A 114759-nucleotide genomic window follows, 5' to 3' on the forward strand; every position below is an offset into this window, starting at 1 on the left:
GACGGCGACGACGTGCTGCTGGTCTATCACGCCCGCACCTACACCGAAATCGTCGGCGACCCGCTGTGGAACCCGGACCGCCACACCTTCGTCAAGGCCTTGCGCTGGGACGAGCAGGGCATGCCGGTGTTCGGCAAGGCGTCGGAGGCGTGATGGAACTGCGTATCACCGAAGCGCCGTTCGGCGCCACCACGGACGGCGTGCCGGTCAAGCTCTACACGCTGACCAACCGCAGCGGCATGCTGGTGAAGATCACCAACTACGGCGGCATCATCACCGAGCTGCACGTGCCGGACCGCGACGGCCGCCTGGCCGACGTCACGCACGGTTTCGACAGCGTGGCGCCATACTGCGGCGACGTACCGTACTTCGGCGCGCTGATCGGCCGCTACGGCAACCGCATCAAGCACGGCCGCTTCGGGCTGGACGGACGCACCGTGCAGCTGGACGTCAACGACGGCGAGAACCACCTGCACGGCGGCGCGCAAGGCTTCCACAAGCAGGTGTGGCAAGCCACGCCGTTCGTGGCGCCCGATTCGGTCGGCCTGACGCTGGTGTATCTGAGCGCCGACGGCGAACAAGGCTACCCCGGCAACCTGCGGGTGGAAGTGGTGTATGAACTCAACAACGCCAGCGAACTGCGCGTGCGCTACACCGCCGTGACCGACCAGGCCACGCCGGTCAACCTGACGCAGCACGCCTACTTCAACCTGGCGGGGCAGGGCGACATCCTGGGCCACGAACTGACCATCCAGGGCGACCGCTACACCCCGATCGACGGCAAATCGATTCCGTTGGGCGAGCTGGCGCCGGTGGCCGGCACCGCGTTCGACTTCCGCACCCCGCAAGCGATCGGCGCGCGCATCGGCGACGGCGAAGCGCAGCTGGCCAACGGCAAGGGCTACGACCACAACTGGGTGCTGAACAACCAGAGCGGCGAGCTGGGCTTGGCCGCCACGCTGCGCGACCCGCTGTCCGGCCGCGTGCTGGAACTGTTCACGCGCGAACCGGGCCTGCAGTTCTACAGCGGCAATTTCCTGGATGGCACGCTGAAAGGCAAGGGCCGCAGCTACGAATACCGCAGCGGCCTGTGCCTGGAACCGCAGCACCACCCGGACTCGCCCAATCACCCCGAGTGGCCCGGCACCATCCTGCGTCCCGGCGACACCTACTTCACCGAGTCGCTGTACCGTTTCTCGGCCGCTTAAAGCCACATCGGGGTCTCGACAGGCCCCGATTGTTTACTTCAGCTTGTCCAGCACCTCGTTAATGGCCTTCACCACCGCCTGCGGCTTGTCGGCCTGGATGATGTGGCCGGCGCCCGGCACCACGCGCTCGCTGCCGCGCTTCGACAGTGCGGCCACTTCCTTGTGCATCTTGCGGTTTTCGTTCTCAAACGCCTTGTTCAAGCCGCTTTGCGGCTTGCCGGGCACGGCGAACGGGCTCACGCTGCGCGTCAGCACCACCAGCGGCATGTCACCGAAGCTGCGCCGCGCGGCGCGCAACTGGTCGCCGCCCTGGTCGAAGTTGAAGTCCTCCGAGGTTGCCGCGCGCCAGTGCCGGGCGGACGACATCACCCCCAGGTAGGCTTTGGCCAGTTCCGGCCCGAAGTGCGGCGGCACCTGGCCGACGCAGTGCTGCAGCTGCTCCGGCGTGAAGCCTTTTTCGGCCTGCGCGGCGCATTCCTTCTCCATGCCGTTCTGCTGCGCGTAGATCTGCTTCAGCTTGCCTTGCACGATCTTGTCCAGGCGCTCGGTCTCGTCCTCGTGCTGCGGCTCCACCAGCACCATCCCTTTCACCTCGGCCGGATAGCGGTAGGCGTACAGCTGTACATTGGCGCCGCCGTAAGATGTGCCCACCATTACATACGGCGGCGCGATGCCGGCCTTGCCCAGCAGCGCGTGCAGGTCTTCCACCGCATTGCCCGAGATGCCTGTACGCGGCGACGGATCGCTAAAGCCAAGTCCGGCGCGGTCGTAGACGCAGGCGCGTGTGCGCCTGGCGATCTGCGGCTGCACGCCGACCCAGCTCCAGGCGGCGTCGCTGGAGGGCGAGTCGAACACCACCGTGAGCGGCCCGCTGCCGCTGCAGTGCAGGTTCAACTTGCGGCCGCCGATGTCTATCATCTGCTGCGGTTTGGAAAAAGCGAGTTGCTGATCGATGGGGGCGGCTGCGTTGGCGCACTGTGCTGCCATGGCGCCGGGAATGGCAGCGAGGATGGTTGCGAGTTTTTTGACGTTCATGTCTTTCCGCGCATGTTGGTGAAAAACCAATTGTGTCATAGTAAGCATTGCGGGGCCAGCTTGATCGGAATCATAATTTCCGTTGTAAAATGGCAAGAAAACTGCTTGCGTCCCTGTTTTGAAAAAAATACCCGCGCCCGCGAAGACTTCGCCGCATGCCCCCACTATCCGCTCCAGGCTGGTTCTGCTGGTACTGGCCTGCATCGTTCCGGCATCGCTGATGGCGGCCGGGTTAATCTATTATGATTACAAGCTGAGCCGCGAAAGCTTCGTCCAAAGCGCGATCGCCACCGCGCGGGCCAATGCGCTGGAAATCGACAAGGAGCTGGCCGTGGTGGAATCGGCGCTGGTCGCGCTGTCCACCTCGCCCAGCTTCACGTCGGGCGACCTGAAGGCCTTCGACGCGCAGGCGCGCAAGCTGGGGGCACGGCAGAACATCTTCAATATCGTGCTGGAGGACGCCGGCGGCCAGCAGCTGATGAATACCTTCCTGCCTTACGGCCAGCCGCTGCCGCGCAATCCGGACGACCTGATGCTGAAGTACGTCCTCGAGCGCGACGAGACAGTCAATTCCAGCCTGTTCATCGGTCCGGTCTCGGCCCGCCACATCGTGTCGGTCGGCATCCCGGTGCGCGACGGCAAAGGCAAGCGGTATGCGCTGACGGCCACCATCGCGGCCGAACGGTTTGAAGCCGTGCTGCGCCAGCAAAGCTATCCCGCGCACTGGATCACCAGCGTGCTTGACCGGAACGGGCTGATCGTGGCGCGCTCCAGGGACATGAAGCGCTTTATGGGCACCAGCGCAATCCCGCAAGTGCGGCAGCGCATGCATCGGCAACCTGAAGGCGCTTTCGAAACAGAAACGCTGGATGGCGTGCCTATCCTCGCGGTGATGTCGAAGGCGGGCAAATCGGAATGGACCGTGGCGATCGGCATTCCGCTGGACCGGCTCAGCGCCGAAATGAACCGCAAACTGTGGTCGCTGGTGCTGGCCACGGCCGGCCTGCTGGGCAGCAGCCTGTTCTTCGCCTGGCTGGTCGGCGCCCGCATACGCCGTTCCCTGCGCGGGCTGATACCGCCGGCACTGGCGCTGGGCGCGGGCGAGCGCGTGGAGCCGGCCAGCCATGGCCTGCGCGAAGCGGACGACGTGGCCGAGGCCATGGCGAAAGCGTCGGCCATGCTGCGCGAGGCCAAACATCAGGCTACGCACGATGTGCTCACCGGCATAGCCAACCGCGCCATGTTCACAGAATTCCTTGCGCGCCAGCTTGCCATCGCCAGCCGCAGCCTCGCCCAGCTGTCGGTGCTGTACCTGGACCTGGATAACTTCAAGACCATCAACGACACCCATGGCCACGCGGTCGGCGACGCGCTGCTGATCAGTGCGACGGGGCGCTTGACCGCACAGCTCAGGAAGGCCGACATGGCGGCCCGGCTGGGCGGCGACGAGTTCGCCGTGGTGCTGTGCGACGCGGGCGCGGCGGAAACCGCCACTGTGGTGGATAAACTGGTCAAGCTGATGGCCGAACCGTACCGGCTCGCTGGCCTCGAACTGCAGGCGGCGGCCAGCATCGGCGTTGCCGTGTTCCCGGAATCCGGCGCGACGGTGGAGAGCCTGCTGGCGGCAGCGGACCAGGCCATGTACACGGCCAAGGCGGCCCGCAAGCAGGTGCGCCGTGCGTCCTCGCAAGACGATGCACAAAGCCGGCCCGGCGGCAATTACTTGGGGTAAGATGCACGGCTTGTCCGATAACGTTTCCCAGGATCCCCATGGCAGTGTCCAGTACCAACGAACCCGTCAACTCCGCATTGGTCACCTCTGACCCGGTCGTCCTGGGCATCCTGGTTGTCGTGCTCGGCCTGGTCCTGGCCAGCGAACGGTCGCCGCATCCGTTCTGGCGCCGCTTCTATTCCGTGGTGCCGGCGCTGCTGCTGTGCTACTTCATTCCCGGCCTGCTGAATACCTTCGGCGTGATCAACGGCGAATCGTCTCGCCTTTACCCCATGGCACGCGACTACCTGTTGCCGATGGCGCTGGTGCTGCTGACCCTGGCGTGCGACCTGGGCGCCATCGTGCGCCTCGGCCCCAAGGCCATTATCCTGTTCCTGACCGGTACCACCGGCGTGATCCTGGGCGCGCCCGTGGCCCTGGCCATCATGGGCTTTTTCGACCCGTCGCTGCTGAATCCCGAGGGGCCGAACGCCATCTGGCGCGGCATGACGACCACCGCCGGCTCCTGGATCGGCGGCGGCGCCAACCAGGCGGCAATGAAGGAAGTGTATGCCGTCGGCGCGGACGTGTTCGGCAAGTTCGTGGCGGTGGACGTCATTTGCGCCAACATCTGGATGGCCTTCCTGCTGTTCCTGGCCGGGCGCAGCGCGCGCCTGGACGCCTGGCGCGGCGCCGACACGCGGGCACTGGACGACTTGCGCGTGCGGGTTGAAAAGGTCCAGCTCGACAGCGCCCGCATCGCCGGTTCCTACGACATGCAGCTGATCCTGGCGTACGGCCTCGGCGCCACCGGCCTGGCGCACTGGATGGCAAGCTATATCGTGCCATTCATCAAAACCAACGCGCCCCACCTGGAGCGCTACAGCCTGACGGCGAACTTCTTCTGGGTGACGGTGCTGGCCACCACCTTCGGCCTGATGCTGTCCTTCACGCGCGCCAAGAAGCTGGAGGGGGCGGGCGCCTCCAAGTTCGGCTCGGTGGCGATCTACATCCTGGTCGCCACCATCGGCATGCAAATGAACCTCGGCGCGATCTTCTCGGATCCCGAACTGTTCGCGCTCGGTCTGATCTGGATCAGCTTCCACGGTGCGCTGATGCTGGGCATGGCCTGGCTGATCAAGGCCCCGGTGTTCTACATGGCGGTCGGCAGCCAGGCCAATATCGGCGGCGCCGCCAGCGCGCCGGTGGTCGCCAGCGCTTTCCACCCGGCGCTGGCGCCGGTCGGTGTGCTGCTGGCGGTGCTGGGCTATGGCCTGGGCACCTACGGCGGGTGGATAGCGGGCCAGCTGCTGCGCTTGCTGACGGGAGCGTAGCCTGGCGCCGGCCTGTGCGCAGGCCGGCGGATCTGTCGGGTTTTTGCCGCAACGCGCGTGCGGCCGCTTCACATACAAATTGCTGCATGGTAATATAAAGTGTATTTTGACTAACTCCTACACTTTTAAAGTATTCCATGCGTATTAAAACTGCTCTTGCCCTCGGCATTTCCCTGCTCACCCTGTCCGGCGCCGCCAGCGCGGGATGCCAGTTCTCCTACCGGCACTATGGCGAGCCGCAGACGTTCAAGCTGATCGAAAAGGGTATCGGTTCCAAGGTGACGGACCAGTACTGCGCCAAGTACAATAAAACGCACGAAATCGTCTTCATCACCAACGAGTATGTCAATACCAAGGGCACCATGGCGCATACCAGCGTCGGCCTGCGCAAGCGCGGCAGCAAGGAATTGCCGTCCATGCGGCGTTCGGCGTATCAGTACGAAGAGGGCAATTTCGTGGTCGCCAAAGGCTACGAAATGGCTGCCAAAGTATCCCTTGATACGCTCATGGACGTCATGTCCGACCTGGATACCTACGCGAACTGACCAAGGCATCCTGGCCGCCGGGCCAGCACCGGCTCAGCGCGTTTCGTAGTGCTGCGCCGCCAGCAGCATGCCGGCAAACCACCGGCGCGCGGCGGCCTGCCATGCCGGTTTTTTTCCTACCAGGGGAAGTCTTCCTTGTAACGGGACAGGAATTGCCACTCCGGGTCCGCAGACGCTTGCACCGATATGTCATGCTCGGGATAGCGCTGCTTCAATTCCTGCAGGCGGCGCTCGGCCGGCGCCGAAGCCAGCGCGAAACCGTAGTAGGTCCGCTTGCCGGCAAAGGTTTCAATCAGCACAATCAGGCCTTCGTCGCGCTGCTCGAACAGATCGAGGGCGTCCTGGTCGAAGCCGGCCAGCGACCGGTTGTAGCCGGTCTCGGGCAGGCCGTTGTCGCTGACGCTGGCCAGCTGGTGCGTGATGCGCACCAGTTGCGGAAAGCGGGCACGGTTCCGGTCGGAGTCCGCAGCGGGCCGTACGCGCAGCGCCAGCGGGAAGCCTTCGTAGGTAAAACTGGCGCCCAGCCACTTGCCGTCCGCGGACGGCGTCCATGAACCGGTCCGGGACGGCGGCTGCATCGCACCCCAGGAATCGCATACGCCGCCGAACGGCGCGGCCAGTTCGGAAACGGTGCTCTGCACCGACATCGCCAGCTCGTAGGTAAGCAGACCGTGCACCAGGAATATCACGTAGCCGTCGCCGTCCTCATCGGGATTGTGCAGCTGGATGCGCGGGTACAGGCTGTGCAGCGCGCGCAGGAACGATTCGGGCGGCGGCCAGCTGTCGAAGTCCACGATGAACTCGATCTCCACTGCCTCGCTGAAGTCGAATCCACTTTCCCCCATGCGGCGAAACATGTCGCCGTCCACGTCGTCAGGCCAGTCAGTCGGCAGATGCGTCATGTTGCTTCCTAGAACGTTAATGGGAAGCCAATTCTGGCACAATACGATCAAGCGTTGCGAAATTATTATGGGAGAAGGCACATGCGTATCTCTGCAGCGGTGGACAGCTCGGCGGCCGGCCATGCGGTATCGGTCGAGACGGACGGCAAGGTGCAGGCGCTGGCTGTGCCGGCCAAACCCTCCGGCCATGGCTCAGCCGTGAACGGCGGCGAATTGCTGATGCTGGCGCTGGCCACTTGCTACTGCAACGACCTGTACCGGGAGGCGCAACGCCTGGGCATCCCCATCGATGGTGCACACGTGCAGGCCAGCGCCGAGTTCGCCGGCGTCGGGCTGGCCGCCAGCGATATCCGCTACACGGCAGCCATCCGCTCTGCCGCGTCCGCAGAGGACGTCGCCAGGCTGCTGCGCGAAACCGACGCGGTGGCCGAAGTCCACAACACCATCCGCGCCGGCGTGCAGGTCACGCGGCTGTGATACGGCCGGCGGCACGCGTCCGGCGTGCGCTGCGGGCCTCCGGCATGGGCCATTCGGAACCAGCCGCTCCCTACCGGTTCGGCCGCCGTTCCGGTATCATTCGGCATGAACAAGATTTCTTTCCAGCCGTTTGTTATTGGCGTCGCCGGCGGCAGCGGCAGCGGCAAGTCAACGGTGTCCCAGCAAGTGCTGGCGTCGTTCGGCGCCGATATGGTCTCGGTCGTGATGCAGGACGACTACTACTGCGACCAGTCCCATCTCACCCCCGAAGTCCGCCGCCAGCAGAATTACGACCATCCGCAGGCTTTTGACTGGCCTTTGCTGGTACAGCACGTCCAGGCCTTGCGCAATGGCGAAGCGATCGAGATGCCGGAATACGATTTCACGCTCGACAACCGTTCCAACCGCACCATCCCGGTCAGGCCGGCCCCGGTCATCGTGATCGAAGGCCTGTTTGCCCTGTATGATGCGGACCTGCGCAAGATGATGTCGCTGAAGATCTTCGTCGATACCGCCTCCGACGTGCGTTTCATCCGCCGCATGCAACGCGACATTACGGAACGCGGCCGCTCGGTGGACAGCGTCGTCGGCCAGTACCTGGAAACGGTGCGCCCGATGCACAAGCAATTCATCGAGCCGACCAAGCGCCACGCCGACGTCATTATTCCGCATGGCGCAAATGGGCCGGCGGTCGATGTGATCACCACCAAGGTGGCGAGCGTTATCGGTCAGCTGAAGCGGCCCTGATTTTATTGCCTGAAGCCATGCCGCCGCGCCCGCGCTTTCCTGCCAGCAGGACCGCGCCGGCGGCGCCGGCCAGGATCAGCAACGTGGCGATGATCTCGGCCTGGGTGGCATGGATGCCGCCAAAGTCGAGCACGGGATTGATGCGGATTTGTTCGATCAGCAGGCGCTCGGCGCCAGCCAGCAGCATATAGACCGAGAACAGCCAGCCCGCCGCGCGGCCATGCCGCCGCAGCGCCCACAGCACCCCGAAGCAGAGCAAGGCCATCAGCGCCTCGTACATCGGCGTCGGGTAGACGCCCGGCGCGGCGATCACGGCGCCGACCACATTGTTGTCGTAGGTTTGCGCCCAGGCCCACAGCGGCAGCCAGTCCGGCTTCAGCGCCAGCTTGGCGGCGCCGCCCCAGTCGCCGTCGCCCGACACCTGGCAGCCGATGCGGCCGAGGGCGTAGCCCAGCATCATGGCCGGGGCCGCCGCGTCCAGCGTGGGCAGCAGCGGCAGCTTGTGGCGGCGCACGAACAGCAGCCCGGCCAGGGTACCCAGTATCAGCCCGCCGAAGATGCTCAGGCCGGAGGTGGAGAATATCATCGCCTGCGGAGCGGCCTGGAATTCATCCAGGTTCTCCAGGATGTGGAACAGGCGCGCACCAGCAATCCCCGCCGCCATGACGACCAGCGTGAGGTTGGGCACGATCTCGTGCGGCGCCACGCCGGATGCGGTGGACAGCCGGCCTGCTGCATGCAGGCGCTTGAGCTCCAGCGTCAGCGCATGGGAGCCGGCCAGCATGGCGATGGCCACGAACAGGCCGAACATCGGCAGCGGCAAGGGCAGGGTGAGGCCGGTCAGCGCCTGGACGGCGTCGCTCAGGTAGGGATAGGACATGGGACGTTCCCTGGATCAGGCGTGGTGGTAGAAGTGCGCGGCCAGCAGTCCGGCCATGGATAGCACCAGGGCCAGGGCCATATAGGCGCTGTTCATCATGAACTTGCCCTCCCATTTGCCTTCGCGTTTCAGGCGCGAATAGTAGGACCACCCGCTGCCGGGCTGGTAGGCGTTCATCTTCCGGTGGCGGTAATCGATGATCTGGCAGGGGATGCCGACCGCGACGACGAAGATCACGAAGATGACTTTTAGTATGAGCATCGGATTCCTTTAAACGGCCATCATCCTAACAGCAATACGGAGCACAGGCTGGCGTTGTAGGCCGCGTGCAGCAACATGCTGTAGAGCAGGCCGTGGCGGATGCGCAGGTAGCTGAACACCAGCCCGCAGAACAGTTGCGGCAGCAGCACCAGCGGCATCAGGAAGGCGGCTTGTTGCGAATACTCGAAATTGCCGATGTGGATGACGGCGAACGCGGCGGCATAGGTCCAGACCACCAGCGGGTAGCGCCGCAGGAAGGCGCGGCCGCGCCGCATGATCAGGCCGGGGCCGGCCAGGTGGCGGCGGTACAGCCAGTCCAGCAGCGCTACCACGGCGAAGCCTGCGGCCACCGCCAGCGCGAGCGGGGCGGAGCCGGCGCGGATGACCAGGAACAGCGCCGGCCCGATGAACAGCGTGTAGCGCGCGTTGCGCAGCCCGGCCCGGAAGGCGAGCTCCTCGAGCAGCGGCGCGATGAACACGGCCATCAGCATGAACCTGGTGTCCGTGTTGAGGGTGTACTTGATGGAAGGCGCGAACTGTTCGAAGCCGATTTCCAGCGGAATTTGCAGGATGGCCACGGCCAGGCACATTCCCCACAGCAGCAGGAAGCGGCTCAGCCATTTTTTCTCGCCGCGCAGCGTGCGGCGCGGTTTGCGCACGAAGGCGGCGAACAGCCCGATCTCGTGCTTGATCTCGTTCCAGGTCCGCTGCGTTTCCGACAGCGGCTTGGCCACGGCGTCGTTTATGCCGCCTGGCACACATCCACCCACTGGCCGTCGGTCACGGCGGCAATCTGCTCGGGGCTGATGCGCACCGCGCTGTGGACAGCGCCGGCAGCCGGCAGGACTTCGGCGTACTTGCGCAGCGACGAGTCGAGATAGACTGGCAGCGGCTCGGCCAGGCCGAAGGGGCACACGCCGCCCACCGGGTGGCCGGTCATGCGCACCACGTCGTCGGCGTCCATCATGCGGCCCTTGCCGAAGGCGTCCTTGAACTTGCGGTTGTCGATGCGGGCGTCGCCGCTGGCCACCAGCAGGATGGCGCGGCCGTCGCCCAGGCGGAACGACAGGGTCTTGGCGATACGGCCCGGCTCCACGCCGTGCGCCTCGGCGGCCAATGCCACCGTGGCGGTGCTCACCGCCAGCTCGATAATGGGAAGATCCAGCTGTCTGGCGGCAAAGAATTCGCGGACGGATTGCAGGCTCATAGAGTGGAAGGGGCGTAAAAACCGGTGTTAGAGTTGTATAGATTATAAGCGCAAGGCAACTTTTTGAACCGATATCAATTTCAGTATCGATATCGATTTTTAATTCATTGGATAGGCATCGATACCTTCTTTAATATTCCACCATTGCAGTGCGAAAAATTACAGGAGATTTGCATGTCGGAGACGAAGAAAAAAGTGGAATTGCGCTCGGCCCAATGGTTCGGTACGCAGGACAAGAACGGTTTCATGTACCGCAGCTGGATGAAAAACCAGGGCATTCCAGACCACGAATTCCAGGGCAAGCCCATCATCGGCATCTGCAACACCTGGTCCGAACTCACTCCTTGCAACGCCCATTTCCGCAAGCTGGCCGAGCATGTCAAGCGCGGCATCCTCGAGGCGGGCGGCTTCCCGGTGGAATTCCCGGTGTTCTCGAACGGCGAATCGAACCTGCGCCCAACCGCCATGCTGACCCGTAACCTGGCGTCGATGGACGTGGAAGAATCGATCCGCGGCAACCCGATGGATGCGGTGGTGCTGCTGGTCGGTTGCGACAAGACTACCCCGGCCCTGCTGATGGGCGCCGCGTCGGTGGACGTGCCGACCATCGTGGTATCCGGCGGCCCCATGCTGAACGGTAAGCTGGACGGCAAGAGCATCGGCTCCGGCACCGCCGTATGGCAGCTGCACGAGCAGGTGAAAGCCGGCGAAATCTCGATGCACAAATTCCTGGCCGCCGAAGCGGGCCACTCGCGCTCGGCCGGTACCTGCAACACCATGGGCACCGCCTCGACCATGGCCTGCATGGCCGAGGCGCTGGGCACCACCTTGCCGCACAACGCCGCCATCCCCGCAGTGGACGCGCGCCGCTACGTGCTGGCCCATATGTCCGGCATGCGCATCGTCGACATGGTGTGGGAAGACCTGCGCCTGTCCAAGATCCTGACCAAGGAGGCGTTCGAGAACGCCATCCGCGTCAACGCCGCCATCGGCGGTTCCACCAACGCCGTGATCCACCTGAAAGCCATTGCCGGCCGCATGGGCGTGGCGCTGGAGCTGGAAGACTGGACCCGCATCGGCCGTGGCCAGCCCACGGTGGTGGACCTGCTGCCGTCCGGTCGCTTCCTGATGGAAGAGTTCTACTACGCCGGCGGCCTGCCGGGCGTGATCCGCCGCATGGGCGAAGGCGGCATGCTGCCGCACAAGGACGCGCTGACCGCCAACGGCAAGACGCTGTGGGAAAACAACAACGACGCGCCGATCTACGACGACGAAGTGATCCGTCCGCTGGACAAGCCGCTGCTGAAGGATGGCGGCATCTGCATCCTGCGCGGCAACCTGGCGCCGCGCGGCGCCGTGCTCAAGCCGTCGGCCGCCACACCGGCGCTGATGCAGCATCGCGGCAAGGCGGTGGTGTTCGAGAACTTCGAACACTATAAAGAACGCATCATGGACCCGGACCTGGAGTGTGACGCGAACTCCGTGCTGGTGATGAAGAACTGCGGCCCGAAAGGCTACCCCGGCATGGCGGAAGTGGGCAATATGGGCCTGCCGCCCAAGCTGCTGGCGGCCGGCGTGAAAGACATGGTGCGCATCTCGGACGCCCGCATGAGCGGCACCGCCTACGGCACCGTGGTGCTGCACGTGGCGCCGGAAGCGATGGCCGGCGGCCCGCTGGGCATCGTGCGCGATGGCGACTTCATCACGCTGGATTGCGCCGGCGGCCTGCTGAACCTGGAAATCTCGGACCAGGAGATGGCGCAGCGCCAGGCCGCGCGCGCCGAACAGAGGGTGGAAGGCGCCAAGTCGGGCTACCAGCAGCTGTACATCGACCACGTGCTGCAAGCGGACGAAGGCTGCGACTTCGACTTCCTGGTGGGCAGCCGCGGTTCGGCCGTGCCCAAGCATTCGCACTAAATAAAACGGAGATACCCATGCTGCTCGTACAATTTAAAAAAGAGAACGGTGAACGCCGCGTTGGCCTGCTGGAGCAGTCCACCATCCGCGAACTGGAAAGCTTCACCACCACCTACGCCCTGGCGCAAGCCGCCATCGCCCAGAAGAAAAGCCTGGCCGAGCTGGCGCAAGCCGACGCCGGCCCGCAAACCCACAACTACGGCGACGTGGCCGCAGCCGGCCGCCTACTGGCGCCGCTGGACCACGCCGACGCAGCCCACGCCTACGTCACCGGCACCGGCCTGACCCACCTGGGCAGCGCCGACACCCGCGACTCCATGCACAAGAAAATCGGCGGCGACGTCGAAGCGCTGAGCGACTCCATGAAGATGTTCCGCATGGGCGTGGAAGGCGGCAAGCCTGCCGCCGGCACCGCCGGCGTGCAGCCCGAGTGGTTCTACAAGGGCGACGGCTCCATCGTGGCCGCCACCGGCCAGTCCCTGGTCATGCCCGACTTCGCGCTGGACGGCGGCGAAGAGCCTGAAATCGCCGGCCTGTACATCATCGGCGACGACGGCCAGCCATACCGCCTGGGCTACGCCATCGGCAACGAATTCTCGGACCATGTGACCGAGCGCCAGAACTACCTCTACCTGGCCCATTCCAAGCTGCGCGCCTGCGGCCTGGGCCCGGCGCTGCTGGTGGGCGAACTGCCGCAAAGCGTCACCGGCACCTCGCGTATCCTGGACAAGGAAGGCAAAGTGCGCTGGGAGAAAGCCTTCTTCAGCGGCGAAGAGAACATGTCGCACACCATCGCCAACCTGGAGTACCACCACTTCAAATACGGCCTGTTCAAGCGCGCCGGCGACGTCCACATCCACTTCTTCGGCACCGCCACCCTGAGCGTTGCGGACAACATCAGCGTGCAGCCGGGCGAGACCTTCGAGATCGAAGCGCCTGCCTTCGGTCCTGCGCTGCGCAACCGCCTGGAAGTTGCCGAAACCAGCTACACGAAAGTCAACGCCTTATGATCATTACTGGTGAAGCACTCATCGGCGGCGTCGCCGTCAAAGGCAACGGCGGCTCATTCAAGGCCATGAACCCTGCCGACGCGGCCGCCATGGAACCGGACTTCCACATGGTGGACGTGGCGCAGATCGACCAGGCTTGCAGCCTGGCCGGCGCTGCCTTCGACACCTTCCGCGCCACCAGCGACGAGGCACGCGCCAGCTTCCTGGAAGCCATCGGCGCGCAGATCATGGCGCTGGGCGATACGCTGATCGAACGCGCCATGGCCGAAAGCGGCCTGCCGCGCGCCCGCCTGGAAGGTGAACGTGGCCGCACCGTGAATCAGCTCAAGCTGTTCGCCGACTTGCTGCGTGAAGGCTCCTGGCGCGACGCCCGCATCGACACGGCGTTGCCGGAGCGCACGCCGCCACGCCCGGACCTGCGCATGCGCCTGATCCCGGTGGGTCCGGTGGCCGTTTTCGCGGCCAGCAATTTCCCGCTCGCGTTCTCCGTGGCCGGCGGCGACACCGCCTCGGCGCTGGCGGCGGGCTGCCCGGTGGTGCTGAAAGCCCACTCGGGCCATCCCGGCACGTCCGAACTGGTGGCGCGCGCCGTCGTCAACGCGGTGGAACAGTGCGGGCTGCCGGCCGGCGTGTTCGCGCTGCTGACCGGCACCGGCAACGGCATCGGCCAGACGCTGGTGGCGCATCCCGCCATCCAGGCGGTCGGCTTCACCGGCTCGCGCTCCGGCGGCACCGCGCTGATGGCGGTTGCGGCGGCGCGTCCGCAGCCGATTCCCGTGTATGCCGAAATGAGCAGCATCAACCCGGTGTACCTGCTGCCGCAGGCGCTGGCCGCGCGCGGCGACAGCATCGCGCAAGGCTTCGCCGCCTCGCTGGTGATGGGCGTGGGCCAGTTCTGCACCAATCCCGGCCTGGTGCTGGGCATCGACGGCCCGGACCTGGACCGCTTTGCGCAAGCCGCCACGGTGGCGCTGCAGCCGACCGCGCCGGCCACCATGCTCACCGCCGGCATCGCCGGCAGCTACCAGCGCGGCGTGGCCAACCTGGCTGCCCAGGGCTGCGTGACCACGCTGGCCAAGGGCGAGCAGCTGGAAGGCAAGGGCGCTCCGGCGTTCTTCAAGACCAGCGCCGCCTCCTTCCTCGGCGAGCACGCGCTGCACGAAGAAGTCTTCGGCCCGGCCTCGCTGCTGGTGGCATGCAAGGACGTGGCCGAGATGCGCGCCATCACCGAGAAGCTGGAAGGCCAGCTGACCGCCACGCTGCAGCTCGATGAAGGCGACTACGCCGACGCGCAGGCGCTGCTGCCGGTGCTGGAGCGCAAGGTCGGCCGCATCCTGGCCAACGGCTTCCCGACCGGCGTGGAAGTGTCGACCGCCATGGTGCACGGCGGCCCGTTCCCGGCCACCGCCGACGGCCGCAGTACCTCGGTAGGCACGGGCGCAATCAACCGTTTCCTGCGTCCGGTGTGCTACCAGAACCTGGCGCAGGCGCTGCTGCCGGAAGAGCTGCGCGAAGACAACCCGCTGGCCATTTGGCGCCGCCGCGACGGCGCGCTGGGCAAGGCGTAGGCAGTACCGGGCGGGTCCGGTGCAAGGCACTGACCCGCCGGCAGCACGAACAACATAATAAGCTGGAGACACCATGACAGAACTTGCCAAATTCGGCAGCCTGCGCGGCAAGCGCGTATTCATCACCGGCGGCGGCACCGGCATCGGCGAAGCGCTGGTGACGGCCTTCGCCGAGCAGGGCGCACTGGTCGGCTTCGTCGACATCGCCAAGGACGCCAGCGAAGCGCTGGTCGAACGTATCGCCGCCTCGGGCCACCCGGCGCCGGCATTCCGCCACTGCGATATCACCGACATCCCCGCGCTGCAAGCGACCATCGCCGCCCTGGCCGATAAACTGGGCGACTTCGACGTACTGGTCAACAACGCCGCCAACGACCAGCGTCACGACGCCGAAAACGTCACGCTGGACTACTGGAACGAGCGCATCGCCATCAACCAGCGCCCCATGTTCTTCACCGCCCAGTCGGTACTGGCCGGCATGAAACGCAAGGGCGGCGGCTCCATCATCAACGTCAGCTCCATTTCCTGGCACGCCAAGGGCGCAGGCTACCCGGTCTACGCCACCACCAAGGCGGCCGTCATCGGCCTGACGCGCAGCCTGGCGCGCGACCTCGGCCCGCACGGCATCCGCGTCAACACCGTCACCCCCGGCTGGGTCATGACCCAGCGCCAGATCGACCTGTGGGTGGACGATGCGGCCGAAGCCGAAATCCAGCGCATGCAATGCCTGCCCGCCAAGCTCATGCCTGGCCATATCGCCTCCATGATCCTGTTCCTGGCAGCGGACGACAGCGCCATGTGCACCTCGCAGGAATTCATCGTCGACGCCGGCTGGGTATAAGCGCCTCCAGCCGTTTGTGCAGTTCACATTGAGGGTGCCCGTCTGGCGACGGGTGCAGCTAAACATGAAGAATTCGCAATTGAGTTATGGCACGGCGCTATTCAGCGCCGTCGTTGCCGCTGCGGCTGCCGCGCCGGCAGCCAACGCAGCCCTGAAAAGCCCCGACGGCCACCTGGCTGTCAGCGTCAACGTACGGCAAGGCGGCGTAACGTACGCCATTTCGCGCGACGGCAATCCGGTGCTGCTGCCGTCCGCACTGGGCCTGAAGCTCGAGGGCGCCGACTTTACGCAGGGCCTGGTGCTGGCCGGCCTGACCGCCGCCAAGCCGGTTTCGGACAAGTACCAGATGGCCGTCGGCAAGCGCCGTTCCGTCAGCTACGCCGCCAATGAACAGGTCTATACACTGCGCAATGCGCAAAAGCAGACCATGGAAGTGGCTTTCCGCGTCTCCAACGACGGCGTGGCCTTCCGCTACATCGTTTCCGAGCCATCGCTGCCGGCCAAGAAGTTCGTCAGCGAGAGCACCAGCTTCGCGTTCGCCAAGTCCGCGCAAGGCTGGTTGCAGCCCATGTCGGTGGCGCAGACGGGCTGGAAGAACACCAATCCTTCCTATGAAGAGCACTACCAGATGGGCATCCCGGTCGGTACGCCGTCGCCCATGAAGGCCGGCTGGGTGTTCCCGGCGCTGTTCAAGACCGGTGAAGGCAAGGGCGAGACCTGGGTGGCCCTGACCGAAGCGAACATGGACGGCAGCTTCCACGCCTCGCGCCTGCAGGCCGAGTCGCCGGACGGCGTGTACCGCATCGGTGGCCCGGCCGAGCCGGAAGTGTTTACCGGCGGCGCGCTGCTGGCTGAAACGAACGGCACGCTGACCACGCCGTGGCGCGTGCTGGCGGTAGGCACGCTGCCTGCGCTGGTCAACTCCACGCTGGGCACCGACCTGGCCGCACCCGCCGCGCCGCGCGCGTCCACCGCACCGTCGCTGGGCCAGCCCGGCCACGCTTCGTGGAGCTGGGCACTGCTGAAGGACGACCACACGGTCTACGAGGTGCAGAAGAAGTTCATCGACTACGCGGCCGACATGCGCTGGGACTACACGCTGATCGACGCCGACTGGGACCGCAAGATCGGCTACGAGAAGGTGCAGGAGCTGGCCGCGTATGCCGCCGCCAAAAACGTGGGCGTGCTGGTGTGGTACAACTCGTCCGGCGCCTGGAACGGTACCGAGTATTCGCCCAAGAGCAAGCTGTTGACGCGCGAAGCGCGCCGCAGCGAGTTCGCGCGCCTGCAAGCCATGGGCGTCAAGGGCATCAAGGTGGACTTCTTCGCCGGCGACGGCAAGTCCATGATCGCTTACTACATCGATATCCTGAAGGACGCGGCGGACTACGGCCTGCTGGTGAACTTCCACGGTTCGACCTTGCCGCGCGGCTGGTCGCGCACCTATCCCAACCTGATGACGGCCGAAGCCATCAAGGGCCTGGAGTTCACCACCTTCGAGCAGCGCGACCAGGACGCGGTGGTGCAGCACATGTCCATGCTGCCGTTCACGCGCAACCTGTTCGATCCGATGGACTTCACGCCCATGGTGTTCGGTGACATCCCCAACATCAAGCGCGCCACCCGCAACGGCTTCGAGCTGGCCGAATCGGTGCTGCTGCTGTCGGGTATCCAGCACTTTGCGGAAGTCCCGGAAGGCATGGCCACCGTGCCGCCTTACGTGAAGGCCTTCCTGCAGGACCTGCCGCGCAGCTGGGACGATTCGAAATTCGTGGCCGGCTTCCCGGGCAAGTTCGTGGTCATCGCGCGCAAGGCTGGCAACGCGTGGTACGTGGCGGGCATCAATTCGGAAGCGAACGACAAGACGCTGGAACTGGATCTGTCCTTCATCGGCAAGCGCTCCGGCGCGCTGATGACCGACGGCGCGGGAGAACGCGAATTTACCCAGTCCGCCATGGCGGCGGGCAAGGCAAGCAAGATCACGATCAAGCCGCGTGGCGGCTTTGTCGCAGTATTTAAGTAAAACCATAACAGGAGACGGTATGAGCATCATCAAGAAAACCATTCTGGCCATGAGCCTGGCGAGCGGCGCAGCCTTTGCCGCCGGCGAAGTGAGCATCACCATCGACGCGGCCAAGCCTGGCCCGGTGATCAACAAGAACGTCTACGGCCAGTTCGCCGAGCACCTGGGCACCGGCATCTACGAAGGCATGTGGGTCGGCCCGAACTCCAAGCAGCCGAACACCAAGGGCTGGCGCAACGACGTGCTGGGCGCGCTGAAAGACCTGAAAGTGCCGCTGGTGCGCTGGCCGGGCGGCTGCTTCGCCGACGAGTACCACTGGCGCGAAGGCATCGGCCCGCGCAGCAAGCGTCCGGTCAAGGTCAACACCATGTGGGGCGGCGTCGAGGAAAACAACGCGGTTGGCACGCATGAGTTCTTCGACCTGGCCGAACTGCTGGGCGCCGAGACCTATGTGAACGGCAACCTGGGCACCGGCAGCAACCAGGAAATGGCGGAGTGGCTGGAGTACATGACGTCGCCGTCCAAGTCCACGCTGGCTGAACTGCGCCGCAAGAATGGCCGCGACAAGCCGTTCAAGGTGGACTACTTCGCTGTCGGCAACGAGGCCTGGGGCTGCGGCGGCCAGATGACGCCTGAGCACTACACCAACCTGTACAAGACCGCCGCCGAATTCCTGAAGGCGCCGCATGGCCATATGCCGAAGTTCATTGCCAGCGGCGGCAACGACAATGACACGAAGTGGACCGAGGTGCTGTCGGCCAACGTGAAGCACAAGATGGACGCGATCAGCTTCCACTACTACACCATCCCGACCGGCAAGTGGGAAGTGAAGGGCGCGGCCACCGGCTTCGGCGAAGACCAGTGGATCTCGACCATGAAGAACACCATGCGCATGGATGAGCTGATCAAGAACAACGTGGCAGTCCTGGACAAGAACGATCCGTCCAAGAAGGTCGGCTTCTACGTCGACGAATGGGGCACCTGGTATGACGTGGAGAAGGGTACCAACACCGGCTTCCTGTACCAGCAGAATTCCCTGCGCGACGCGGTGGTGGCGGCGCTGAACTTCAACATCTTCCACAACTACGCCGAGCGCGTGAAGATGACGAACATCGCGCAGATGGTAAACGTGCTGCAGGCCATGATCCTGACCGACAAGGACAAGATGCTGCTGACGCCGACCTACCATGCCTACCGCATGTACGTGCCATTCCAGGACGCGACCTCGCTGCCGATCTCCATGTCCGGCAACGGCCAGTACAGCGTGGGCAATGTGAGCGTGCCGCAGGTGAGTGCTTCGGCCGCACGCGGCAAGGACGGCAAGGTCTACTTGGCGCTGGTCAACACCAATCCCAAAGAGGCTGCGGAAGTGTCGGTGAATGTCGCCGGCGCCCAGGCAGGCGTGGCGCGCGGACAGCTGCTGACCGCCGACGCGATGGACGCGCACAACACCTTCGCCAAGCCGCAGTCGGTGAAGCCGGTGCCGTTCGAAGCGAAGGCCAGCAACGGCAAGCTGCAGGTCAAGCTGCCGGCCAAGGCGGTCGTGGTTGTCGCAGTAGAGTAAGCTATGTGCCGGCACGGCGCGGACCTTTTGGTTCCGCGCCGTGCCGGCACTGGAACCAGATGGGAATGACGATGAAATATGCAGCACTGATACTGGCCGCCAGCCTGGGCTTGAACGCGCAGGCGGCACAGGTGGGCGTGCACGACCCGGTGATGGCGAAGGACGGCAATACCTACTACGTCTTCAGCACCGGGCCGGGCATCACCTTCTACAGCTCCGCCAATATGAAGGACTGGAAGCCGGAAGGGCGCGTGTTCGCCGGCCAGCCCGCCTGGGCCAAGTCCGCCGCGCCCACGTTCGACGACCATATATGGGCGCCGGACGTGCAGCACTACAATGGAAAGTACTACCTGTACTACTCGGTGTCCGGCTTCGGCAAGATCACCTCCGGCATCGGCGTGACCGTCAACAAGACGCTCAACCCGCGCTCGCCGGACTACAAGTGGGAAGACCAGGGCATGCTGCTGCAGTCGATTCCCGGCCGCGATAACTGGAACGCCATCGATCCTGCGGTGATCGAGGACGGCAAGGGTACCGGCTGGATGTCCTTCGGTTCCTTCTGGGGCGGGCTGAAACTGGTCAAGCTGAACGCCGACCGCACCAGGCTCGCCGAACCGCAGGAGTGGCGCACCATTGCGCGCCGCGACCGGCCGGCCTTCACGGCCGACGACAGCGGCGGCCCGGCGGAGATCGAAGCGCCTTACATTTTCAAGAAGAACGGCTACTACTACCTGTTCGCTTCCTGGGGCCTGTGCTGCCAGAAGGAAAAGAGCACCTACCATGTGGTGGTGGGCCGCGCGCGCGAAGTGACCGGGCCGTACCTGGACAAGAGCGGCAAGGACATGGCGGCCGGCGGCGGCTCGCTGCTGATTGCCGGCGACAAGGACTGGAAGGGCGTGGGCCACAACAGCGCCTACACCTTCGACGGCAAGGACTACTTCGTCACGCACGCCTATGAAACCGCAGACAAGTACCAGCAGAAGCTGAAGATCCTCGACATGAAGTGGGACAAGGACGGCTGGCCGGTCTTGGACCAGGCGGACCTGACCCGCTACCAAAGCCGCTTGCAGTAATTGCAAACCGTAGGGCGGGTTGGCGCCATCGGCGCGTAACCCGCCAAGCAAAGCACACCGACGGAGCCACGGCGGGTTACAACCCGCCCTACGATATGAAACTATCCCACCTAGCGCTGGCCCTGCAGCTTGCGTTCGCCGTCCCGGCTTACGCCGCCGACCTGTTCCCCCTGTCCGATGTGCGGCTCACTCCCAGCCCCTTCCTGGACGCCCAGAACACCGACCTCAAATATATCCTCGAACTGGAACCGGACAAGCTGCTCGCTCCCTTCCTGCGCGAGGCCGGCCTGCCGCAGAAGAACGCCAGCTACGGCAACTGGGAATCGACCGGCCTTGACGGCCACCTGGGCGGCCATTACCTGTCCGCGCTGGCGCTGATGTACGCCTCCACCGGCGACGCCGAAGTGCTGAAGCGCCTGAACTACTTCGTGGCGGAACTGAAGCGCTGCCAGGAGAGCAACGCCAACGGCTACATCGGCGGCATCCCCGGCGGCAAGGACGTGTGGAACGCCATCGCACAGGGCAAGCTGCAGGCCGATAACTTCTCCGTCAACGGCAAATGGGTCCCCTGGTACAACCTGCACAAGGTGTACGCCGGCCTGTACGACGCCTGGCGCCTGGCCGGCAACGCCGAGGCGAAGGCCATGCTGGTCTCCCTGTCCGACTGGGCGCTGCAGCTGAGCACCCACCTCACGCCCGAGCAGATGCAGCTGATGCTGCGCAGCGAGCATGGCGGCATGAACGAAGTCTTTGCCCAGGTGGCGGGGATGACGGGCGATAAAAAATACCTGGACCTGGCCATCAAGTTCTCGCACCAGGCCATCCTCAAGCCGCTGGAAGAGGGCCGCGACCAGCTCACTGGCCTGCACGCCAATACGCAGATCCCGAAAGTGATCGGCTTCAAGCGCATCGGCGACATGACCGGCGACCCGAAATGGCGGCAGGCCGCCCAGTTTTTCTGGCAGACCGTGCACGACCACCGCACCGTGGCCATCGGCGGCAACAGCGTCAAGGAGCACTTCCACGACGACAAGGACTACAGCTCCATGGTCCACGAGACCGAAGGCCCGGAGACCTGCAACACCTACAATATGCTCAAGCTCACCGAGCTGCTGTTCCAGGGCGACCAGAAGGGCAGCTATGGCGATTACTACGAGCGCGCGCTGTACAACCACATTCTGTCCTCGCAGCGGCCGGACACCGGCGGCTTCGTCTACTTCACACCCATGCGCCCCAACCACTACCGCGTGTATTCGCAGGTGGACAAGGGCATGTGGTGCTGCGTCGGCTCGGGCATCGAGAGCCACGCCAAGTACGGCGAGTTCATTTACGCGCACGAGGGCGACACGCTGTTCGTCAACCTGTTCATCCCGTCCACGCTGAACTGGAAGGCCAGGGGCGTCCAGCTGCGCCAGGAAACCCGCTTCCCGGACCAGGACCGCACCAGCATCACGCTGGAGTCCGACGGGCAGTTTACGATGAAGGTGCGCTATCCCGGCTGGGTGGCTGCGGGCGCGCTGAAGATCCGCGTGAACGGCAGGGCCGTCAAGGTGGACGCCAAGCCGGGCGGCTACGCCTCCATCGCGCGCGCCTGGAAGAGGGGCGACAGAGTCGAGATCCAGCTGCCCATGAAGACGCGCCTGGAGCAGATGCCGGACAAGTCCAACTACTACGCCGTGCTGCACGGCCCCATCGTGCTGGCTGCGAAAACGCAACCCTTCGCCAACGAAAAGCTGAACTACTTCGCCGACGACTCGCGCATGGGCCACATCGCCCAGGGCCCGGTGTGTCCGCTGGAGGCCGCGCCGCTGTTCGTGAGCGACAGCAAGGCCTTCCTGGACAAGTTCAAGCCGGTGCCGGGCCAGCCGCTCACCTTCCGCGCGCCGGGCCTGGTACAGGGGGCGGGCGCCGGGAACATCCGCTTCATCCCATTTTTCCGCCTGCACGACTCGCGCTACATGATGTACTGGCAGCAGACCACGCCGGCCAACCTGGCCGTGATGCGGGCCGCGAACATGCGGGCCGAGTCCGAGCGCCTGGCGCTGGACGCCATCACCGTGGACCAGGTGGCGCCCGGCGAGCAACAGCCCGAGTCGGACCACTTTTTCAAGGGCGAGGGCGCGGACGCGGGCATCAACAAGGGCCGCCACTGGCGCCACGCGAAAGGCTGGTTCAGCTACGACCTGACCGACAAGGAGGGCCGGGCCGGGACGCTGCGCCTGACCTTCGCCAAGGCCGACGCCGGCCGCAAGTTCGATATCGTTGTCAACGGCGAGCTGCTGCATACGGTCACGCTGGGTAGCGACGCGGCCGAGGAGATCTACACCCGCGACTTCGCCATCCCGGCCGGCCAGCCCGGCCAGGCGCGCAAGCTGACGGTGAAATTCGTCGCCCATCCCGGCTCGATGGCGGGCGGCCTGTACGGTGTGCGCCTGCTGCGATAACATAAGGTGGCCTGACCACCTTGGCTGTCATATCGAAAATGATATCGCTTTGACTAAAAAATGAATTGGATGGCTATGGCGCTTTCTCATACTATGAGCGCATAACTAATATTGGAGACCAGCATGAATTTCACTCGCAGGACGATCCTGGGTGCGGCGCTTGCCGCTTGCGTTACCACCATCGGCACCATGGCCACTCCGGCCTTCGCGCAAAAGCCGCTGGTGATCGGTTTTTCCCAGGTTGGCGCTGAAAGCGAATGGCGCACCGCGAACACCGCTTCGATCAAGGACGCGGCCAAGAAGGCCGGCGTAACGCTGAAGTTCGCCGATGCGCAGCAGCGCCAGGAGAACCAGGTCAAGGCCATCCGATCCTTCATTGCCCAGCGCGTGGACATCATCGCATTCTCGCCGGTGGTGGAGTCGGGCTGGGACACCGTGCTGCGTGAAGCGAAAGCCGCCAGGATTCCTGTAATTTTGACCGACCGCTCCGTCAACGTCAGCGATCCGTCCCTGTACGTGACGCTGATCGGTTCCGATTTCGTGGAAGAGGGCCGCAAGGCCGGCCGCTGGCTGGCGGACTACGCCAAGAAGTCGCCCGCCGCCACGCTGAACATCGTGGAACTGCAGGGCACCGTGGGCTCGGCCCCGGCCATCGACCGCAAGGCAGGCTTCGAGGAGATCATCAAGGGTAATCCCAAGCTGAAGGTGATCCGTACCCAGACCGGCGACTTCACCCGCGCCAAGGGCAAGGAAGTGATGGAAGCGTTCCTCAAGGCGCAGGGCAAGAACATCAACGTGCTGTACGCGCACAACGACGACATGGCCATCGGCGCCATCCAGGCGATCGAGGAAGCGGGCCTGAAACCGGGCAAGGACATCATCATCATCTCCATCGACGGCGTGAAGGGCGCGTTCGAGGCGATGATCGCCGGCAAGCTGAACGTGACCGTGGAATGCAGCCCGCTGCTGGGACCACAGCTGATGGAGGCGGCTGCCGCAGTCAAGGCCGGCAAGCCGGTGCCGAAGCGTATCGTGGTGAACGAGGGCGTGTTCCCGGCCGAAGTGGCGGCCAAGGAATTCCCGAACCGGAAGTACTAAATGACGGTGGCGGACGTTGCGCCGGTCCTGGAGCTGACCGGCATACACAAGGAGTTCCCGGGCGTGAAGGCGCTCAGCGACGCGGGCCTGCGCCTGTTCCCGGGCGAAGTGCATACGCTGATGGGGCAAAACGGCGCGGGCAAGTCCACGCTGATCAAGGTGCTGACCGGCGTCTACACGCCCGAGCGCGGCACCATGCTGCTGAATGGCAAGCCGATCCGGCCATCCTCCACGCTGGAGGCGCAGGAGCTGGGCATCAGCACGGTGTACCAGGAGGTGAACCTGTGCCCGAACCTGTCGGTGGCGGAGAACATCTTCATCGGCCGCTATCCGCGCAAGTGGGGGCGGATCGACTGGAAGCGCATGCAGAGCGAAGCTGCCCGCATGCTGGCGCTGATGGAAATCGATATCGACGTGACCAAGCCGCTGTCGAACTATTCGCTGGCGGTGCAGCAGATGGTGGCGATTTCGCGCGCCCTGAATGTGAACGCCAAGGTGCTGATCCTGGACGAGCCGACCTCCAGCCTGGATGAAGCCGAGGTACAGCTGCTGTTCACGGTGCTGCGCCGCCTGCGCGGACAGGGCATTGCAATCCTGTTCGTGACGCACTTCCTGGACCAGACCTACGCGATTTCGGACCGCATCACGGTGATGCGCAATGGCCAGCTGGAAGGCGAATACGCGTGCAGCGAGCTGTCCCGCATTGCGCTGGTCAACAAGATGATAGGCGCGCCGGCCGATGCGGTGCAAGAGCCGGGGGCGGTCCCGGCGGCACCGGCACCGGTGTCCGGCGGGGGCTCCGGCCAGGTGCTGCTCGATGCGCGCGGCCTGGGCCGGCGCGGCGCGCTGCTGCCGACCGATTTGTCGATTAACAAGGGCGAGCTGCTCGGCCTGTGCGGGCTGCTGGGTTCCGGCCGCACCGAGCTGGCGCGCCTGCTGTTCGGCGCCGACAAGGCCGACAGCGGCGCCATCGTGGCCGACGGCCGCGTGAGCGCGGCGCCGTTCGCCAATCCGCGCGACGCCATCGGCGCCGGCATCGGCTTCTGTTCGGAGGACCGCAAGCATGAAGGCGCGATCCTGTCGCTGTCGGTGCGCGAGAACCTGATCCTGGCCATGCAGGCGCAGGCGGGCATGCTGCGCGCGATTCCGCTGAAACGCCAGCAGGAGCTGGCCAACAATTACGTGAAATGGCTGGGCATCAAGACCGCCAGCATCGAGACGCCTATCGGTTCGCTTTCCGGCGGCAACCAGCAGAAGGTGCTGCTGGCGCGCTGGCTGGCCACCGAACCGAAGCTGATGATACTGGACGAACCGACGCGCGGCATCGACGTGCGCGCCAAGGAAGAGATCATGGACTACGTGTCCGGCCTGTGCCGCAAGGGCATGTCCATCCTGTTCATTTCGTCCGAGCTGCCCGAAGTGCTGCGCGTGAGCGACCGCATGATCATCATGCGCGACCGCAAAGCCTGCGGCGAGTACCAGCGCGGCGCGCTGGATGACACCACCGTGCTGCACGCCATCGCAGGGGAGGCCGCATGACCGCGCCGAACGCAGCGGCTGCGTCCGGCGCAGCGCCCCGCAACAATTCTGAAAGCTTTGCCATGCTGTTGCAGCACCCACTCATGAAACCGCTGGCCGCGCTGTTCGCGCTGCTGCTGGTGGACCTGATCTTCATTCCCGGCTTCTTCCACCTTGAGTGGAAAGACGGCCACCTGTACGGCAGCCTGGTCGACATCGTCAACCGCGCCGCCCCGCTGATGCTGGCGGCGCTCGGCATGACGCTGGTGATCGCCACGCGCGGCATCGACATTTCCGTGGGCGCCGTGGTAGCGCTGTCAGGCACCGTGGCCTCGATGCTGATCGGCGGCACCATGGTGATGCACAACGGCGTGCCGGTGTACGAGGCCAACACCCCCATGCTGTGGGCGCTGTGCGCCGCCATGGGCGCGGCCATCCTGTGCGGCGCCTGGAACGGCCTGCTGGTGTCCACGCTCGGCCTGCAGCCCATCGTCGCCACGCTGATCCTGATGGTGGCGGGGCGCGGCCTGGCGCAGCTGCTGACGGACGGCCAGATCGTCACCGTCTACTACCAGCCGTTCTTCTTCCTCGGCAGCGGCTACCTGTTCGGCCTGCCGTTTTCGCTGTACGTGGTGGCGGCCGTGGTGCTGGCGGTGGCGCTGCTGATGCGCAAGACGGCGCTCGGCCTGTTCATCCAGGCGGTCGGCATCAATCCGGTGGCCGCGCGCCTGGCCGGCCTGAAGACCGCCGCGCTGATTTTCTTCGTCTACGTATTCTGCTCGGCCTGCGCCGGCATGGCCGGGCTGATGATCAGCTCCAACATCAAGTCGGCCGACGCCAACAACGCCGGCCTGCTGCTGGAGCTGGACGCCATCCTGGCCGTCACGCTGGGCGGCACCTCGCTGGCCGGCGGTAAATTCAGCCTGGCGGGCAGCATGATCGGCGCCCTTATCATCCAGACGCTGACCTACACCATCTACTCGCTCGGCGTGCCGCCGGAAGTAAACATGGTGGTGAAATCGGTGGTGGTGTTCCTGGTCTGCCTGTCGCAGTCGCCGGAATTCAAGCAGATCTGGAAAAGGAAAGCAGCATGATGGCCCAAGTGCGCGGCATGACGTCCGCCCCATACTTCACGTCCCTGGTGACGGTGATCCTGCTGCTGGCGATGTTCGCCGCCGGCGGCGCCGCCTACCCGGGCTTCCTGTCGCTGCAGGTGGTGCTCAACCTGCTGATCGATAACGCCTTCCTGCTGGTGATCGCCATCGGCATGAGCTTCGTCATCCTGTCCGGCGGCATCGACCTGTCGGTCGGTTCGGTGCTGGCGCTGGCCACCATGATCTCGGCCTGGCTGCTCAACAGCGCGCACTGGCCGCCGGCCGCGGTGATCGCGCTGGTGCTGGTGCTGGGCGCGCTGTTCGGCGCCGCGCAGGGCGCGCTGATTCACTACTTCAAGCTGCAGGCCTTCATCGTGACGCTGGCCGGCATGTTCCTGGCGCGCGGCCTGTGCTACCTGATCAGCATTAACTCCATCACCATCGAAGACCCGTTCTTCGTTGCCATGTCGCAGTCGCAGATCGAACTGCTGGGCGGCTTCCTGTCGCCGGGCGCCGTCATCGCGCTGGTGCTGCTGGGCGTGGCGATCTACGCCGCGCACTTCACGTCCTTCGGGCGCGCCGTGTACGCCATCGGCGGCAACGAGCAGTCGGCGCACATGATGGGCCTGGCCGTGGGCCGCACCAAGGTGCTGATCTACGCGCTGAGCGGCTTTTGCGCCGCGCTGGCCGGCGTGCTGTTCTCGTTCTACATGCTGTCCGGTTACGGCCTGCATGCGCAGGGCACGGAGCTGGACGCCATCGCGGCGGTGGTCATCGGCGGCACGCTGCTGAGCGGCGGCTACGGCTATATCGCCGGCGCGCTGTCCGGCGTGCTGATACTGGGCGCCATCCAGACCCTGATCGCCTTTGACGGCACGCTCAGCTCGTGGTGGACCAAGATCGTGATCGGCGCCTTGCTGTTCGTGTTCTGCGTGGTGCAGCGCCTGATGTCCATCGGCGCCAAGCAAAACCAATAACGAATCAAAAAGTACTGATAACTGGAGAAGACATGTTCAAGAAGTCCCTGCTGGCCTGCGCCATCGCCATGGTCGCAGCCGCGTCCGCGCACGCCGCGAATCCGCTGTTCAAGGATAAATTCACCGCCGACCCGGCCGCGCTGAGCGACAATGGCCGCGTCTACCTGTACGTCGGCCGCGACGAAGCGGAAGAGACGGGCAAGGACTACCTGATGAAGGAATGGCTGGTCTACTCCAGCTGCGACATGAAGAACTGGAAGTCGCACGGTTCGCCGCTGAACGTGCAAACCTTCCCGTGGGCGAAGAAGGACGCATGGGCCGCCGACATCACCAAGCGCGATGGCAAGTACTACTTCTATTCCACGGTGGAGCACAAGACCATTCCGGGCAAGGCTATCGGCGTGGCGGTGTCGGACAGCCCGACCGGCCCGTTCAAGGATGCGCGCGGCAGCGCCATCATCACCAATGACATGACCAGGGAAACCGATATCGCCTGGGACGACATCGATCCCGCCGTGTTCATCGACGACGATGGCCAGGCCTATCTGTACTGGGGCAACCAGGTGCTGAAGTACGTGAAGCTGAAGAAAAACATGATCGAGGCGGACGGTCCGATCCAGACCGTGGCGGTGCCGCACTTCACCGAGGCGGCCTACCTGCACAAGCACAAGGGCACTTACTACCTGTCCTGGTCGCGCGAGTTCCCGGAGGAGACTGCGTACTCCACCGGCCCGAGCGCCACCGGTCCGTGGACCTACCACGGTGTGATCATGAAGAAGAACGCGGTGGTGAAGACCATCCACCACGCCATCGTCGAGCACAACGGCAAGTCCTACATCTTCTACCACAACGACAAGCTGCCCACCGGCGGCGAGTTCCGCCGCTCGGCGGCCGTGGAGGAGCTGCACTACAACCCGGACGGCACCATCCGCTTCATTCCGCAGAGCGATGCGGGGCCGGCTGCGAACCCTAGTCCCGGCTGTAAAGGGTGATATCCATATTGCCGATATTGCGCCAAAGCGATATCGGCAATGATATGATTTACAGATGGATACCCTCAACCCGAACTGGTTTTTACGTGCCCGTCTGAAGACCCGCCAGCTGCTGCTGCTGATCGCTTTGGACGAGCACCGCAATATCCACCGCGCAGCCGAAGCGCTGCACATGACGCAGCCCGCCGCCTCCAAGCAGATCAAGGACCTGGAGGAGATGCTGGACGTGCGCCTGTTCGAGCGCCTGCCGCGCGGCATGGAACCCACCATCTACGGCGAAACCATGATACGCCACGCGCGCATGGCGCTCACCAGCCTGTCGCTGGCGCATGACGACGTGGTGGCGCTGAAGGCCGGCCTGGTGGGCCAGGTGGAGGTGGGCGTGATCATGACGCCGGCCATGTCGCTGCTGCCCAAGGCCATCGCGCGCGTCAAGGAGCAGGCGCCGCTGCTGCGCATCGGCGTCAAGCTGGAACCGAGCAACGTCTTGCTGGATATGCTCCAGCGCGGCAACCTGGATTTCATGATAGGCCGCATCCTGGAGCGGGACGGCACTTCCGGCCTGATCTACGAGGAGCTGACCGAGGAACCCGCATGCGCGGTGGGCCGCCCGGGCCACCCGCTGATGGCGGTGCAAAACCTGCAGCTGTCCGACATCGCCGGCCAGCCATGGATACTGCCGCCGCCGGGCAGCATCCTGCGCCACCGCTGCGACATGATGTTCCGCCGCGCCGGCCTGGAACCGCCCTCCAACGTGGTCGACACCACCGCCATGCTGCTGGTTGCGCCGCTGCTGCAGCAGACCGATTTCCTGCACGTGATGCCGCTGGAAGTGGCGCGCTATTACGCGGACCTGAATATCCTCAGCATACTGCCGATCGACTTGCCATGTAAAATGGACGCATTCGGCATCATCCGCCAGCAAGACCACTTACTATCGCCCGGCGCCGATCTGCTGCTGCGCGCCGTCCGTACCGCTGCCAAGGAAGTCCCTGCATGAGTATTGTGTATTCAAGCCTGAACCACTCGCTGCGCGTTCCGCTCGCGGCCGAAATCCACTCGCGTCCCTTCCTCAAGCTGGAAGCGCCGGAACTGATTTCCCATTTCGCCGTCTATCGCAATGCCGACAACGGCGCCGGCGCGCCGCTCGGCCACAGCCAGCACGCCACGCTGGGCGCGCTGTGCAAGCACTTCGGCGTATCCGCGCCGGCCGGCGACGCCAAGTACTTCTACCATGACTTCGGCCGCTTCCGCCTGAAGTGGGAATGCCACACTGAATTTTCCACCTACACCTTCGCCGGCCGTCCCGCCGGCGAAGCGGCCACCGAGCAGGCTTTCGAGCAAATGCCGGTCACGCATCTGCCGCAGGAATGGCTGCTGACATTGCAGGGCCGCCTGATGGTGGCGGCGCACGTGGTGCTGGAGCGCGGCCCGGCGCCGGCCGAGATCTTGCAGCGCGTGTTCGAGGGCACCACGCTGGCGGGCAGCCAGGTGATGCAGGGCGGCGAGCTGTTTACCGACTTCGCCATCCAGTCCGACGGCTTCAGCCGCTTCATCATCCGCGACGTGGGCATGCGCGCGCAGCAGGCCGGACGCCTGGTGCAGCGCGTGCTGGAGATCGAAACCTACCGCATGATGGCGCTGCTCGGCCTGCCGCAGGCGCAGCAGGCCGCGCCGGCGCTGAACGCGATCGAGGCCGAGCTGGTGAAGCTGGCCGGCGCCATGGTGCAGACCGACGCCGCGCAAGCCGACGGCGGCAGCGTGGACGGCGCCACCGAACAGGCCCTGCTGGGCGAGATCACGCGGCTGGCGGCGCGCATTGAAAAGCTGTCGCTGGAAACCAGCTACCGCTTTTCGGCCTCGAAGGCCTATTTCAGGCTGGTCAACGCGCGCATCGAGGAACTGCGCGAGGTGCGCATCGAAGGCATTCCGAACGTGGGCGAGTTCATGGACCGCCGCCTGGCGCCGGCCATGAACACTTGCGAAGCGCTGGCGGCGCGCCAGGAAGCGCTGGCGCGGCGGGTGGCCAACACCAATGACCTGCTGCGCACGCGGGTCGGCATCATCCAGGAACAGCAGAACCGCAAGATCCTGCAGTCGATGAACGCACGCGCGGCGCAGCAGCTGCGCCTGCAGCAGGCGGTGGAAGGCCTGTCGGTGGCCGCGATCTCGTATTACGTGGTTGGCCTGGTGGGCTATTCCACCAAGGCGGCCAAGGTGCTGGGACTGGTCGGCAACCCGGAAGTGGTGATCGGCCTGATGGTGCCGGTGGTGGTGGCGGGGGTGTGGCTGGCGCTGCGCAGTATGCATAAGAGGTTGCATACGGCATAATGGCGGCCTTGCCACTTTTGCCACGTTAGTTCTATGATCCGTCCCCTGGCCGCCGCCCTGTGCGCGGCAAGCCTGCTGTGCACCTTGCCGGCAGCAGCAGCAGCCACCCCGGCCGCCGCCGAACGCAGCGTCGCGAGCCTGCGCTTCATCGGCGAGCAGCGCATTCCACTCAAGCAGGACTTCAAGGGCACGTCCATCGGCGGCCTGTCCGGCGTCGACTACGACGCCGCCAGCGGCAACTGGCTGATGGCCAGCGACGACCGCAGCGCCATCAACCCGGCCCGCTTCTACACCGCGCGCCTGGACTACGATGGCAGCGCTTTCCGCAGCGTGCACATCACCGCCGTGGACAGTTTCAAGCAGGCCGACGGCAGCAACTACCCCGGCGTGAAAGAGTTCGACGCCCGCAAGAGCGGCGACGTGCCGGACATCGAGAGCCTGCGCGTCGACCCGCTGGACGGCAGCATCTGGTACAGCAGCGAGGGGGACCGCAAGCGCGGATTCGATCCCTTCGTGCGCCACGCGCGGCGCGACGGCAGCTACCTGGGCGAGGCGCGGCTGCCCGAGATGTTCCGCACGTCGAAGGAGCCGAAGGGCCCGCGCGACAACCTGGTCTTCGAAGGCCTGAGCTTCGCGCCGGACGGCCAATCGCTGTGGGTATCCATCGAGGGGCCGCTGTACCAGGACGGTCCCGTGCCCACGCCCGCCGCCGGCGGCGTGTCGCGTATCACCCGCCTGGACCGCGACGGCCGCATGCTGGCGCAGTATGCCTACGACATGGACGCCATTCCCGCCGCGCCGGGGCCGGGCCGCAACGCCGACAACGGCATTTCGGAAATCCTGGCGCTGGACCAGCACCGGCTGCTGGTGCTGGAGCGCTCCGCCGTGCAGGACACGGCCGGCGCCTACAAGAGCTACATCCGCCTCTACCAGATGGATACCGCCGGCGCCAGCGATGTGCGCGGGCTCGCGGCACTGGCCGGGGCCAGCTACCGCCCGGCCGCCAAGCGGCTGGTGCTGGACCTGAACACGCTTGGCATCCCGCTCGACAATTTCGAAGCCATGAGCTTCGGCCCCAAACTGCCCAACGGCCACGACAGCCTGCTGATCGTCTCGGACGACAACTTCGACAAAACCCAGTCCACGCTGTTGCTGCTGTTTGAAGTCCTGCCTGTTATTCCATAAAATGGAATACTGAATTGGTTTTGGTGGCGGTTCTCCTGGTAGGGGAAATAATCCACACTGTCGGTGTTGTATTTCGATAAACCGATCTCAAGGAAGCCCCACCATGAAACTGTATTCCTATCCGCTGTCCGGCCACGTGCACCGCGTCCACCTGTTCCTGTCCCTGCTGGGGCTGGAGCACGAGGTGGTGCAGCTCGACATCCGCAAAGCCGAACACAAGACGCCCGCCTTTCTCGCGCTGAACAGTTTCGGCCAGCTGCCGGTGCTGGACGACGGCGGTGTGGTGGTGCCCGATTCGAACGCCATCCTGGTCTACCTGGCCAAGCGCGAGGGCCGCAGCGACTGGCTGCCGGAAGACGCGCCGGGGGCGTCCAGCGTGCAGCGCTGGCTGTCGGTGGCCGCCGGCGAAATCGCGCATGGTCCGGCCGCCGCGCGCGCCATCGCGCTGTTCGGCCGCCCCGGAGACCAGGCCGAGATGGTGGCGCGCGCGCACCGCATCCTGGCGCTGATCGAAGGACAGCTGGAGCGCCGCAGCTGGATCGCCAGCGCCGCGGCCGCGCCCACCATTGCCGACGTGGCGCTGTATTCCTATGTCGCCCACGCGCCGGAGGGCGGCGTGGACTTGTCGGGCTACCCGAACGTGAGCGCCTGGCTGCGCCGCGTCGAGGCGCTGCCCGGCTTCGTGCCGATGCCGTCCGCGGCTGCCGCCAGCCTGGCCGCGTAAGGAGGCTGCCATGGACAGCCCGGTCAGCGACACGGTGGCATCGCCCTGGCATGCGGGCGAGGTGGCCCTGCAGCGCAGCTCAGGCATGGCCGAGCGCATGGACGCGCTGGGCCGCAAGGTGGTGCGCGGCTTCATGCCGGACCAGCACCGCGAGTTCTTCGCGCAGCTGCCTTTCGTGGTGCTGGGGGCAGTGGACCCGGCAGGCGATGTGTGGGCCACGCTGCGCGCCGGCTGTCCCGGCTTTCTGCACTCGCCGGACCCGCTGCGCCTGCAGGCGGCGCTGCCGCGCGAGCCGCTGGACCCGGCCGACGCCGGCATGGAGCATGGCAACGCGGTCGGCCTGCTGGGCATCGAACTGCACACGCGCCGCCGCAACCGGATGAACGGCGTGCTGCGGCGCAGCGGCGATGCGGCTTTCGAGATCGGGGTGCAGCAGTCCTTCGGCAACTGCCCGCAATACATCCAGCTGCGCGACTACGCCTTCAGCGAGCAGGCGCCGGACGCGCCGGAACAGCTGGCTGCGCTGGACGATGCCGCGCGCGCGCTGATCGCCGGCGCCGATTCCTTCTACGTTGCCACCTACGCAGACCTGGCCGGCGGCGAGCGCCAGGTGGACGTGTCGCACCGTGGCGGCAGGCCGGGCTTCGTGCGGCTGGACCCGGACGGCGGGCTGACCATACCCGACTTTCAGGGCAATATGTTCTTCAACACGCTCGGCAATATCGCGCTCAACCGGCGCGCCGGGCTGGTGTTCGTGGACTTTGCCAGCGGCAGCCTGCTGCAGATGAGCGGCACGGCCGAGCTGCTCGAGGGCCCGGCGGCCGCGCCCGGCCTGGCTGTGTTCGAGGGCGCACAGCGCCTGTGGCGATTCCAGCCGCAGCGCGTGGTGCGGCGCGCTGCGGCTCTGCCGCTGCGCTGGATTGCCCAGGACAACGGCGCATCGCCGGCAGCGCTGCGCACGGGCGCCTGGCAGTAGCCCGGCGCAGCGGGCGCGCGCTGTACGGTATGTGTGCCACGCGCGCGGGGCTTCGTCTAGAATGGGGAGGACTTCCGGAATAGCAGATGCCCCGATGCACACAGACCGAGTCCTAACCGAGCAAGCGCCGCTGAACGGAGACGAGCGGCTGACAGGCTTCAAGCGCCTGTTCGGCGCACGTCCGCACGTGGCGCTGCTGACAGACGCGCAAGGCCGCGTGCTGGCGGTGAACCGTTTTGCCGCCGCGCAGCCGGGCATGGTACGGCCGGGCATGCCCGCCGCTGCGCTGTATGCGCCCTGGGCCGGCAAACTGGTGCGCCTCGAGGGTTTCCCGGCGGCGCGCGCCTGCGGCTACTGGCGCGGCGAAATGGAGCTGGCCGGGATGGAGGAGGAGGCCGAGCCGGTGTCGCTGCTGATCGAGTATCAGCCAGCGGCCGGGGAGAGCCAGGAAACCTATCTGCTGCTGCACTACGACCTGGGCGACTTCGATTCCTACGACTCGCGGCTGCTGTTCAAGCGCCTGTTCGAAGCCCATCCGCACCCCATGTGGGCCTACGACCTGGTGACGCTGAGGTTCCTGGTGGTGAACGCCGCCGCCGTCACCAGCTACGGCTATACCGAGTCGGAATTCCTGGACATGACCATCCGGGACATCCGGCCGGAGCGGGAGCTGGCGCGCCTGGACGCCGACCTGGCGGCCACGCCGGCCAAGGGCGCGCAGCGCGCCGGGTACTGGCAGCACCGCAAGAAGGATGGCACGCTGATCACGGTGGACGTGTCCTCCCATTCGATTACCCTGGCCGGCCGCGCCGCGCGGCTGGTGTTTGCGCATGACGTGACCGAGAAGCTGCGCATGGAAGAGGCGCTGCACGCGTCCCAGGAAATGCAGCAGCTGGTGATCAACCACATTCCGCACCAGATCTTCTGGAAGGACCTGGACTCGGTGTACCGCGGCTGCAACGAGACCTTCGCGCGCGCGGCCGGAGTGGGCGGGCCGGCCTTCATCGCGGGCAAGCGCGATGCGGATTTGCCCTGGGCCGCGAACGCCGAACGCATCGTGGTGGATGACCGCACCATCATCGACACCGGCGAGGCCAACCTGAACCAGGAAGACCACATGCTGTTCGCCGACGGCAGCATGCACTGGTTCCTGATCAACAAGCTGCCGCTGCACGACGCGCAAGGCCGCATCATCGGCGTGCTGGGCACCATCGAGGACATCAGCCAGCGCAAGCAGGTGGAGCAGACGCTGGCGCTGCGCGGGCGTGCGCTGGAGGCCAGCGTGAGCGCCATCGTCATCACGGCCGAGGGGCCGGAGGGCAGCGTCATCGAATACGCCAACCAGGCGTTCGGCCAGCTGACCGGCCATGCGCCGGCCGCGGTGGCCGGCCATACGCTGGAACCGCTGCTGCAGAGCGGCGACGCGAACGGGCGCGAGGTGCTGCGCGCGGCCCTCAAGGCGCGCGCCGATGTCACCCGGCTGCTGCAGTGCCGCCACCACGACGGCTCGCTGTACTGGTGCCAGCTGCATGTGGCGCCGGTTCGCAGCGATGGCGGCGTCAGCCACCACGTGTGCGTGCTGAGCGACATGACGGAGCTGATCAACTACCAGGCCCAGCTCGAGCACCAGGCCAACCACGACGCGCTGACCCAGCTGCCCAACCGCCACCTGTTCAGCGACCGGCTGGAGCAGGCGCTCAGCTACGCGCGCCGCTACGGCCACGCGGTGTGGGTGGTGTTCATCGACCTGGACAACTTCAAGCTGGTGAACGACAGCCTGGGCCACCAGGCCGGAGACCAACTGCTGCGCACCGTGGCCGGCCGGCTGCGCGCCTGCGTGCGCGCCAGCGATACGGTGGCGCGGCTGGGCGGCGACGAGTTCATGCTGTTGCTGCTGGGCGGCAGCGAGGTGGCGCTGCCGCAAGGCCTGCTGCAGAACGTGCTGGAGAGCGTGGCCGCGCCGGTGCCGCTGGGCGAAACCGAGGTGGCCATCACCTGCAGCATCGGCGTGAGCGCCTTCCCGGCCGACGGCGACGACGGCCAGCTGCTGCTCAAGCACGCCGACATCGCCATGTACCGCGCCAAGGAAACGGGCCGCAACCAGGCGCAGTTCTACGAGCCGGCCATGCAGGCGCGGGTGGCCGAGCGGGCCGCCATCGAGATGGAGCTGCGCTACGCGCTGCCGCGCCAGGAACTGCGGCTGTACTACCAGCCCAAAGTGAGCCTGGAAACGGGAGCGCTGAGCGGCATGGAAGCGCTGCTGCGCTGGCCGCATCCCAGGCTGGGCATGGTGTCGCCGGACCGCTTCATCGGCGTGGCCGAAGACACCGGGCAGATCGTCGAGATCGGCCGCTGGGTGATCCGCACCGCCTGCGCGCAGGCGCGTGCCTGGCAACTGGCCGGTCAGGCGCCGCTGCGGGTGGCGGTCAACGTGTCGGCGCGCCAGTTCCGCGACCCCGGCCTGGCCGACGACATCGTGGCCGCGCTGCACGACACCGGCCTGGCGCCGCAATACCTGGAGCTGGAACTCACCGAAAGCATGATGATGCATAGCATCAGCGAGGTGCTGGCCACCGTAACGCGCCTGAAGGGCCTGGGCATCGCGCTGTCGATCGACGACTTCGGCACCGGCTATTCCAACCTGTCCTCGCTCAAGCTGCTGCCGCTGAGCCAGCTGAAGATAGATCAGTCCTTTGTGCGCGACATGCTGGACCAGCCCAATGTGTCGGCCATTGTGCGCTCGGTGATCGCGCTGGGCCACAGCCTGGGCTTCAGCATCATCGCCGAAGGGGTGGAGACCGAGGCGCAGCTGGCCTATCTGCGCTCCTGCGGCTGTGACGAGATCCAGGGCTACTATTTCAGCCGGCCGCTCGACACCGACGCCTTCACCGCGCTGCTGCAAAGCGGGCGGCGGCTGGTGCTGCCGGGCGCGCCCGACCCGGCGCAGCGCACCTTGCTGCTGCTGGACGACGAGCCGCACGTGCTGACCGCGCTCAAGCGCATGCTGCGGGTGGACGGCTACACCATCCTCACCGCGCAGAGCGCGCGCGACGCCTTTGACCTGCTGGCGCTGCATCCGGTGCAGGTCATCATCAGCGACCAGCGCATGCCGGAAATGAACGGCACGGAATTCCTGCGGCGCGTCAAGCAGCTGTATCCGGACACGGTGCGCATCATCCTGTCAGGCTATGCCGAGCTGGAGACGCTGATCAGCGCCATCAACACCGGCGAGATCTACCGCTTCTTCACCAAGCCGTGGGACGAGGAAGGGCTGCGCGCCAGCTTGCGCGAAGCGTTCCGCTACCAGGCGCTGATGCGCGGCGGAGCCAAAGACGGCGCGACAGCCGTCAGCCAGTTCAGCCCGCCGCCTCCCGGGGCGGCGCCGCCAGTGCGCTGAAGGCGTCCAGCAGAATGCGCGCGCGGAACGGTTTGACGATCACGCGGCTGACGGCGCGCTGGCGCAGCGCCGCCAGCAGTTCGCCGGTGCAGTTCACGGCCAGCACGGCGATCGGCATGCTGCGGCTGCTGACCGTGTCGCCTTCGCGGATTTGGTCCAGCAAGCCCAGGTCGTACGCGTCGCCGGCGTTGATGGCGATGATGGCGCCGGCAAAGCTGTGCTGGCGCAGCATCTGCCGCGCCAGCGCAGGACTGGCCGCTTCGTGGATGTCGGCCAGGCCGAGCGCGCGCGCGGTCAGCGCCACGGTCCGGCGCAGCATGGTTTCCGGCTCGACCAGCAGCATGGGCAGTGCGCGCGGTTCAGGCATGGGGAACCTCCGCCTCTGCTTGCGATTGCAGTTCCTGCATGACCAGGCCGCGCAGCGTGGACAGGATGGCCATCTCCACGTCGTCCAGCCGGCGCGGCCTGGTGTCGATGATGCACAGGGTGCCCAGCGCGTAGCCGTTGGGCAGCAGCAGCGGGGCGCCGGCATAGAAGCGGATGTGGGGCGGGCCGGTCACCAGCGGATTGTCGGCGAAGCGCGGATCGGCCAGCGCATCCGGCACCACCATGATCTCGGCGCGCAGGATGGCGTGGCTGCAAAACGACACGTCGCGGCCGGTTTCGCAGGCCGTCAGGCCGACACCGGACTTGAACCATTGGCGGTCGCTGTCGATCAGCGACATCAGGGCGATCGGCACGTCGAACTCGGCGGCGGCAAACTCGATCACGCGGTCGTAGCGTTCTTCGCGCGGCGTGTCCAGGATCAGCAAGGCGTACAGCGCAGCGATGCGCTCGGCTTCGTTGGGCGGGGTGGGGGCTGCAAGCATGGATAAGTTCCCATCTGGCGGTGCGTCCGCGGGTGCATCTACTTTACACCGGCGTTACAAATTAGTCAGCCCATTTGCGTTGGACTTCTGGCAATATTCCTTTGAGATTAATGATGGGGGAAGGTATGCGACAAGCGGGACTGGGACAATGGATCAAGCGCATCGTGCTGGCGCTGCTGTTGTTGCTGGCAATGGTGGGCCTGGGCCTGTGGTTCTTCCTGCGCGGCAGCCTGGCGCAGCTTGACGGGCGGCGCAGCGCGCCCGGCCTGTCCGGCACCGCCAGCGTGGTGCGCGACGGCCAGGGCGTGCCCACCATCAGCGGCAGCGACCGCAAGGACGTGGCCTACGCCACCGGCTTCGTCCACGCCCAGGACCGCTACTTCCAGATGGACCTGCTGCGCCGCGTGGCCTCGGGCGAGTTGGCCGAACTGTTCGGCGCGCGCGCGCTGCCGATGGACAGGGAGCACCGCCTGCACCGTTTCCGCGCGCGCGCCGAAGCCGCGCTGCAGGCCATGCCGGCCGCCGACCGCCAGCTGCTGGAGCGCTACGTGGCCGGCGTGAACGACGGCTTGAACAACCTGGGAACGCGGCCGTTCGAGTACGCGCTGATACGGGTGAGCCCGCGTCCCTGGAGCGCGGCCGATTCGCTGCTGGTGTTCTGGGCCATGTATTTCGACCTGCAGGGCAACCTGGAGGGGCGCGAACTGGCGCGCGGCTGGCTCAGGGAGCACGCCACGCCGGAGCAACTGGCCGTGCTGCTGCCGGAATCGACCCAGTGGGACGTGCCGCTGGACGTGCCGGCCAACCTGGCAACCGATCAGGCGGCCAGTCGGGCAAACCATCTGCCAACGAACCTGCCGCAGGCTGCGGCAGCCGCGCCGGCGCCGGGCGCGCCGTTCCCCGACCAGGCGCCCGCCTGGTGGGGCAAATCCGCCTCACCGGAGGGCGCCGCATCGGGCCGGGTCGCCGCGCTCGACGGCCGCGATGGCGCGCAATGGCACGGCATGGTGGGCAGTAACAACTGGGCTGTGGCGGGCAGCCGCAGCCAGGGCGGCGGCGCCATCGTGGCCGACGATATGCACCTTGGCATCCAGCTGCCGCACATCTGGTACCGCGCCGTGCTGATGGTGCCGGACGGGCACGGCGCCACGCGCCGCGTGGCCGGCGTGACCCTGCCCGGCGTGCCGCTGGTGGTGGTCGGCAGCAATGGCCACGTGGCCTGGGGCTTCACCAACAGCTACGGCGACTACGCCGACCTGGTGACGCTGGAAACGGACCCGGCCCATCCGGGCAAGCTGCGCACGCCGGCCGGCTGGGAGACCCCGGTGGCGCACCAGGAGTCCATCCTCGTCAAGGACGCCGCCAGCGAGACCTTCGTGGTGCGCGAAACCTCGCTGGGGCCGGTGCGCGAAGTGGCGGGGCGCAGCTACGCGCTGCACTGGGTGGCGCACGCCAGGGGCGCGGTCAATTTCGTGGCCGCCGGACTGGAGACGGCCAGCACGGTGGACGACGCGCTGGCCGTGGCCAACCGCTCCGGCCTGCCGGCGCAGAATTTCGTGGCCGGCGACAGCAAGGGCAATATCGGCTGGACCATCGCCGGTCCGCTGCCGCGCCGCGCGCAGCCCGGCCTGGCTTCGACCTTCCCCCTGGCGGGCGAGACGCAGGCGGCCGGCTGGAACGGCCTGCTCTCGCCGGACGCCTATCCTGCGGTGCGCAATCCAGCCGACGGCCAGCTCTCCACCGCCAACAGCCGCCAGCTGATGGGCGCCGGCCACGGCAAGCTGGGCGACGGCGGCTTCGACCTCGGCGCGCGCGCGCACCAGGTGCGCGGCGCCGTGGCCGCGCTGGGCGCGAAGACCGACGAGCAGGGCGTGTACAGCGTGGCGCTGGACGACCGCGCGCTGTTCATGGCCGGCTGGCGCGACCGCGCGCTGGCCGCGCTGGACGACCAGGCGGTGGCCGCCGGGGACGCCCGGGGCGCGCAGCGCGCTGCGGCGCGCGAGCTGCTGCGCAAGAGCTGGAGCGGCCACGCCAGCGTGGAGTCGGTGGGCTACCGCATCTCGCGCTCCTTCATGTGGTCGCTGTACGAGCTGCTGTACGGCGGCGCCAGCGCGGAGATGGGCAAGCTGGCCGGTAAAGCGGACATGGCGGCGGCCAGCTCGCGCTGGCCGGTGGTGGTGGCGCGCCTGCTGGACGAGCAGCCGGCCGGCTGGCTGCCGCCGCAATACGCCAGCTGGAAGGAACTGCAGCTGGCCGCCATCGACCACGCCGTGGCCGAGCTGACCAGGGATGGCAAGCCGCTGGCCGGTGCCACCTGGGGCGAGCGCAACAGGCAGGAGATCGCGCATCCGATCGCCTCAGCCGCGCCGGCGCTGCGGCGCTGGCTCACCGCGCCGGCCGACCCGCTGCCAGGCGACAGCCACATGCCGCGCGTGGCGGGCCGCAAGTTCGGCCAGTCCGAGCGCATGGTGGTCTCGCCGGGCAAGGAAGAACAGGGCATCTTCAACATGCCGGGCGGGCAGAGCGGCCATCCGCTGTCGCCGTTCTTCCTGGCCGGCCACGCGGACTGGGTGAGCGGCAAGCCCACGCCTTTCCTGCCCGGTGCCGCACGGCACACGCTGACGTTCGTGAAGCCGTAAGACCGGCGCGGCCGGTCGATTCTCGCGTCGGCGCACGGTTGTCGCCGTGTGCCCATTCCCGCGCCGCGTTGCGCCGGCGCTGCGGGACGACGCCGGGCGCGCCACATATTTCTGTTGACTGCCGGCCCATGATTGCCTATCATCGCTAAAAATGACAACGTTGGACATTTTGCGGTTCGACGGCGCCAAATCAAAAAACAGCAACAGAGGAGACGGTGTGGCAACGATTCATGATGTCGCCGAAAAGGCGGGCGTTTCTATCAAAACGGTGTCGCGTGTACTGAATGGCGGCACCGAGGTGTCCGAAAAGACCCGCAGCCGCATTGAGCAGGCCATGCGGGCGCTGGAGTTCACGCCTTCGGCCGCAGCCCGCATGCTGCGCGGACGGCCTACCGGCCTCGTTGCCGTGATTGCCGAACAGCTGACCACCACGCCCGATTCCACCGAGATCATCAAAGGGATACAGCAAGTCTGCGAGCAGATGGGCAAAGTGCTGCTGATCGGGGAAACCGGCGGCCACGCCGATGTGGCGGACCGGTTGGTGGCCGACCTGCGCGAGCGCCGTGTCGAGGCGATTCTGTTTGCCACGCCGTTCCACCGCCAGGTTGAGCTGGCGCTGCCGCTGGGGGGCACGCCCGCCGCGCTGGCCAACTGCTTCGAGGCGGCCGGGCGCTATATGCAGGTGGTGCCGGACGACGAGAGCGGGGGCTACGCCGCCGCGCAAATCGTGCTGCAGGCCGGCCACCGCAAGGTCGCCTTTCTGCAACTGATACCAGGCATGGTGGCAACCGGGCTGCGGCTGCGCGGCTTCCACCAGGCGATGCGCGAGCATGGCGTCAAGCCGAATGCCGAATGGCTGATCCACGGCGCCGAAGCCGATGACGCCAATGAGTTCGCGCATCTGTCCGGCGCGGTCGAGCGCCTGTTCGCCAGCGCGGAACGGCCAACGGCCATCCTGTGCGGTAACGACAAAATGGCCATGCGCGTCATTTTCATCCTGCAGCGGCGCGGCCTGCGCGTGCCGGCCGATGTCTCCATCGTCGGCTTCGATGATTTCCGGCTGATTTCGGAAGCGCTCGACCCGGGCCTGACCACGGTGGCCCTGCCATACCGCGAGATCGGCGAACTGACCGGACGTTACGTGCTGGACCCGGGCGCCCAGCCGGCCGGCACGGTGCGGGTGCCTTGCCTGCCGGTGATGCGCGGCACGGTAGCGGCGCCGCCGGCCAAGGAGCGGCCATGAAGCGTGCTCTGAGCGTGTCGCTGGCCGCGCTGGCCGTACTGGCCGCGCCCGGGCCCGGCTTGGCGGCGCCGGTGGAAATCAAACTTTGGCGCCATGACACCGGCGACCTGGAAATGGCGGCGGGCCGGGCTGCAGTCGAGCGCTTCAACCGCTCGCAGCCGCGCTGGAAGGTCGTGGTCGAAGCGATCCCGCAGGGCTCGTACACGGAATCCATCACGGCCGCCTCGATGGTAGGCCAGCTGCCCTGCATCATCGCGCTGGACCAGCCCACCGTCCCCAATTTCGCCTGGGCCGGCCACGTGCGCCCGCTCGACGCGCTGCTGCCAGCAGATGCCGTGGCCCGGCTGCTCGAGGGCGGGCGCGGCACGTACAAAGGACAGCTGTACAGTGTCGGCCAGCTGGACGTGGTGCTGGTCTTGTTCGCGCGCCGCTCGCAGTTGGCCGCCCTGGGCATGCGCGCCGCGACGATGCAGCAGCCGTACACGGCGGCGGAGTTCCACGGCCTGCTGGCGCAGGCCAGGCGCAGCGGCCGTTTCCGCTTTCCGCTGGACCTGAACGCCCGCTTCACCGGCGAATGGTACAGCTACGCGTTCTCGCCCTGGCTGCAAAGCGCCGGCGCCGACCTGATCGACCGGACCGGCTACGTGCGCGTTGACGGTGTACTCAACAGCGACGCGGCGGTTGGCGTCGGCCGCTATTATGGCCGCCTGTTCAAGGACAAACTCGCCGAGCGCAATCCCGCCGACGACAAGGCGTTCGAACAGGGCCGCGTGCTGTTCCACTACACCGGCTCGTGGAAAGCGCGGCAGTACAGCGAGCGCTTCGGCGGCGACCTGCTGGTGATGCCGCCGCCCGACTTCGGCCACGGCCCCAAGATCGGCGCGGCCTCCTGGCAATGGGGCATCACGCGCAGCTGCAAGCAGGCGGAGGGTGCGGCGGCTTTTCTCACGCATCTGATCTCGCCGCAGGAAATCGCCGCCGCCTCGCGCACCACCGGCCTGGTGCCGGTCAGCGCCGAGGGCGCGGCGCTGACGGAGCACTACCGGCCCGACGGCGACTGGCGCCTGTACTTCGAATTTGCCAGGCGCTATGCCGTGGCGCGCCCGGCCAGCCCGGCCTATCCGGCGCTGTCCTCGGCCTTCGAGAAGGCCATGGCCGACATCCGCAGCGGCAAGGATGCCGCCGAGGCGCTGGACCAGGCGGTCGATGCGATGGAACACAATATCTCGCGCAACAACGGTTACGGCTACAGCCTGGCGGCGCGCAAATCCGGAGGTGGCTTATGAAACGCAAACTTGGCCAGGACAGCCCGGTCGCGGTGGCGCTGTTCGCCTCGCCGGCGCTGCTGCTGTTCCTGCTGTTTGTCGCGCTGCCGATGCTGTTCGCCGCCGCCGCCACGCTGACCAACCACCGCCTGATGTCGCCCGAGCCGACGCAGTACGTCGGTCTCGACAACTACCGCCGCCTGCTGGCGCTGGAACTGGTGGCGGTCGCGCCGCTGGAACCCGGCCCCGGCGGGGAAGTGCGCTATCCGACCTGGCGCCAGATCCGCAAGCAGCATCCCGGCCTGGCGGGCTACCGTGACGCTTTCCATCTTGATGCCGGCGGCAGGCGCATCGTGCTGGCCGCCACCGATCCGCTGTTCTATCGTTCGCTGGTCAACACCTTCCTGTTTGCCGTGCTGGTGCTCCCGTTGCAGTGCGGTGCGGCGCTCGGGCTGGCGCTGCTGGTGAACCAGAAGATCCGGGGCCGCATCTTTTTCCGCACCGTCTATTTTGCGCCGGTCGTCACATCCATGGTGGTGGCGTCCATCGTGTGGGCCTTCATGCTCAACACCGACCGCGGCATGCTCAACGAACTGCTGCGCGGCCTGCTGAACGACCCCAACGCCGGGCCCGACTGGCTGGGCGACAGCCGCTACGCCTTGCCCGCCATCGCGCTGATGTCGGCCTGGCAGGGCGCGGGTTTCCAGATGCTGGTGTTCCTGGCCGGACTGCAGTCGATCTCGCCCGAACTGTACGAGGCGGCCACGCTGATGGGCGCCAATGCCTGGCAGCGCTTCGTGCACGTCACATTGCCGGGGCTGCGCAACACCATCATCTTCGTGCTGGTGTCGACCACGCTGCTCGCCTTCGGCCTGTTCACCCAGGTCGATGTGATGACATCCGGCGGCCCGCTCGATTCGACGTCGACGGTGGTGTACCACGCCGTGCGCAGCGGCTTCAAGGAGCAGGACATCGGCTACGGCTCGACCATCACGCTGGTGTTCTTTGTCATCGTTCTGGCGCTGTCGGCGCTGCAGCGGATGCTGGTATCGAAAGGAGAGGGCAAATGAATCCGGTATTGCTTACTCAAGCCTGGCGCAAAGGCCTGCGCGACGCTGTGCTGTTCCTCGGCATGAGCGCGGTCGGTATCGTGTTCATCGCACCGCTGCTGTTCATGTTCATCTCGTCGTTCAAGAATGACGACGCGATCTTCGCCAACCTGAATAGCTGGTCCGCCTACCTGCCGTCGGCAGATTGGTCGATGCACAATTACAGCGCCGTGTTCGAAAAGAGCGACCTGCCGCGCTTCCTGCGCAACTCCGCGCTGATCGCCGCGCTGGTCGTCGTTGGCGGCATCCTGGTCAACAGCATGCTGGCTTTCTCGATCGCGCGCATGCGCTGGCGCGGCCGCCAACTGGCGTTGGCGCTGGTGGTGGCGATGGTGATCGTGCCTTTCGAGGTGATCGCGATTCCGTTGCTGTCGCTGGTGGCGCGCCTGCCGTGGCCGGGCTTCGAGCACGGACAACTGGTGCTGCACACCGGCTGGTTCAACAGCATCCACGTGCAGGTGATCCCGTTCCTGGCCAACGCCTTCTGCGTCTTCCTGTTCTACCAGTTCTTCCGCGACATCCCGCGCGAGCTGGACGAAGCCGCCAAGATGGACGGTGCCGGACCGTGGACCATTTACGCGCGGATCATCATGCCCAACAGCGGCCCGGTGATCGCCACTGCCGCTATCGTGCTGTTCATCTCGGCGTGGAACCAGTACCTGTGGCCGATCATGGTGATCCAGGGCGAGGCGTTCCGGCCGGTGCAGCCAGGCATACAGCAATTCTTCGGACGCACCAATTCGTGGGGCCAGATCATGGCCTACGCATCGGTGATTACTCTCCCCGTGCTCGCGGTGTTCCTGGCCTTCCAGCGGCAGTTCGTCGCCTCGGTGGCAGGCGCCGGCGTCAAGGGCTAACTTTGGAAGCATCATGACATTACAAATCAGCGACAAATATATCTGGGACTTCTGGCACTTCGAGGAAGAGGGCGAGCAGCACCTGTTCTTCCTGCAGGCCGACCGCGCCATCGGCAATCCGGACCTGCGGCACTGGAACGTGTCGATCGGCCACGCGGTGTCGCCGGACCTGCGCAGCTGGACGCCGCTGGGTACCGCTTTCGGTCCGCAGGCCGGCCCCGCATGGGACGACTACACCACCTGGACCGGCTCCGTCATCAAGGCCGAGGGCCGTTATCACCTGTTCTACACCGGCACCTGCCGCGCCGAGAACGGCCTGCGCCAGCGCATCGGCCACGCCGTGGCGGACAGCATCGACGGCCCGTGGCAGCGCGTCGGCAGCGGCCTGGCGCTGGACCTGGACCAGCGCTGGTACGAGGAATATGAGGAAGGGCGCTGGCACGACCGGGCGCTGCGCGATCCCTGGGTGCTGGCCGAGAAAATCGACGGCCTGTATCACATGTTCTACACCGCGCGCCGCAACGATGGGCCGCTATACGAACGCGGCGTGATCGGCCACGCCGTCTCGGCCGACCTGATCCGGTGGGAAGCTGCCGCGCCGGTGTATGCGGGCGGCCATTACGGCCAGCTTGAGGTGCCGCAGGTGTTCGAGCGCGATGGCCGCTGGTACTGCGTATTCTGCAATATCGCCGCGCACTGGTCGCCGGCAATGCGCGCGCAGCACCAGGGCGGCGTATCGGGCACCCACTACCTGGTGGCCGACCATCCGCTCGGGCCATGGCAGCCGGCGCCGGGTTTCCTCGACGGCGACGCGCCGTGCCGCCGCTACGCCGGCAAGATCCTGCGCGACCCTGTCACCGGCGGGGACTGTTTGATGGCGTTCGAGGACACCGGGCCCGACGGCCGGTTCGCTGGCCGCATCTGTGACCCGCTTCCGTTGCGGCTGGAGGCCGGCCTGTACGCCGTCGACGATATTTTGGCCGAGAAATGACAACGATAGACATCGTCCGATAATGAAAACAGACGGAGGAGACACGATGAATCACAAGCACCGATGGCGCCTTGTTGCGGCCTTGCTGCTGGCGGCCTGCCCAGGCTCCGGCCTGGCCGGCGCGCCGCAGCTGGCGTACTGGAGCCTGGACGAGCAAGGCGGCAAGCGGGCCATGGAGTCCGTGTCCGGACGGTACGATCCGGTCAACTATGTGTTTAACCGCGCGCGCTTCAAGCCCGATTCCGCGCCGCTGTGGCGCACGGCGGGCAGCTGCATCCACGGCGGCTGCCTGCTGTTCGACGGCTATTCGACCGACATTGCCGCACCAGCACTGGCCCCGGCCCAGCTGGCGCAAGGCTTCACGCTCGGCGCCTGGGTTGCGCCGCACGCGTTTGAATGGGGCGATGGCGGCCACTACTCGGCCTTCCTGAGCCAGTTCGATGCGCATGCACGGCAGGGCTTCTCGTTCGGCATGCAGCGCTTCGGCGCCTGGGGCATCAAGCTCGGGTTCGGCAGTGCGATCATGGATGTGCGTGTCCGGGACCGCAAGCTGCCGCGCGACACCTGGTCGCACGTGGCGGCCAGTTACGATCCCGCCCGGCGCCGCGTGGCATTGTTCCTCAACGGCGAGCAGGTAGCCGATGCCGCCGCACCGGGGGAAGGCGAGTTTGGCCTGCCGCAGCAGCCGCTGACGATAGGCCGGCATTCGCAGCCGGAACAGGTGGGCGGCGTGTTCAAGCTGAACACATTCCTCGGCCTGATGGATGAAGTGAGGATCGCCGCCGGCCCTTCGGACGCCGCCGCCGTCGCCAGCGGCGTCAAGGCCGACCTGGCCCGGCACGGCGGCAAGGCGCCGCAGCCATCGCTGGCGGACATGCGCGTTCCGCGGTCCGTGTTCGAGGGCGACCGCCATCGTCCGCGCTACCACCTGATGCCGGACGCGGGCTGGATGAACGAACCGCATGCGCCGCTCTATTACGGCGGGCAGTACCACCTGTTCTTCCAGAAAAACCCCTTCGGCCCTTTCTGGCACCAGATCCACTGGGGACACTGGACCAGTCCGGACATGGTGCATTGGCGCGAGCTGCCAATTGCGCTGGCGCCCGAGGATGACGGCCTGGCGACCGACGGCGTCTGGTCCGGCAGCGCCACGTACGCGGCGGACGGCTCGCCGGTGCTGTTCTTCACTGCCGGGAACGACAGCGCCAAGCCGAACCAGCGCACCGGCATGGCCACGCCGAGCGATCTGCGCGACCCGGACCTGGCACGCTGGAACAAATATCCGGTGCCGGTCACGCTGCAGGCGCCAGGACAGGGGCGGCACGGCGAATTTCGCGATCCCTTCGTGTTCCGCGACCCCGCGCGCCAGAGCTGGTTCCAGCTGGTGGGCTCGTCGCTGCCCGGCGGCAGTGGCACTGCGCTTGTTTATGAGTCGGCCGATTTGCGCAGCTGGACGCCGCGCGGCCCGCTGTTCTCCATCGACGCCAAGCGCTTCCCCGGCTTCGACGCAACCTGGGAGCTGCCGGTGCTGCTGCCGGTCGGTAAAGGCAGGGATGGACGCGAGCGCCACGTTTTCCTGAACGACGTGCGCGGCCAGGCCTATTACTGGACCGGCGTGTTCGATGCGAAAAACGCGCGCTTCACGCCGGATCTGGAGCAGCCGCGTACCTTCGATGTGGGCCAGGGCCATTTTTCGGGCCCGAGCGGCTTCGTCGATCCGAAGACCGGGCGCAGCATCGTGTTCTCCATCGCCCAGGGCGAGCGCACGCTGCAGGATGAATGGGACGCCGGCTGGGCGCACAACGGCGGCCTGCCGGTTACGTTGTCGCTGGGCGCCGACGGCGAACTGCGGATTGCGCCGATCAGCGAGCTGGCCGCCCTGCGCCGCCGGCAGTTGCTCGACTTGCGCAACGCCAGTGTGGCCGAGGCCGCCGCCGCACTTGCGGCCATCCGCGGCGATGCGCTGGAAGTCGAGCTTGAGCTGGCGCCGTCCTCCGAGGCGGGCAAGCGCGGCATGAGCCTGCGGGTGGCGCCGGGCCGCGCCGAAGCGACCGAGCTGTACCTGGACACCGCGCGCGGCCGGCTGGAGATCGACCGCACGCGCAGCGCGAGCGGGCAGGCGTACGGCATCCAGGGCGGGGCGCTGGATCTGCAGGACGAAGCGCTGCGCATGCGGATATTTCTCGACCGGTCGATGGTCGAGGCGTATGTCAACGAACGCAAGAGCCTGACCAGCCGGATTTATCCGGCGCGCGCGGACGCCGACGGACTGGAACTGCTGGCCGCAGCCGGCGACCGCGTCGTTGTGCTCAAGGTCTGGGCCATGGGCCCAGCGGAAAAAGGAAACTGAGATGGCATCCATAGCATTGCAGGGCGTCGGCAAGACGTACCCTGGCAAAGAGGCGCACTATATTTTGCGCGACGTCGGCTTCACCATCGGAGACGGCGAGTTCGTGGTCCTGGTCGGACCGTCCGGCTGCGGCAAGTCGACGCTGCTGCGCATGATTGCCGGGCTCGAGGAGATCAGCGCGGGCGAGATCAGCATCGCCGGCCAGTGCGTCAACCAGACGCCGCCAGCCAGGCGCGGCCTGGCCATGGTGTTCCAGAGTTACGCCTTGTATGCGCATATGACGGTGTTCGACAATATCGCCTTCGGCTTGAAGCTGGCGCGCGTTCCCAAGGCGGAGATCAAAGCCTCGGTGCAGGCGGTGGCAAAGATGCTGCAAATGGAGCATCTGCTCGAGCGCCGGCCGCCGCAGCTGTCGGGCGGGCAGCGGCAGCGGGTGGCCATCGGCCGCGCCATCGTGCGCAAGCCGCGCGCCTTCCTGTTTGACGAGCCGCTCTCCAACCTGGACGCCGCATTGCGCGCCGACATGCGGGTGGAAATCGCGCGGCTGCACCGCCAGCTAGGCGCCACCATGGTCTACGTCACGCACGACCAGGTTGAAGCCATGACGCTGGCGGACCGCATCGTGGTGCTGGGGCCGGCGGGTGTGCAGCAGATCGGCGCGCCCATGCACCTGTACGACCGGCCGGCCAACGTGTTCGTGGCCGGCTTTATCGGCAGCCCCAAGATGAACCTGGCGCCCGGCACGCTGGACCCGGCGGGCCGCTTGTGGCTGGGGAACGCCGCGCTGGCATGGCAGGCGCCGGCCGGCGCGCCGGCACAGCTGACCATCGGCATTCGTCCCGAGCATCTGCAGCCCGATCCGGACGGTGTCATCGACGGGCAAGTGCTGCTGGTCGAGCGGCTCGGTGCGGAGTCGTATGTGCACCTGGCGGTCGCTGGGCTGGACAAGCCGCTGATGGTGGTTGTGCAGGACCTGCCGCCGGCCGCTGGGGCGCGCTGGCGCGTCAGTCCGGTGATCGGGCGGCTCCATGTGTTCGACCAGGACGGGCGCCGCATCGAGGCGGGCGCGCCGGCAACCAATGCAGCCGCCGATGCGGCGGGCTTACCGGAGGTAGCATGATTATCGTGTGCGGAGAAGCACTGTTCGACCTGTTCAACGACGGCGACACGGCCGGCGGCTACGCGCTGTCGGCGCGTGTCGGCGGTTCGCCGTTCAACCTGGTGATCGGCCTGGCGCGGCTGGGCCTGCGTCCGATGTTCTTCGGCGGCCTGTCGGCCGATATGTTCGGCCGCAAGCTGGCCAGCACGCTGGAGAGTGAAGGCGTCGATCTGTCCTGCGCCCCGAGACCGCCCGCGTCAACCGCCCTGGTCACCATCGATCTGGACCAGGCGGGGGTGCCAAGTTATGCGCTGTACGGCACGGCGACGGCCGAACGGGCGGTGGCGCTGTCCGACCTGGCGCGGGTGCCGGCCGATGCCGCCGCCATCCACGTCGGATCGTACTGCATGGTGGTCGAGCCGGTCTGCAGCGCCTTGCGGGCACTGGTCTCGCAGCGGCATGGGCGCAGCCTGATTGCCTTCGATCCCAACGTGCGCCTGACGATACAGCCCGAGCGAGAGGCCTGGACCCGGGCGGTGGCGTGGATGCTGCCGCGCACCGATCTGCTGAAGATCAGCGACGAGGATTTGCATCTTCTCTATCCGGAACTGGCGCCGCAAGAATTCATCGCCATTGCGTTGCGGGCCGGCGTGGCGCTGGTGGTGGTCACGCGCGGCGGCCGCGGCGTGCTGGCGGCGACGGCGGCGCTGGCGCCGTTCGAACTGCCGGCGCCGCAGGTCGAGGTGGCCGATACGGTGGGCGCCGGCGATACCTTTCAGGCTGCGCTGCTGTCCCATCTGTCACGGCATGGCTTGCTCACGCGCGCCGCGCTGCAAGGCATGGATGCGGCGCAGTTGCGGGCCGCGCTCACTTTCGCCGGTTCGGCGGCGGCCATCACCTGTTCCCGGCGCGGCGCGGACATGCCGCGCCTGAAGGAGGTGCTGATCGGCGAATGAATCACCGTAGCTGGCATGACAACGTTGGACAACACGAAAATCGCCGGGCCGTCCCAAGCGGCCTGATAATCATAAAAGGAGACGCAGCATGAACTATTCGATCACCCGCTACATCAGCCGCTCTGCGGCACTGGCCATCTGCCTGGCGCCGGCGCTGGTGTTTGCGCAGCAGCAGGGCAGCGCCGGCACGGCGTCGCCTGCCGCCCCTGCCGCCGCGCAGGCGCCCGCCGACGGGGCCGGCGCCGATCCATCCACGGTGGTCATCGTCACCGGGGTGACCAAGACCACCACCAAGAAGAACGCCACCTTCTCGATCAATACGCTGGGCAGCGAAGAAATCCAGCGCCTGGCGCCCATGAGCACGGCCGACCTGCTGGCCAACTTCCCGGGCATCTACTCCGAGGGCAGCAGCGCCGGCGAGGCCAGCAACAACATCACCGTGCGCGGCCTGCCCGTTACCGGCGGCTTCCGCTATGCGCCGCAGCTGGTGGACGGCCTGCCGGCCTACGAGGAACCCGAGGCGCCGTTCATGAACAATGACGTCTTCGTGCGCGACGACCTGATGACCGAGAGCGTGGAAGTGGTGAAGGGCGGCCCGGGCGGCATCCTGTATTCGAACGGCCTGGGCGCCACCGTCAACCATGTGACGCGCACCGGCGGCGACCGCCTGGCCGGCGGCTACAAGGCGGAATACGCGGACTACGGCTTTCTGCGCCAGGACGCCTTCATTTCCGGCCCGCTCGGCGCCAACCTGACCGGGGCCGTGGGGGGCTTCTACCGCCGCAGCGACGGCGTGCGCGACACCGGCTACACCGCCGACCGCGGCGGCCAGGTGCGGGGCAACCTGGTCTACACCAGCGACGACCGCAAGACCACCGCCCGCGTCGACGCGCTGCTGATCAACGACCGCACCGCCTTCTTCCAGAACCTGCCGATCTCGGTGCCGCGCTTCAGCAACCCGGGCACGCCGGCCAACCCGACCAAAATCGACCAGGACACGATACAGCCGCTGGGCATCGATTTCGCGCATGGCACCACCGCCTCGCCGTACAACCGCCGGTTCAACATGCTGGGCGAGTACGGCACCCGCACCATCGACCAGGCCGACGGCATCCATCCGAACTTCAAGATGTTCACCTTGAGCGGCTCGCAGGAGTTCGCGGACGGCTGGAAGCTGTCGGCAGGGCTGCGCCATACCGCCGGCAGCAGCGGCTTCAACGCCGTCTTCACCGGCAATGACACGGCAAGCGCCACCAATTTCCTCAACGCCCGCTTCCAGAACGACGTGATCTCGCCGGCGCACGGCGCCGCGCTGGGCTGCAACCTGAACAACGCCAAGTTGATCGGTTACTTCAACGTCCCAGCCGGCAACGCCTGCGCCGCGTTCGCCAACATCAGCCGCGAGGACTTCGTCAAGAAATACGCCAAGGCGGCCGGCGTGGCGGGGCGCTACCTGAACGACGGTTCCGCCGTGCCGGGCTCGGTCAACTTGAACTTCCAGGTGCCCTTCATTGCCGACGTGGATGCCGCCAGCACCTCGCTCGACCTGAAAACGCAGAAGTCGTTTGAGCTCAAGGGCTCGCACGACGTGACCTTCGGCCTCTACAAGAGCCGCTACAGCTATGCGCCCAACTTCCAGGCCGGCCTGCTGGTCACCGACGTGACGGCGCAGTCGCGGCCGGTGGACCTGGTCGTGGTCGATGCGCAGGGCCGGCAGGTGGGCCCCAGCTTGACTTCCGGCAGCGCGATCCTGCCAGGCTGGTTCGGTTTCGTCAGCCAGATCCACGGCGACGGCAACGCGGCCTACCTGCTCGACCACTGGGAAACCATGGGCAACAGGCTGAAAATGGACGTCGGCGTGCGCTGGCAGGACTTGAAGGCCGGGGTATCGCGGCGCGACCGCAACGTCAGCACCGACCTGACGCCGTCCAGCGTGGTGGCCGGCTCCACCCAGGACACCACGGCCGACAACGAAATCAGCCTGCCGGGCGATCCGCATACGCTCAACAAGACCTACCATGGCCTGGGCTGGTCGGTGGGCGCCAACTACAGCTTCAGCAAGGCGTTCGCCGTGTACGGACTGGCGTCGAAGTCGTTCCGCCTGCCCAGCCTGCAGGACTTGAATGACCTGAGCACCGCCGCAGCCACGGTGGTCAACGGCAAGACCGTGGAGATCGATGCGGTCGAGAGCATCCGGCAATACGAGATGGGCCTGCGTTACCTGACGCGCGGCTTCGGCGCCTCGGTGGCTGCGTTCTACAACAACTTCTCGCCGCGCAGCTCAGTCAATATCTACCGCGACATCGCCTCGGCCAGCTGTGCAACGCAGGGCGGTGTGACCCAGATCAACTCCTGCCCCGAGGTGGCGCAGCTGTACAAGCGCGGCGTGCGCAACATCGGCGCCGAGGTGGAGCTGAGCTGGCGCCCGGCTGCGGTCGATGGCCTGGAGCTGAAGGGCAACGTGGTGCTGCAGCAGCCCAAGGTCACCGGCGCCACCTACACCATCACCCAGGAGGACAAGAACGCGCAGGGCGTGATCAGCGGCTACCACTATGTGCAGATCAGCGAAGACGGCCGCCGTCCGCGCCGCCTGCCGAAAGTGATGGTCAACTTCATGCCTTCGTACGACCTGAAGCCGCTGACCGACATTCCACTGAGCCTGTATGCGCAGGTCCAGTACTACGGCTCGCGCTTTTCGGAGGCGACCGACAGCAACGTGACGCTGTATCCGGCCTACCACATCGTCAACGCCGGCGCGCAGTACCAGCTGAGCGAGCGCTGGAAGGCACATCTGCACGTGGCCAACCTGACCAACCAGCTCTCTTTCACCGAAGGCGATCCGCTGTTCAACGACCTGCTGTCGCCGGACGGCACGCGCAACCGGGGTGTGGCCCGGCCGCTGTTCGGCCGTACCATCCGCTTCAGCATGACGTATATGTTCTGACGCCCTGCGGCGCCAGCGCGCCTTATTCCGAGGCGGCGAGGCGTGCCAGCAGGGCAGGGCGGTACTGGCGGCTGAGGGGCGCGCGGGTGCCGCCTTGCAGCAGCAGTTCGCCGTCGCCCTTGTCATCCACTTCGATGGCGGCGACGCCGGCCAGGCGCACGGCGGCGCGGCGGTGGCAGCGCTGGAAGGCGGGGCCGAGCTTGTCCAGCAGTCCCGCCAAGGTCTGGCGCAGCAGCGGGGCGCCGGCGGACGTGTGCAGGATAACGTAGTTGTCGGCGGTTTCGATCCAGGCGATATCGTCCACCTTGACGATGCGCGTGGCGCCGCGCTCGGGGATCAGTAGCTGGCGTACCGGCAGCACCGGCAGCACCGGCAGCACCGGCACGCCGCGCTGGCCGGCGAGGCGGTCGCGCAGGCGCTGCAGGGCGCGCTGCAGGCGGGGCTGGTCGTAGGGCTTGAGCAGGTAGTCGATGGCGTTGGCGTCGAAAGCGCGCACCGCGTACTCGTCATAGGCGGTGACAAACACCAGCAGCGGGGCGGGCTCGGGCAGCGAGGCGGCCACGTCGAAGCCGCCCACTTCGGGCATCCGGATGTCGAGGAAGATGGCGTCCGGCGCGAACACGGCGCCCCGTTCCAGTGCCTCCACGCCGTCGCGCGCTTCGTCGATGGCGGTGATGTCCGCTTCCTGCGCCAGCAGGCAGCGCAGCTTGTCGCGCGCCGGGCGTTCGTCGTCGACGATCAGCACCCGCATGGCAGCCTCACTTCGGCGCGCACGCCCGCAGGTGCCAGTTGCACCAGCCGCAGCGAACCCGCACCGCCATGCAGCACCGCCAGCCGCTCGCGCAGATTGCGCAGCCCGATCCCTTCGCCCGCAGCCGCGCCGCTGTTCGCGTGGTTGCCGCCGCTGCCGTTTCTGCCGGGTGCGCGGCCATCTGCGGCAGGCATGGCACTGTCGCCGGCCGCATGGCGCAGGATGCCGTTGTCGTCGTCGATGCGCAGCACCAGCTCGGCGCCGTCGCGCCGGGCGCTGATGGCGACGGCGGTAGGCTGGCGGCGCTGTTCGACAGTGTGCTTGAACACGTTCTCCAGCAGCGGTTGCATGCTCATCAGCGGCACCTGGCAGCCCAGCAGCGATTCGTCGATATCCCAGCCGATGCGCACCCGGTCCTCGAAGCGCGCGCTCATCAGCTGTGCATAGCCGCGCAGCAGGCGCAGTTCGGTGGCCAGCGGCGCCTGCTGCTGGCCCGAGTGGTCCAGCGTGGCGCGCAGCACGTCGGCCAGCTGCATCAGGGTGGCGTCGGCGCGCGCCACGTCGGTGTGCATCAGCGACGAAATGGTATTGAGCGCATTGAACAGGAAATGCGGCTGCATCTGCTGCGTGAGCTGCTGCAATTGCGCCTGCCGCAGCAGGGTGTGCGCTTGCGCCGCCCGTACGCGCTCCTCCAGCAGCGCGCGATAGGACAGCAGGCCGAACTGGATCAGCACGAACAAGCCGAAGAACACGGTGATCTTCACGTCCTCGTACACGAACACCTGCGGCCATGCCTCGTGCGTATAGCGGTCGCCAGCCAGCGCGTATACGCCGTGGCGGATGCCGAAGGCCAGCGGCACGAAGCAAAGCCAGTACACCGGCGCCCACAGCAATTGCACGCCGAACCAGCGCAGCGGAGTGCCCAGCAGGTGGTCGTAGCGCCGCGTATGCAGGCGCTGCGCCAGCATCAGCAGGGTGGCCACCAGCGCCGACGACAGTTCCCACAGCATCGGCTTCCAGACGGCCCGCTCGCCGTCGCGCAGCGCGTCCTGCACGGCGGTCAGCACCATCATGCTCCAGAACAGCAGCCAGGCGGCGCACAGGGCGTAGGCGGCGCGGCGGTTGTGTGTACGGGTGTGCATACGGGCCGGTGGGCTAGCGGAAGCGGGTTTCGCTCAGGTCGATCTCGCGCACCAGTTTGCGCGAGATCTCGTCCGAGATGTGGCCGTTGCGCGCCAGGTTGAAGATGGCCTTGCGTTCGGCCTGCAGGGCCGACATGCGCAGCGCCTTCTCGGCCGCGTCCAGCTTGCGGAACTGGCGCGCCTCGTCCACTTCCGTGTGTTCCACCAGCCTGTGCTTGTACAGCGCGATCACGCGGCTGGCGGCTTGCGGGTACAGGTCCGCGTCCATGCTGGTGGACATCAGCTCGATCTGGGCTTTCTCGATGGCGGCAATGGCCGCATTGGCCGCCACTTCGCGCGCGCGGTCCTCCTCCTGGCTCTCCTCCGACTCTTCCGGGAAGTCGATCCCGGACAGGATGCGCGGCAGGCCGATGCTGGCCGCCAGCAGCGACAGCAGGATCACCGCGCTGGCCAGGAAAATGGTGAGGTCGCGCGCCGGGAAGGGTTTGCCGTCGGCCATGACCAGCGGCAGCGTCATCACGCCGGCCAGCGTGATGGCGCCGCGCGCGCCGGCCAGGGAGGTGGCCAGCAGCAGGCGCCAGTGCGGCGGCGCCGCGTCCTGGCCCATGCGGCCCTTGCGGTACAGCGTAAGCCTGAGCGCGGTCCAGACCCAGGCAAAACGCAGCGCCATCAGGCCGAAGGCGATGGAGAAGGCGTACAGCACCAGCCACCACGGGTTGGCGTGGCCCACTTCCGCCAGCGAGGTGCGCGCGCCTTTCAGTATGCTGGGCAGCTGTTCGCCCAGCAGCACGAACATCACGCCGTTCAGCGAAAACTGCACCGTGTCCCATACCGCCGAGCGCTGGATGCGGGTGGCCGCCAGGGCGTGGCCGCCCAGTTCCACGTAGCTCATGGTGACGCCGGCCGCGACCGCCGCCAAAATGCCGGACGCGTGCAGGTGCTCGGCCAGCAGGTAGGCGCCGAACGGCATCAGCAGGTTGACCAGGATGGGCGAGCCCGCCGGCTCGCCGAAGTGGCGCGTGAGCCAGCGCTGCGTGAGCGTGATCAGCAGCGTCACGCCCACGCCCATGGCGACACCGCCGGCCACCAGCCACAGGAAGGTGAGGGTGGCGCTGGTGAGCGAGAAGGTGCCGGTCAGCGCGGCCGCCACGGCGAAACGGAAGCACACCAGCCCGCTGGCGTCGTTCAGCAGGGACTCGCCTTCGAGGATGTGCATCAGGCGCTTGGGGATGGGTGTGCGGGAGGCGATGGCGGAAACGGCGATGGGATCGGTGGGCGAGACGATGGCCGCCAGCGCGAACGCCACCGGCAGCGGCATGGCCGGTATCATCCAATGGATCAGCAGGCCCATGCCCAGCACGGTAAACACCACCAGGCCCAGCGCCAGCTGCAAGATCACGCCGCGGTCGCGCAGCAGGCCGCTCTTGGGAATGCGCCAGCCGTCCAGGAACAGCAGCGGCGGCAGGAACAGCAGGAAAAAGAACTCGGGATCGAGGGCGATGCCGTGGCGCGAGAACGCGGCGACGATGAAGCCGAGTGCGATCTGCATCAGCGGCAGCGGCACGGCCACCGGCAGCAGGCGCACCAGGTAGGCGCTGCCGACCACGGCCAGCAGCATGGCCAGGACTGTTTCTATTGCATCCATTCATATCCTTTTTTCAATCCGAGCAATTATATAGGCCGCTACTCTGGTCAAGAGGAAACCTTTCTGTCATAATCTTGCCTTCTGCGGGAGTAGCTCAGTTGGTAGAGCGCAACCTTGCCAAGGTTGAGGTCGAGAGTTCGAGACTCTTCTCCCGCTCCAGAATTCGAAAAAAGGAAACCTCCGGGTTTCCTTTTTTTATGCCGTGCCGGTTTGCAACGGGAGAGCGGTTCCGGCGGGCAAAATGTTTCGTTACAAAGGGCAATATCGTTATACTGATCGCAGCCCTTGCGATGGAGACGAATCCCTATGAATTCAGTTCAACAAGAAATTGACGAACGTAGTAACTTAACCAATTCCAATAAATTTGAACTGCTGCTGTTCCGTCTCGGCGCCGACGCCAATGGCGAACACTCGGAACTGTACGGCATCAACGTCTTCAAGATCCGCGAAATCGTGGCCATGCCGGAAGTGACGGCGGTGGCCGGTTCCTCGCCGCACATGCTGGGCGTGGTCAACCTGCGCGGCCAGATCATTTCCGTCATGGACTTGCCCGGCATCGTCGGCGTGACGCCAAAGACCGGCTTGAACATCATGCTGGTGACCGAATTTGCCCGCACCACGCAGGCCTTCGCGGTCGAGTCGGTGGACGAGATCGTGCGCCTGGACTGGGGCCAGGTGCTGTCGGCCGAAGGCAGCACCGCCGGCGGCATGGTGACCAGCATCGCCCGCCTGGATGGCGACGTCAACAACACCCGCCTGGCGCAGGTGCTGGACGTGGAAACCATCCTGCGCAAGATGGTGCCGACCGACGGCAAGGACGTGGACCCGGAAACCATCGGTCCCAAGCTGCTGCTCAAGCCGGGCACCATCATCCTGGCGGCCGACGACTCGGTGGTGGCGCGCAGCCTGATCGAGCAGGGCCTGACCGCGATGGGCGCGCCCTTTGTGATGACCAAGTCCGGCAAGGAAGCGTGGGAGCGCCTGCAGCATATCGCCGACGGCGCCAAGGCCGAAGGCATCCCGGTGGAAGACCGGGTGTCGCTGGTGCTGACCGACCTGGAAATGCCGGAAATGGACGGCTTCACGCTGACCCGCTTGATCAAGCAGGATGCCCGCTTCAACAAGATCCCGGTGGTGATCCATTCTTCGCTGTCCGGCAAGACCAACGAGGACCACGTGAAGGGTGTCGGCGCCGACGCCTACGTGGCCAAGTTCGTGGCGGAAGACCTGGCTGAAACTATTCGCAAAGTGCTGCACAAGTAATCACATTGCCCGTCAATTAACGCTATCATGGCCTGGTGGTACTTTTCCAACCAACCGGGAGATGACTGTGGCAGCCAAGCAGATTCTGTTGTTGACGGGCGATTTCGCCGAAGATTACGAAACCATGGTGCCGTTCCAGGCACTGCAGATGGTCGGCCACACGGTGCACGCCGTGTGTCCCGGCAAGAAGAGCGGCGAGAAGGTCAAGACCGCGATCCACGACTTCGAGGGCGACCAGACTTATACCGAAAAACCTGGCCACCAGTTCGCCCTGAACGCCAATTTCGACGATGTGCAAGTGTCCGCTTACGACGCGCTCGTGATCGCGGGTGGACGTGCGCCGGAATACCTGCGCCTGAATCCGCGCGTGCTGGACATCATCCAGCAGTTCGCGCAGGCTTCCAAACCGATAGCCGCCGTGTGCCACGGCGCCCAGTTGCTGGCGGCGGCCGGCGTTATCCAGGGCAAGAAGATTTCCTGCTACCCGGCCTGCGCGCCGGAGGTGAAGCTGGCCGGCGCCGAGTATGCCGACATCGCGGTCGACAGCGCCGTCACCGACGGCATCTTCGTCACCGCGCCCGCCTGGCCGGCCCATCCGCAGTGGCTGGGCCAGTTCCTGGCGCGCCTTGGCACGGAAATCAAGCTGTAAGATTGCGCGCGTGGAAGCGCAGATGGTCTTCAATAAAGCTTGAGATGAAGTAGTAGCCGTGGTCGTAGTCCGCGTGACGCCGCAGCAGCAGCGGCTGCGCGGCCTTGCGGCAGGCTTCCTCGAACGCTTCCGGATACAGCTGCTCGGCCAGGAACTTGTCGCCCAGGCCCTGGTCTATCAGGATGCCTTGCGGGAAGGGCGTGCGCGCGGCAGCCATCAGTTCGCTGGCGTCGTGCGCGCGCCATGCGCTCTCGTCCTGGCCCAGGTAGCCGCTGAAGGCTTTCTTGCCCCAAGGGCAGCGCGTGGGCGCGGCTATCGGCGCGAAGGCGGACACCGAACGGAACACGTCCGGCCGCTTCAGCGCCAGCGTCAGCGCGCCGTGGCCGCCCATCGAGTGGCCGAACACGCCCAGGCGGGCCGCATCCACCGGCAGTTCGCGCGCCACCAGCTGGCGCAGTTCATGGATATAGCTTTCCATGCGGTAGTGCTCGCTCCACGGCGCTGCGGTGGCGTCGAGATAGAAACCGGCGCCGGCGCCGAAGTCCCACGCATCCGTTTCACCCGGCACGCCGGCGCCGCGCGGGCTGGTGTCCGGTGCGATCAGGATGACGCCCAACTCGGCGGCCACGCGCTGCGCGCCCGCCTTGATGGGGAAGGTCTCCTCGGTGCAGGTCAGGCCGGCCAGGTAGAACAGCGCGGGCAGGGCCGCACCCTCCTTGTGCGCCGGAATGAAGGCCGAAAAGCGCATCGGCAGGCCGATCGCGCTGCTGCCGTGCTTGTAGAAGCGCTGAACGCCGCCGAAGCAAGCGTGTTCGCTGATGAGTTCCAGCATGGGTTTCCTTCTCGTGCATTGTGGGGAGCCATGATTCTACTCCGGGCTTGGGTGTGACGTGATTTGGCGTATTGCAATAAACTGTGGCTTGATTTTGCATTGGAGGAAACATTTATGCCGGATTTAGTAGTTATCACGGCCGAACTGGCCTGGCCTTTTGCAATTGCCCTGGCCTGGCTGGCAGGCGAGATCATGCACCGCTGGTCGGGCGTGCCGCGCATCAGCGTGTATGGCCTGGTGGGCTTCGCGGTAGCGCAGGCTTTCCCCGAGCTCTACACCAGCGACAGTTCCAGCCCGGTCACCATCCTGGCCAACGTGGCTTTCGGCCTCATCCTGTTCGAATTCGGCTATCGCATCAATCTCAAATGGCTGCGCCTGAACCCGTGGATCGCGGTGACCGGCCTGGTCGAATCGGCCGCCACCTTCGTCGTGGTGTATGTGATCGGCCACCTGTCCGGCATGCCGCCGCTGACCTCGCTGCTGCTGGCCTCGCTGGCCATGTCCAGCTCGCCGGCCGGCGTGCTGCGCGTGATTAACGAGCAGAACAGCGCCGGGCAGGTCACCGAGCGGGTGCTGCACCTGGTGGCCATCAACTGCGTGCTGGCCGTGTTCGTCTATAAAGTGATCGTCGGCGTGTGGGTGTTCCAGACTTCCGGCAGCCTGGGCCAGGCCATTTCGCACAGCGCCATCGAACTGCTGGCCTCGGCCGTGCTGGGCGCCGTGTTCGGCGTGCTGGTGCCGGCCCTGCTGCGCCAGCTGGGCCATGTGCAGCGCGACGGCACGGTGGCGTTCGCGCTGGCGGTGGTGCTGCTGGTGGCGATCACCCACGCGGCCAATCTGTCGCCGGTGCTGGCCACCCTGACGTTCGGCCTGATGGCGCGCCACCGCCGCATTTCCTTCAGCCGCACCGAGCGCAATTTCGGCGCCATCGGCGAGTTGCTGACGGTGCTGCTGTTCGTCTTCGCCGTGACCACGCTGGACTGGGACCGCGTGGTGGCCGGCGCCGGACTGGCCATCGTACTGCTGCTGGCGCGCTTTGTCGTCAAGACTTCGGCGGTGGCGGTGTTCGCCCACGTGGGCGGCGTCACCTGGCGCAAGGGCGCGCTCACCGGCGTGGCGCTGGCGCCAATGTCGGTGTTCGTCATCCTGCTGCTGGAGCAGACCAAGAGCATGGGCATCGTGCTGGTGGACGAGCTGGCCGCGCTGGCCGCGATGACGCTATTAATGGAAGTACTGGGCCCCATCTTTACGCAGTATGCGCTGGTGTGGGCCAATGAAACGCCGCAAGAAGAGGAGGCATAAATGGCGCTTGAACCGTTCAATAATTCCCAGCCGCTCACCATGGGCGTGGAGCTGGAACTGCAGCTGATCAGCCATGCTGACTACGACCTGACCGCGTCCAGCCCCGACCTGCTGCACCTGCTGAACCGCAAGCCCTTCCCGGGCAATGTGACGCCCGAGATCACCGAGAGCATGATCGAGATTAACACCGACGTGCACACCAACCACACCGAGATGGTGGCGCAGCTGCAGCTGATCCGCGACACGCTGGTGCAAGCGTGCGAGAAGCTCAACATCGGCATCTGCGGCGGCGGCACGCACCCGTTCCAGAAATGGTCGGAGCGGCGCATCTTCTCCAAGCCGCGCTTCAAGGAAGTGTCGGCGCTGTACGGCTACCTGGCCAAGCAGTTCACCATCTTCGGCCAGCACGTGCACATCGGCTGCGCCAACGGCGACGACGCGCTGTTCCTGCTGCATTCGCTGAGCCGCTACGTGCCGCACTTCATCGCGCTGTCGGCGTCCTCGCCGTTCGTGCAGGGCGGCGACACGCTGTTCAACTCGGCGCGCCTGAACTCCGTGTTCGCCTTCCCGATGAGCGGCCGCGCGCCGTTCACCCTGAGCTGGGACGACTTCGAGCACGGCTACTTCGCCAAGATGGAGCACACCGGCGTGATCAAGAGCATGAAGGACTTCTACTGGGACATCCGGCCCAAGCCGGAGTACGGCACCATCGAGCTGCGCGTGTGCGACACGCCGCTGACGGTGGAGCGCGCGGCGGCGCTGGCGGTGTACCTGCAGGCGCTGTGCCGCTATCTGCTGGAGCGCAATGAGGCGGCGCCGGAGGAGGACGATTACCTGGTCTACAACTACAACCGCTTCCAGGCCTGCCGCTTCGGGCTGGACGGCACCATCGTGCATCCGAAGACATATGAAAGCCTGTCGCTGCGCGAAGACATCCTGACCACGCTGCGCAAGATGGAACCGCATGCGGAAGCGCTGGGCGGCAGCGCCGGCCTGGCGCACCTGGTGCAGGTGACCCACACCGGCAGCGACGCCCAGTACCTGCGCGACCAGTTCCGCGAAAGCGGCAGCGTGGAGGGCGTAGTGGACGCGGCGGTGAACCGCTTCCGGGGCTGAACGCCAAGCCGGCCTTCGCCCGATGACCATGTCATCCTTGCGGGCTGGGGCCGTGCTCTATACAAATAGGAAAGTTTTATGCTTCGGAGCCGCCCAGCGCGGTTCCAGCAATTTCAGTGGCAGAGCGGCGTAGCTCTACGCTCGCGAGGACGGAGGCATGTGGCTCGGCGCCGTCAGAAGCGCGTCTCACGCGCCACGCGCAGGAAATTGTCCAGGATGGGCGTGCAGTCCAGCAGCTCAACGCCGCCGGCGCGGTGGAACTCCGGGTGCCACTGCAAGCCCATGACGAAGGGCGCCTTGGTGTAGCGGATGGCTTCGACCATGCCGTCCGGTGCGGAGCGGGCTTCCACCGTCATGTCGCGGCCCAGGTTTTTCACCGCCTGGTGGTGGATGGAGTTCACCAGCGCCTGGCCGCTGTGCATCTTCAGCATGCGGCCCAGCGAGGAACCCTCCGGGAACACGATTTCATGCCGGTGGCGGTCGTAGTCGTCATGCACGTGGGCCATCGCGTCCGGCACGTCGGAGGCGATGTCCTGGTACAGCGAGCCGCCGAAGGCCACGTTGATCAGCTGGCAGCCGCGGCAGATGCCCATCACCGGCTTGCCCGCCTCGACGAATTCATGCAGTAGCTCGAGCTCATACATGTCGCGCGCGCGGTCGCCGCTCCATTCCGGGCGGGTTGGCGTTTCGGCGTAGCTTTGCGGCGACACGTCGGCGCCGCCCTGCAGCACCAGGCCGTCCAGGTGGCGCGCGTAGTCGCGCAGGCGGATGTTGGAAGGGTGCAGCAGGCCGTCCGTGTTCACGGTCGGGATCATGAACACCAGCACGTCGCGCGACATGACCCACTGCGCGATGGACTCTTCGAGGTATTGCAGGTTCTTGCTGCGCAGGCCCTTGGCGCCTTCCTCGGGGTGGAAGATGCGCGCCGATATGCCGATGTGCAGCGGGCGCTGGATGATGTGGCGCGTGGCCGCCGCCGCGATGCGCCGGTAGCGCGCCATGATGATGCGGCCCCACAGGCTGAAGACTGTATCGCCTGGATCGAGGTAGCGCGGGGTTCCCAGCTTGTCCCCGTGGCGGCGGTCGTGGCGGCGCTGATCGTGATCTCCCGTACTCATGCAGGCTCCTGTTTATCGCATAGGTGTTTTTACCACACGCAGCAATTCCGGGTCGCCCGGTTTGAGCCCTGCTGATTGCTCAGTGGTTGAAATAGAGGTCGTGCAGCTGGGCCAAACTGACTTCGGCGGCCGGCTGGGACAGCGCCACTCTACCGCCTTGCAGCAGGTAGACGTGATCGGCAATGGCCAGCGCGCGCTCGGTATTCTGCTCCACCAGGACGATGGTGCGGCCCTCCGCCTTGAGCCGCGCCAGGATCCCGAACAATTCGTTTACCACCAGCGGCGCCAGGCCGAGCGAGGGTTCGTCCACGATCAGCAGCTTGGGGTCGGACATCAGGCCGCGCGCCATCGCCAGCATCTGCGCTTCGCCGCCGGACAGCGAGCCGGCCAGCTGCCCGCGCCGCTCGCGCAGGCGCGGGAACATGTCGTAGGCCGCTTCCAGCCGGGTGTTTACGTGCGCGCGGTGCGCCTTGTTGAAGGCGCCCATGATCAGGTTTTCCTCCACATTCATGTCGCGGAACACCATCCGGCCTTCGGGCACCATGGCCAGGCCGCGGTCGGCCATGTCCCAGGTGGGCGTGCCGTCCAGGCGCTTGCCGTGCAGGGTGATCTGCCCTTGCTTTAGCGGCACCAGGCCCATGATGGCGCGCAGCAGGGTCGTCTTGCCGGCGCCGTTCGGGCCGATGATGGTGGTGAGCTGCCCCGGCTGCATGGCCAGCGATACGTCCCACAGCACGTTGATGGCGCCGTAGCCGGCGCGTACGTTGCTCAGTTCAAGCATGGTTCGCCCCCGATCCAGGCCCGGAACCCGTATAGCTCTTGATGACGGCCGGATCGCGGAACACCTCGTCCGGCGTGCCGTCCGCGATCAGTTCCCCAAAATTGAGCACCGCCACGCGCGGACACAGGCTGCTGATGGTTTCGATGTCATGCTCGATAATGACGATGCCCACGCCGAAGCGCTGGTGCATCTCCTTGAGCATGCCCATGAAGCGGCGCTTGCCGCTGGTCTCCAGACCGGCCAGCACTTCGTCGAGCAGCAGCAGCTTGGGACTGGTGGCCAGCGCCTTGGCCACTTCCAGCGCTTTCAGCTCGGTCAGCGACAAACAGGTGGCGGCGTCGCGCCGGGCCTTGCCGGCCAGGCTGGTGAAATCCAGGATCTCGTCGATGCGCGCCGGGTCCACCTTGCCGGTGCCGAAGCGCTGCGCCACCACCAGGTTCTCGCGCACCGTCAGCTCGTGCATGGGTTGCGGGATCTGGAAGGTGCGGCCGATGCCGAGGCGGGCGCGCTGGTACATGGGGGCGCGCATCACGTCGCTGCCGCCGAAGCGGATGCCGCCTGCGGTCGGCTTCACCAGCCCGGAGATGGCGTTGAACAGCGTGGTCTTGCCGGCGCCATTCGGCCCAACCAGGCCGATGACGTCGCTGCTGGCGATTTTCAGCGAGACGGCGTTGACGGCGGTGAGGCCGCCAAAGCGCACCGAGACCCGGTCCAGCTCGAGGACGGAATCAGCCATTTCTTCTTTTCCTTCCGAATCCGCGCAGCAGCGGCATCAGGCCGTTGGGACTGAGGACGATCATCAGCACCAGGAGCACGCCCAGCACCAGCTGGTGGCCTGTGGGCAGCAGTTCCTTGAACAGCAGTTGGTCGGCCAGCGATACGAACAGCGCGCCCGCGACCGGACCCACGATGGTGCGGTAGCCGCCGAAAATGGCCGCCACGATGGGCAGCGTCACCCACAGGCCGTGGAAGGCGTAGTCCGGTTCCAGGAAGTTGATGGTATGCGCGTTAAAGGCGCCCACCACGCCCGCCATGAAGGCCGAGACCATGAGCATGGCCGCCTTGAGCAGGGTGCTGTTGACGCCCACCACGCGGGTGGCGTCTTCGCTATCGTGCATGGCGCGCAGGGCCAGGCCGTAGTGGCTGGCGCGGATGGCGGCGTAGATGAAGGCGAATGCCACCACGATGGTGAGGATGACGAGGTAGGCGCCGGCCTTGCCGCTGAAGTCGTAGCCGGCCAGCGTGGGCAGCGCGGGAATGTTGGCCAGCCCGCCCGCGCCGCGCGTGACCGAGGTCCATTCGGTGGCGATGATGCGGAAGATGTGGGCGTAGGCCAGGATGGCGAGCGCAAAGTAGGGACCGCGCAGCCGCAGCACCGGCAGCATGGCGATGGAGGCCGCCGCCGCGCCCACGCCGCCCAGCAGCATGGACGGCAGCACCGGCACGCCCAGGCGCATACTGCACAGCGCGGACACGTAGGCGCCCACGCCGAAGAAGGCCGAGTGGCCGAAGCTGATCATGCCGCCGAGGTTGCCCAGCAACGCCCAGGACAGCGCCACGCCGCCGATCACCAGTGCGGCGACGATGGTGCTCATCACGTAGTGGTTGCCGGACAGCGTGAGCGGCACCACCAGGTAGGCCAGGATCAGCGCGGACAGCACGCCGTTGTTGATCTTCATCCTCGCCTCCTTGCTGCGCCGAACAGGCCGTTGGGCATGACGAACAGCACCAGCAGGAACAGCGACATGCCGGCCAGCTCCTGCAGCGCGGAACTGGCCAGCGTGACGGTGAGCGCTTCGCACACGCCCAGCAGCACGGCGCCCAGCAGCACGCCGGGGATCGAGCCTACGCCGGCCAGCACGGTGATGATGAAGGCCTTGACCGTGAGCGCGCTGCCATAAGAGGGCTGGATGACGCCGTAGCTGAACAGCGCCACGCCCGCGAACGCGGCCAGGATGCCGGCAACGATGAAGGACACCAGCTCCACCTTGCCGGGGTTGATGCCCATCAGTTTGGCGGCGTCGCGGTTGCTGGAGACGGCGCGCAGCGCGCGGCCGTACCAGCTGCGCGAAAGCCACCACCACAGGCCTGCCATCAGCGCCAGGCTGACGCCGAAGAAGATCAATTCGCTGCGCATGCTGTACAGCGGGCCGACCACGAAGGCTTCCTGCAGCCAGCTGGAATTGGTGGTGCGGATGTCGGCTTTCCAGATCAGCAGGATGGCGTTGGTTAGGATGACGCCGATGCCGTAGGTGAGGATCAGGGAATTGATCTCGCGGTCCTTCCTGATGCGGTTGACGATCCAGTACACGCACACCGACGCGAAGCTGACCAGCACCAGCGCCAGCGGAATGGCGAACACGGGGCCGAGGCCGGCCTTGGCCTCGACCGTGTAGGCAAGGTAGGCGGCCAGCAGCACCAGTTCGCCGTGCGCGAGGTTGATGATCTTCATAGTGCCGAACACCAGCGCCAGGCCAAGCGCGATCAGCGCGTACGAGCCGCCTTGCAGCAGGCCGGAATACAACGCCTGGAGAATCAGCTCAGTCATTGCCAGGGCACGGCCGGGTAGGCGATCTTGCCGGTGGCGTTGGCCTTCGGCCACACGATGACGATCTTCTTGTCCTGGTGCTGGCCCATGCGGTGCACGAAATTGGGGTTGTCGCCGTTGGCGGAGAACTGCACGCGGCCGATCAGCGTTTCACGGTTGGTCTTGCGCATTTCCTCGGCGATGCCGCCGGATTTCACGCTGCCCTTGTCGGCCGCGCGCGCGATGGCTTCGAACAGCAGCATCGACTGCACGTAGCCGAACTGGCCCAGGTAGTCCGGCTCCTTCTTGTAGAGCTGCTTGTAGGTTTCCGAGAAGGCTTTGCCGTCGGCGCTTTCAAAGGTGGCGGGGAAGGGCAGCAGCGCGGTGCCGAACACATTCGGCATCAGGTCGGGGAATTCGGCGGCCATCTTGGGCGTGGCCAGCGACCACACGCCGACCATGGCTTTCAGGTTGGGCTTGAGCACGCGCGCGGCGCGCAGGATGCCGACGTAGTCGTTCTCGTAGCCGGACATCAGCACCAGTTCGGACTTGTCCTGCAGCTTGACTTTGTTGATGATGGGCTTGAAGTCGGTGATGGCCGGGTCGAACGAGTGCGAGGCGGCCTTGATGCCTTTCGATTCCAGCACTTTCTGGATGGACTTGGCCAGGTCGGAAGTGGCTTCCTTGGTGGAGTAGATGATGGAGACGGATTTCGCGCCGACGTCGTCTATCAGCCCGAGCACGGCTTTTTCGTAGCCGGCGGTGTTATTGATGCGGAAAAAATTCTTGCGCCCGCTGGTGACCAGGCTGTCGTCCACGCCGCCGGAGGTGATGTAGACCAGGTTCAGTTTATTGGCCGCGTCGGACGCGGGGGCGATGTTGTTGGAGCCGTAGCCGCCGGTGATGGCGACCACGCCCTGGCTGTGCAGCTTTTCGACGGCGGCGATGGCTTTGGCCGGCGCCGACTCGTCGTCCACGGTGATGATCTTGATCTTGTGTTTGCCGTTGGTCTTGTTGAACACCTCGGCCGCCACCATGACGCCTTCCTGCATGCCGGCGCCGACGCGGGCCAGCGAACCGGTAAGGGGCAGTTCGGCGCCAACCAGGAATTCCTCGGCGCGCGCGGCGCCTGCGAGTGCTGCCGACATCAGCGACGCCAGGGCGATCTTCTTGTACAGGCTTTTCATTTTTTGGTCTCCGGGGTTTGCGCCATTTCTTGTCCTAATCCTTGTGCCAGTTGGCGTAGCTGGCCTTTGAGTATCTTGCCGGTTGCTGCTGCCGGCAAGGCGTGCATGGGGATGATGCGGGTGGGGCATTTGTAGGGCGATAGCGCTGCGGACAGGTAGGCGTGCAATTCGTCGATCAGTTCTCCTATCGGCGCCTCGTCCAGGTCCGGCCCGGTTGCCGCGTGGCTGCCCGCGCTGGCGGCATGGCGCGGGCCGAGCTCAACGTAGGCGATGACTTCCTCGTCTCCGCCGGCCGCGGCGCGGCCGACCACGGCCGACTGGGCGACGGCGGGGTGGGCGTTCAGCACGGTCTCCACTTCGAGCGGAAAGACGTTGAAACCGGATCGGATGATCAGTTCCTTGGTGCGGCCGACGATGAACAGCGCACCGTCGGAGTCCTGGCGGGCGACGTCGCCGGTGTTCAGCCAGCCATCGGCATCGATGGCGGCGGCGGTGAGGGCGGGTTCCTTGTAGTAGCCGAGCATCACGTTCGGTCCGCGCACCCACAGTTCGCCGGCTGCCGCCTGCGAGGCGCCGGCTTTGGAGCCGTCTGCCGGAACGATGCGGGTTTCCACGCCGGGGATGGGATAGCCGACCGAGGTGTCGCTGCGCGGCGCATCCAGGCGCGTCTGGCTGATGGTGGGCGAGCTCTCGGTCATGCCGTAGCCGTTGTGCAGCGGCTGGCCGAGCAGTGCTTCCACCTTGCGCTTGAGTACAGGATCGAGCGGCGAGCCGCCCGCGTACGCGAAGCGCAGGCTGGCGCCCAGCGCAGCATGGACCGCGCCGCCCGTGTCGATGGCCGTGCCTTGCAGGCCGACGGCTTCCAGCAGCCGCGCGTACATTGCAGGCACGCCCTGCAGTATGGTCAGCCGTTCTGCGCGCAAGGCGTGCAGCAGCGCGTCGACACTGAAGCGTGGCTGCAGGTACAGGCAGGCGCCCGCGTACAGGGTGCCGAGCATGACGGAGGCCAGGCCGTAGACGTGCGAAATCGGCAGCACGCCGTAGGCCCGGTCGGCAGGCGTGAGGCCGCGCAGGGTGCTGGACACTGCGGCGATGAACAGCAGATTGCGGTGCGACAGCATCACGCCCTTGGACTGGCCCGTGGTGCCGGTGGTGTAGATCAGTGCCGCCGCTTGCTGCGCGCTGAACGGTTCACCCGCAGCCACCGGCTCGGGCGCGGCCGCAGGCGAGTCGTTCAGCGGACCAGTCATCCACTCCCCGAACTGGCACGTCTCGCGCCGCGCTCCGTGCCGCTCGCCGTGCGCCGCCGCTTCCGGCGACACGCCGCTGCAATAGATCACGCGCCGCGCGCCCGAATGCTCGCGGAACTGGTCGATCTCGCGCGCCGACAAGCGGCTGTTGGCGTTGACGACCCACGCATCGATGCTCGCGGCCGCGAAAATCAGCGCCACCTGCGCCACCGAATTCTCCGCTACCACCATCAGGCGGTCGCCGGGCCGCACACCCAGGCCGCGCAGGCGCTCGGCAGTCGCGTCCACCGCAGCCACCAGCTCGCCATATGTCCATACCCGGCGCTGCGGCGCGGTGCCGGCGGCGCCGGCCGGCGCCGCTTCGCACAACGCCGGCGTATCCGGCGCGAGCGATGCCCAGCGGCGTGGGATGTCGCTGATGCGCGCGGGCAGGCTGGCGAGGAGGGCGGCGATGTCCATCAGCGCTGCGCCGCCTTGATCATATTGCGCGCGATGACGATCTGCTGGATCTGCGACGTGCCCTCGTAAATCCTGAACAGCCGCACGTCGCGGTAAAACCGCTCCGCCGCGTATTCAGAAACGTAGCCGGCGCCGCCATGGATCTGCACCGAGCGGTCCGCCACCCGCCCGCACATCTCGGAGGCGAACAGCTTGCAGCATGACGCCTCGGTGGAGATATCTTCCTTGTTGTCGCGCTTGCGCGCCGCATCCAGCACCATGCACCTGGCCGCGTAGATCTCCGCCTTGCTGTCGGCCAGCATGGCCTGGATCAGCTGGAAGTCCGCGATGGCGTGGCCGAACTGCTCGCGCTCCATGGCATAGCGCAGCGCGTCCTCCAGCATGCGCTCGGCCGCGCCCACGCACACCGCCGCGATATGCAGCCGGCCCTTGTCCAGCACCTTCATGGCCGTCTTGAAGCCCACCCCTTCCTTGCCGCCGATGAGGTTCTCCACCGGCACGCGGCAGTTCTCGAAGATCACGTCGCAGGTGTGCGCGCCGCGCTGGCCCATCTTCTTGTCGATCTTGCCCAGCGTGAGGCCGGGCGTGCCGCGCTCGACGATGAAGGCCGAGATGGCGCCGGCTCCCTTGCGCGTGGCGTCGGTGCGCGCCATCACCGTATAGATGCTGGCTTCCGGCGCGTTGGTGATGTAACGCTTGGTGCCGTTCAGGATGTAATGGTCGCCGTCCCGCACCGCGGAGGTGCGCAGCGACGCCGCGTCCGAGCCCGAGCCCGGTTCGGTCAGGGCGAACGAGCCGATGATCTCGCCTGCCGCCAGTTTGGGCAGGTAGTGCCGCTTCTGCTCTTCCGTGCCGTCGATGACGATGCCCTGCGAGCCGATGCCGTTGTTGGTGCCGATCAGCGAGCGGAAGGCCGGCGAAGTGTAGGCGATCTCGAACGCCACCTGCACTTCCTCTTCCATGGTCAGCTGCAGGCCGCCGTAAGCTTCCGGGATGGAGAGCCCGAACAAGCCCAGCTCGCGCATCTGCGCCACCACGGCCGGCGGGATCTGGTCCGTCTCCGCCACTTCCTGCTCGTGCGGCAGCAGCACCTCGCGTACGAAGCGGCGCACGCTGTCGAGCAGCAGGTTCAGGGTTTCTTCGTCGCGTATCATGTTTCTTCCATAAATTGCTCAGCCCCGGCCGAGTATCGTGTCGATGCGGCGCACCAGCTGCACCAGTTTCGGGCCCAGGTCTTGCTCCAGCCGCGCGTGCGACAGCAGAAAAGCCGGCCCGCCGCAGTTGAAGGCCATCACCTGTTCGCCGTCCAGGCCCAGCACCGGCACGCCCACCGCGTGCACGTCGCCCTGCCATTCGCCGGCGGACATGCAAAAGCCCCGGTCCTGGTAATCCTTGAAGCCTTGCTCCACGCCGGCCTTGACCTGCGGCCAGTTGGCCTGGTCGCGCTGGCGTACGCGGTCCAGCAGGTAGTTGCGCTCCGCCTCCGGCAGCACGCACAGCAAGGCCTTGCCCATGGCGGTGGTCGCCATCGGAATGCGCGCGCCCACGTCCAGCCGCAGCGTGACATTGGCGCTGCTGCGGCAGCTTTCCACGTAGACCATGCTGAGCCGGTCGCGCGCGCCCAGCGACACCGACGCCTGCGCATACTCGGCCAGTTGTTCCATCAGCGGGCGCGCCAGCTTGCGCAAGTCCATGGCCGACAGCATGCGGTAGCCGAGCGCCAGCACGCCGGCGCCCAGCTGGTATTTGCCCAGCGATTCGGAATAGTTCAGATAACCCAGCGTGGTGAGCGTATGCGTCAGCCGCGACACGGTGGGCTTGGGCAGCGAGCTGCGCTTGGCCAGCTCGGCGTTGGTCAGATACACTTCGCCGGGTCCGAAGCAGCGCAGCAGCTCCAGCCCGCGCGCCAAGGCATGGACGAACTGCCTGTCCTTGGTGTCGTCGTCGCTGAACACTTCGATCTCGTCGTGCATGCAGGGCCCCGGTGTGATCCAGGCGCCAAGTTTGACAAGCTGCAACGGACCTGTCAATCGTTTTGTGAAACAGTGGTTTGCAGAGCGAAACACTGCCGCAGCAGCTTGACGGCTTCCTCCTGCTCAACCTGCGGGAAGCGCTTGTAATACTGGCTTACGGCGGCGAAATCCATGGGCGCGTGCAGGCAGACCACGCGGTCGGCCAGTTCCCCGATGCGCTGCAGCGACTGCGGCGCGGCCACCGGCACGGCGGCAAGCAGTTCCAGCGGCAGCGCGGCCCGCACCGCGCCCAGGGCGGCCGCCATGGTGGCGCCGGTGGCCAGCCCGTCGTCGACAATGACCACATGGCGCCCGCAGGGATCGGACGGCGGCCGGCTGCCGCTGTAGTCGGCCCGGCGCTGGCGCAGCACGGCCAATTGCTCGCGGGCGCATTGCTCCAGCCAGGCGCGGCTGGCCTCGGTCATCGGATAATCCGGGCCGACCAGGCGCTGGCCGCGTTCGTCGATGGCGCCGATGGCGTATTCGGGGTCGAAAGGGGAGGACAGCTTGCGCACCAGCACCACGTCCAGTTCGCCGTGCAGTTGCCGCGCCAGCACCGCGCCGATGGGGATGGCGCCGCGTGGTATCGCCAGGATCAGCGGGTGATGCAGGCGCAGCTGCTGCAAGCGCTGCGCCAGCTGGCGCGCGGCATCCTTGCGGTCCTTGAACAGATAAGGGGAGGGCATGCGGCCTCGCTATGCAGTAGTCCTTTCAGACAGCATAGCGCGGCGAACGCGCGGCGTCAGGCTTTGATATTGATCAGCGTGCCGATGCGTTCGTCGGCCGCCTGGATGACTTTGGCGTTCAGGTCGAAGCTGGCCTTATAGACCAGGGCGTTGCTGATTTCGCTGGCCAGGCCGGTGCCGCTGCCGGCGTTGGCGGCGGCTTCGGACGCAGCCAGTCCACGGCCTTGCGCGGACAGGGTGACGCCGGTGCCGCCCGGGCTGGACTCGTGGAATTGCGCCTGTTGGGGCTGGAAGCCCTGCGTGCTGGCGTTGGCAACATTGTGCGCCGCTACACCCAGCGCCTGCTGGTTCGCGGTGAGGCCGGAAGCCCCGGCACTGAGGGCGGATACACTCATGGTCTTTCCCTTGGGCAATGGCTTCCAGTGTACCCCGTCCAGATGCGTCCCGCAATCGCCTGACAGCAACTGTTGCCACAAAAAAAGGCAGCAGTTTTAGCGTTCTGGTATTGCCTTTGGAAAACTTGGCCCGCAGAATTGAGCCATTGTCCCGTTCGATCCCTGGAGCCGCATCATCGACACCGCCGCGTTCAGTTTGCGCCACCGCAGCCTTGCCGCCCTGGCGTTTTCCCTCTGCTGCACGCTCCAGCCCGCCCATGGCGCCACGCCGCGTTCCTTGCCGCCTTCGCAACTGAACGAGCAGGTCATGATGATACCGGCCGGGCCGGGACAGGGCGTGTCGCTGGAAACCACGGTGTTCAAGCCGGATGGCGACGGCCCGTTTCCGTTGTTGGTGATCAACCACGGCAAGGCGCCCGGCGACCCCAAAATGCAGCAGCGCGACCGTTTCGTGCACATGGCCAGCGCCTTTGTGCGGCGGGGCTATGCGGTCATGGTGCCGATGCGGACCGGCTTTGCCCATTCCACCGGGCGCTACATCGACCACGGCTGCGACATGACCGCCAACGGCTACACCCAGGCCAACGATGTGCGCGACGTGATCCGCCATGCGCGTGGCCTGGACTGGGTCGACGCGCAGCGCATCGTGGTGGCGGGCCAGTCTTACGGCGGCCTGGCGACCATGGCCCTGGCCACGCAGGGGATTCCCGGCGTGCGCGGCGTGATGAATTTCGCCGGCGGCCTGCGCGTGCACGGCGGCCCATGCGACTGGCAGGGCGCGCTGGTGCGCGCTTTCGGCGACTACGGCCGGCGCAGCAAGGTGGCCAGCCTGTGGATGTACGGCGCCAACGATTCCTACTTCGGCCCGGAACTGGTGGGCCGCATGCACCAGGCTTACACCCGGGCGGGCGGCAAGGCGCAGCTGGTGGCCTATGGCGACTTCAAACGCGACGCGCACACCATGCTGGCCAGCCGCGAAGGCGAGAAAGTGTGGCTGCCGGAAGCCGAACGCTTCCTGGCGCGCATCGGCATGCCGGTGCGGGAGAAGTTTGCTGTTGCGGCCGAGGCGCCGGTGCAAGCGCCCACCGAGTATGCCGCGCTGGACGACGTGGAAGCCATTCCCTACCTGGCGGGCAAGGGCCGCGCCGAATATAAGGCCTTCCTGCAGCGGCAGATGCCGCGCGCCTTCGCCGTCTCGCCCACCGGCGCGTGGGGCTGGGCCGAGGAGGGCGAAGACCCGCGCGGCAGCGCGCTGGCCGCTTGCCAGACCAAGAGCCCGCAGCCCTGCCAGCTCTATTCGGTGGACGGCTACGTTGTGTGGCGCGCCGTGGCCAGCACCGGGCGCACCGAATAGCGGGTTTGTATTTCAATGTATCCGGCGCGTACACCAATACAGGGCATTACACAATCGTCCAGATTCCCACACACGGCTGATACATAGGCGGATTATCATTTCTTCCATAGGTTGCTTACAACGAACAGGGGAGAAAAAATGATGGTCAACGAAGTCAATCAGCAACGCCGCCGCTTCTTTGGTACCGCCGCCGCAGCTCTGGCGGTTGCGCAATTTGGGCTGAGCGGCGGCGCCGCCGCGCAGGCGGCCGGTCCGCAGTCCGGCGTGGCGCCGTCCTTCGGCCAGCTCAGGCAGATCGACGCCGGCCTGCTCAACATCGGCTATGTGGAAGCCGGTCCCGCGCACGGCGCGCCGGTGCTGCTGCTGCACGGCTGGCCGTACGACATCCACGCTTTCGCTGAGGTGACGCCCATCCTGGCGGCGGCCGGCTACCGTGTCATCGTGCCCCACCTGCGCGGCCACGGCACCACGCGCTTCCTGTCCGCCGCCACCTTCCGCAACGCGCAGCAGTCGGCGGTGGCGCTCGACATCATCGCGCTGATGGACGCGCTGAAAATACCCAAGGCCGTCATCGGCGGCTTCGACTGGGGCGCGCGCACCGCCTGCATCATGGCCGCGCTGTGGCCGGAGCGTGTCAAGGCGCTGGTATCGGTGAGCGGCTACCTGGTGACCAATATCGACACCCGTGCCTTGCCGCTGCCGCCGAAAGCGGAGCATGACTGGTGGTACCAGTACTACCTGGCCACCGACCGCGGTGCGGCGGGCTACGCCAAGAACACGAGCGCGTTCGCCAAATACATCTGGGAGACCGCTTCACCCCAGTGGAAGTTCGACGCGGCCACGTTCGAGCGCAGCGCCGCGTCCCTGGTCAACCCCGACCATGTGGCCATCGTGCTGCACAACTACCGCTGGCGTCAAGGGGCGGCGCAGGGCGAGGCGCAGTACGACGAACTGGAGAAACGCCTGGCCGCCGCGCCGGCGATCCAGGTGCCGACCATCACCATGGAAGGCGACGCCAACGGCGCGCCGTTCCCGCCGCCTGCCGCCTACCGCAGCAAATTCACCGGCAGGTACGAGCACCGCCACCTGGCCGGCGGCATAGGCCACAACCTGCCGCAGGAAGCCCCGCGGGCCTTCGCGCAGGCCGTGCTGGACGCGGCGGCGTTCTGACGCCGCTGCGGCGCGGGCTGCAAGCGGCTCAGTTGCGGCGGATCTCAGCGATAGCCGCTTCCAGCACCTCGTCGCGGCCGGCCCGGATGCCTTGCACCGTGGGCAGTACCACGATATCCGGCACGATGCCCACCCGCTGCGTGGGGCGCTGGTCCGGATAGAACACCCCGATGCCGCTGATCATGGACCGCAGGCCTCCCGGCAGCGGGATGGCGGACACGTTGCCGTCCGCAGCGGCGGTGGTGCTGCCGATCACCTTGGCGCGCGGCGCCGAGCGGAAGGCCATGGTGGTGTATTCGGCCTGGCTCTGCGACACCTCGTCCACCAGCAGCATCACTTTCCCCTGGTAGTGCGGCGCCATCGGCCGCAGCGTCAGCGCCGGCCCCCAGCGGAAGGCGCCGGGATTGCTGGCGTCGCCGGCCGTGAAGCGCACAAACTCGGTTGGCTTGTCGACCAGGTGCTGGCCGAGTGAAAACACGACGAACTCGGAGGGATAGTTGCGGATGTCGATCACCAGCCCCTTGCTGGCGGCAGCCAGCTCCAGGTAGCGCGGAATGTCAGCCTTTTTGATGGATGACAGCTTGATGTAGGCGATGTCGTCCGCCAGCATCTGGAACGTGTCGCCATTGCGGTCGTGCGTGTTGGCGCGCGCCGTCCGCGTGATTGGCGTGCGCGTGGACGCAATTTCCTGCTCCTGGCTGGCCCGGCGTATGCGCAGCGCCACGTCGCCGCAGGCGCCATTGTGCATGCTCCTGGCCATGTCGCGCAGGCGGGTGGGCTCGTTGGATGCGGCGTAATAAGGCTTCCAGGCCTGCGTCAGCTTGGAGACCGGCGCCTGGTCCAGCGCTTCGATGACATCGCCCGCCAGCAGGCCGCTCGCCTTGCCGGCCGCTTCGTCGGCGTAGCCGGAGACCACGGCCTGGTTGCCGATGAAGCGCATCGTCACCGGCAGGGTGCATTTGCCGACGGGCGGGCGCACCTGGAGCGAACCCCACAGATTGGTGTGGGTGTCGTTGACGCGCGCGGTGACCGCCACCATTTCCAGTTCAAAGCCGGCGCGGTCCTTCGCCAGCGCCACCCTGGCGAGGGACTGCAGCAGGGCGTCGTCCCACCTCTCTCCGATCACGTCGCGGTATGGCGACCAGTACTCGACGATATTCCAGAAACGGAACAGGGCGAGCAGCTGGAATCCGGCATCCGGGAAGTTTACATCCTTGTAATACGGTTCGTGCTCGAAAACGGGATTGCCGACATTTTTTGCATGGCTGACGTAGAACTGCGCGCTGGCGGCGGGACGGTTGGCGTAGACCTTCTTCAGGCCGGCCTTGAGCTGATCGCCCAGCAGCGTGCCGTCGTCCAGCCATTCCAGCGACGGCTTCAGGTGGAGACCGGCCTGCGGCAGGCTGGCGCACGGATTGCAGTCGGCGATGTCCCCCAGATCCGCAAGCCAGCGCTGCAGCACCGCTTGCGCCGCTGGGCGGTCGGACGCGGCGACGATGGCCGGCGTGATGCGCAGCAGTTCGTAGTCCCAATGCCGCTGGCCCGTGGTAACGACGGGATGGTGGTATTTCAGGAAGCCCCATACCTTGCCGAGCAGGGCGAGGTTCTCCACCTGCACCGGTGTCAGGCTGCTCAGCGCAATGCGTGAGCCGTTGTCGAATTCGTGGTCGGTCTCGTAGGTGTATTTGGCGGCCGCCTGCGCCGAGCCCAGGCGCACGGCCAGGAGCAGCAGTATCAGTAAGGTACGCATGGATTCAAGTTCTTCGCAGACATTTCGCTCCTTTGTTGTCGCTGGTTTGTCGCCGGTGAGAGAAGCTCGACTATACGCGGAAAGCGGCCCCGGAAAATGCACGCATTGTCACACGATAGGCGCGCCTTGCCGGCCGCGTTTGTATTCCAGGGTATCCGCCGCAGGGATGGACACGCGGCAGTACAAATAGCCGTGGTTTCCTACACAAATGCGCTACACAAGCCCGCCATACTGAACTCCACTTCACCACGAAATACCGACCAAAGGAGAACACAGCATGGACCAAGGGATCAATCAACAGCGCCGCCGCTTCTTCGGCACCGCCGCCGCAGCCGTGGCAGCCACCCAGTTCGGCCTGGCCGGCAGCGCGTCCGCGCAGCCGCTGGCCGCAGCGGCCGGATCGGCCCCGAATGCGGGAACGGATGGCGCCGGCAGGCAGTTTTCGGCGGCGGCGCCTTCCTTCGGCACGCTCAAGCAGATCGACGCCGGCTTGCTGAATGTCGGCTATGTGGAAGTCGGGCCGGCCGGCGGCGCGCCGGTGATCCTGGTGCATGGCTGGCCGTACGACATCCACGCCTTCGCCGACGTGGCGCCCGCGCTGGCGGCCAAGGGCTACCGCGTCATCGTACCTTACTTGCGCGGCCATGGCACCACGCGCTTCCTTTCCGATGCCACGGTCCGGAATGGCCAGCAGGCAGCCATCTCCCTCGATATCCTCGCCTTGATGGACGCGCTGAAGATACCGAAAGCCATACTCGGCGGCTTCGACTGGGGCGCGCGCGCGGTTTGCGTCATCGCCGCGTTGTGGCCGGAACGGGTCAAGGGGCTGGTGTCGGTGAGCGGCTACTTGGTCATCAATATCAATAACGGCGCCACGCCGCTCAGGCCGAGCGCGGAGCATCAGTGGTGGTACCAGTACTACCTGGCCACGGAACGCGGCGTGGCTGGCTACACCAAATACACGCGCGACTTCGCCAAGTTCATCTGGCAGACCGCCTCGCCCAAGTGGAAGTTCGATGACGTCACGCTGGGCCGCAGCGCAGCGGCCTTCGCCAACCCCGACCACGTCGCGATCGTGGTGCACAACTACCGCTGGCGGCAAGGTGCTGCGCCTGGCGAAGCGCGGTACGACGAGCTGGAGCGCCGCCTGGCGGCCGGCCCGGCCATCACGGTGCCGGCCATCACCATGGAAGGCGAAGCGAACGGTGCGCCGTTCCCGCCGCCCGCCAGCTACCGCGCCAAGTTCACCGGCAAGTACGAACACCGCGACTTGGGCAACGGCGTCGGCCACAACTTGCCGCAGGAAGCGCCGCAAGCCTTTATCCAGGCGCTGCTGGACGTGGCGGCGATGTAAGACGCTGCGGATTACCTCCGGGCCGGGTTGCTGCTATCATTCCCGGATGTGCGGACGATTCGATCAAAACGACACCATGCAGCGCTACCTCAGCGCTTTCGGCTGGGCTGATGCTGTCTATCGCGGTGAAGTGGGCGCCACGCCCAATGCCGCGCCGGGCACCTATCGGCCCATCCTGCACATGCAGGACGGCGTGCCGCAGATAGACGACCTTTACTGGGGCTACCGCGCGGCCTGGGCGGCGCAGAAACTGCCGGTGTGCTACAACGCGCGGCTGGAGAAGGTCACGAATAACTACTGGGGCCGGCTGCTCAAGACCGGCCGTGCCCTGGTGCCTGCCAGCGGCTGGTACGAATGGACTGGCCCCAAGGGGCAGCGCCAGCCGTGGCACATCCACCGCAAGGACCGCGAACCGATCTACATGCTGGCGCTGGCCAACTTCGGCCCGTTCAAGGAGCACAAGGCCGAATCGGGCTTCGTGCTGATTACCGCCGACTCATCCGGCGGCATGGTGGACATCCATGACCGCCGCCCCGTATGCCTGAACGCCGCGGACGCGGCCACCTGGCTGGACCCGGACCTGAGCATGGAGCAGGCGGAAATGCTGGCCCGTTCGATGGCCCTGGGCCCGGAAGAATTCGAATGGTTCCGCGTCAGCGCAGACCTGAACCGTGCCGGCAACGAAGGCGATTACCTGGTCGTGCCGCTGGCCGATTGAAAAATATGATGAAAAACAGTTCCAGTGGTGGCCTGGTTTACTCCACCGAAACCGGCCGCATGTGCCCCGATTGCCGCCAGCCGGTGGCCGCCTGCACCTGCAAGGCGAGCGCGAAAGCGGCGCCCGCCGGCGACGGCGTGGTGCGCGTATCGCGCCAGACCAAGGGGCGCGGCGGCAAGTGCGTCACCGTGGTGAAGGGGCTGGCACTGGACGGCGAGGCGCTGGCCGCGTTGGGCAAGCAGTTGCGTAGCGCCTGCGGCTCGGGCGGCACCGTCAAGGACGGCGTGATCGAAGTGCAGGGCGACCATTGCGACGCGGTGCTGGCGGCGCTGGCCAGGCTGGGCCACCAGCCCAAGCGGGCGGGCGCATGAGCGGCGCTCCAGCGGCCCGTCCTCCCATTCTCGCCGTGCCGGTGCCGCGCGACAGCGAAATCGCGGCGCACCTGGCCGGCTCGGATTTCCACGACTGCTATCAGATGCCGATCGCGCCGACCGGGCGCACTGCGCTGGAGCTGTACCTGGAAGTGGTGGCGCGCACGCCCGGCTGGGTCAACCGCCTGATGGCGCTGCGCAACAGCGTGGTCGGGCTGTTCGGCCTGAAGAACCTCGGTCACTTGAACGGCGCCACCGCGCGGCGTCCGGCCAGCGAGTACAAGCTGGGCGACCGGGTCGGCATCTTTTCCATCCTCTACCTGAGCGACGACGAGGTGATCCTCGGCGACACGGACAAGCACCTGAAGGTGCGCGTCTCGGTGCGCAAGCTGGGCGTGCCGCGCAGCGCGATCGCGGTAGCGACGGTGGTGCACATCCATAACCTGCTGGGCCGCGTGTATATGCTGTTCGTGGCGCCGGTGCACAAGCGCATCGTGCCGGCCGTGCTGGCCCGCTACCGCGCCGGCGATGCGGGCTGACGACTCGGCGCCGCCGGTGCTGCCCGCGCGGCTGGTGGCGCTATTGCCCCGTACGGCCTGCACGACCTGTTCGGGCTGCGCGTGCGCCACAACCCGCTGCGGGCGATGCGGCCACTTACCGCGCGCCTTTGCCCGCCAGGCGCTTCATTGAACGCTGGCCGCTTCTTCAAGTCTCGCGCTAACGGATCAGGTGTGGTGCCATTCGGCTTAGTGCCGCTTGGCCGTCAGGCTGAACACGGCAGGCGGAATCACCTTCGACAGCGATTTCAGAATATGGTTGCCGACCTCCTCGCTGCCCAGCATCTCGATGAGCGCGGTCTGGTCGGCTACGGGCAAGGTGCGCCTGGAAACGTAGAATCCGGCGTCCTGCCACGGGATGTCGTCGAGGGCGCTGATGGTGAGCTGGCTGTCCAGGCCACTCAATCGCGGATCTTCAATAATCGTGTTGTAGGCGCTGCTGTACGGCAGGATGGTCACATCGGCGATGTTGGCCTGGATCCGCCGCATCAGGTCATTGAGGTCGTTGGCGTACTGGACCCGCGACGCCACGGCCGGTTCCAGCAGCTTGCGGTAGGCGGGGCCGTAATCGAAGCCGCGCACGACGGCGATACGCAAGCCGGTTTGCCGGAGCAGGGCGTCGACTGTCTGCACGGCGCTGTCCAGCGGCTTGATGCCGACCAGGACGGCGCGGTACTTGAAGACCGGGATGTACGTGCCGGCTATGTCGCGCTCGGGCGAACGGGTGGACAGTACGATCAGGTCGGCATCGGCGGCGCGGAACAGCATCTCCAGCCGGGCGCGGGGTACGACGGGAAAGACGAATTTGCAGCCATGCTTGTCACCCAGCTCGTCCAGCAGTTCGGGAACCACGCCCGCCGCCTTGCCGTGCTTGACGACCACCGCCATGCCGTGCGGCGCAACGGGAACGTTGATGGCGCGGGAACATGATGCCGCCGCCAAGCCCGGCAGCACGCAGCAGAGAGTTGCGAAGACGGTCAGCAGGCGTGCATTCATGTGTGTGTCCCGGCAGGAGTGTGCTAATCAGACTTTCTTGACGAACTCGGTCTTCAGGCTCATGTTGCCGAAGCCTTCGATCTTGCAGTCGATGTCGTGGTCGCTGTCCACCAGGCGGATGTTCTTGACCTTGGTGCCCATCTTGACCGTGCCGCCGCCGCCTTTCAGTTTCAGGTCCTTGATGACGGTGACGGTGTCGCCGTCCTGCAGGATGTTGCCGGCGGCGTCCTTGTAGATGCGCGGGCCGTCTTCCGCCTCCGCTGCGCCGCCTGGCTGCCACTCATGCGCGCATTCCGGGCAGACGCATTGCGTGCCGTCGTTGTAAGTCAGTTCGGAGCCGCATTGCGGGCAGGGTGGAAGTGCGCTCATGGTTATCCTTGTGATGCAGGCCGGGCCTGGAAAGGGCAGCAGTATAACAGGCCGCCCGCAGGCGGCCCCCGGCGGAGGCCGGCCCGATTGGCCTCAGGCTTTGGCCAGCGCGGCGCGCATCTGCTGTTCCAGCATCCCCAGGTTGCCCTGCACGCTGTCGATGGTGCTTTCCATCTGGCGCAGGCTGCGGTACAGCGCGTGCGGATCGACCGTGCCCAGTTCCAGGTCGGACAGGGTGTTGAGCATGTCCGGCCCGCTCAGCGTGAGCTGCGTGTCGCCGGTGACCGCGGTCAACGTGTCGCGCTGCTGCGCGTACAGGGCCGAGTAGCGCTGCAGCAGTTCCGCCGACATCCAGCTGGCCGCCTGGCTGGCCACCGCCACGTCCCATGCTTCGCGGCGCAGCGTCGGCGTTTGCAGGTTCAGGCCGTAACGCTTGCCGGCGTTCTGCGTGAAATGTTCGAGCAGTTCCTTTTCGGACGACTTGGCCTTGATGTCGGCGAGCAAACCCTTGCGCATCTGCATGATGTGCTCCATCTGCTTCTTGTTCGCCGCGCTGACCTTTTGCAGTTCGTCCAGGTTGATGCGCAGTTCGGCCTCGATCTTGCGTTCCGCATCGTGCGCGCGATGGCTGTGGTGCCAGCTTTGTGCGGCATGCTCGAGGGCCAGGGCGGTCAGGATGCTGACCACGATCATCGAATATTCACCCAGGAATTCCCTGGCGGTTTTCAGCCCAGCTTTTGGTACTTCAAAATGCATGAGATTGCCCAGTTAAATTAATTCAACTGAGCAATCTTACCAGAAAGGCATGGGAATTTGCTATCTTCCTAGTAGCGGGCGGGCTGATTCGCTGCGGGTGTGGTTTGTTTGATGAAATCGCGGATATCGTCGGTGGAGCGCACCAGGTCTGCCGAGCGCAGATACATCATGTGGCCGCTGCGGTAGCCTTCGAAGCGCAGCCTGTCCTTCATCTTGCCGCTGGGGTCCAGCTGCCACATGGTGTACTTCGCGTCGAAATAGGTGGTGGCGCCGTCGTAGTAGCCGGACTGCACCAGCACCTTCATGTAGGGGTTCATCGCCATCGCCTTGCGCAGGTTCTCGCCGGTGGTGTCGTTCTTGTTGTCCCATGGGTGCACGGAGCCGAACATATTGTATTTGATGTCGGTCTTGTACTGCAGCACGTCGCGCAGGTAGTGGTTGATGGCGGGCGTGAAGGAGTGCAGCCAGGAGCTCAGCTCGGCGTTGTAGTCCGGGCTGGCGCCGGCGTCGGACCTGTCGATGCCTTTGTAGCGCGAGTCCAGCCGGCCGACCGTGTAGCCCTTGTCGCGCAGCAGTTCCTTCCAGAAGAAATTGGCCGGGATCACCAGGTTGTGCTGCTGCACGGCCTTTTCCGCAATCCCGGAATAGCGTGCCACCCTGGCGGCGATCTGCGCCTTCCTGGTCTCCTCCAGGAAGCCGCCCTTGGCCAGCGCCGGGATCAGTTCATCGACCGTGAACGCTTCCACCTCGGGCAGCACGTCCTTCAGGTCGCGGCTTTGCAGGTCGGCCGGCAGCGCTTTCTGGTACCAGGCGGTGGCCGCGTAGTAGGGCAGGTTGAGCGCGTCGCCGACGATGCCGTCGCGCTTCAGGCCCAGCTCGGTGGGCGAGACCAGGATCACGCCGTTCAGGTACATCCAGTGCGCGCTCTGCAGCTCCAGCGACAGGCCGGCCACGCGCGCGGTGCCGTAGCTTTCGCCGATCAGGTACTTGGGCGAAGTCCAGCGGCCTTCGCGCGAGACGAAGGTGTTGAGCCACTCGGCGAGGTAGGAAATGTCGGCGTTCACGCCGAAGAAGGTGGCGCGGTCGGCCTTGCTGTCGAGGATGCGCGAAAAGCCGGTGTTGACCGGGTCCACGTACAGGATGTCGGCCACGTCCAGGATGGAGTGCGGGTTGTCGCGCACGCCGTAGGGTTGGACCGGGTAGCCCTCGTCGTCGATGTTGAGCATCTTGGGGCCGGTGTAGGCCACGTGCATCCACACCGAGGCCGAGCCGGGCCCGCCGTTAAACGACAGCACCAGCGGGCGTTTGGCCTTGTCGGCCACGTCGCTGCGCTGGTAGTAGGTGTAGAACAGCGAGGCGATCACCTTGCCATCCTTGTCCCAGACCGGCTGGGTGCCGGCGGTGACTTTGTACGGTACGGCCTTGCCTTTGATCGTGACCGTGGCGTTTTTGCTCACGGCGGACTCGGCTTTCAGCGCGCGCTCGAAGGGCTGCGCGGCCGGGGCGGCGGCGGGCTTGGGATCAGGCTTGGCATCGGGCTGTTGCTGGGCGTGGGCAGCGCCGAGCGCGAGCAGCAGGGCGGGAGCGAGACGGGGCAGGCTGCGGGTCAGTTGTTTCATTGGCAAGCTATCAAAATGGAGATAGCTGATGAGTATTCCACATCGGAAACGCTTTGGGGGCCGCATTTACAAACTCGCTACATGTGCAGTCAAGCGCGCACGTTTGATGCAGATCATGGGACCGGACCCGCGCTCACGTAGCCTAGTGGATTCGCGCAGCCGCTTTGCCGGTGCCGCGTCCCTTTACACAACTAAACTTTTTGCAGAGGTAACCCATGTTTTCTTTCAATCAGTCTGTCACCCCGGCCGCCAAACACCACATGGAAGCGCAGATGTCGCTGCTGAATGACATGTCCAGATCGCTGTTCCGCACCGTGCAGCAGTATAGCGACCTGAACATCCAGCTGGCGCAGACCATCATCGAGGAAGTGTCGCTGACCAGCCAGGATCTGCTCACCACCAACCGGCCGGTGGATGCCGTCAATGTCACGCTGTCGCATGCGCAGCCCACCGCCGACAAGCTGCGCGCCTACCAGCAGCACCTGTCGCGCATTGCCGCCAACACGCACGTGGACCTGGCCAAGGTGGCCGAGGAACACGTCAGCGAAACCAGCCGTACCGCCAAGGAACTGGCCGAGGAAGTCACGCGCATGGCCACCGAAGAAACGGAAAAAACCGTGCGCAACCAGCAGGACGCCATGCGCCGCATGGCCGCCACCTTTGACCAGTTCGCCGACGGCCAGCGCATGGACATGAACGGCCACCGGGAAGACCGCCAGCAGGGCAACGGCCACGAGCGCCAGCAAGCCGAAGGCCAGGGCGCGGAGAACCGCGTGGCCGGCTCGCCTGTGCACCAGACCAGCCAGCAGCAGGCTGCCGGCAAGCAGCCGACCGGCCGTAAAGAGAGCTGATGTCGCCGGCGCGGCTGGACGCCAGCCGCGCTCCGCCGCGCGCCACACCCGGCTAGACTGTGCCATCGACTGAGCAGGGAGGCGGACGTCATGGCGGAGTGGCTGGAATGGATGGAATGGCCGGCAATGGCCGCGTCGCTGCTGGCGGCGTGGCTGGTGGCGTCGAAGTCGGCGCGGCGGCGCATGGCGGGTTTTTGGGTCTTTCTAATGAGTAATGCGCTGTGGATCGGATGGGGCTGGCAGGACGAGGCTTGGGCACTGATCGTGCTGAACACCTGTCTGGCGGCGATGAACGTACGCGGCATCGTCAAGAACGAGGATGCCGCCGATTCAAGCTGAGCTGCGCTCACGATTTCGTCATTTCTGCTACATTGGCGCCATACGCATTGAGGATGGCAGCCATGGATACCGCAACCGACAACACAGCAACACGCACCGACTCGCTACATATCGTTTGCCCGCACTGCGATGCGGTCAACCGTGTTCCCGCCACGCGGCTGGGACAGGAGCCTACCTGCGGCAAATGCCGGAAAGACCTCTTTACCGGCAAGCCGGTGGATTTGGCGAGCGCGCGCTTCCTCAAGCAGGTCGAGCGCAGCGAACTGCCGGTGCTGGTGGATTTCTGGGCGCCGTGGTGCGGCCCGTGCCGCTCGATGGCGCCGGCGTACGAACAGGCCGCGCAGCGGCTCGAACCGGACTTCCGCGTGGTCAAGGTCAACACCGAAGAAGCGCAGGACCTGGCGGCGCGCTACGCGATCCGCAGCATCCCCACGCTGGCGCTGTTCAAGGGCGGGCGCGAAGTGGCGCGCCAGCCGGGCGCCATGGACGCCAACAATATTGTGGCGTGGGCGCAGCAGAATAACCGGCGCTAAGCGCGGGCGGCTGCTTAGCCGCAGTGCCTGCTTAGCCAGCCGCGAATGCCGTCCAGGCTGCGGAAGTCCGCCACCGAGCGGCAGGCGATGCCGGGATGGCGCGCCTGCATCATGCGCGCCAGCGCTGCGCCGGGCCCCAGCTCCAGCGCCACCGTGACGCCTGCCTCGGTGCAGGCGTCCATGCACTCGTCCCACACCACCGGTTCGCCCAGCTGCCGCGACAAGTGCTCGACGGCCTGGCCGCGGCTTTCCAGCCGTGCCGCGCTGATGCCGGACAGCACCGGTGTCTCTGCCGCATGCAGATGCGACGCGCGCAGCGCCGCCGCGAACGGCGCCACGGCGCCCGCCATGAATGGTGTGTGGGAGGCGATTTCAACCGGCAACGGGGTCACGTGCGCACCGGCGGCAGCCAGCCGCGACACCGCCTGCGCCTGGCCGCTGGCTGGACCGCCGATGATGCAGCTGTCCCCGCCGGTGACGATGGCCGTGTGAAACCCGCACGGCGCCGCCAGCATGCCGCTGCGCGGCGGCGGCAATCCGGACACGGCCAGCAGGGCTTGTCCGGGCCGCTCCGCCAGGCAGCGGTCCATCAGTACCGCGCGCGCCTGCGCCAGCTCGACCGCTTCCAGCGGCGCCACGGCGCCCGCCACGCTCCACGCCGCCAGCTCGCCCACGCTGTAGCCGGCCACCAGCGCGGGCGGCGGTGCGTGCGCGCGCAGCGCCTCCCACATCGCCAGTGTGGCCGCCACGATCAGCGGCTGCGCCGTCCGGTTGGCAAACAGCGCACCCGCGTCCACGGCGACAGCGTCAAACCCCGCAGCGGCCATCCCGTAGGGCGGCTTGGCGTGCGCATCGCGCGCACGTAGCTCGCCAAGCAGCGCCGCCCCTGCCGGGTCCGAGCTTGCCAGATCGAACATCCCCATATGCTGCCCGCCCTGGCCCGGACACAAAATCAGCAGTTTCGCGCTCATGGTCCGCTCATGGCCAGGGATGGGTGGAAAACGCCTGCACCAGGCAGCACGCCGCCAGCAGGTCGGCCGCGCCGCCGGGCGAAAGTCTTTGGCGCACGAACAGGCGGTGGGTATCCAGCGCGCAGCCGTGCCAGTCCGGATGCGCGGTGCCGCCCATGGCCAGGAAACGCCGCGCCTCGTCCCGCACCATCTGCGCGCCTTGCCTGCCGCCGCGATGCAGCACGTTGGTATCGCTGACATGCGCCATCAGCGCGAACAGCGCATCGACGCGCGCGTGATGCATGCTGCCGCTGCGCGCCAGCGTCGTGCGCAGCGCGGGCAGGCCAAGCAGGAACACCGACGGCAGGCCCAGCGCCGCTTCCTCGCGTGCGCCGCTTGCGGCATGCAGTTGCGCCGCGCGCTGGCCATGCGAGCCGTCAGGGGGGGCCAGCGTATGCGCCGCCAGCGCCTCGCCCCAGCCTGCCAGCAAGGCCGCGCGCAGCGATGCGGCGTCTGCCGCCGGGGCAGACCCTGGCCGGCTGCCGGCCGCCAGCCGGCCCAGCGCCGCACACAGCATGCCGAGGCCGAAGATCGCGCCGCGGTGCGTGTTCACGCCGCCGGTTGCCGCCATCATGCGCCGCTCGGCCGCAATGCCCAGCTGTTTCAGGCGCGCGAATGGGGCGTCCTCCATGCCGGCGCGGCAGATGGCTGCAAAATAGTGCCGCAGCGAGAACAGGCTGCGCATGAATGTCAGCGCGGTCATGTCGGTATGGCTGCCGTTGTCGACCAGGGAGACCAGGCCGGGCTTGGGATACAGCGCCAGTTCGGCGTACAGCGCGCGCAGCGCCAGCCGCGCGGCTTGCTGGCTCACCGCGCTCGCACGGGCGTTGCCGAGGCCGTGGCGCGACGCCACACCCGGCTTTGGTGATGCGCATGGCAGCGGTGCGGTCCGGGTCATGCCGGCCTCAGGGTGGCGAGCAGCGCTTCAGGGTCGGCGAGCTGGACGCCGCCGATTTCCTTGACCAGCACGCGCGCCTTGGCCGCGCCGGCGGCGTTCCATTCTTTCCACGAGACGGCCTGCCCGGATGGGAACATGATTTCGCCGTCCAGCGGCAGGCCGTGTCCGGCGCCGGCCAGCAGCGCCAAGCCGGCGCGCAGTTGCTGCTGGCTCACGGGGCGGAACAGGATGTCGATGTCGGAGCCTGCGCCCAGGCAGGGCAGGCCGGTCAGCGCTTGCCAGGCCAGGGAGCCGAACACGCGCAGATCGAGTCCGGTGGAGAGGCGCTGCAGTTCGGTGTAGCCGGGCCGCCAGTGCGCGGGCAGCGCAGGGCGTGCGGCCTTCAGTGTCAACGGGGAGCTGGTGCGCTCGACATGCGCCAGCACCGCGCGCAGGCCGATGCGTTGCTTGAGTCCGTCCGCGTCCGGCGGCAGGGCGATGCCGAGGCAGACTTCCTGCTGGACGGGGGCCATCGTTGGGCCGCCGCTTGCCACGTTGCCGGCGCTGCCTGCATTCATGCCGGGGCCGGCGTCCGGCTCGCATCTGCGCACCACCGCCGGCCATTCTTCGCGCTGCCAGTAGCTGAACACGGCTTCCCGCGCGGGATCGGCGGCCAGTGCGGCCTGCCAGCCGGCGCGGGTCAGCCAGACCAGGTCATGCCGCTTGAACATGGCGACCACCGAGGATGGCTTGGATGACGGGGTGCGCCAGTTTGCGTCCGCCGCGCTGGTAGCCCAGCGCTGCGCGGGCGTCGGTAGCCGGTGCGTCGCGCAGCGCCTGGGCGAGGCGGGTGGCGAGGACGCCGGCGTCGCCGTCCCAGATCGATTGCAGCCCGCCCATGCGCAGGTAGTTTTCAGGCCCGGGCGCGAACACGGGATTGCTGCGCGCCAGTTCGGTCAGCACTTCTTCCGGCACCTTGGTGATGCGCGCCATCGCCGGCAGTCCCATCACGCGGATGGTGGCGGCCGGCAGGGCGTGGCAGCTGTCGGCCATCAGGCCGCTGGTGATGAAACCGCCCGACAGAGCCTGGTCGTAGACCAGCGCCACGATCTTGTGCCCGCGCCGCCGCGCCAGGTCCACGCATTTGCCGAGGTGCGCCATGTAGCTGTTGATGCCCAACATTTCGTCGCGGTGGCGCAGGCGCTGGCCTTGCGTGTCCACCAGCATGACGATGGCGCGGCCGGGATGCCCGCGCACCGTCGCCAGCACGGCCTTCGCCTGCGCCAGCGCAATCTCAATACCAATGGGCGCATGCCCGGTGGTGCCGATGACGGCCACGGTTTGCCCGCCGTCCGTCTCGCCGCCCGCCTGTGCCGTGCCGGACAGGAACTGGTCTTGCTCGGTGATGTCATGACCCTGCGGGAAAAGGGCGCTTGCCAGTGTTTGCCAGTGCATTATTGGCCTCCTGCGCGGCGGCTTGCCGCAGCTTCGATGAATGGGGCGATCTCCAGCATGGCGATGTTGGCCGGGTCGGGCATGCCCAGCTCGCGCCAGATGTCGGTTGGGTCGTGCAGGCCGCCGAAGCGCGCGAGGCGGTCGGTGAGCATGGCTTGCTCTTGCTCCAGGGCTTCCAGCGTCAGCGCGACCGACGCCGATTGTCCGGCTTGGCCGGGCGGCTGGCTCAGCGCGGCAATGGCGGCAATGGCCGCCTGCCGGAAGGCGGCCATCTCGTCCGGCACGATGGCCTGGCAGTCGCCTGTGAGATAGCGGTGCTTGCCGCCGGTGGTGCGCCACACCAGGGCGCGGTCGCGCGAGTCGAATTCTTCCACGCCGTTGGCGGTTTCGATCACTTCCGGGCCGGACATGGACAGCCGGGCTTCTTCGGACATGACCACGGCGTTGGTACAGCGCGCCACAATGCCCATGCCGCCGAAGGCGCCGTTGGCTCCGCCTACCAGCGCGATGACCGGGATGCCGGCCGCGCGCACGTCCAGCACGGCGCGCATAACTTCGGCCACGGCGATCAGGCCGGCATTGGCTTCGTGCAGCCGCACGCCGCCGGACTCGATCAGCAGCACCACGGCGCGCGGCCGTTCTTCGAGCGCGCGGCGCAGCAGGCCGGTAAGCTTGGCGCCATGCACTTCGCCCACCGCGCCACCCATGAAGCCGCCTTCCTGGGCTGCCACGAATACAGGTGTGCCGTCCAGGCGCGCACGGCCCACGGCCACGCCGTCGTCGAACGCCACCGGGGCGTTGAGCTGGCCCAGGTGCGGGCTGACGATCCGTTCGGCCGGCCCGATGAATTCTTCAAAGCTGTCCGGGTCCAGCAACTGGCGCAGGCGCTCGCGCGCGTTGGCTTCCTGGTAGCTGTGGTGCTTGCTCATGGCGCGGTTCATGGTGCCGCTCCCAGCATGGTTTGCACCGCCTGGTCCAGCCGCAGGCTGACCACGGCCGGCGTGGCGCCCACGTCGTTGATGGCGATGCGCACGTCGGCCAGCGGCCAGCGCAGGTGGAAGTCGCGCATGACGGCCTCCCAGATCTGCCCGAAGCCGACCGCGGCGGTCTTGATTTCGATGGTGCAGGCGCCGTTCAGCGCTGCCGGTTCGATCAGCACTTCCAGGTTGCCCGAGCCGACCACGCCCACCACTTGCGGCGAAGGCGGCAGCGTGCGGCTGCCGTTCTCGAAGCGATACGTTAACGTTTCCATTGCGTTTCCATTGGGTTTCCTTGATTACCAGTTCCTGAAACGCTGCGGCGGGTCGTACAGCCCGCCCGATGCGCGCACCAGGTCTTTCATGTTGCGTGCGGCCAGCAGGTCGCGCGTGGCGAGCCGCTGGTCGACGCCGATGTCTTCCGGCCGCTGGATCACGCCGCGATCGCGCAGGTTTTCCACCATGCGGCGGTCGCGGCCCAGGCCCATCGGCGTATAGCCCGCCACGCCGCGTATGGCCTGCTCGCGTTCCTCGTCGCTGCGGCACAGCAGCAGGTTGGCGATGCCTTCCTCGGTGAGGATGTGGGTCACGTCGTCGCCGTAGATCATTACCGGCGGAATTGCCATGCCGGCCTGTTCGGCCAGTTCCCAGGCATCCAGCCGTTCCACGAAGGCCGGGTGCATATGCTCGCGGAAGGTTTCCACCATCTGCACCACCAGCTTCTGCCCGCGCGGAATCATGTTGCGGCCTTCGCGCGCCTGCTGGCCGGCCTTCAGCCACGCGGGGCTGGCGTGGCGCCGTCCGCGCGCATCGGCACCCATGTTGGAGGCGCCGCCGAAGCCGGCGATGCGGCCCAGCGTGGCGGTGGACGAGTTGCCCTGCAGGTCGATCTGCAGGGTGGAGCCGATGAACATGTCGCATGCATAGTGCCCTGCGGCCTGGCACAGCGCACGGTTGCTGCGCATGGAGCCGTCCGCACCCACGGCGAACACGTCAGGCCGGGCGCGGATGTAGTCTTCCATGCCCAGTTCGGAGCCGAAGGAGTGCACCGATTCCACGAAGCCCGCTTCGATCGCCGGTATCAGCGCCGGGTGCGGGTTGAGCGCCCAGTGCCGGCCTATTTTCCCCTTCAGGCCCAGCGATTCGGCGTATGTCGGCAGCAGCAGCTCGATGGCCGCCGTGTCGAAGCCGATGCCGTGATTCAGGCGCTGCACGCCGTATTCCGCATAGATGCCTTTGATGGCCATCATCGCCATCAGCACCTGGATCTCGGAAATCAGCGCCGGGTCGCGCGTAAACAGCGGCTCGATGTAGTAGGGACGCGGCGACTGCACCACGAAGTCCACCCAGTCGCCGGGGATGTCCACGCGCGGCAGCGTGTCCATGATGCGGTTCACCTGCACGATGACGATGCCGTTCTTGAATGCGGTCGCTTCGACGATGGTGGGTGTGTCTTCCGTGTTGGGGCCGGTGTACAGGTTGCCATGCCGGTCCGCCGCTTCGGCCGCCACCATGGAGACGCGCGGCGGCAGGTCCACGAAGTAGCGGCTGAACAGCTCCAGGTAGGTGTGGATGGCGCCGATATTCAGCTTGCCGGCCGAGAGCAGCTTGGCCACGCGCCCGGCCTGCTGGCCGGAGAAGGAAAAGTCCAGCTGCGAAGCCACGCCGCGCTCGAACACGTCCAGGTGCTCGGGCAGGGTCAGCACGGACTGCAGCATGTGCAGCCCGTTTACGCGCGCCGGGTCCAGCCTGGCCAGCGCCTGCGCCAGGAAGTCGGCCTGCTTCTGGTTGTTGCCTTCGATGCAGACCCGGTCGCCGCATTCCAGCACCGCGTGCAGCAGGTCGGCAATGCGGGCGGCGGGCAGGCTCTTGCCGTCCAGGTCCGCGCCCAGGGCCGTGCCGGCCCGCTGCAGGCGCTGCGCGCGGTTGCGCTGCAAAGTGTTCCAGGCCCGCGTTTCCGCGTTGGCCGCCGGCGCATTCATCATTTCGCTCCCATCATCATGTCAGGCAGTCCGGTCGCGATGCCGGGGAAGAGACATAATAAAACAACCGCTACGAACATGAGCACGACGAAAGGCGCCACGCCCCAGATCACGTCCCTCAGCGGTATGTCGGGCGCGATGTTTTTGATAACGAAGATGTTCAGCCCGACCGGCGGGTGGATCAGGCCCATTTCCATCACCACCGTCATCACCACGCCGAACCAGATCAGGTCGAATCCGGCCGCTTTCAGCGGCGGCAGGATGATGGGCGCGGTCATCAGGATGATGGACACCGGCGGCAGGAAGAAGCCCAGCACCACCACCATCAGCAGGATCACCGTCAGCAGCAGCCATTTGGACAGCTGCATGCCCACCACCCAGCTGGCGGCCGACTGGCTGATGTGCAGATAGCTCATCACGTAGGAATAAAACAGCGACATGCCGATGATCATCAGCAGCATGGTCGATTCCTTGATGGTGGAGGTGAGGATGGGCGCCAGGTCCTTCGGCCGCCACACGCGGTAGACGATGGCGATCAGCACCATGGCCAGCAGCGCGCCCAGGCCGGCCGTTTCGGACGGTGTGGCAAAGCCGCCGTACAGGGCCACCATCACGCCGATCAGCAGCACCAGGAAGGGCAGCACGCGCGGCAGCATTTCCACCTTGTCCGCCAGGGTGAAATGCTCATCGTGCAGGCTGGCCGCTTTCACGCCGCCTTTTTCGTAGATGTCCAGCGCAATGCGGTATTCCTTGCGGGCGCGATATACCGCGTAGCCGGCGAACAGCAGCACCAGCAGCACGCCCGGGCCGATGCCAGCCAGGAACAGGCGGCCCAGCGACTGTTCGGCCGCCACCGCGTACAGGATCATGGTGATGGACGGCGGCAACAGGATGCCCAGCGTGCCGCCGGCGGCGATGATGCCGGCCGCGAAGCCGGGCGAGTAGCCGCGCTTGCGCATTTCCGGGATGCCGGCCGAGCCGATGGCCGAGCAGGTGGCCGGCGAGGAGCCGGCCATGGCGGCGAACAGCGCACAGGCGAACACGTTGGCGATACCGAGGCCGCCCGGCACCTTGTGCAGCCAGGCGTGGATGGCTGCATACAGGTCGCGCCCCGCTGGCGACTTGCCGATGGCCGCGCCCTTCATGATGAACAGGGGAATCGACAGCAGCGTGATGGACGCCATTTCCTCGTACACGTTCTGCGTCACCGTGTCGAGCGAGGAGGGCGGCATGAAGAAGTACATGAAGCCGGTGGCCACCACGCCCAGCGCGAAAGCGATGGGCATGCCGGAAAACATGACGACCAGCGTGACGGCGCCGTACAGGGCGCCCAGGGTAAGCTCGCTCATGCTGCGTTCTCCAGAGGTTTGTCGCTGAGGCGGGCGGCCGTTTGCAGCAGCAGTTGCAGCGCCAGCAGCGTCATGCCGAGGGCCATCATGCCGTAGGGGATCCACAGCGGCGGGGCGAAGGTGGAGGTGGTGGTCTGGCCCTCGACGAAGGCTTCATGCCACAGCGTCCAGGACTTCCACGAGAAGAAGGCGCAAAACAGCGTGGAAAGCAGGTCGACCATGAACAGCCGCGCCGCGTTGACGCGCGGCGGCAGCAGTTCGGCCAGCGCCTCGATGCCGATGTGGCCGCGGTAGGACTGGACATAGGCCGCGCAGAAGAAGGTGGCGCCCACCAGCATGAAGACCGAGGCTTCGTCCTGCCAGTCGGTCGGCGCGTGGAAGAAGTAGCGCGATATCACCGAGTAGGTCAGTATCAGCGCCGTCAACACCAGCGCGCACATCGATAGCGTCAGCAGGGCCTTGTTCAGGCGGTTCAGCACCCCGGAAGCGCTGGCCAGGGCAGCATTGTCCGGCACTGCGGGCCCGGGAGCGGCCTTGAGTTCGAAGCCGTGGCTCATAGCGTTTTCTCGGCGAGTTTGAGCAGCTTGGCGCAGTTCTCGTTCTTCTCGCTGTAGTCCTTCCACGCGGTGGTGCGCGCGATGGCCTGCCAGCGCTTGACGGTCGCCGCGTTCAGGTCTACCACCTTGGCGCCGGCTTTCTGGTAGACGGCCGCCACCTGGGTGTCGTCTTCCTGTGCGGCTTTCAGCGCGAACGCTTCCATGTCGGCGCCAACGGCCAGGATGGTGGCCTGCTGCTCTTTCGGCAGCTTGTCGAATACGGCGCGCGACATCATCAGCGGCTCGAACATGAACCAGTAGGCGTTGCCGCGCCCTGAGGTCAGGGCCTTGGACACTTCTTCCAGGCGGAAGGAGATCAGCGAGGTGGACGATGTGAGGGCGGCGTCCATCGCACCGGTCTGCATGGCGGCGTAGATTTCATTGGACGGCAGCGACACCACGGCGGCGCCGGCGGCCTTCAGGATCAAGTCCATTTCGCGTGAGCCGCCGCGTATCTTCATGCCTTTCGCGTCCTCCGGTTCCACCACCGGCTTGGTGCGCGAGGCCACGCCGCCGGCCTGCCAGATCCAGCTCACCACCACGATGCCCTTGTCGTACAGGATGCGGGTCAGTTCCTTGCCCACTTCCGCGTTTTTCCAGCTGTAGCCCTGCTGGTAGGACGTGACCAGGCCGGGCATCAGGCCGATATTCACCTCCGGCACCTCGCCGCCGGCATAGGACAGCGGCACCAGCGACAGGTCCAGCGCGCCCTTGCGCATGGCGGAGAACTGGGCGTTGGTCTTCATCAGGGAGGAGCCGGGATAGATGGCGAATTTCAACGCGCCCTTGGAGCGCTTTTCCACTTCGGCTGCGAACATGCGGGTCAGGCGGTCGCGGAAGTCTCCTTCGGCCACGGTGCCGCCCGGAAACTGGTGGGAGATTTTCAGCGTGGTGGCTTGCGCCCAGGCGCTGGATATCGACAACGGGCTGCCTGCGAGGGCGCCCAGGGCGCCCAGTTTGCCGAGCTTGCCCAGTGCCGCTCTGCGGTTCATTACAGTCATACGTCCTCCAAGGGGTGAATGAAATATGCAACTTCCGTTTTTGTGTATACAAGAATATATTGGCTGCATACATTGTCAAGTTAAAAATCGCTTCTATAATGAAGACCTACATACAAGAAAACTATCCGCCATGACGAACCGATCCACGCAACTGCGCGAAGACATAGAGGAAATGATAGCCGTGGGCACCTTGACGCCCGGGCAGCACCTGGATGAGACGGAACTGGCCGCGCGTTTCGACGTGTCGCGCACGCCCATCCGGGAGGCACTGATCCAGCTGGCGTCCATGGGCGTGGTGGTGATCCGGCCACGGCGCGGCGCCATCGTGGCCGAACTGGGGCCGCAGCAACTGGTGGAGATGTTCGAGGTGATGTCCGAGCTGGAGGCGACCTGCGGCCGGCTGGCCGCGCGGCGCATGACGCTGGCCGAGCAGCAGGCGCTGCTGGCGGCGCACCAGGCGTGCAAGGAAGCGCTGGACGCGCAGCAGCCGGATGACTACTACTACAAGAACGAGGCCTTCCACGAAGCCATCTACGCTGGCAGCCACAACCAGTTCCTGATCGAGCAGGCGCGCAGCCTGTACCGGCGCCTGCGGCCCTACCGGCGCTTGCAGCTCAGGGTGCGCAACCGGCTGTCCAATTCATACGCCGAGCACGACGGCGTGGTGCAGGCCATCCTCGGCGGCGACGGCGAAAAAGCCGCCGAACTGCTGCGCGAGCACGTGATGATCCAGGGGCAGCGTTTCTCGGACCTGATGGCGTCGCTGCCGCAGTTGGGCAAACAGGCTGCCTAGCAGGCATTTCCAATTTCAATGTTGAGTAAGCTATTTCGAATGTCGAAACACCTCGAACGAACCAGTAATTTCTCAGTTTAGTGCTCCGTCACGATCCGGCGGCGACAGGCTTGGAGCTGGATGGCAAAGGCTGGGCCAGCCTGGACCAGCTCGTGTCCCGGGACTTGAAGCTGGGTGCGCAAGCGCCGCCGGCGCGGCTGTTCCACGGGACCGCAACCGTTCATTACATCGATTCGGTTTGGGCTCTGGCCCGGCGAGCTGAACGCGCATCGGCACCGTCAAGCGCTTCCTATTGCTTGCGGCGGGTATCGATGGCGATCCAGTTGGTTTCCCAGTGTTGTCCACCGTCCGCCGAATACGCCTGTTCGAAGCGCCATTGGCCGGCGCCCGCCGGCACCATGAGGAACCTGACCGGCACCACGCGCCCGTGCACCGTGTCCTGGCCGTAGAAGCTGCCTTGGCCATCCTTGAAGGAGCCGTGCATGGGCTCGGTCATCAAGCCGTTGGCCAGGTTCGCGAAATGCAGGGTCCACTGGCCGCTCGCCGGCTGGTACAGGCGCAGCGACACGCCAGTGATCCGGCCGGCGCTGCCGCGCACATCGAGCTCGACCAGGTTGGCCCGTCCGTCCATGACCTGCTTGACGACCGAGGTGCCGGCGTACTCCAGCCACTCGGTCTTGCCGCTCAGCGGTTCGCGCAGGCGCTTCAGGCGCGTATCCCAGGTGCCAATCTCCCAGTCGAAATCACGCTGGCCGTGGTGCGGCGCGGCAGGCGTTTGGGGGGGCGGAGAGTCCGATCGGGCCGCGCTCGGCTGCGGGGCCGCCACGACTGCGGACATCAGCATCGCAAGGCACAGTGATTTCATGACAGGGTCCTTTCTGATAAATCAGCGCTTCACCGTCAAAATGGTGCGACAGCAGGCCATCTGGTAGTAAGCGATATCGACTCCGTGGTATTGCCTGCTGGTTTCCGAGGCGACGGCGAAGCCGAATTTCTCGTAGAAGCCTACTGCGGGAATGTTGGATTTGGCGACGTTCAGTGACAGCGGCCCGGTTTGCCTTGCCATCACGGCCGCCAGCAGCGCCTGTCCCGCGCCGCGCCCGCGCGCATCCGAGTGGACGAACAGGGCGCGCAATTGACCCGGCACGCTGGCGGCGAAGCCGACGATGCCGCAGCCGTCCTCGCACACCAGCACGCTGGACTGCCTGAACGCGGCCAAAATAGCTGGATCTGCCGCAAGCGGCGTCAGCGTGAAAGGCTGCGCTTCAAACTGTAGCTCATCGAGCTTCGCATTGGCGTACACCGCAGCTACTGCCTCGAAGTCCCGCTCATCGTAGTCGCGTACACGCATGGTCATCGCTCGTTGCTCGCCTGTGACGCGAGTATATCGAAGATGTGGCGCCGTGCAAATGATAGCAATACCGTCATGCCGCTGCGCTATACTGCGCAGCATGAATCTCTACCAAACCCTTGCCGCCGACATCGAAGGCCAGGTCGCGCGCGGCGTGCTGCTGGAAGGGGAGAAGCTGCCGTCGGTGCGCCAGACCAGCCAGCACCGCAGCCTGAGCATCAGCACGGTGCTGCGCGCGTACTCCCAGCTGGAGAGCAGGGGCATCATTGAAAGCCGTCCGCAGTCGGGCTACTTCGTGCGCGCCAGGCAGGCCGGGGCGCCGCGCGCTGCGCCGCCGGCGCCCAGCGAGCCGCTGGTGCTGTCGTCCGAAGTGGATGTGAGCCGTCTGGTGCTGTCCACGCTGCGCACCATCCGCAAGGAGGGGGCGGTGCCGCTCGGCTCGCCGTACCCGGACCCGGCGCCGTTCCCCTGGCCGCGCATCAGCCAATACGCCAACGCGCTGGCGCGCCGCGCCCAGCACTGGAGCGTGATGGACGATCTGCCTCCCGGGAATCCGGAGCTGATCCGCCAGATCGCGCGCCGCCACCTGGAGAACGGGCTGGCGGTCGACCCGTCCGAAATCATCATCACCATGGGCGCCACGGAGGCGATCAACCTGTGCCTGCAGGCCGTGGCCAAGCCGGGCGACACGGTGGCGGTGGAATCGCCCACCTTCTACGCGATGCTGCACGCGATCGAGCGCATGGGCATGCGGGCGCTGGAGGTGCCGACCGATCCGCGCGAGGGCATCAGCATCGAGGCGCTGCGCGCCATCCTGTCGCAGCAGCGCGTGGCAGCCTGCATGGTGATGCCGAACTTCCAGAATCCACTGGGTTTCCAGATGCCGGACGCGCGCAAGCGCGAGCTGGTGCAACTGCTGGCCAGCCACGATATCCCGGTCATCGAGAACGATGTCTACAACGAGCTGTATTACGGCGAGAGCCACCCGACATCGCTGAAGTCCTACGACAAGCAGGGCCTGGTGCTGCACTGCTCGTCGTTCTCCAAGAGCCTGACGGCGAACTACCGCATCGGCTGGGCGCTGCCGGGACGCTACACGGCGCAGGTGGAGAAGCTCAAGTTCCTCAACACGCTCACCACGCCCACGCTGCCGCAAATGGCCATCGCCGACTACCTGCAGCACGACGGCTACGACCGCCACCTGCGCAAGGTGCGCAAGGGTTACGAGCAGCGCGCGCGCATGATGGCGGCCGCTGTGCTGCGCTTCTTCCCGGCCGGCACGCGCGTGTCCGAACCGCAGGGCGGCTATGTGCTGTGGGTGGAGATGCCGCCGTCGGTGGACGCGATGAAGCTGTACGCGCTGGCGCTGGAGCGCAAGATCACCGTCGGGCCGGGACATATGTTCTCGGCGCGCGGCAGCTACCCGAACTTCATCCGCCTGAACTACAGCTATCCGTGGACCAGGGAGATCGAGGATGCACTGCGCATGCTGGGGCGCCTGGCGTCAGCCGCCCACCAGTGACATGCGCACCACCTTGTGCGCGTGCGCGCGGCCGCCGGACGGGCCGCGCAATTCAGAATAACGGTCGGTGCGCGCCTGCCACAGCGCGCGTATGCGTTCCTCCAGCTGTGCTTCCCGCCCGTCGTCCAGCCAGGGGCGCAGGTCCGCACCTTCCTGCGAGAACAGGCACAGGTACAGTTTTCCGTCCGCCGCCACGCGGGCGCGTACGCATTCGCCGCAGAAGGGATGCGACATGCTGGCGATGAAGCCAAGGCTGCCCGAGCCATCCGCATGGTGCCAGATGTCGGCCGTGTCGTGGCCGCGCGCGGCGCCGTCCTGCACCAGCGGGTAGTGCTGCTGGACGATGGCGCGCATGGCGTCGGCACTCAGCACCTGGCCGGCGTTCCAGCGGCTGGCGCCGCCCACGTCCATGTATTCGATAAAGCGCAGCTGCACGCCGCTGTCGCGGAAGTGGTGCACCAGCGGCAGGATCTGGCTGTCGTTTACGCCGCGTTCTATCACGGTGTTGACCTTGACCGGCGCCAGTCCCGCGCGCTGCGCCGCCGCGATGCCTTCCAGTACCCGCGCCACCGGGAAGTTCACGCCATTCATGCGGCCCGCCAGCGCATCGTCCAGGCTGTCCAGGCTCACCGTAATGCGGCGCAGGCCGGCGTCTTTCAGCGACTGCGCACGCGCCGCCAGCAGCGAGCCGTTGGTGGTGAGCGCGATGTCCAGCGGGCGGCCTGCCAGCGTGCGCATGGCAGCCAGCGTTTCTATCAGGCGCGGCAAGTCCTTGCGCAGCAACGGTTCGCCGCCGGTGAGACGAATTTTTTCCACGCCCAGCTGCACGAAGCTGCGCGCCAACCGCGCCAGCTGGCCGAAAGACAGCCGCTCGGAGGACGTCATGAAGGCGTAGTCCGGTCCGTAGCTTTCCTTGGGCATGCAGTAGGGGCAGCGGAAATTGCATTGGTCGATGACGGACAGGCGCAGGTCTTTCAGCGGTCGGCCGCGGGTGTCTCGCAGTTCGGTCGGGGACGGGTTCATGCGGTCAGCATAGCGCCGGGCCGGCGGCGCGGAGCAGCACAGTTGGCCCGCAGGCGCAGGGGTACAGTGCGGCCGTTGTGATAAAGCGAGAGTTTTTTCCGAGAAGAAATATGTACACTGCGGCAGATCGACCATAACGCAATTGCAGGAGTCTTGATTGGCCACCGATCTGCTGTTCGGCATACTGACCTATCCGCTGACCCTGCTGGTGTGGCTGGCCTTCATCGTTGGCTGCTCGTACGGCCTGTACAACAAGCACGGCGCCGCCATGCCGATCGCGCCGCTGCGGCTGTTCGGCGGCTACGTGGGTGCGGTGCTGGCCTGCGTGGTGTGCACCGCGCTGGAGGCCTACGTCACACCCGAGGACGCCGCGCAAACCTGGCGCGTACCGCCGGAGAGCTACTGGGCGGCGATCCGCCAGCAGTTCGTGGTCACGCTGGCCCCGGCCATCATGTTCAGCACGGCGGGCATTGCGCTGGTCGGCGTGCCGGTGATCCTGCGGCTGATGCGGGCGGGGCGGGGCAGCGTGGGCTGGGTTCTGCTGGCGTCACTGGGGATTTCGCTGCTCGTTTCGCTCCCGCTCAGCGCCGGCCTGCTGGGCGCGGGCAACGGCGTCCAGGCCGCGCTGCAGGGCCTCGCTTCCATCGCCGGCGCCCATTTGCTGATGACGTTTTGCTTCTCGGTCGGCGCGGGCTTGCCGTGGTCGGCCGCCCGGCCGGAGCGGCGCATGCGGCCCGGCGTCCTGCTGGCGCTGGGCGCGGTGGGCACGGCGGCTTACCTGGGCTGGTGGCCCGTCCCCATCGATCCGGTGGCCTGGCAGGCGCCGGCGGCGCCGGGCTACACGGGCGCCCATGCGCCGAACGCCAGGCTGGCGGGCATCAAGACCATCGCACTGGACCGGCAGATCGGTCCCGAGCACATCGTGGCCGGCAGGGATGGCGAGCTGTATGCGGGCATTGCGGATGGCCTGCTGTTGCACATGCGGCCGGACGGCAGCTCCCAGGGCATGCTGGCGTATACGGGCGGCCGGCCGTTGGGCATGGCGTTCGACGCGCACGGCAATTTGATCGTGGCCGACGCCGACAAGGGGTTGCTGTCCTTCGACGCGAACGGCGCGCGCACCGTCTTGCTGGCTGCCGGCGAAGGCGGTCCGGTGCATTTTGCCAACGCGGTGGCGGTCGCCGCCAGCGGCAAGATTTATCTCACGGATTCGTCCATGCGCTTTCTTGCGCCGCGCGCCGGCAGCACGCAGTGGGCGGCCACGCTGGATGTGCTGGAGCAGTCGGCCACCGGCCGCGTGCTCGAATACGACCCGGCCAGCAAGGCGGTCAGGGTGGTGGCCAAGGGACTGAGCTTTGCCAACGGCATCGTGCTGGCTGCCGACGAACAGTCGGTATTTGTCAGCGAGAGCGGCCGATACCGTGTGTGGCGCATCGACATCGCCGCCGCGCAGCTCGACGTGTCGCGGGCGGCCCGGCAGGCGAAGGTGGTGCTCGACAATTTGCCCGGCTACCCGGACAACCTGACGCGCGGCTTGAATGGCAGGATCTGGCTGGGCCTGGCCGGCCAGCGCGACGAGCTGGATGCGATGGCCGGCCAGCCTTTCATGCGCAAGCTGGTGCTGCGCATCCCGCGCGTCTTCTGGCCTGCGCCCAAGCGCTACGGCCACGTGCTCGCTTTCACCGAGGCCGGTCAAGTCGTGGCGGACTTGCAGGATCCGAGCGGCGCCTCGCCGGTCACCACCGGCGCCACCGAGACTGTTGACCGGCTGTATATTCATAATGTCAACGGTAATGGCGTGGGGTGGTTGCCGAGTACGGCGGCTGTGCCGTAAAGCAACAGTAGATTGGCCTGGCGGGGCGGTAAGCGGTACTATTTGTATCGTCTTGCGGCCGCTATGCCTGCGTCACCTACTAGAACAATTAATGAACCCGCCGCTTTCTCCCGCATTCTCCGCCTCATGGCGCTGCGTCCTCTTGCTGGCCGCTAGCGCATTGCCTGCCTGGGCCGGCCAGGTCTCGCTCGACAGTGGCAGTCAAGACCTGGCAGTTTTGCCGCTTGAGCAATTGGTGGAGTTGCAAGTTACCTCGGTATCGCGCTTCTCGCAGACCATAGCCGACGCGCCGTCGGCAGTGGTGGTGCTGACCGCGCAGGACATCCGCGACTTCGGCTGGCGCACGCTGGCCGACGCGCTGGCGTCGCTGCCCGGCCTCTACGTGAACAACGACCGCAATTATTCCTACCTCGGCGCGCGCGGTTTCCTGCGGCCGGGCGATTACGACAGCCGCTTCCTGCTGCTGGTGGACGGCGTGCGCACCAACGACAGCGTCTACGACCAGGCCAGCATCGGCAGCGAGGGCTTGCTCGACATGGACCTGGTGCAGCGCATCGAATACGTGCCCGGCCCCGGTTCGGCGGTGTACGGCTCGAACGCGCTGTTCGGCGTGATCAACGTCATCACCAAGTCCGGCAGCGCGATGGCCGGGCCGCAGGCCTCCATGCTGGCGGGCAGCTACGGCGAGCGGGCGGCGCGCGTCAGCTATGGCTGGCACGCCCAGGACGGCACCGACGTGCTGCTGTCGGCCAGCAGCAGCCGGCGCGATGGGCAGGATCTGTACTTCGCCGAATACCGGCAGCCGGGGTCGGACGGCGTGGCCCATGGCCTGGATTTCGACCGTGCGCACCGTCTGTTCGCCAAGGCCGCTTACGGCCCGTGGACCGTGTCGGCAGGCTACGTGGCGCGCACCAAGGGCGTGCCCACCGGTTCCTTCGGCGCCCTGTTCGACACCGCCAACCAGACGCGCGACACGCAGGCCTTTGCCAAGGCGGCCTTCGACATGCCGCTGGCCAGCGGGGCCGACCTGGCCGTGCTGGCACACTGGGGCCGTGCCGACTACCAGGGGATCGGCAGCTATCCCGGTGAGGCGGGAGAGGCGCTGGTGAACGTGGATGGCGACCATGCCGGCTGGTTCGGCGCCAGCGCGCAGCTGACCTTCAGCCGGGTGCCGGACCACAAGGTCGTGGCCGGCGTGGACATGCAGCGCAATGCGCGGCGCGACCAGTTCAGCTACTACCGCGCGCCCTACCAGCTGTTGCTGGACGATCGCCGCAGCGACGGGCGCAGCGGCGTGTTCGTGCAGGATGAATGGCGCGTTCGCCCCGGCTTGCTGTTCAACGCCGGCCTGCGCTACGACCGGGACAGCAACGCCGGCAGCCAGTTCCACCCGCGCCTGGCGCTGATGTACCGCGCCTCGCCGGATAACACCGTCAAGCTCATATACGGCACCGCCTACCGCGCTCCGAATGCCTACGAGCTGTATTACAGCTATCCGGGCGAGGGAGGGCAGCAAGGCAATCCGGCGCTGTCGGCCGAACGTATCAGCACGCGCGAATTGATCTTCGAGCGCCGCCTGGACGCCAACGGCCTGGCACGCATGTCGCTGTTCAACTACCGCATGCGCGGCCTGATCTCGCAGGAAGTCCAGCCGGATACGGGGCTGCTGATGTTCGCCAACATCCAGCGCGCTGTGGCCACGGGGGCCGAGGTGGCCTATGAACGCCAGTTCGGACGCGGCTTGCGGCTGCGGGCCAGCTTCGCCATGCAGCACGCCGACGACGGCGACAATGCGCAGCTGGTCAATTCGCCGCGGCGCCTGGCCAAGCTGAACCTGTCGCTGCCGCTTCCTGCGCTGAAGGCCCGCTTGGGCGCCGAGCTGCAATGCGGCACGGCGCGCCTGACGCAGAACAGCAGGGTGGGCGGCCATTGCCTCAGCAACATGGTCGCCACCAGCAACGGCCTGCTGGCGCGCACCGAACTGTCGCTGGCGCTGTACAACGCATTCGACGCGCGCTATGCCGACCCGGCCGGCGCCGTGTTCGTGCAGGAAGCGCTGGCGCGCCAGAGCCGCACGGTCGCGGCCAAACTGACCTACGGGTTCTGATCATGCGCGCCGCCTTCCGCATCAGCGTCCTGTGCACCCTGGCCTCGCTGGCCCCGGTGTGCCACGCCGAATTGCAGGAAGTGCAGAACAGCGCGCTGAAGGCCGCCTACATCTACAACATCGCCATGTTCACCAACTGGCCGGCCGGACCTTCCGGTGCGGCGGCGGACCGCCCGTTCGCGGTATGCGCGCGGTCTTCGCTGCCGTTCTGGGACAGCTTGCGCCAGCTGGAGGGCAAGCTGGTCAACGGCCGCAACTGGACCATGTACGACACCGGTGCAGGCGCGCCGCCGCGCAGCTGCGACATCAGCATATTCGCGGCGGAGCTGGGCCAGCCGCGCCCCGCCGACGGCAGCGGAACGCTGTTCGTGGCCGATGGCGTGAGTGCGGGAAAATACGCGGGCGCGGTGGCGCTGGTGGACGAGGACCGACACGTGCGCTTCGACGTCGATACGCGCGAGGCCGCGCGCCTAGGCCTGAAATTCAGTTCGCGCCTGCTGCGCCTGGCGAGGAATGTATGGTAAACCGCCGCCGCAGGAAGGCCGACCGGCTGACCCTGACCAGCATGCTGGGCGCCGGCCAGCTGATGGCGGCCGTGGCGGCGCTTGCGGTGGCCGGCGTGGTGCTGCTGGTATACCAGGTGCTGTCGCTGCACCAGGCGCTCAATAGCGAAACGCGGGTGCAGGCCGCCATCGTGGCGGACAACCTGGCCGCGCCGCTGATGTTCCGCGACCGCGACGCCGCCGCCGATGCGCTGCGCGCGCTGCGCTCGGCACCGTATTTCCGCTGGGTGGCGATCTACGACCAGCAAGGTTTGCTGTTTGAATACTACGGCGTGAACGGCCATGTGCCGGTGGCCGAGCGACATGCGCTGGACTGGCTGCACAGCGCGCAGGAGACTGCGCCCATCGAGTATCGCGGCAAGGTGCTGGGCAAGGTGGTGCTGGCGCACGGCACACGCGGCATCCGCGAGGCGATGGCGCACTATCTCGGCCTGGTGATACTGGCCTCGCTTGGCGCGCTGCTGCTGGCGCAGCTGCTGGCGCGGCGCACACGCGCGCGCGTGGTGGCGGCCGAGCGCGAGCTCGATTACCTGGCCCATACCGACCAGGTGACGGCGCTGCCGAACCGGCGCGCCAGCTACGGCCTGCTGGAGGAGGCGATCGCGGAGCGCGGCGCTGACGGCGGACGGCTGGCGCTGCTGCTGATCGACCTGGACAACTTCAAGGTGGTAAACGACACCGCAGGCCATAGCGCCGGCGACGACCTGTTGCGCCAGGTGGCCGGCGTGCTGGGCGCGGTGGTTGACGGCAGCGGCACGGTGGGCCGCATCGGCGGCGACGAATTTGCCATCGTCGTGCCGGCGGTGGCCGGGCGCGCCGAAGCGCGCGCGCTGGCCGAGAAAGTAACGGAAGCGCTGCGTTCGCCATTCCAGGTTGGCGGCAGCGAAATGTTCGCCACTGCCAGCGTGGGCATGTGCATGTACCCGGACGACGCCGTCAGCATGGGCGAGCTGGTGAGCCGGGCCGATACTGCGCTGTACCACGCCAAGCAGACCGGCCGCAACCGCCTGGCCGAATTCCTGCCGGCGATGACGCTGCAGACGCAGCGCCGCGTCCAGCTTGAGCGCGACTTGCGGCGCGCGCTCGATCATGGCGAGCTGGCCGTGCATTACCAGCCGCAGTTCGAATGCGCCAGCGAGCGCATGGTGGGCGCCGAGGCGCTGCTGCGCTGGCATCACGCCGAGCATGGCTTCATTTCGCCGGCCGAGTTTATCCCGGTGGCCGAGGACAGCGGCCTGATCGTGGCGCTGGGGCGCTGGGTGCTGGAACGGGCCTGCGCCGACGCCGTGACCTGGCAGTGTCCTGGGGCGGCGCCTGTCAGCGTCGCGGTCAATGTGTCGGCGCGCCAGCTGCGCGAACGCGGTTTCCTGGACGAAGTGGTGGCAGCGCTGCGCGCCAGCGGACTGCCGGCCGCGCTGCTGGAACTGGAGCTGACCGAGAGCGTGCTGATGGAGGACGTGCAGGCGGCTGTGCAGTTCATGCGCGACGCGCGCGCGCTCGGCGTGCGCTTGTCGATCGACGATTTCGGCACCGGCTATTCTTCGCTGGCCTACCTGCAGTCCTTCCCCATCAACCAGCTGAAAATCGACCGCAGCTTCCTGCAGTCGCTGCCGGGGGAAGGCAGCACCATCGTCAGCGCGGTGATCTCGCTGGCGCAGGACTTCCAGCTGACCGTGGTGGCCGAGGGCGTGGAGAACCGCGAGCAGCTGGAATGGCTGCAGCGCGCCGGCTGCACCTATGCGCAGGGCTATCTGCTGGGACGGCCGATGCCGGCGGCGGTGCTGCTGGAGGTCATGGCGGAAGGCAGAAAGAGTCGAACTTACAGAGGAACGGCTGACGCCCCTCACCGGGTTTGAAGCCCGGCCCCGTCACCGGACGGGAATGCCTTCCATGGTCGGACCAGGTGCGTGTTGCGTACGCGCCGAGTATAGCCGACCCGATCGAAATATTCCAACAGCTGCACGGCGCGCTTGCGCCCAAGGCCGGCCGCGTCGCGGAAGCTGGCCGCCTGCGCGTCTTCCAGCTGGGCGATGATCTGCGCCAGTTCGGCCAGCGGCGCCGGGTGGTAGAACAGGTCCGTGACAACCTGGGTGACGGCGCCGGCCCGCGCCAGCTTGCGCAGCAGGCGGCGCACGTCGTCCTCCGGCACGGCCAGCGTGGCGGCCAGGGTACGCACCCAGGGCGGATCGTAGCGGCCTGCCAGCAGCTCCGGCAGCAAGCGGTCCGCCAGCGCCTGTTCGGATGCGCTGAGCTCCACGCTGTGGCCGGGCAGGTGCAGCGCGTTGCCGTGGCGGCGGATGTCGCCTTGCGACAGCAGTGCGGACATGGCGTGGCTCCATAGCTGGTCTTCGCTATCCGGGCTGGCGATGCGTTTCAAGCGCCATAGCTCGGGACCGGTTTCGTCGGGCGAGCTGGCATGGAAGTCTGCAAGGGCGGCCAGCGCGTGCCGCTGCAACCGGGCCAGCGCCGCATCGCCGACCAGCAGTTCGTCGCCGCCATGCAGCGGGATACGTCGCACGCCGGGCGGCACGTCGATGCGCGCAGGCGGCAGCTGCGACAGGCGCACCAGGGCGCTCATGGGCAGGCCGTGCGGCGAACAGGCCAGCAGCGAGCCGATGCCGCCAATGCCTTCAGCCGCGCCGCCGGCCCTTGCGCCGCCGCCGCAGGCGCTGCCGGTGAAGGCGCCGAGGGCGTCCAGCCAGGCCAGGCGCACGGGGCTGCGGCGCTTGCGGGCTGCACCGAAGGGGTCGAGAACCATGCCACCGCCTATGGTCTGCGTGGCCTGCGCGTTGCGCAGCACGAAGCGGTCGCCGGGCACGGCATGGACTTCCTGCTCGAACACCAGCTGCGCGCGGGAGGTGTGGCCGGGCAGTACCGCGTCCGCGTCCAGCGGCACGATGTTGGCGGTATGGTGGGCTGCGCCCAGGTGCACGTGTACCGGCGACCAGGCCTTGAGCGCGGCGCCGCTTCCGGGCAGCAGCGTCAGCTCGGCATCGACGCGCAAGGAGCAGGCGGCCAGCGCAGGGGCGACCACCCAGCTGCCGCGTTCGATCTCGTCGCGCGCTGCACCGGCCAGGTTGAGAGCCAGGCGCTGCCCCGCGCGGCCTTCGCCGGCGGCGCGGTTCTGGGCATGGATGCTGCGCACGCGCACTTCCCGGCCTCCCGGCGCCAGTGCCAGCGTATCGCCCACGGCCACGCTGCCCGCCAGCGCGGTCCCCGTGACCACTGTGCCCTGGCCGGCCAGCGTGAACACGCGGTCCACGCCCAGCCGGAACAGGCGGTGCTCGTCGCGCGCAGGCAGAATGCGCGAGGCGGCGGTGAGGTGCAGGCGTAGTGCCGTCACGCCGGCGTCGCCCGGGACGGTCGCCGCGGTGGGGAACACGGGGCAGCCGGCGAAGGCGGTGTCTGCCAGCAGCATGTCTATCTCGGCCTGCACCTGCTGTAGCCGTTCGGGCGTGGTGCGGTCCACTTTGTTCAGCGCCACGGCGCCGCGCTGCACACCGAGCAGGCGCAGGATGGCGAGGTGCTCCAGCGTCTGCGGCATGATGCCGTCGTCGGCGGCGATGACGAGCAGCGCGAAGTCGATGCCCGTGATGCCGGCCGCCATGGTGCGAATGAACTTCTCGTGGCCCGGAACGTCGATAATGCCCAGGATGACGCCGTCTTCCAGCGGCGCGTAGGCGTAGCCCAGCTCGATCGAAATGCCGCGCTGCTTTTCTTCCTTCAGGCGGTCCGTATCGACGCCGGTGAGCGCGCGCGTGAGCGACGTTTTGCCGTGGTCGATATGGCCTGCAGTGCCGACTATCATGGCCGTAGCAGATGCAGTTGCCGCACGAAGATGTCCAGCTGCGCGTCTTCCAGGCAGCGCAGATCCAGCCACAGGGTATCGTTGGCGATGCGGCCGATGACGGGGCGGGGCAGGGCGCGCAGGCGCTTCTCCAGCGCGCCGAGCGGGTCGCTCGCGACTTTGATGGCCGCCTCGGCCAGGCGGACGGGGCGGACCGCGCGGATCGCCAGGCCGTGGCTGGGCAATTGGTCCACCGGCAAGGCGCCGCTGCCGATCTGGCTCAACATCGGTTCGGCGGCCACGCTGTAGGCCTGGCCCAGCGCATGCTGCAGCTGCGGCTGCAACAGGCCAGCCAGCGCGCGCATGGCGGCGGCCGGGCGCGTGAGCAGGCGCAGCGTGGTAAGGCGCTCTGGCAGCAGATCGGGTGCGCGATAAAGCGCCAGCACCGGTTCGAGCGCGGCCAGTGTCAGCTTGCCCACGCGCAGGGCGCGCTTCAGCGGATTGCGCTTGATGGCGGCAACCAGGTCGGCGCGGCCAGCGATGATGCCGCACTGCGGACCGCCGAGCAGCTTGTCGCCACTGAAAGTCACGAGGTCCGCCCCGGCGGCGAGGGTTTCCCACACCGTGGTCTCATGCGGCAGGCCGTACTGTTCAAGATCGACCAGCGTTCCGCTGCCCAGGTCCACCGCCACAGGAACCTTGTGGCCGCGCGCCAGCGGCACCAGCTCGGGCAGGTCGACGGCCTTGGTGAAGCCGGTGATGGCATAGTTGCTGCAATGGACCTTCATCAGCAAAGCCGTGCTGTCGGCGATGGCGCTGCCGTAGTCCGCCAGGTGCGTGCGGTTGGTGCTGCCCACTTCACGCAGCGTGGCGCCGGCGCGGGTCATGATGTCGGGAATGCGGAAGGCGCCGCCGATTTCCACCAGCTCGCCGCGCGAGACGATCACTTCGCGGCCGGCGGCGAGGGTATTGAGCAGCAGCAGGACGGCCGCGGCATTGTTGTTGACTACCGTGGCCGCTTCGGCGCCGGTCAGTTCGCGCAGCAGTTCCTCCACCAGGTTGTCCCGGTCGCCGCGCTTGCCGGTGTCGATGTCCCATTCCAGGTTCATCGGCCAGCGCAGCGCCTCGGCCACCGCTTGCACCGCGCTGTCAGGCAGCAGGGCGCGGCCAAGGTTGGTGTGCAGGACGGTGCCGCTGAGGTTGAAGACCGGGAACAGGGCGGAGCGGTTGGCGCGCTCCAGGCGTTCGGCAAGGCGCGCGATGACCGCAGCGACGCCGGCTGGGGCGTCCTTGCCGGCGGTGGCTGCGGACGGCGCGGGCAAGGAAGATGGCTTGGACCGGTCGCCGGTGGCGCCGAGCGAGCAGGCGCGCAGTTCGGCCAGCAGGGCGCGCAGGGCGGCAGTGGCTTGTTCGCGCCCGTACTGGGCGAGCAGCGGCTGGCAGGCGGCGTCGGACAGTACCCGGTGCACGGCAGGCAGACGAACCGTGCGGCCGCCGGGGAGCTTGCTGTCGGCGGCGGCGCTCATTCGGAACCGAACCACAGCAGGGGATTGACACTGCCGCGCGCATAGCCGGCTTCCGTCACCAGCACGTCGAGCGCCAGGCTGGCCAGGTCGTCGGCCAGAGGCTCGACCATGAAGTCGTGTTCCTGGTTGAAGATCTTGCGGTAGCTGCGGCAGTCATCGCAGGTTTCCGCGCGGGCGACGCGGGAAGGGTCCTGCGCCTTGTTGACTGGGGCGGCGGCGGGGTCGCCGCCGCTGTCCTCATCGGCACCTGTATCTGCACCGGCGGGCGCCAGGCTCTGGTAGGCGATGCGGGCGTTCTTCTCGCAACAGCTGCACTTCACGCGCACCATGTGCCATTCGCTGGCGCAGATGGCGCAGTGCAGATAGCGGTAGCCTTGCGCCTGCCCGCCGATGCGGATCACGCTGGCCAGCGGGTGCGAGCCGCAGACGGGACACAGAGTGCCGGTGACGGGAGGCTGGACGCGGCTGGCGTCCAGCTGGCTCGCGTGCGTGACCCATAGGAGCTGCAGCGCGGCGGCCACAAAAGGCGCGTGCAGAGGATTGATGCCCTCGCCGAATTCGGCCAGCACCGCGTCCGCGCAGCCCTCCAGGTCGGTGTCGGACAGCGCGCGCAGGCCGGCCAGCACGGCGGCCAGTTGCGGCTGGCCGCTGGCGGCGGCATCCAGCTGGTCCAGGAGCGCCAAATAGATGGCCCCCCAGCCGGCCGGGCGCGGGCCGGACACCGGCAGCGGCGGCATATTGTGGGCAAGAGCGGTCTCCATGGCGTCGGAGGGCGGCAGCGGCGGAACCGGGGGCGCTGGCGGCCGTGGGGCGGAAGCGGCCGGGCGCGAAGCGGCGGCTGGCGAGCCGGCTGCCGCGATGGCAGCCTGGGCGTCGGCGACGGCGGCCATCAGGTACAGATAGCCGTGCAGGGAGTCGGGCGCGGGGATGCCGGGCACGTTGCCGTCGGCAAGCTGGCGCAGGCGGGTGGCGCGGGCGGAAAAGAGCACGCCCGGCTGCGGCAACACCAGGCGCGGAATGGTGGTGTGGTCCAGCGATTCGATCTCGCCGGGGGACAGAAGGCGTTGTACCAAGTAAGTCCTCTCGTCTGCGTTTCAATCCATTCTAATCTAGTCCCGCTGCTTGCGCGCCACTTCCTCGAACCAGCGCCGGTGGTGCTTGCGCGCCCACCCGTAGGTGACCGTGCCGCGCACCATGGCGCCCACCGAGCCCTTCACCCAGAAGCCGGCATACACGTGGATCACAATCGCCACGATGATAACGAAAGCGCAGAACGAGTGTAGCAGGGCTGCAAAACGCACCAGGCCGATGGGGAAGTAAAGCGAAAAGTACTCGCGCCAGATCACCGTGCCGGACAGGATCAGCCCCGCCATGCAGGCGATCAGCACGAAGAACAGCACCTTCTGTCCGGCGTTGTAGCGTCCCACCGGCGGCACCTTCTCCTCGTGCAGCGCCATCACCTCGGTGGCGCCCTTCAGCCATTCCTTGTCGCCCGGCTCGAAGCGGTTGTGGTGCCAGAAGCGCACCACCAGCAGCCCGAAAGACACGGCCATCACCACGCCGATAAACGGATGCAGGATGCGCGTCCACTGCCCGCCGCCCAGGAACACCGCCATCCACGCGGTGGCAGGATGGAACATGGCCAGCCCGGACACGGCCAGCAGCACGAAGCAGATCGCCGTCACCCAGTGGTTGCTGCGTTCATTCGCGTTATAGCGCTCGATGAGCGGATTGCCGTCTTTATCGAATCTCATTTTGGCTCTCCTTGATGCGGTTGGCCTCGTGCAGCGCCTCCGCCTCCTCCTCCCGGCTCACTTCATTCGGCCCCACGCGGCTATAGTGGAACCAGCCTGCCAGTGCGGTGACGGCGATGCCCGCCAGCGCGAGCGGCTTGGTCAGCCCCTTCCACAGGCCCACCATGGGGCTGATGGCGGGGCTGGCCGGCAGGTTGTGGTACAGCCCCGGACGGTCTGCATGGTGCAGCACATACATCACATGCGTGCCGCCCACGCCTGCCGGGTCGTACAGGCCGGCCTGCGCAAAGCCACGCGACTTCAAGTCTTCCACCCGCTCGGCCGCATGCAGCTGCATGTCCTCCTTGGTGCCGAACACGATGGCGCCGGTAGGGCAGGTCTTCACGCAGGCCGGCTCCTGGCCCACCGCCACCCGGTCCGAACACAGCGTGCACTTGTAGGCACGGCTGTCCTTCTTGGAGATGCGCGGAACATCGAATGGACAGCCCGCCACGCAGTAGCCGCAGCCGATGCAGTTCTCCTGGTGGAAGTCCACGATGCCGTTGGTGTACTGCACGATGGCGCCCGGCGCCGGGCAGGCTTTCAGGCAGCCCGGGTCCTCGCAGTGCATGCAGCCGTCCTTGCGGATCAGCCATTCCAGGTTGCCGTCCTTTTCTTCGTGCTCGGTGAAGCGCATCACGGTCCAGGACTGCGGCGTCAGGTCGCGCGGATTGTCGTACTCGCCGTTGGTGTCGCCCACGTCGTCGCGCAGGTCGTTCCATTCCATGCAGGCGGTCTGGCAAGCCTTGCAGCCGATGCACTTCGATACGTCGATCAGCTTGGCCACGGTGCCGGTGGCCGGGCTGCGCGCCACGGGTTCCTGCACCGTGGTGGCCGACATGCGCTTGATATCCAAAGATTGCAGTGCCATGCCGTTCTCCTAAGCTTTCTCGACCTTCACCAGGAAGGACTTGTACTCCGGCGTTTGCGTGTTGGCGTCCCCCACCGACGGCGTGAGCGTGTTGATCAGGTAGCCGGGACGGGTCACGCCCTTGAAGCCGAAGTGCAGCGGCAAGCCGACTGTGTGGGTCTTCTTGCCCTCGATGGTGAGCGCCTTGATGCGCTTGGTGACCACCGCCTTGGCGACGATCTGCCCCCGCCTGGAAGACACCCTCACCATTCCGCCGTTGGCCACGCCGATTTCCTTGGCCAGGTCCTCGCCGATTTCCACGAACTGTTCCGGCTGGATGATGGCGTTCAGGCGCGCGTGCTTGGTCCAGAAGTGGAAGTGCTCAGTGAGCCGGTAGCTGGTGGCCACGTGCGGGAAGTCCGTGTGTTTGCCAAGCTTGGCCCTGTCGTCCTTGAACATGCGCGCCGCCGGGTTGCTGGTTGCGCGCGGGTTCTTCGGATGCAGCGGGTTGTAGCCGAGCGGATTCTCGAACGGCTCGTAGTGCTCCGGGAAGGGCCCTTCGCCCATGCCGGCGCGGGCGAAGAAGCGCGCCACGCCTTCGGCCAGCATGATGAACGGCCCCATGCCGTTTTCAGGCGGCTCGTCGAGCTTGAAGTCCGGCACGTCCGCGCCGCTCCATGTGGCGCCATTCCAGGCCACCAGCTTGCGGGTGGGGTCGAACGGCTTGCCCTGGGTGTCGGCGGAAGCGCGGTTGTACAGCACGCGGCGGTTGGCTGGCCAGGCCCAGGCCCAGTTCAGCGTCTGGCCGATGCCGGTCGGGTCGCTGTTGTCGCGCCGTCCCATCTGGTTGCCGGCCTGGGTCCAGCAGCCGGCGAAGATCCAGCAGCCGCAAGCCGTGGAACCATCATCGCGCAGTTGGGCGAAGCCTGCCAGCTGCTCGCCCTTCTTCACCAGCACCTTGGTGGCGTCCTTGGGATCGGTCACCTCGGCCAGCGCCTTGCCGTTGTACTCCATCGCCAGTTCCTCCGGCGTGGGGCTGAATGGCTGCGCGTACGGCCAGGTCAGGTTCACGATCGGGTCGGGGAACTTGCCGCCATCGGTCTGGTACATTTTCCGCATGCGCAGGAAGATGCCGGACATGATCTCCAGGTCGCTGCGCGTCTGCCACGGCGGCTCGGCGCCTTGCCAATGCCATTGCAGCACGCGCGAGGAACTGACCAGCGAGCCGCGCTCCTCGGCGAAGCAGGTGGTGGGCAGGCGGAATACCTCGGTCTGGATTTGCGCAGGATCGACCTTGTGGAACTCGCCGTGCGGCTTCCAGAATTCGGCCGTCTCCACCGCCAGCGGGTCCATCACTACCAGGAACTTCAGCTTCGACAGCGCCTCCGTCACCTTCTGCTTGTCCGGCGCGGACGCCAGCACGTTAAAGCCCTGGCAAAGGTAGCCGTTCATTTTCCCCTGGTGCATCAGCTCGAAGGCCTGCAGCAGGTCGTACGGCTTGTCCAGCTTGGGCAGGTAGTCGAAGGCCCAGTTGTTTTCGGCCGTCGCCGCCGCGCCCCACCATGCTTTCATCAGGCTCACGTGGAACTTGCGGTAGTTGCTCCAGTAGCTGAGCTGATTGGGACGCAGCGGCTGCAGGGCGCGCGCCTTGATATAGCCCTCCAGGTCCTGCTCCGGCTCGTTGGGCAGGGTCATATAGCCGGGCAGCAGGTTGGTCATCAGCCCCAGGTCGGTCAGGCCCTGGATGTTGGAGTGGCCTCGCAGCGCGTTCATGCCGCCGCCCGCGATGCCGATATTTCCCAGCAGGAGCTGCATCATGGCGCCCAGGCGCAGGGTCTGCGCGCCGGTGGTGTGCTGGGTCCAGCCCAGCGCGTACAGGATGGTGCCGGCGCGCCCCGGAACGGCGGTCGACGCCAGCATGTCCGCCACTTTCTGGAATTTTTCCTTCGGCACGCCGCACACGCGCTCGACCAGCTCCGGCGTGTAACGCGAGTAATGCGCCTTCATCAGCTGATAGACGCAGCGTGGGTGCTGCAGGGTGGGATCAACCTTGGCGTAACCGTCTTCGCCCTTTTCATAGTCCCAGCTGCTCTTGTCGGCGTACTTGCCAGTAGCCTCGTCGTAGCCCGAATACAGGCCATCGTTCAGCGCGAAGTCTTCGCGCACGATGAAGGGCATGTCGGTGTAGTTCACCACGTACTCGCGCTGGATCTTGTCCGCCGTGAGCAGGTAGTTGATCACCGCCCCCAGGAACACGATGTCCGTGCCGGTGCGTGTGGCGACGTACTGGTCGGCCACCGAAGCGGTGCGGGTAAAGCGCGGATCGACCACGATCAGCTGCGCCTTGCGGTGCGCCTTGGCCTCGGTCACCCATTTGAAACCGCAAGGGTGGGCCTCGGCGGCGTTGCCGCCCATGACAAGAATTACATCAGCATTGCGGATATCGACCCAGTGATTCGTCATCGCTCCACGGCCAAACGTCGGGGCAAGACCTGCCACCGTCGGACCATGTCATACACGCGCCTGGTTATCGAATGCCAGCATGCCGAGACTGCGCATGGTTTTGTGGGTCAGGTAGCCGACCTCGTTGCTCGACGCCGATGCCGCCAGCATGCCGGTGGAGAGCCAGCGGTTGACCGTTTTGCCGTCCTCGGTTTTCTCGGTGAAATTGGCGTCGCGGTCCTGCTTCATCAGCTTGGCGATGCGGTCCAGCGCATCGTCCCACGACAGCTGCTTCCATTCCGACGAGCCGGGCGCGCGGTACTCCGGCACCTTGAGGCGGTTAGGACTCTGGATAAAGTCGATCAGGCTGGCGCCCTTGGGGCACAGCGTGCCGCGGTTGACCGGATGATCGGCGTCGCCTTCGATGTGGATGATGCGCGCCGCCGCGTTCTTCGCGCCGTCGCCCAGTCCATACATCAGGATGCCGCAGCCCACCGAGCAGTAGGGACAGGTGTTGCGGGTTTCTGTGGTGCGCAGCAACTTGTACTGCCGCACCTCGGCGAGCGCCGGGGTAGGGGCGAAGCCGAGCGCAGCAATGCTCGAGCCCGCCAGGGTAGCGCCTGTCACCCGTAGGAACTGGCGCCGCGACATCTGGTGCATATCTGCCTCCATCATCGTCCTGAATGTCTGATCAGTGTAGCACCATGA

The 114759-nt window shown here is 66.5% G+C and carries 101 protein-coding genes, 2 tRNA genes and 1 pseudogene (1 of these 104 cut by a window edge); 56 read left to right on the top strand and 48 right to left on the bottom strand.

Translation table 11 applies throughout. The features are described 5' to 3' along the window. Window positions 1–153: the 3' portion of a glycoside hydrolase family 43 protein gene (locus ASD15_RS10600; RefSeq protein WP_057154819.1), read on the top strand. 792 nt of this gene lie to the left of the window's left edge; 153 of the gene's 945 nt are visible here — the last part of the coding sequence; its start codon lies beyond the left edge, outside the window; the stop codon is at window positions 151–153. Further along, window positions 153–1208, top strand: coding sequence for an aldose epimerase family protein (locus ASD15_RS10605; protein ID WP_057154820.1), 1056 nt, complete (start codon window positions 153–155; stop codon window positions 1206–1208). The genes ASD15_RS10600 and ASD15_RS10605 overlap by 1 nt, the downstream gene beginning before the upstream one ends. A gap of 33 nt (window positions 1209–1241) precedes the next feature. Here the strand turns inward: ASD15_RS10605 and ASD15_RS10610 are convergent, their stop codons facing one another. After that, window positions 1242–2243, bottom strand: a complete 1002-nt coding sequence (locus ASD15_RS10610) for an alpha/beta fold hydrolase (protein WP_057154821.1) — start codon at window positions 2241–2243, stop codon at window positions 1242–1244. Between the two features lie 118 nt (window positions 2244–2361). On the opposite strand from ASD15_RS10610, the gene ASD15_RS10615 reads away from it, so the two are divergent. From ASD15_RS10615 to ASD15_RS10625, 3 genes are all read left to right on the top strand, one after another. Beyond that, window positions 2362–3975 (top strand): sensor domain-containing diguanylate cyclase, encoded by a 1614-nt coding sequence (locus ASD15_RS10615; protein WP_057154822.1) that lies wholly within the window; start codon window positions 2362–2364, stop codon window positions 3973–3975. A 38-nt stretch (window positions 3976–4013) separates the two neighbouring features. Continuing rightward, window positions 4014–5288 (top strand): DUF819 domain-containing protein, encoded by a 1275-nt coding sequence (locus ASD15_RS10620; RefSeq protein ID WP_057154823.1) that lies wholly within the window; start codon window positions 4014–4016, stop codon window positions 5286–5288. A 137-nt stretch (window positions 5289–5425) separates the two neighbouring features. Further along, window positions 5426–5833: a hypothetical protein gene (locus ASD15_RS10625; protein ID WP_057154824.1), complete on the top strand. Its 408-nt coding sequence runs from the start codon at window positions 5426–5428 to the stop codon at window positions 5831–5833. Window positions 5834–5949: 116 nt separating this feature from the next. Here the strand turns inward: ASD15_RS10625 and ASD15_RS10630 are convergent, their stop codons facing one another. Next, the gene (locus ASD15_RS10630) at window positions 5950–6735 is read right to left on the bottom strand and encodes a DUF695 domain-containing protein (RefSeq protein WP_057154825.1); all 786 of its coding nucleotides are present in this window, start codon (window positions 6733–6735) and stop codon (window positions 5950–5952) included. Window positions 6736–6816: 81 nt separating this feature from the next. On the opposite strand from ASD15_RS10630, the gene ASD15_RS10635 reads away from it, so the two are divergent. Further along, window positions 6817–7212 (top strand): OsmC family protein, encoded by a 396-nt coding sequence (locus ASD15_RS10635; protein ID WP_057154826.1) that lies wholly within the window; start codon window positions 6817–6819, stop codon window positions 7210–7212. Window positions 7213–7317: 105 nt separating this feature from the next. Then, entirely contained in the window at window positions 7318–7959 is a 642-nt protein-coding gene (udk, locus tag ASD15_RS10640; RefSeq protein WP_057154827.1) for a uridine kinase, read from the top strand. Here udk and ASD15_RS10645 read toward each other — a convergent pair. The 4 genes from ASD15_RS10645 to ASD15_RS10660 are packed head-to-tail and all read right to left on the bottom strand — an operon-like array spanning window position 7934 to window position 10307. Further along, entirely contained in the window at window positions 7934–8839 is a 906-nt protein-coding gene (locus ASD15_RS10645) for a prolipoprotein diacylglyceryl transferase (protein ID WP_057154828.1), read from the bottom strand. The genes udk and ASD15_RS10645 overlap by 26 nt on opposite strands. Window positions 8840–8854: 15 nt before the next feature. After that, window positions 8855–9100: a hypothetical protein gene (locus ASD15_RS10650; protein ID WP_057154829.1), complete on the bottom strand. Its 246-nt coding sequence runs from the start codon at window positions 9098–9100 to the stop codon at window positions 8855–8857. 20 nt (window positions 9101–9120) lie between these two features. Beyond that, a complete protein-coding gene (locus ASD15_RS10655) occupies window positions 9121–9858 on the bottom strand; it encodes a CPBP family intramembrane glutamic endopeptidase (RefSeq protein WP_057154830.1) in 738 nt (245 codons plus the stop codon). After that, on the bottom strand, window positions 9843–10307 hold the full coding sequence (locus ASD15_RS10660) for a YbaK/EbsC family protein (RefSeq protein WP_057154831.1): 465 nt from the start codon (window positions 10305–10307) through the stop codon (window positions 9843–9845). The genes ASD15_RS10655 and ASD15_RS10660 overlap by 16 nt, the downstream gene beginning before the upstream one ends. Window positions 10308–10481: 174 nt before the next feature. Between ASD15_RS10660 and ASD15_RS10665 the strand changes: the two genes are divergently transcribed. From ASD15_RS10665 to ASD15_RS10755, 19 genes are all read left to right on the top strand, one after another. Continuing rightward, window positions 10482–12224 carry an IlvD/Edd family dehydratase gene (locus ASD15_RS10665; protein ID WP_057154832.1) on the top strand — a complete coding sequence of 581 codons (1743 nt, stop codon included), beginning with the start codon at window positions 10482–10484 and terminating at the stop codon, window positions 12222–12224. Window positions 12225–12241: 17 nt separating this feature from the next. Continuing rightward, entirely contained in the window at window positions 12242–13234 is a 993-nt protein-coding gene (araD1, locus tag ASD15_RS10670; protein ID WP_057154833.1) for an AraD1 family protein, read from the top strand. Beyond that, window positions 13231–14802 carry an aldehyde dehydrogenase (NADP(+)) gene (locus ASD15_RS10675; RefSeq protein WP_057154834.1) on the top strand — a complete coding sequence of 524 codons (1572 nt, stop codon included), beginning with the start codon at window positions 13231–13233 and terminating at the stop codon, window positions 14800–14802. Before araD1 ends, ASD15_RS10675 begins: the two co-directional genes overlap by 4 nt. A gap of 73 nt (window positions 14803–14875) precedes the next feature. Further along, complete coding sequence (locus ASD15_RS10680) at window positions 14876–15643, top strand: SDR family NAD(P)-dependent oxidoreductase (RefSeq protein WP_057154835.1); 768 nt, start codon at window positions 14876–14878, stop codon at window positions 15641–15643. A 64-nt stretch (window positions 15644–15707) separates the two neighbouring features. Then, window positions 15708–17666: a glycoside hydrolase family 97 protein gene (locus tag ASD15_RS10685; protein WP_057154836.1), complete on the top strand. Its 1959-nt coding sequence runs from the start codon at window positions 15708–15710 to the stop codon at window positions 17664–17666. Window positions 17667–17685: 19 nt separating this feature from the next. Then, window positions 17686–19230 carry an alpha-N-arabinofuranosidase gene (locus ASD15_RS10690; RefSeq protein WP_057154837.1) on the top strand — a complete coding sequence of 515 codons (1545 nt, stop codon included), beginning with the start codon at window positions 17686–17688 and terminating at the stop codon, window positions 19228–19230. 71 nt (window positions 19231–19301) lie between these two features. Next, window positions 19302–20303, top strand: a complete 1002-nt coding sequence (locus ASD15_RS10695) for an arabinan endo-1,5-alpha-L-arabinosidase (protein WP_057154926.1) — start codon at window positions 19302–19304, stop codon at window positions 20301–20303. Between the two features lie 95 nt (window positions 20304–20398). Next, window positions 20399–22747, top strand: a complete 2349-nt coding sequence (locus tag ASD15_RS10700) for a glycoside hydrolase family 127 protein (protein ID WP_057154838.1) — start codon at window positions 20399–20401, stop codon at window positions 22745–22747. A gap of 123 nt (window positions 22748–22870) precedes the next feature. Further along, window positions 22871–23845: an ABC transporter substrate-binding protein gene (locus ASD15_RS10705; protein WP_057154839.1), complete on the top strand. Its 975-nt coding sequence runs from the start codon at window positions 22871–22873 to the stop codon at window positions 23843–23845. Then, window positions 23846–25384: a sugar ABC transporter ATP-binding protein gene (locus tag ASD15_RS10710; RefSeq protein ID WP_057154840.1), complete on the top strand. Its 1539-nt coding sequence runs from the start codon at window positions 23846–23848 to the stop codon at window positions 25382–25384. Window positions 25385–25446: 62 nt separating this feature from the next. Further along, entirely contained in the window at window positions 25447–26457 is a 1011-nt protein-coding gene (locus ASD15_RS10715; RefSeq protein ID WP_229418150.1) for an ABC transporter permease, read from the top strand. After that, window positions 26454–27434 carry a galactofuranose ABC transporter, permease protein YjfF gene (yjfF, locus tag ASD15_RS10720; RefSeq protein ID WP_057154842.1) on the top strand — a complete coding sequence of 327 codons (981 nt, stop codon included), beginning with the start codon at window positions 26454–26456 and terminating at the stop codon, window positions 27432–27434. Before ASD15_RS10715 ends, yjfF begins: the two co-directional genes overlap by 4 nt. A 32-nt stretch (window positions 27435–27466) precedes the next feature. Then, on the top strand, window positions 27467–28426 hold the full coding sequence (locus ASD15_RS10725) for a glycoside hydrolase family 43 protein (RefSeq protein WP_057154843.1): 960 nt from the start codon (window positions 27467–27469) through the stop codon (window positions 28424–28426). A gap of 55 nt (window positions 28427–28481) precedes the next feature. After that, window positions 28482–29426 carry a LysR family transcriptional regulator gene (locus ASD15_RS10730; protein WP_057154844.1) on the top strand — a complete coding sequence of 315 codons (945 nt, stop codon included), beginning with the start codon at window positions 28482–28484 and terminating at the stop codon, window positions 29424–29426. Next, window positions 29423–30757, top strand: a complete 1335-nt coding sequence (locus tag ASD15_RS10735) for a DUF3422 family protein (RefSeq protein ID WP_057154845.1) — start codon at window positions 29423–29425, stop codon at window positions 30755–30757. Before ASD15_RS10730 ends, ASD15_RS10735 begins: the two co-directional genes overlap by 4 nt. 33 nt (window positions 30758–30790) lie before the next feature. Continuing rightward, window positions 30791–31942 carry an esterase-like activity of phytase family protein gene (locus ASD15_RS10740; RefSeq protein ID WP_057154846.1) on the top strand — a complete coding sequence of 384 codons (1152 nt, stop codon included), beginning with the start codon at window positions 30791–30793 and terminating at the stop codon, window positions 31940–31942. A 103-nt stretch (window positions 31943–32045) separates the two neighbouring features. Beyond that, window positions 32046–32666 carry a glutathione S-transferase family protein gene (locus tag ASD15_RS10745; RefSeq protein ID WP_057154847.1) on the top strand — a complete coding sequence of 207 codons (621 nt, stop codon included), beginning with the start codon at window positions 32046–32048 and terminating at the stop codon, window positions 32664–32666. A 10-nt stretch (window positions 32667–32676) separates the two neighbouring features. After that, entirely contained in the window at window positions 32677–33642 is a 966-nt protein-coding gene (locus ASD15_RS10750; RefSeq protein ID WP_057154848.1) for a pyridoxamine 5'-phosphate oxidase family protein, read from the top strand. 94 nt (window positions 33643–33736) lie between these two features. Next, window positions 33737–37039 (top strand): EAL domain-containing protein, encoded by a 3303-nt coding sequence (locus ASD15_RS10755; RefSeq protein ID WP_057154849.1) that lies wholly within the window; start codon window positions 33737–33739, stop codon window positions 37037–37039. On the opposite strand, the gene ASD15_RS10760 is transcribed toward ASD15_RS10755, so the two are convergent. Further along, window positions 36999–37406, bottom strand: coding sequence for a hypothetical protein (locus ASD15_RS10760; protein WP_057154850.1), 408 nt, complete (start codon window positions 37404–37406; stop codon window positions 36999–37001). The two genes, ASD15_RS10755 and ASD15_RS10760, sit on opposite strands and share 41 nt — an antisense overlap. Next, window positions 37399–37908, bottom strand: a complete 510-nt coding sequence (locus ASD15_RS10765; RefSeq protein ID WP_057154851.1) for a GAF domain-containing protein — start codon at window positions 37906–37908, stop codon at window positions 37399–37401. The genes ASD15_RS10760 and ASD15_RS10765 overlap by 8 nt, the downstream gene beginning before the upstream one ends. Window positions 37909–38033: 125 nt before the next feature. On the opposite strand from ASD15_RS10765, the gene ASD15_RS10770 reads away from it, so the two are divergent. From ASD15_RS10770 to ASD15_RS10815, 10 genes are all read left to right on the top strand, one after another. Further along, a complete protein-coding gene (locus ASD15_RS10770) occupies window positions 38034–40547 on the top strand; it encodes a penicillin acylase family protein (protein ID WP_057154852.1) in 2514 nt (837 codons plus the stop codon). 217 nt (window positions 40548–40764) lie between these two features. After that, window positions 40765–41790: a LacI family DNA-binding transcriptional regulator gene (locus ASD15_RS10775; RefSeq protein ID WP_057154853.1), complete on the top strand. Its 1026-nt coding sequence runs from the start codon at window positions 40765–40767 to the stop codon at window positions 41788–41790. After that, window positions 41787–43076 (top strand): extracellular solute-binding protein, encoded by a 1290-nt coding sequence (locus ASD15_RS10780; protein ID WP_057154854.1) that lies wholly within the window; start codon window positions 41787–41789, stop codon window positions 43074–43076. Before ASD15_RS10775 ends, ASD15_RS10780 begins: the two co-directional genes overlap by 4 nt. Further along, complete coding sequence (locus ASD15_RS10785; RefSeq protein WP_057154855.1) at window positions 43073–44125, top strand: carbohydrate ABC transporter permease; 1053 nt, start codon at window positions 43073–43075, stop codon at window positions 44123–44125. The genes ASD15_RS10780 and ASD15_RS10785 overlap by 4 nt, the downstream gene beginning before the upstream one ends. After that, entirely contained in the window at window positions 44122–45021 is a 900-nt protein-coding gene (locus tag ASD15_RS10790; protein WP_057154856.1) for a carbohydrate ABC transporter permease, read from the top strand. Before ASD15_RS10785 ends, ASD15_RS10790 begins: the two co-directional genes overlap by 4 nt. A 13-nt stretch (window positions 45022–45034) precedes the next feature. Continuing rightward, complete coding sequence (locus tag ASD15_RS10795; protein ID WP_057154857.1) at window positions 45035–46012, top strand: family 43 glycosylhydrolase; 978 nt, start codon at window positions 45035–45037, stop codon at window positions 46010–46012. A gap of 46 nt (window positions 46013–46058) precedes the next feature. Next, window positions 46059–48362, top strand: a complete 2304-nt coding sequence (locus ASD15_RS10800; protein ID WP_162249892.1) for a GH32 C-terminal domain-containing protein — start codon at window positions 46059–46061, stop codon at window positions 48360–48362. Window position 48363: 1 nt separating this feature from the next. Then, window positions 48364–49482: an ABC transporter ATP-binding protein gene (locus ASD15_RS10805; protein ID WP_082551746.1), complete on the top strand. Its 1119-nt coding sequence runs from the start codon at window positions 48364–48366 to the stop codon at window positions 49480–49482. Further along, window positions 49479–50417 carry a carbohydrate kinase gene (locus ASD15_RS10810; RefSeq protein ID WP_057154859.1) on the top strand — a complete coding sequence of 313 codons (939 nt, stop codon included), beginning with the start codon at window positions 49479–49481 and terminating at the stop codon, window positions 50415–50417. The genes ASD15_RS10805 and ASD15_RS10810 overlap by 4 nt, the downstream gene beginning before the upstream one ends. 88 nt (window positions 50418–50505) lie before the next feature. Then, window positions 50506–53361: a TonB-dependent receptor gene (locus tag ASD15_RS10815; RefSeq protein ID WP_057154860.1), complete on the top strand. Its 2856-nt coding sequence runs from the start codon at window positions 50506–50508 to the stop codon at window positions 53359–53361. Window positions 53362–53383: 22 nt separating this feature from the next. On the opposite strand, the gene ASD15_RS10820 is transcribed toward ASD15_RS10815, so the two are convergent. Genes ASD15_RS10820 through ASD15_RS10830 form a run of 3 tightly spaced genes read right to left on the bottom strand, consistent with a single transcriptional unit; the run spans window position 53384 to window position 56899 of the window. Continuing rightward, window positions 53384–54112 (bottom strand): LytTR family DNA-binding domain-containing protein, encoded by a 729-nt coding sequence (locus tag ASD15_RS10820; RefSeq protein ID WP_057154861.1) that lies wholly within the window; start codon window positions 54110–54112, stop codon window positions 53384–53386. Further along, window positions 54100–55254 (bottom strand): sensor histidine kinase, encoded by a 1155-nt coding sequence (locus ASD15_RS10825; protein WP_057154862.1) that lies wholly within the window; start codon window positions 55252–55254, stop codon window positions 54100–54102. The genes ASD15_RS10820 and ASD15_RS10825 overlap by 13 nt, the downstream gene beginning before the upstream one ends. Window positions 55255–55267: 13 nt before the next feature. Further along, window positions 55268–56899 (bottom strand): Na+/H+ antiporter, encoded by a 1632-nt coding sequence (locus tag ASD15_RS10830; RefSeq protein ID WP_057154863.1) that lies wholly within the window; start codon window positions 56897–56899, stop codon window positions 55268–55270. An 83-nt stretch (window positions 56900–56982) separates the two neighbouring features. Here ASD15_RS10830 and ASD15_RS10835 point away from each other — a divergent pair. From ASD15_RS10835 to ASD15_RS10845, 3 genes are all read left to right on the top strand, one after another. Continuing rightward, window positions 56983–57058 (top strand) — tRNA-Gly (locus tag ASD15_RS10835). Between the two features lie 147 nt (window positions 57059–57205). Beyond that, entirely contained in the window at window positions 57206–58162 is a 957-nt protein-coding gene (locus tag ASD15_RS10840) for a chemotaxis protein (RefSeq protein WP_057154864.1), read from the top strand. Window positions 58163–58229: 67 nt separating this feature from the next. Then, window positions 58230–58811 (top strand): DJ-1/PfpI family protein, encoded by a 582-nt coding sequence (locus tag ASD15_RS10845; protein WP_057154927.1) that lies wholly within the window; start codon window positions 58230–58232, stop codon window positions 58809–58811. Here ASD15_RS10845 and fghA read toward each other — a convergent pair. Beyond that, window positions 58801–59643 carry an S-formylglutathione hydrolase gene (gene fghA / locus ASD15_RS10850; RefSeq protein WP_057154865.1) on the bottom strand — a complete coding sequence of 281 codons (843 nt, stop codon included), beginning with the start codon at window positions 59641–59643 and terminating at the stop codon, window positions 58801–58803. The two genes, ASD15_RS10845 and fghA, sit on opposite strands and share 11 nt — an antisense overlap. A 114-nt stretch (window positions 59644–59757) precedes the next feature. Between fghA and ASD15_RS10855 the strand changes: the two genes are divergently transcribed. Both ASD15_RS10855 and ASD15_RS10860 read left to right on the top strand, forming a co-directional pair. After that, window positions 59758–60945: a cation:proton antiporter gene (locus ASD15_RS10855; protein WP_057154866.1), complete on the top strand. Its 1188-nt coding sequence runs from the start codon at window positions 59758–59760 to the stop codon at window positions 60943–60945. Continuing rightward, window positions 60946–62061, top strand: a complete 1116-nt coding sequence (locus ASD15_RS10860; protein ID WP_057154867.1) for a YbdK family carboxylate-amine ligase — start codon at window positions 60946–60948, stop codon at window positions 62059–62061. Window positions 62062–62234: 173 nt separating this feature from the next. Here the strand turns inward: ASD15_RS10860 and ASD15_RS10865 are convergent, their stop codons facing one another. The 11 genes from ASD15_RS10865 to ASD15_RS10915 all read right to left on the bottom strand — a co-directional run bounded on the left by ASD15_RS10865 (window position 62235) and on the right by ASD15_RS10915 (window position 72476). Beyond that, entirely contained in the window at window positions 62235–63179 is a 945-nt protein-coding gene (locus ASD15_RS10865; protein WP_057154868.1) for a gamma-glutamyl-gamma-aminobutyrate hydrolase family protein, read from the bottom strand. Window positions 63180–63258: 79 nt separating this feature from the next. Then, entirely contained in the window at window positions 63259–63960 is a 702-nt protein-coding gene (locus ASD15_RS10870) for an ABC transporter ATP-binding protein (protein WP_057154869.1), read from the bottom strand. Continuing rightward, complete coding sequence (locus tag ASD15_RS10875; RefSeq protein WP_057154870.1) at window positions 63953–64696, bottom strand: ABC transporter ATP-binding protein; 744 nt, start codon at window positions 64694–64696, stop codon at window positions 63953–63955. The genes ASD15_RS10870 and ASD15_RS10875 overlap by 8 nt, the downstream gene beginning before the upstream one ends. Further along, window positions 64689–65639, bottom strand: coding sequence for a branched-chain amino acid ABC transporter permease (locus ASD15_RS10880; protein WP_057154871.1), 951 nt, complete (start codon window positions 65637–65639; stop codon window positions 64689–64691). Before ASD15_RS10880 ends, ASD15_RS10875 begins: the two co-directional genes overlap by 8 nt. Continuing rightward, the gene (locus tag ASD15_RS10885; RefSeq protein ID WP_057154872.1) at window positions 65636–66508 is read right to left on the bottom strand and encodes a branched-chain amino acid ABC transporter permease; all 873 of its coding nucleotides are present in this window, start codon (window positions 66506–66508) and stop codon (window positions 65636–65638) included. The genes ASD15_RS10880 and ASD15_RS10885 overlap by 4 nt, the downstream gene beginning before the upstream one ends. Then, the gene (locus tag ASD15_RS10890; protein ID WP_057154873.1) at window positions 66505–67674 is read right to left on the bottom strand and encodes an ABC transporter substrate-binding protein; all 1170 of its coding nucleotides are present in this window, start codon (window positions 67672–67674) and stop codon (window positions 66505–66507) included. The genes ASD15_RS10885 and ASD15_RS10890 overlap by 4 nt, the downstream gene beginning before the upstream one ends. After that, window positions 67671–69383: a class I adenylate-forming enzyme family protein gene (locus tag ASD15_RS10895; RefSeq protein WP_057154874.1), complete on the bottom strand. Its 1713-nt coding sequence runs from the start codon at window positions 69381–69383 to the stop codon at window positions 67671–67673. Before ASD15_RS10895 ends, ASD15_RS10890 begins: the two co-directional genes overlap by 4 nt. Continuing rightward, window positions 69383–70537, bottom strand: coding sequence for an acyl-CoA dehydrogenase family protein (locus ASD15_RS10900; protein WP_057154875.1), 1155 nt, complete (start codon window positions 70535–70537; stop codon window positions 69383–69385). Before ASD15_RS10900 ends, ASD15_RS10895 begins: the two co-directional genes overlap by 1 nt. Before the next feature lie 18 nt (window positions 70538–70555). Next, window positions 70556–71356, bottom strand: coding sequence for an IclR family transcriptional regulator (locus ASD15_RS10905; protein WP_057154876.1), 801 nt, complete (start codon window positions 71354–71356; stop codon window positions 70556–70558). A gap of 53 nt (window positions 71357–71409) precedes the next feature. After that, window positions 71410–72081 (bottom strand): phosphoribosyltransferase, encoded by a 672-nt coding sequence (locus ASD15_RS10910; RefSeq protein ID WP_057154877.1) that lies wholly within the window; start codon window positions 72079–72081, stop codon window positions 71410–71412. Between the two features lie 56 nt (window positions 72082–72137). Beyond that, window positions 72138–72476, bottom strand: a complete 339-nt coding sequence (locus tag ASD15_RS10915) for a flagellar basal body protein (protein ID WP_057154878.1) — start codon at window positions 72474–72476, stop codon at window positions 72138–72140. 307 nt (window positions 72477–72783) lie between these two features. Here ASD15_RS10915 and ASD15_RS10920 point away from each other — a divergent pair, with 307 nt between their 5' ends. Both ASD15_RS10920 and ASD15_RS10925 read left to right on the top strand, forming a co-directional pair. Then, window positions 72784–73830 carry a dienelactone hydrolase family protein gene (locus tag ASD15_RS10920; protein WP_082551755.1) on the top strand — a complete coding sequence of 349 codons (1047 nt, stop codon included), beginning with the start codon at window positions 72784–72786 and terminating at the stop codon, window positions 73828–73830. Window positions 73831–73971: 141 nt separating this feature from the next. Continuing rightward, window positions 73972–75000 (top strand): alpha/beta fold hydrolase, encoded by a 1029-nt coding sequence (locus tag ASD15_RS10925; RefSeq protein WP_057154928.1) that lies wholly within the window; start codon window positions 73972–73974, stop codon window positions 74998–75000. Window positions 75001–75028: 28 nt separating this feature from the next. On the opposite strand, the gene ASD15_RS10930 is transcribed toward ASD15_RS10925, so the two are convergent. Next, window positions 75029–76750 carry a S41 family peptidase gene (locus ASD15_RS10930; RefSeq protein ID WP_057154880.1) on the bottom strand — a complete coding sequence of 574 codons (1722 nt, stop codon included), beginning with the start codon at window positions 76748–76750 and terminating at the stop codon, window positions 75029–75031. 277 nt (window positions 76751–77027) lie between these two features. Between ASD15_RS10930 and ASD15_RS10935 the strand changes: the two genes are divergently transcribed. From ASD15_RS10935 to ASD15_RS10950, 4 genes are read left to right on the top strand one after another with little or no spacing between them, the layout of a single operon-like run. Beyond that, the gene (locus ASD15_RS10935; protein ID WP_057154881.1) at window positions 77028–78104 is read left to right on the top strand and encodes an alpha/beta fold hydrolase; all 1077 of its coding nucleotides are present in this window, start codon (window positions 77028–77030) and stop codon (window positions 78102–78104) included. A 46-nt stretch (window positions 78105–78150) separates the two neighbouring features. Further along, window positions 78151–78822, top strand: coding sequence for an SOS response-associated peptidase (locus ASD15_RS10940; protein WP_057154882.1), 672 nt, complete (start codon window positions 78151–78153; stop codon window positions 78820–78822). Window positions 78823–78830: 8 nt separating this feature from the next. Further along, window positions 78831–79193: a translation initiation factor Sui1 gene (locus tag ASD15_RS10945; protein ID WP_057154929.1), complete on the top strand. Its 363-nt coding sequence runs from the start codon at window positions 78831–78833 to the stop codon at window positions 79191–79193. Further along, on the top strand, window positions 79190–79732 hold the full coding sequence (locus ASD15_RS10950) for a DUF2867 domain-containing protein (protein WP_057154883.1): 543 nt from the start codon (window positions 79190–79192) through the stop codon (window positions 79730–79732). The genes ASD15_RS10945 and ASD15_RS10950 overlap by 4 nt, the downstream gene beginning before the upstream one ends. Before the next feature lie 207 nt (window positions 79733–79939). Here ASD15_RS10950 and ASD15_RS10955 read toward each other — a convergent pair whose 3' ends face one another. The 4 genes from ASD15_RS10955 to ASD15_RS10970 form a co-directional block, all read right to left on the bottom strand. Beyond that, window positions 79940–80746: an ABC transporter substrate-binding protein gene (locus ASD15_RS10955; RefSeq protein WP_157200895.1), complete on the bottom strand. Its 807-nt coding sequence runs from the start codon at window positions 80744–80746 to the stop codon at window positions 79940–79942. Window positions 80747–80773: 27 nt separating this feature from the next. Next, window positions 80774–81115 carry a zinc ribbon domain-containing protein YjdM gene (locus ASD15_RS10960; protein ID WP_057154885.1) on the bottom strand — a complete coding sequence of 114 codons (342 nt, stop codon included), beginning with the start codon at window positions 81113–81115 and terminating at the stop codon, window positions 80774–80776. 93 nt (window positions 81116–81208) lie between these two features. Then, complete coding sequence (locus tag ASD15_RS10965) at window positions 81209–81871, bottom strand: hypothetical protein (protein WP_082551747.1); 663 nt, start codon at window positions 81869–81871, stop codon at window positions 81209–81211. A gap of 68 nt (window positions 81872–81939) precedes the next feature. Then, window positions 81940–83490: a S10 family peptidase gene (locus tag ASD15_RS10970; protein WP_057154887.1), complete on the bottom strand. Its 1551-nt coding sequence runs from the start codon at window positions 83488–83490 to the stop codon at window positions 81940–81942. A gap of 215 nt (window positions 83491–83705) precedes the next feature. On the opposite strand from ASD15_RS10970, the gene ASD15_RS10975 reads away from it, so the two are divergent. The 3 genes from ASD15_RS10975 to trxC all read left to right on the top strand — a co-directional run bounded on the left by ASD15_RS10975 (window position 83706) and on the right by trxC (window position 85213). Continuing rightward, a complete protein-coding gene (locus ASD15_RS10975; protein WP_057154888.1) occupies window positions 83706–84341 on the top strand; it encodes a phasin family protein in 636 nt (211 codons plus the stop codon). 90 nt (window positions 84342–84431) lie between these two features. Further along, window positions 84432–84680: a hypothetical protein gene (locus ASD15_RS10980; protein ID WP_057154889.1), complete on the top strand. Its 249-nt coding sequence runs from the start codon at window positions 84432–84434 to the stop codon at window positions 84678–84680. Window positions 84681–84742: 62 nt separating this feature from the next. Continuing rightward, complete coding sequence (gene trxC / locus ASD15_RS10985) at window positions 84743–85213, top strand: thioredoxin TrxC (RefSeq protein ID WP_057154890.1); 471 nt, start codon at window positions 84743–84745, stop codon at window positions 85211–85213. A 14-nt stretch (window positions 85214–85227) separates the two neighbouring features. Here the strand turns inward: trxC and ASD15_RS10990 are convergent, their stop codons facing one another. The 10 genes from ASD15_RS10990 to dctP are packed head-to-tail and all read right to left on the bottom strand — an operon-like array spanning window position 85228 to window position 94460. Next, window positions 85228–86184 (bottom strand): ACP S-malonyltransferase, encoded by a 957-nt coding sequence (locus tag ASD15_RS10990; protein ID WP_057154891.1) that lies wholly within the window; start codon window positions 86182–86184, stop codon window positions 85228–85230. Window positions 86185–86191: 7 nt separating this feature from the next. Beyond that, entirely contained in the window at window positions 86192–87121 is a 930-nt protein-coding gene (gene mdcB / locus ASD15_RS10995; RefSeq protein WP_082551748.1) for a triphosphoribosyl-dephospho-CoA synthase MdcB, read from the bottom strand. Then, window positions 87118–87831: a malonate decarboxylase holo-[acyl-carrier-protein] synthase gene (gene mdcG, locus ASD15_RS11000; RefSeq protein ID WP_057154892.1), complete on the bottom strand. Its 714-nt coding sequence runs from the start codon at window positions 87829–87831 to the stop codon at window positions 87118–87120. The genes mdcB and mdcG overlap by 4 nt, the downstream gene beginning before the upstream one ends. Then, window positions 87815–88555, bottom strand: coding sequence for a biotin-independent malonate decarboxylase subunit gamma (mdcE, locus tag ASD15_RS11005; RefSeq protein ID WP_057154893.1), 741 nt, complete (start codon window positions 88553–88555; stop codon window positions 87815–87817). The genes mdcG and mdcE overlap by 17 nt, the downstream gene beginning before the upstream one ends. After that, a complete protein-coding gene (locus ASD15_RS11010; protein WP_229418148.1) occupies window positions 88555–89496 on the bottom strand; it encodes a biotin-independent malonate decarboxylase subunit beta in 942 nt (313 codons plus the stop codon). The genes mdcE and ASD15_RS11010 overlap by 1 nt, the downstream gene beginning before the upstream one ends. Continuing rightward, window positions 89493–89807, bottom strand: coding sequence for a malonate decarboxylase acyl carrier protein (gene mdcC / locus ASD15_RS11015; protein ID WP_057154894.1), 315 nt, complete (start codon window positions 89805–89807; stop codon window positions 89493–89495). Before mdcC ends, ASD15_RS11010 begins: the two co-directional genes overlap by 4 nt. 24 nt (window positions 89808–89831) lie before the next feature. Further along, complete coding sequence (mdcA, locus tag ASD15_RS11020; RefSeq protein ID WP_057154895.1) at window positions 89832–91514, bottom strand: malonate decarboxylase subunit alpha; 1683 nt, start codon at window positions 91512–91514, stop codon at window positions 89832–89834. Next, window positions 91514–92863 carry a TRAP transporter large permease gene (locus ASD15_RS11025; protein WP_057154896.1) on the bottom strand — a complete coding sequence of 450 codons (1350 nt, stop codon included), beginning with the start codon at window positions 92861–92863 and terminating at the stop codon, window positions 91514–91516. The genes mdcA and ASD15_RS11025 overlap by 1 nt, the downstream gene beginning before the upstream one ends. Further along, window positions 92860–93420, bottom strand: a complete 561-nt coding sequence (locus tag ASD15_RS11030) for a TRAP transporter small permease (protein ID WP_057154897.1) — start codon at window positions 93418–93420, stop codon at window positions 92860–92862. The genes ASD15_RS11025 and ASD15_RS11030 overlap by 4 nt, the downstream gene beginning before the upstream one ends. After that, a complete protein-coding gene (dctP, locus tag ASD15_RS11035) occupies window positions 93417–94460 on the bottom strand; it encodes a TRAP transporter substrate-binding protein DctP (RefSeq protein ID WP_057154898.1) in 1044 nt (347 codons plus the stop codon). The genes ASD15_RS11030 and dctP overlap by 4 nt, the downstream gene beginning before the upstream one ends. 130 nt (window positions 94461–94590) lie before the next feature. On the opposite strand from dctP, the gene ASD15_RS11040 reads away from it, so the two are divergent. Beyond that, a complete protein-coding gene (locus ASD15_RS11040) occupies window positions 94591–95253 on the top strand; it encodes a GntR family transcriptional regulator (protein ID WP_057154899.1) in 663 nt (220 codons plus the stop codon). Between the two features lie 289 nt (window positions 95254–95542). Here ASD15_RS11040 and ASD15_RS11045 read toward each other — a convergent pair whose 3' ends face one another. Both ASD15_RS11045 and ASD15_RS11050 read right to left on the bottom strand, forming a co-directional pair. Further along, the gene (locus ASD15_RS11045) at window positions 95543–96118 is read right to left on the bottom strand and encodes a hypothetical protein (protein ID WP_057154900.1); all 576 of its coding nucleotides are present in this window, start codon (window positions 96116–96118) and stop codon (window positions 95543–95545) included. A 21-nt stretch (window positions 96119–96139) separates the two neighbouring features. Further along, on the bottom strand, window positions 96140–96610 hold the full coding sequence (locus ASD15_RS11050) for a GNAT family N-acetyltransferase (RefSeq protein ID WP_057154901.1): 471 nt from the start codon (window positions 96608–96610) through the stop codon (window positions 96140–96142). A 94-nt stretch (window positions 96611–96704) separates the two neighbouring features. On the opposite strand from ASD15_RS11050, the gene ASD15_RS11055 reads away from it, so the two are divergent. Further along, window positions 96705–98126 (top strand): PLP-dependent aminotransferase family protein, encoded by a 1422-nt coding sequence (locus ASD15_RS11055; RefSeq protein WP_057154902.1) that lies wholly within the window; start codon window positions 96705–96707, stop codon window positions 98124–98126. Here ASD15_RS11055 and moaA read toward each other — a convergent pair. Then, window positions 98109–99149, bottom strand: coding sequence for a GTP 3',8-cyclase MoaA (gene moaA / locus ASD15_RS11060; RefSeq protein WP_057154903.1), 1041 nt, complete (start codon window positions 99147–99149; stop codon window positions 98109–98111). The two genes, ASD15_RS11055 and moaA, sit on opposite strands and share 18 nt — an antisense overlap. Window positions 99150–99306: 157 nt before the next feature. Between moaA and ASD15_RS11065 the strand changes: the two genes are divergently transcribed. From ASD15_RS11065 to ASD15_RS33805, 4 genes and pseudogenes are all read left to right on the top strand, one after another. Continuing rightward, on the top strand, window positions 99307–100983 hold the full coding sequence (locus tag ASD15_RS11065) for an SMP-30/gluconolactonase/LRE family protein (RefSeq protein ID WP_307188275.1): 1677 nt from the start codon (window positions 99307–99309) through the stop codon (window positions 100981–100983). 235 nt (window positions 100984–101218) lie between these two features. Next, entirely contained in the window at window positions 101219–103090 is a 1872-nt protein-coding gene (locus ASD15_RS11070; RefSeq protein WP_229418149.1) for a TonB-dependent siderophore receptor, read from the top strand. Window positions 103091–103092: 2 nt separating this feature from the next. Then, entirely contained in the window at window positions 103093–103614 is a 522-nt protein-coding gene (locus tag ASD15_RS11075; RefSeq protein WP_057154905.1) for a YfiR family protein, read from the top strand. A gap of 62 nt (window positions 103615–103676) precedes the next feature. Further along, window positions 103677–105359: pseudogene (locus ASD15_RS33805) on the top strand (putative bifunctional diguanylate cyclase/phosphodiesterase); the annotation flags it as partial. 88 nt (window positions 105360–105447) lie between these two features. Here the strand turns inward: ASD15_RS33805 and ASD15_RS11095 are convergent. From ASD15_RS11095 to fdnG, 7 genes are all read right to left on the bottom strand, one after another. Further along, a tRNA-Sec gene (locus ASD15_RS11095) sits at window positions 105448–105543 on the bottom strand. After that, the gene (gene selB / locus ASD15_RS31645) at window positions 105497–107461 is read right to left on the bottom strand and encodes a selenocysteine-specific translation elongation factor (protein ID WP_082551750.1); all 1965 of its coding nucleotides are present in this window, start codon (window positions 107459–107461) and stop codon (window positions 105497–105499) included. Before selB ends, ASD15_RS11095 begins: the two co-directional genes overlap by 47 nt. Continuing rightward, complete coding sequence (gene selA / locus ASD15_RS11115; RefSeq protein ID WP_057154912.1) at window positions 107458–108966, bottom strand: L-seryl-tRNA(Sec) selenium transferase; 1509 nt, start codon at window positions 108964–108966, stop codon at window positions 107458–107460. Before selA ends, selB begins: the two co-directional genes overlap by 4 nt. Continuing rightward, window positions 108963–110039 carry a formate dehydrogenase accessory protein FdhE gene (fdhE, locus tag ASD15_RS11120; RefSeq protein WP_057154913.1) on the bottom strand — a complete coding sequence of 359 codons (1077 nt, stop codon included), beginning with the start codon at window positions 110037–110039 and terminating at the stop codon, window positions 108963–108965. The genes selA and fdhE overlap by 4 nt, the downstream gene beginning before the upstream one ends. 36 nt (window positions 110040–110075) lie before the next feature. Then, window positions 110076–110720, bottom strand: a complete 645-nt coding sequence (locus tag ASD15_RS11125; RefSeq protein WP_057154914.1) for a formate dehydrogenase subunit gamma — start codon at window positions 110718–110720, stop codon at window positions 110076–110078. After that, a complete protein-coding gene (fdxH, locus tag ASD15_RS11130; RefSeq protein WP_057154915.1) occupies window positions 110707–111630 on the bottom strand; it encodes a formate dehydrogenase subunit beta in 924 nt (307 codons plus the stop codon). Before fdxH ends, ASD15_RS11125 begins: the two co-directional genes overlap by 14 nt. A 9-nt stretch (window positions 111631–111639) precedes the next feature. Then, window positions 111640–114711 (bottom strand): formate dehydrogenase-N subunit alpha, encoded by a 3072-nt coding sequence (fdnG, locus tag ASD15_RS11135; RefSeq protein ID WP_082551751.1) that lies wholly within the window; start codon window positions 114709–114711, stop codon window positions 111640–111642. Window positions 114712–114759 lie beyond the last annotated feature (48 nt).

The organism is Massilia sp. Root351 (genome assembly GCF_001425045.1).
Lineage (GTDB): Bacteria > Pseudomonadota > Gammaproteobacteria > Burkholderiales > Burkholderiaceae_D > Rugamonas.

Coding starts and splice junctions, on each gene's coding strand:
- ASD15_RS10990 (WP_057154891.1), bottom strand. CDS start 86,184: ATGAGCGCGAAACTGCTGATTTTGTGTCCGGGCCAGGGCGGGCAGCAT.
- ASD15_RS10915 (WP_057154878.1), bottom strand. CDS start 72,476: ATGAGTGTATCCGCCCTCAGTGCCGGGGCTTCCGGCCTCACCGCGAAC.
- ASD15_RS10940 (WP_057154882.1), top strand. CDS start 78,151: ATGTGCGGACGATTCGATCAAAACGACACCATGCAGCGCTACCTCAGC.
- ASD15_RS10675 (WP_057154834.1), top strand. CDS start 13,231: ATGATCATTACTGGTGAAGCACTCATCGGCGGCGTCGCCGTCAAAGGC.
- ASD15_RS10770 (WP_057154852.1), top strand. CDS start 38,034: ATGCGACAAGCGGGACTGGGACAATGGATCAAGCGCATCGTGCTGGCG.
- ASD15_RS10885 (WP_057154872.1), bottom strand. CDS start 66,508: ATGACTGAGCTGATTCTCCAGGCGTTGTATTCCGGCCTGCTGCAAGGC.
- ASD15_RS10970 (WP_057154887.1), bottom strand. CDS start 83,490: ATGAAACAACTGACCCGCAGCCTGCCCCGTCTCGCTCCCGCCCTGCTG.
- ASD15_RS10650 (WP_057154829.1), bottom strand. CDS start 9,100: ATGCTCATACTAAAAGTCATCTTCGTGATCTTCGTCGTCGCGGTCGGC.
- ASD15_RS10800 (WP_162249892.1), top strand. CDS start 46,059: ATGAATCACAAGCACCGATGGCGCCTTGTTGCGGCCTTGCTGCTGGCG.
- ASD15_RS11045 (WP_057154900.1), bottom strand. CDS start 96,118: ATGAAATCACTGTGCCTTGCGATGCTGATGTCCGCAGTCGTGGCGGCC.
- ASD15_RS10605 (WP_057154820.1), top strand. CDS start 153: ATGGAACTGCGTATCACCGAAGCGCCGTTCGGCGCCACCACGGACGGC.
- ASD15_RS10735 (WP_057154845.1), top strand. CDS start 29,423: ATGAGTATTGTGTATTCAAGCCTGAACCACTCGCTGCGCGTTCCGCTC.
- mdcE (WP_057154893.1), bottom strand. CDS start 88,555: ATGCACTGGCAAACACTGGCAAGCGCCCTTTTCCCGCAGGGTCATGAC.
- ASD15_RS10900 (WP_057154875.1), bottom strand. CDS start 70,537: ATGATACGCGACGAAGAAACCCTGAACCTGCTGCTCGACAGCGTGCGC.
- fghA (WP_057154865.1), bottom strand. CDS start 59,643: ATGCTGGAACTCATCAGCGAACACGCTTGCTTCGGCGGCGTTCAGCGC.
- ASD15_RS10945 (WP_057154929.1), top strand. CDS start 78,831: ATGAAAAACAGTTCCAGTGGTGGCCTGGTTTACTCCACCGAAACCGGC.
- ASD15_RS10980 (WP_057154889.1), top strand. CDS start 84,432: ATGGCGGAGTGGCTGGAATGGATGGAATGGCCGGCAATGGCCGCGTCG.
- ASD15_RS10780 (WP_057154854.1), top strand. CDS start 41,787: ATGAAGCGTGCTCTGAGCGTGTCGCTGGCCGCGCTGGCCGTACTGGCC.
- ASD15_RS10860 (WP_057154867.1), top strand. CDS start 60,946: ATGGCGCTTGAACCGTTCAATAATTCCCAGCCGCTCACCATGGGCGTG.
- ASD15_RS10810 (WP_057154859.1), top strand. CDS start 49,479: ATGATTATCGTGTGCGGAGAAGCACTGTTCGACCTGTTCAACGACGGC.
- ASD15_RS11050 (WP_057154901.1), bottom strand. CDS start 96,610: ATGACCATGCGTGTACGCGACTACGATGAGCGGGACTTCGAGGCAGTA.
- ASD15_RS10935 (WP_057154881.1), top strand. CDS start 77,028: ATGGACCAAGGGATCAATCAACAGCGCCGCCGCTTCTTCGGCACCGCC.
- ASD15_RS10840 (WP_057154864.1), top strand. CDS start 57,206: ATGAATTCAGTTCAACAAGAAATTGACGAACGTAGTAACTTAACCAAT.
- ASD15_RS10855 (WP_057154866.1), top strand. CDS start 59,758: ATGCCGGATTTAGTAGTTATCACGGCCGAACTGGCCTGGCCTTTTGCA.
- ASD15_RS11025 (WP_057154896.1), bottom strand. CDS start 92,863: ATGAGCGAGCTTACCCTGGGCGCCCTGTACGGCGCCGTCACGCTGGTC.
- ASD15_RS10930 (WP_057154880.1), bottom strand. CDS start 76,750: ATGCGTACCTTACTGATACTGCTGCTCCTGGCCGTGCGCCTGGGCTCG.
- ASD15_RS10830 (WP_057154863.1), bottom strand. CDS start 56,899: ATGGATGCAATAGAAACAGTCCTGGCCATGCTGCTGGCCGTGGTCGGC.
- ASD15_RS11030 (WP_057154897.1), bottom strand. CDS start 93,420: ATGAGCCACGGCTTCGAACTCAAGGCCGCTCCCGGGCCCGCAGTGCCG.
- ASD15_RS10765 (WP_057154851.1), bottom strand. CDS start 37,908: ATGCTTGCAGCCCCCACCCCGCCCAACGAAGCCGAGCGCATCGCTGCG.
- selB (WP_082551750.1), bottom strand. CDS start 107,461: ATGATAGTCGGCACTGCAGGCCATATCGACCACGGCAAAACGTCGCTC.
- ASD15_RS10705 (WP_057154839.1), top strand. CDS start 22,871: ATGAATTTCACTCGCAGGACGATCCTGGGTGCGGCGCTTGCCGCTTGC.
- ASD15_RS10625 (WP_057154824.1), top strand. CDS start 5,426: ATGCGTATTAAAACTGCTCTTGCCCTCGGCATTTCCCTGCTCACCCTG.
- ASD15_RS10950 (WP_057154883.1), top strand. CDS start 79,190: ATGAGCGGCGCTCCAGCGGCCCGTCCTCCCATTCTCGCCGTGCCGGTG.
- ASD15_RS10955 (WP_157200895.1), bottom strand. CDS start 80,746: ATGAATGCACGCCTGCTGACCGTCTTCGCAACTCTCTGCTGCGTGCTG.
- ASD15_RS10700 (WP_057154838.1), top strand. CDS start 20,399: ATGAAACTATCCCACCTAGCGCTGGCCCTGCAGCTTGCGTTCGCCGTC.
- ASD15_RS10635 (WP_057154826.1), top strand. CDS start 6,817: ATGCGTATCTCTGCAGCGGTGGACAGCTCGGCGGCCGGCCATGCGGTA.
- ASD15_RS10685 (WP_057154836.1), top strand. CDS start 15,708: ATGAAGAATTCGCAATTGAGTTATGGCACGGCGCTATTCAGCGCCGTC.
- ASD15_RS10790 (WP_057154856.1), top strand. CDS start 44,122: ATGAATCCGGTATTGCTTACTCAAGCCTGGCGCAAAGGCCTGCGCGAC.
- ASD15_RS11075 (WP_057154905.1), top strand. CDS start 103,093: ATGCGCGCCGCCTTCCGCATCAGCGTCCTGTGCACCCTGGCCTCGCTG.
- ASD15_RS10690 (WP_057154837.1), top strand. CDS start 17,686: ATGAGCATCATCAAGAAAACCATTCTGGCCATGAGCCTGGCGAGCGGC.
- ASD15_RS10890 (WP_057154873.1), bottom strand. CDS start 67,674: ATGAAAAGCCTGTACAAGAAGATCGCCCTGGCGTCGCTGATGTCGGCA.
- ASD15_RS10665 (WP_057154832.1), top strand. CDS start 10,482: ATGTCGGAGACGAAGAAAAAAGTGGAATTGCGCTCGGCCCAATGGTTC.
- ASD15_RS10815 (WP_057154860.1), top strand. CDS start 50,506: ATGAACTATTCGATCACCCGCTACATCAGCCGCTCTGCGGCACTGGCC.
- ASD15_RS10880 (WP_057154871.1), bottom strand. CDS start 65,639: ATGAAGATCAACAACGGCGTGCTGTCCGCGCTGATCCTGGCCTACCTG.
- ASD15_RS11125 (WP_057154914.1), bottom strand. CDS start 110,720: ATGAGATTCGATAAAGACGGCAATCCGCTCATCGAGCGCTATAACGCG.
- ASD15_RS10715 (WP_229418150.1), top strand. CDS start 25,447: ATGCTGTTGCAGCACCCACTCATGAAACCGCTGGCCGCGCTGTTCGCG.
- ASD15_RS11040 (WP_057154899.1), top strand. CDS start 94,591: ATGACGAACCGATCCACGCAACTGCGCGAAGACATAGAGGAAATGATA.
- ASD15_RS10905 (WP_057154876.1), bottom strand. CDS start 71,356: ATGCACGACGAGATCGAAGTGTTCAGCGACGACGACACCAAGGACAGG.
- ASD15_RS10620 (WP_057154823.1), top strand. CDS start 4,014: ATGGCAGTGTCCAGTACCAACGAACCCGTCAACTCCGCATTGGTCACC.
- ASD15_RS10910 (WP_057154877.1), bottom strand. CDS start 72,081: ATGCCCTCCCCTTATCTGTTCAAGGACCGCAAGGATGCCGCGCGCCAG.
- ASD15_RS10710 (WP_057154840.1), top strand. CDS start 23,846: ATGACGGTGGCGGACGTTGCGCCGGTCCTGGAGCTGACCGGCATACAC.
- araD1 (WP_057154833.1), top strand. CDS start 12,242: ATGCTGCTCGTACAATTTAAAAAAGAGAACGGTGAACGCCGCGTTGGC.
- ASD15_RS10750 (WP_057154848.1), top strand. CDS start 32,677: ATGGACAGCCCGGTCAGCGACACGGTGGCATCGCCCTGGCATGCGGGC.
- mdcG (WP_057154892.1), bottom strand. CDS start 87,831: ATGTTCAAGCGGCATGACCTGGTCTGGCTGACCCGCGCCGGCTGGCAG.
- ASD15_RS10920 (WP_082551755.1), top strand. CDS start 72,784: ATGATGATACCGGCCGGGCCGGGACAGGGCGTGTCGCTGGAAACCACG.
- ASD15_RS10730 (WP_057154844.1), top strand. CDS start 28,482: ATGGATACCCTCAACCCGAACTGGTTTTTACGTGCCCGTCTGAAGACC.
- ASD15_RS10925 (WP_057154928.1), top strand. CDS start 73,972: ATGGTCAACGAAGTCAATCAGCAACGCCGCCGCTTCTTTGGTACCGCC.
- mdcA (WP_057154895.1), bottom strand. CDS start 91,514: ATGAATGCGCCGGCGGCCAACGCGGAAACGCGGGCCTGGAACACTTTG.
- mdcB (WP_082551748.1), bottom strand. CDS start 87,121: ATGACCCGGACCGCACCGCTGCCATGCGCATCACCAAAGCCGGGTGTG.
- ASD15_RS11055 (WP_057154902.1), top strand. CDS start 96,705: ATGAATCTCTACCAAACCCTTGCCGCCGACATCGAAGGCCAGGTCGCG.
- moaA (WP_057154903.1), bottom strand. CDS start 99,149: ATGAACCCGTCCCCGACCGAACTGCGAGACACCCGCGGCCGACCGCTG.
- ASD15_RS10975 (WP_057154888.1), top strand. CDS start 83,706: ATGTTTTCTTTCAATCAGTCTGTCACCCCGGCCGCCAAACACCACATG.
- ASD15_RS10610 (WP_057154821.1), bottom strand. CDS start 2,243: ATGAACGTCAAAAAACTCGCAACCATCCTCGCTGCCATTCCCGGCGCC.
- ASD15_RS10745 (WP_057154847.1), top strand. CDS start 32,046: ATGAAACTGTATTCCTATCCGCTGTCCGGCCACGTGCACCGCGTCCAC.
- ASD15_RS10825 (WP_057154862.1), bottom strand. CDS start 55,254: ATGCACACCCGTACACACAACCGCCGCGCCGCCTACGCCCTGTGCGCC.
- ASD15_RS10895 (WP_057154874.1), bottom strand. CDS start 69,383: ATGGACATCGCCGCCCTCCTCGCCAGCCTGCCCGCGCGCATCAGCGAC.
- ASD15_RS10725 (WP_057154843.1), top strand. CDS start 27,467: ATGTTCAAGAAGTCCCTGCTGGCCTGCGCCATCGCCATGGTCGCAGCC.
- ASD15_RS10760 (WP_057154850.1), bottom strand. CDS start 37,406: ATGCCTGAACCGCGCGCACTGCCCATGCTGCTGGTCGAGCCGGAAACC.
- trxC (WP_057154890.1), top strand. CDS start 84,743: ATGGATACCGCAACCGACAACACAGCAACACGCACCGACTCGCTACAT.
- ASD15_RS10630 (WP_057154825.1), bottom strand. CDS start 6,735: ATGACGCATCTGCCGACTGACTGGCCTGACGACGTGGACGGCGACATG.
- ASD15_RS10965 (WP_082551747.1), bottom strand. CDS start 81,871: ATGCATTTTGAAGTACCAAAAGCTGGGCTGAAAACCGCCAGGGAATTC.
- ASD15_RS10870 (WP_057154869.1), bottom strand. CDS start 63,960: ATGCTTGAACTGAGCAACGTACGCGCCGGCTACGGCGCCATCAACGTG.
- ASD15_RS10960 (WP_057154885.1), bottom strand. CDS start 81,115: ATGAGCGCACTTCCACCCTGCCCGCAATGCGGCTCCGAACTGACTTAC.
- ASD15_RS10695 (WP_057154926.1), top strand. CDS start 19,302: ATGAAATATGCAGCACTGATACTGGCCGCCAGCCTGGGCTTGAACGCG.
- yjfF (WP_057154842.1), top strand. CDS start 26,454: ATGATGGCCCAAGTGCGCGGCATGACGTCCGCCCCATACTTCACGTCC.
- ASD15_RS10820 (WP_057154861.1), bottom strand. CDS start 54,112: ATGCGGGTGCTGATCGTCGACGACGAACGCCCGGCGCGCGACAAGCTG.
- ASD15_RS10875 (WP_057154870.1), bottom strand. CDS start 64,696: ATGGCTGATTCCGTCCTCGAGCTGGACCGGGTCTCGGTGCGCTTTGGC.
- ASD15_RS10680 (WP_057154835.1), top strand. CDS start 14,876: ATGACAGAACTTGCCAAATTCGGCAGCCTGCGCGGCAAGCGCGTATTC.
- udk (WP_057154827.1), top strand. CDS start 7,318: ATGAACAAGATTTCTTTCCAGCCGTTTGTTATTGGCGTCGCCGGCGGC.
- ASD15_RS10645 (WP_057154828.1), bottom strand. CDS start 8,839: ATGTCCTATCCCTACCTGAGCGACGCCGTCCAGGCGCTGACCGGCCTC.
- ASD15_RS10740 (WP_057154846.1), top strand. CDS start 30,791: ATGATCCGTCCCCTGGCCGCCGCCCTGTGCGCGGCAAGCCTGCTGTGC.
- dctP (WP_057154898.1), bottom strand. CDS start 94,460: ATGACTGTAATGAACCGCAGAGCGGCACTGGGCAAGCTCGGCAAACTG.
- fdxH (WP_057154915.1), bottom strand. CDS start 111,630: ATGGCACTGCAATCTTTGGATATCAAGCGCATGTCGGCCACCACGGTG.
- ASD15_RS11010 (WP_229418148.1), bottom strand. CDS start 89,496: ATGAACCGCGCCATGAGCAAGCACCACAGCTACCAGGAAGCCAACGCG.
- ASD15_RS10660 (WP_057154831.1), bottom strand. CDS start 10,307: ATGAGCCTGCAATCCGTCCGCGAATTCTTTGCCGCCAGACAGCTGGAT.
- ASD15_RS10785 (WP_057154855.1), top strand. CDS start 43,073: ATGAAACGCAAACTTGGCCAGGACAGCCCGGTCGCGGTGGCGCTGTTC.
- ASD15_RS10805 (WP_082551746.1), top strand. CDS start 48,364: ATGGCATCCATAGCATTGCAGGGCGTCGGCAAGACGTACCCTGGCAAA.
- ASD15_RS10755 (WP_057154849.1), top strand. CDS start 33,737: ATGCACACAGACCGAGTCCTAACCGAGCAAGCGCCGCTGAACGGAGAC.
- ASD15_RS10865 (WP_057154868.1), bottom strand. CDS start 63,179: ATGAGTACGGGAGATCACGATCAGCGCCGCCACGACCGCCGCCACGGG.
- selA (WP_057154912.1), bottom strand. CDS start 108,966: ATGAGCGCCGCCGCCGACAGCAAGCTCCCCGGCGGCCGCACGGTTCGT.
- ASD15_RS10795 (WP_057154857.1), top strand. CDS start 45,035: ATGACATTACAAATCAGCGACAAATATATCTGGGACTTCTGGCACTTC.
- mdcC (WP_057154894.1), bottom strand. CDS start 89,807: ATGGAAACGTTAACGTATCGCTTCGAGAACGGCAGCCGCACGCTGCCG.